107 protein-coding genes and 3 pseudogenes (2 of these 110 only partly in view) are annotated in these 111,857 nt (G+C 65.1%); 54 read left to right on the forward strand and 56 right to left on the reverse strand.

The annotated features are described in order from the left end of the window. The 9 genes from EN846_RS05730 to EN846_RS05770 form a co-directional block, all read right to left on the reverse strand. A protein-coding gene (locus tag EN846_RS05730; protein WP_126056046.1) for an FMN-binding glutamate synthase family protein crosses the window boundary here: on the reverse strand, positions 1–1,291 show its 5' portion. 38 nt of this gene lie to the left of the window's left edge; the window shows 1,291 of its 1,329 coding nt (coding positions 1–1,291); the start codon lies at positions 1,289–1,291; its stop codon lies off the left edge, out of view. Between the two features lie 6 nt (positions 1,292–1,297). Next, positions 1,298–2,029 carry a GXGXG domain-containing protein gene (locus EN846_RS05735; RefSeq protein ID WP_126056045.1) on the reverse strand — a complete coding sequence of 244 codons (732 nt, stop codon included), beginning with the start codon at positions 2,027–2,029 and terminating at the stop codon, positions 1,298–1,300. Between the two features lie 4 nt (positions 2,030–2,033). Then, entirely contained in the window at positions 2,034–2,930 is an 897-nt protein-coding gene (locus EN846_RS05740; protein WP_127393063.1) for a glutamine amidotransferase family protein, read from the reverse strand. 84 nt (positions 2,931–3,014) lie between these two features. Beyond that, positions 3,015–3,344 carry a hypothetical protein gene (locus tag EN846_RS05745; RefSeq protein ID WP_127393062.1) on the reverse strand — a complete coding sequence of 110 codons (330 nt, stop codon included), beginning with the start codon at positions 3,342–3,344 and terminating at the stop codon, positions 3,015–3,017. Further along, positions 3,341–4,030 carry a hypothetical protein gene (locus EN846_RS05750; RefSeq protein ID WP_127393061.1) on the reverse strand — a complete coding sequence of 230 codons (690 nt, stop codon included), beginning with the start codon at positions 4,028–4,030 and terminating at the stop codon, positions 3,341–3,343. The genes EN846_RS05745 and EN846_RS05750 overlap by 4 nt, the downstream gene beginning before the upstream one ends. A 46-nt stretch (positions 4,031–4,076) precedes the next feature. Continuing rightward, positions 4,077–5,477, reverse strand: a complete 1,401-nt coding sequence (locus tag EN846_RS05755) for an amino acid permease (protein WP_127282579.1) — start codon at positions 5,475–5,477, stop codon at positions 4,077–4,079. A gap of 14 nt (positions 5,478–5,491) precedes the next feature. After that, positions 5,492–5,653: a hypothetical protein gene (locus EN846_RS05760; protein ID WP_127282580.1), complete on the reverse strand. Its 162-nt coding sequence runs from the start codon at positions 5,651–5,653 to the stop codon at positions 5,492–5,494. A 15-nt stretch (positions 5,654–5,668) separates the two neighbouring features. Beyond that, the gene (locus EN846_RS05765) at positions 5,669–6,046 is read right to left on the reverse strand and encodes a hypothetical protein (RefSeq protein ID WP_127282581.1); all 378 of its coding nucleotides are present in this window, start codon (positions 6,044–6,046) and stop codon (positions 5,669–5,671) included. Positions 6,047–6,051: 5 nt separating this feature from the next. After that, complete coding sequence (locus tag EN846_RS05770) at positions 6,052–6,339, reverse strand: hypothetical protein (protein WP_127282582.1); 288 nt, start codon at positions 6,337–6,339, stop codon at positions 6,052–6,054. 286 nt (positions 6,340–6,625) lie between these two features. Between EN846_RS05770 and EN846_RS05775 the strand changes: the two genes are divergently transcribed. The 4 genes from EN846_RS05775 (at position 6,626) to EN846_RS05790 (ending at position 10,509) form a co-directional block, all read left to right on the forward strand. Continuing rightward, positions 6,626–7,759, forward strand: coding sequence for an aminomethyltransferase family protein (locus tag EN846_RS05775; protein WP_127392722.1), 1,134 nt, complete (start codon positions 6,626–6,628; stop codon positions 7,757–7,759). A 141-nt stretch (positions 7,760–7,900) separates the two neighbouring features. Next, positions 7,901–8,497: a dimethylamine monooxygenase subunit DmmA family protein gene (locus tag EN846_RS05780; RefSeq protein WP_127392723.1), complete on the forward strand. Its 597-nt coding sequence runs from the start codon at positions 7,901–7,903 to the stop codon at positions 8,495–8,497. Beyond that, positions 8,494–9,459, forward strand: coding sequence for a PDR/VanB family oxidoreductase (locus tag EN846_RS05785; protein WP_127282585.1), 966 nt, complete (start codon positions 8,494–8,496; stop codon positions 9,457–9,459). Before EN846_RS05780 ends, EN846_RS05785 begins: the two co-directional genes overlap by 4 nt. A gap of 9 nt (positions 9,460–9,468) precedes the next feature. Next, positions 9,469–10,509: a DUF3445 domain-containing protein gene (locus tag EN846_RS05790; RefSeq protein ID WP_127311185.1), complete on the forward strand. Its 1,041-nt coding sequence runs from the start codon at positions 9,469–9,471 to the stop codon at positions 10,507–10,509. A 38-nt stretch (positions 10,510–10,547) separates the two neighbouring features. Here EN846_RS05790 and EN846_RS05795 read toward each other — a convergent pair whose 3' ends face one another. After that, positions 10,548–11,270 (reverse strand): XRE family transcriptional regulator, encoded by a 723-nt coding sequence (locus EN846_RS05795; RefSeq protein WP_127282587.1) that lies wholly within the window; start codon positions 11,268–11,270, stop codon positions 10,548–10,550. Positions 11,271–11,529: 259 nt separating this feature from the next. Between EN846_RS05795 and EN846_RS05800 the strand changes: the two genes are divergently transcribed. Next, positions 11,530–12,888 carry an NAD(P)/FAD-dependent oxidoreductase gene (locus EN846_RS05800; RefSeq protein WP_127392725.1) on the forward strand — a complete coding sequence of 453 codons (1,359 nt, stop codon included), beginning with the start codon at positions 11,530–11,532 and terminating at the stop codon, positions 12,886–12,888. A 27-nt stretch (positions 12,889–12,915) separates the two neighbouring features. Here EN846_RS05800 and EN846_RS05805 read toward each other — a convergent pair whose 3' ends face one another. The 9 genes from EN846_RS05805 to EN846_RS05845 form a co-directional block, all read right to left on the reverse strand. Continuing rightward, entirely contained in the window at positions 12,916–13,293 is a 378-nt protein-coding gene (locus tag EN846_RS05805) for a GFA family protein (protein WP_127392726.1), read from the reverse strand. Positions 13,294–13,331: 38 nt separating this feature from the next. Continuing rightward, on the reverse strand, positions 13,332–15,311 hold the full coding sequence (locus EN846_RS05810; protein ID WP_128346174.1) for an ABC transporter permease subunit: 1,980 nt from the start codon (positions 15,309–15,311) through the stop codon (positions 13,332–13,334). Beyond that, a complete protein-coding gene (locus EN846_RS05815) occupies positions 15,308–16,387 on the reverse strand; it encodes a glycine betaine/L-proline ABC transporter ATP-binding protein (protein ID WP_127393903.1) in 1,080 nt (359 codons plus the stop codon). The genes EN846_RS05810 and EN846_RS05815 overlap by 4 nt, the downstream gene beginning before the upstream one ends. Positions 16,388–16,462: 75 nt before the next feature. Next, entirely contained in the window at positions 16,463–17,437 is a 975-nt protein-coding gene (locus tag EN846_RS05820) for an ABC transporter substrate-binding protein (protein WP_127393902.1), read from the reverse strand. A gap of 384 nt (positions 17,438–17,821) precedes the next feature. Continuing rightward, positions 17,822–18,607 (reverse strand): SDR family oxidoreductase, encoded by a 786-nt coding sequence (locus EN846_RS05825; RefSeq protein ID WP_127310446.1) that lies wholly within the window; start codon positions 18,605–18,607, stop codon positions 17,822–17,824. 8 nt (positions 18,608–18,615) lie between these two features. Beyond that, positions 18,616–19,383, reverse strand: a complete 768-nt coding sequence (locus EN846_RS05830) for an SDR family oxidoreductase (protein ID WP_127310447.1) — start codon at positions 19,381–19,383, stop codon at positions 18,616–18,618. Positions 19,384–19,514: 131 nt separating this feature from the next. After that, positions 19,515–21,023, reverse strand: a complete 1,509-nt coding sequence (locus EN846_RS05835; protein WP_127393982.1) for a sugar ABC transporter ATP-binding protein — start codon at positions 21,021–21,023, stop codon at positions 19,515–19,517. A 21-nt stretch (positions 21,024–21,044) separates the two neighbouring features. Continuing rightward, entirely contained in the window at positions 21,045–21,983 is a 939-nt protein-coding gene (locus EN846_RS05840) for a sugar ABC transporter substrate-binding protein (protein WP_127282596.1), read from the reverse strand. A gap of 134 nt (positions 21,984–22,117) precedes the next feature. Further along, positions 22,118–23,128 (reverse strand): ABC transporter permease, encoded by a 1,011-nt coding sequence (locus tag EN846_RS05845; RefSeq protein ID WP_187331217.1) that lies wholly within the window; start codon positions 23,126–23,128, stop codon positions 22,118–22,120. 216 nt (positions 23,129–23,344) lie between these two features. Here EN846_RS05845 and EN846_RS05850 point away from each other — a divergent pair, with 216 nt between their 5' ends. Beyond that, positions 23,345–24,307 carry a sugar-binding transcriptional regulator gene (locus EN846_RS05850; protein WP_127282597.1) on the forward strand — a complete coding sequence of 321 codons (963 nt, stop codon included), beginning with the start codon at positions 23,345–23,347 and terminating at the stop codon, positions 24,305–24,307. Here EN846_RS05850 and EN846_RS05855 read toward each other — a convergent pair. The 5 genes from EN846_RS05855 to EN846_RS05875 all read right to left on the reverse strand — a co-directional run bounded on the left by EN846_RS05855 (position 24,297) and on the right by EN846_RS05875 (position 29,920). Beyond that, positions 24,297–24,899 (reverse strand): hypothetical protein, encoded by a 603-nt coding sequence (locus EN846_RS05855; RefSeq protein ID WP_127282598.1) that lies wholly within the window; start codon positions 24,897–24,899, stop codon positions 24,297–24,299. The genes EN846_RS05850 and EN846_RS05855 overlap by 11 nt on opposite strands. Positions 24,900–24,974: 75 nt before the next feature. Further along, complete coding sequence (locus EN846_RS05860; protein ID WP_127393929.1) at positions 24,975–26,459, reverse strand: FGGY family carbohydrate kinase; 1,485 nt, start codon at positions 26,457–26,459, stop codon at positions 24,975–24,977. Between the two features lie 19 nt (positions 26,460–26,478). Continuing rightward, a complete protein-coding gene (locus tag EN846_RS05865; protein WP_127287316.1) occupies positions 26,479–27,801 on the reverse strand; it encodes a homoserine dehydrogenase in 1,323 nt (440 codons plus the stop codon). A 292-nt stretch (positions 27,802–28,093) separates the two neighbouring features. Beyond that, positions 28,094–29,200 (reverse strand): mandelate racemase/muconate lactonizing enzyme family protein, encoded by a 1,107-nt coding sequence (locus EN846_RS05870; protein ID WP_127394050.1) that lies wholly within the window; start codon positions 29,198–29,200, stop codon positions 28,094–28,096. A 27-nt stretch (positions 29,201–29,227) separates the two neighbouring features. Further along, entirely contained in the window at positions 29,228–29,920 is a 693-nt protein-coding gene (locus EN846_RS05875; protein ID WP_127394051.1) for a GntR family transcriptional regulator, read from the reverse strand. A gap of 111 nt (positions 29,921–30,031) precedes the next feature. On the opposite strand from EN846_RS05875, the gene EN846_RS05880 reads away from it, so the two are divergent. Next, positions 30,032–30,223, forward strand: coding sequence for a hypothetical protein (locus EN846_RS05880; protein ID WP_245493438.1), 192 nt, complete (start codon positions 30,032–30,034; stop codon positions 30,221–30,223). A 9-nt stretch (positions 30,224–30,232) separates the two neighbouring features. On the opposite strand, the gene EN846_RS05885 is transcribed toward EN846_RS05880, so the two are convergent. Genes EN846_RS05885 through EN846_RS05895 form a run of 3 tightly spaced genes read right to left on the reverse strand, consistent with a single transcriptional unit; the run spans position 30,233 to position 34,841 of the window. Continuing rightward, on the reverse strand, positions 30,233–31,387 hold the full coding sequence (locus tag EN846_RS05885; RefSeq protein ID WP_127393688.1) for an efflux RND transporter periplasmic adaptor subunit: 1,155 nt from the start codon (positions 31,385–31,387) through the stop codon (positions 30,233–30,235). 14 nt (positions 31,388–31,401) lie between these two features. Then, a complete protein-coding gene (locus EN846_RS05890) occupies positions 31,402–34,590 on the reverse strand; it encodes a multidrug efflux RND transporter permease subunit (RefSeq protein ID WP_127393687.1) in 3,189 nt (1,062 codons plus the stop codon). Beyond that, positions 34,584–34,841 (reverse strand): hypothetical protein, encoded by a 258-nt coding sequence (locus EN846_RS05895; protein ID WP_127286708.1) that lies wholly within the window; start codon positions 34,839–34,841, stop codon positions 34,584–34,586. Before EN846_RS05895 ends, EN846_RS05890 begins: the two co-directional genes overlap by 7 nt. Positions 34,842–35,089: 248 nt before the next feature. Here EN846_RS05895 and EN846_RS05900 point away from each other — a divergent pair, with 248 nt between their 5' ends. Continuing rightward, positions 35,090–35,671, forward strand: a complete 582-nt coding sequence (locus tag EN846_RS05900) for a TetR/AcrR family transcriptional regulator (protein WP_127286709.1) — start codon at positions 35,090–35,092, stop codon at positions 35,669–35,671. Positions 35,672–36,265: 594 nt separating this feature from the next. Here EN846_RS05900 and EN846_RS05905 read toward each other — a convergent pair. Further along, a complete protein-coding gene (locus EN846_RS05905) occupies positions 36,266–37,423 on the reverse strand; it encodes a fumarylacetoacetate hydrolase family protein (RefSeq protein WP_127286710.1) in 1,158 nt (385 codons plus the stop codon). A gap of 196 nt (positions 37,424–37,619) precedes the next feature. On the opposite strand from EN846_RS05905, the gene EN846_RS05910 reads away from it, so the two are divergent. From EN846_RS05910 to EN846_RS05940, 6 genes are all read left to right on the forward strand, one after another. Continuing rightward, a complete protein-coding gene (locus EN846_RS05910) occupies positions 37,620–38,900 on the forward strand; it encodes an FAD-dependent oxidoreductase (RefSeq protein ID WP_135898696.1) in 1,281 nt (426 codons plus the stop codon). 98 nt (positions 38,901–38,998) lie between these two features. Further along, the gene (locus EN846_RS05915) at positions 38,999–39,886 is read left to right on the forward strand and encodes an ABC transporter permease (RefSeq protein WP_127394157.1); all 888 of its coding nucleotides are present in this window, start codon (positions 38,999–39,001) and stop codon (positions 39,884–39,886) included. Continuing rightward, complete coding sequence (locus EN846_RS05920) at positions 39,883–40,716, forward strand: ABC transporter permease (protein WP_128346852.1); 834 nt, start codon at positions 39,883–39,885, stop codon at positions 40,714–40,716. Before EN846_RS05915 ends, EN846_RS05920 begins: the two co-directional genes overlap by 4 nt. A gap of 30 nt (positions 40,717–40,746) precedes the next feature. After that, positions 40,747–41,817, forward strand: a complete 1,071-nt coding sequence (locus tag EN846_RS05925; RefSeq protein ID WP_127286372.1) for an ABC transporter substrate-binding protein — start codon at positions 40,747–40,749, stop codon at positions 41,815–41,817. A gap of 265 nt (positions 41,818–42,082) precedes the next feature. Then, positions 42,083–42,691, forward strand: a complete 609-nt coding sequence (locus EN846_RS05935; RefSeq protein ID WP_127311581.1) for a cupin domain-containing protein — start codon at positions 42,083–42,085, stop codon at positions 42,689–42,691. Further along, complete coding sequence (locus EN846_RS05940) at positions 42,681–43,823, forward strand: ABC transporter ATP-binding protein (RefSeq protein ID WP_245509077.1); 1,143 nt, start codon at positions 42,681–42,683, stop codon at positions 43,821–43,823. Before EN846_RS05935 ends, EN846_RS05940 begins: the two co-directional genes overlap by 11 nt. 9 nt (positions 43,824–43,832) lie before the next feature. Here the strand turns inward: EN846_RS05940 and EN846_RS05945 are convergent, their stop codons facing one another. Continuing rightward, complete coding sequence (locus EN846_RS05945) at positions 43,833–44,534, reverse strand: GntR family transcriptional regulator (protein ID WP_187331216.1); 702 nt, start codon at positions 44,532–44,534, stop codon at positions 43,833–43,835. A 230-nt stretch (positions 44,535–44,764) separates the two neighbouring features. On the opposite strand from EN846_RS05945, the gene EN846_RS05950 reads away from it, so the two are divergent. The 9 genes and pseudogenes from EN846_RS05950 to EN846_RS05990 all read left to right on the forward strand — a co-directional run bounded on the left by EN846_RS05950 (position 44,765) and on the right by EN846_RS05990 (position 54,018). Continuing rightward, positions 44,765–45,805 carry an ABC transporter substrate-binding protein gene (locus tag EN846_RS05950; RefSeq protein ID WP_127311577.1) on the forward strand — a complete coding sequence of 347 codons (1,041 nt, stop codon included), beginning with the start codon at positions 44,765–44,767 and terminating at the stop codon, positions 45,803–45,805. 133 nt (positions 45,806–45,938) lie between these two features. Next, positions 45,939–47,021, forward strand: a complete 1,083-nt coding sequence (locus EN846_RS05955; RefSeq protein ID WP_128346146.1) for an ABC transporter ATP-binding protein — start codon at positions 45,939–45,941, stop codon at positions 47,019–47,021. Then, on the forward strand, positions 47,021–47,938 hold the full coding sequence (locus EN846_RS05960; RefSeq protein ID WP_127393103.1) for an ABC transporter permease: 918 nt from the start codon (positions 47,021–47,023) through the stop codon (positions 47,936–47,938). Before EN846_RS05955 ends, EN846_RS05960 begins: the two co-directional genes overlap by 1 nt. Then, positions 47,935–48,735: an ABC transporter permease gene (locus tag EN846_RS05965; RefSeq protein WP_127393102.1), complete on the forward strand. Its 801-nt coding sequence runs from the start codon at positions 47,935–47,937 to the stop codon at positions 48,733–48,735. The genes EN846_RS05960 and EN846_RS05965 overlap by 4 nt, the downstream gene beginning before the upstream one ends. A gap of 21 nt (positions 48,736–48,756) precedes the next feature. Next, positions 48,757–50,343 carry a gamma-glutamyltransferase gene (gene ggt, locus EN846_RS05970; RefSeq protein ID WP_127393101.1) on the forward strand — a complete coding sequence of 529 codons (1,587 nt, stop codon included), beginning with the start codon at positions 48,757–48,759 and terminating at the stop codon, positions 50,341–50,343. 71 nt (positions 50,344–50,414) lie between these two features. Continuing rightward, a complete protein-coding gene (locus EN846_RS05975; RefSeq protein WP_127393100.1) occupies positions 50,415–51,944 on the forward strand; it encodes an acyl--CoA ligase in 1,530 nt (509 codons plus the stop codon). Continuing rightward, positions 51,944–52,929: pseudogene (locus EN846_RS05980) on the forward strand (2-dehydropantoate 2-reductase). The gene EN846_RS05975 and the pseudogene EN846_RS05980 overlap by 1 nt, the downstream one beginning before the upstream one ends. Positions 52,930–53,079: 150 nt before the next feature. Next, positions 53,080–53,433 (forward strand): nuclear transport factor 2 family protein, encoded by a 354-nt coding sequence (locus EN846_RS05985; protein ID WP_127393099.1) that lies wholly within the window; start codon positions 53,080–53,082, stop codon positions 53,431–53,433. Positions 53,434–53,664: 231 nt separating this feature from the next. After that, complete coding sequence (locus EN846_RS05990) at positions 53,665–54,018, forward strand: ArsC family reductase (RefSeq protein WP_127284891.1); 354 nt, start codon at positions 53,665–53,667, stop codon at positions 54,016–54,018. A 207-nt stretch (positions 54,019–54,225) separates the two neighbouring features. Here EN846_RS05990 and EN846_RS05995 read toward each other — a convergent pair whose 3' ends face one another. The 4 genes from EN846_RS05995 to EN846_RS36505 form a co-directional block, all read right to left on the reverse strand. Then, on the reverse strand, positions 54,226–54,582 hold the full coding sequence (locus EN846_RS05995; protein ID WP_128346141.1) for a DUF488 domain-containing protein: 357 nt from the start codon (positions 54,580–54,582) through the stop codon (positions 54,226–54,228). Positions 54,583–54,604: 22 nt separating this feature from the next. Continuing rightward, positions 54,605–55,861, reverse strand: a complete 1,257-nt coding sequence (locus EN846_RS06000) for an aminopeptidase (protein WP_127394230.1) — start codon at positions 55,859–55,861, stop codon at positions 54,605–54,607. 78 nt (positions 55,862–55,939) lie between these two features. After that, positions 55,940–56,854, reverse strand: coding sequence for a LysR substrate-binding domain-containing protein (locus EN846_RS06005; protein WP_187331215.1), 915 nt, complete (start codon positions 56,852–56,854; stop codon positions 55,940–55,942). Positions 56,855–56,963: 109 nt separating this feature from the next. Next, positions 56,964–57,317 (reverse strand): hypothetical protein, encoded by a 354-nt coding sequence (locus EN846_RS36505; RefSeq protein ID WP_187331264.1) that lies wholly within the window; start codon positions 57,315–57,317, stop codon positions 56,964–56,966. On the opposite strand from EN846_RS36505, the pseudogene EN846_RS06015 reads away from it, so the two are divergent. Together EN846_RS06015 and sbmA are read left to right on the forward strand one after the other, a co-directional pair. Continuing rightward, positions 57,262–58,409 (forward strand): annotated as a pseudogene (locus EN846_RS06015) (YbfB/YjiJ family MFS transporter). The gene EN846_RS36505 and the pseudogene EN846_RS06015 sit on opposite strands and share 56 nt — an antisense overlap. A gap of 122 nt (positions 58,410–58,531) precedes the next feature. Beyond that, positions 58,532–59,791: a peptide antibiotic transporter SbmA gene (gene sbmA, locus EN846_RS06020; protein WP_127284886.1), complete on the forward strand. Its 1,260-nt coding sequence runs from the start codon at positions 58,532–58,534 to the stop codon at positions 59,789–59,791. Between the two features lie 23 nt (positions 59,792–59,814). Here the strand turns inward: sbmA and EN846_RS06025 are convergent, their stop codons facing one another. Then, entirely contained in the window at positions 59,815–60,816 is a 1,002-nt protein-coding gene (locus EN846_RS06025; protein WP_127393776.1) for a polysaccharide deacetylase family protein, read from the reverse strand. A 203-nt stretch (positions 60,817–61,019) separates the two neighbouring features. Between EN846_RS06025 and EN846_RS06030 the strand changes: the two genes are divergently transcribed. Then, complete coding sequence (locus tag EN846_RS06030; protein WP_127284884.1) at positions 61,020–61,685, forward strand: tetratricopeptide repeat protein; 666 nt, start codon at positions 61,020–61,022, stop codon at positions 61,683–61,685. A gap of 6 nt (positions 61,686–61,691) precedes the next feature. Further along, entirely contained in the window at positions 61,692–63,119 is a 1,428-nt protein-coding gene (gene der / locus EN846_RS06035; RefSeq protein WP_128346143.1) for a ribosome biogenesis GTPase Der, read from the forward strand. 182 nt (positions 63,120–63,301) lie between these two features. On the opposite strand, the gene EN846_RS06040 is transcribed toward der, so the two are convergent. Then, entirely contained in the window at positions 63,302–64,279 is a 978-nt protein-coding gene (locus tag EN846_RS06040) for a LysR substrate-binding domain-containing protein (protein ID WP_127392826.1), read from the reverse strand. Between the two features lie 117 nt (positions 64,280–64,396). Here EN846_RS06040 and EN846_RS06045 point away from each other — a divergent pair, with 117 nt between their 5' ends. The 7 genes from EN846_RS06045 (at position 64,397) to EN846_RS06075 (ending at position 69,911) form a co-directional block, all read left to right on the forward strand. Then, a complete protein-coding gene (locus EN846_RS06045) occupies positions 64,397–65,668 on the forward strand; it encodes an MFS transporter (RefSeq protein WP_127392825.1) in 1,272 nt (423 codons plus the stop codon). A 122-nt stretch (positions 65,669–65,790) separates the two neighbouring features. After that, complete coding sequence (locus tag EN846_RS06050) at positions 65,791–66,975, forward strand: cell wall hydrolase (protein WP_127392824.1); 1,185 nt, start codon at positions 65,791–65,793, stop codon at positions 66,973–66,975. Between the two features lie 266 nt (positions 66,976–67,241). Beyond that, positions 67,242–67,634: an AtpZ/AtpI family protein gene (locus EN846_RS06055; protein WP_127392823.1), complete on the forward strand. Its 393-nt coding sequence runs from the start codon at positions 67,242–67,244 to the stop codon at positions 67,632–67,634. 64 nt (positions 67,635–67,698) lie between these two features. Beyond that, positions 67,699–68,457, forward strand: a complete 759-nt coding sequence (locus EN846_RS06060; protein WP_127284233.1) for a F0F1 ATP synthase subunit A — start codon at positions 67,699–67,701, stop codon at positions 68,455–68,457. A 67-nt stretch (positions 68,458–68,524) separates the two neighbouring features. Further along, positions 68,525–68,749, forward strand: coding sequence for a F0F1 ATP synthase subunit C (locus tag EN846_RS06065; RefSeq protein WP_006206606.1), 225 nt, complete (start codon positions 68,525–68,527; stop codon positions 68,747–68,749). A 63-nt stretch (positions 68,750–68,812) separates the two neighbouring features. After that, entirely contained in the window at positions 68,813–69,409 is a 597-nt protein-coding gene (locus EN846_RS06070; protein WP_127392822.1) for a F0F1 ATP synthase subunit B, read from the forward strand. A 10-nt stretch (positions 69,410–69,419) separates the two neighbouring features. Then, positions 69,420–69,911 (forward strand): F0F1 ATP synthase subunit B, encoded by a 492-nt coding sequence (locus tag EN846_RS06075; protein WP_127284235.1) that lies wholly within the window; start codon positions 69,420–69,422, stop codon positions 69,909–69,911. A 218-nt stretch (positions 69,912–70,129) separates the two neighbouring features. On the opposite strand, the gene EN846_RS06080 is transcribed toward EN846_RS06075, so the two are convergent. Both EN846_RS06080 and EN846_RS06085 read right to left on the reverse strand, forming a co-directional pair. Further along, positions 70,130–70,825, reverse strand: coding sequence for a ribonuclease HII (locus EN846_RS06080; protein WP_127392820.1), 696 nt, complete (start codon positions 70,823–70,825; stop codon positions 70,130–70,132). Positions 70,826–70,973: 148 nt separating this feature from the next. After that, entirely contained in the window at positions 70,974–72,128 is a 1,155-nt protein-coding gene (locus tag EN846_RS06085) for a PA0069 family radical SAM protein (RefSeq protein WP_135858543.1), read from the reverse strand. A 150-nt stretch (positions 72,129–72,278) separates the two neighbouring features. Here EN846_RS06085 and EN846_RS06090 point away from each other — a divergent pair, with 150 nt between their 5' ends. After that, on the forward strand, positions 72,279–72,782 hold the full coding sequence (locus EN846_RS06090) for a glycosyltransferase (RefSeq protein ID WP_127393874.1): 504 nt from the start codon (positions 72,279–72,281) through the stop codon (positions 72,780–72,782). Positions 72,783–72,812: 30 nt separating this feature from the next. Continuing rightward, positions 72,813–73,193, forward strand: a pseudogene (locus tag EN846_RS06095) (hypothetical protein); the annotation flags it as partial. Between the two features lie 21 nt (positions 73,194–73,214). On the opposite strand, the gene moaB reads toward EN846_RS06095, so the two are convergent. The 6 genes from moaB to EN846_RS06125 all read right to left on the reverse strand — a co-directional run bounded on the left by moaB (position 73,215) and on the right by EN846_RS06125 (position 76,935). Further along, complete coding sequence (gene moaB / locus EN846_RS06100; protein WP_127393872.1) at positions 73,215–73,766, reverse strand: molybdenum cofactor biosynthesis protein B; 552 nt, start codon at positions 73,764–73,766, stop codon at positions 73,215–73,217. Further along, positions 73,753–74,649 (reverse strand): 4-(cytidine 5'-diphospho)-2-C-methyl-D-erythritol kinase, encoded by an 897-nt coding sequence (locus EN846_RS06105; protein ID WP_127393873.1) that lies wholly within the window; start codon positions 74,647–74,649, stop codon positions 73,753–73,755. The genes moaB and EN846_RS06105 overlap by 14 nt, the downstream gene beginning before the upstream one ends. 26 nt (positions 74,650–74,675) lie before the next feature. After that, complete coding sequence (locus tag EN846_RS06110) at positions 74,676–74,861, reverse strand: hypothetical protein (protein WP_127284240.1); 186 nt, start codon at positions 74,859–74,861, stop codon at positions 74,676–74,678. A gap of 83 nt (positions 74,862–74,944) precedes the next feature. Next, on the reverse strand, positions 74,945–75,802 hold the full coding sequence (locus EN846_RS06115) for a S49 family peptidase (RefSeq protein WP_128347012.1): 858 nt from the start codon (positions 75,800–75,802) through the stop codon (positions 74,945–74,947). Between the two features lie 108 nt (positions 75,803–75,910). After that, complete coding sequence (locus EN846_RS06120) at positions 75,911–76,714, reverse strand: tRNA1(Val) (adenine(37)-N6)-methyltransferase (RefSeq protein ID WP_128347011.1); 804 nt, start codon at positions 76,712–76,714, stop codon at positions 75,911–75,913. Further along, entirely contained in the window at positions 76,711–76,935 is a 225-nt protein-coding gene (locus EN846_RS06125; RefSeq protein ID WP_127259063.1) for a DUF2007 domain-containing protein, read from the reverse strand. Before EN846_RS06125 ends, EN846_RS06120 begins: the two co-directional genes overlap by 4 nt. 163 nt (positions 76,936–77,098) lie before the next feature. Here EN846_RS06125 and EN846_RS06130 point away from each other — a divergent pair, with 163 nt between their 5' ends. From EN846_RS06130 to EN846_RS06145, 3 genes are all read left to right on the forward strand, one after another. Beyond that, positions 77,099–78,115: a polyprenyl synthetase family protein gene (locus EN846_RS06130; protein WP_127284243.1), complete on the forward strand. Its 1,017-nt coding sequence runs from the start codon at positions 77,099–77,101 to the stop codon at positions 78,113–78,115. Positions 78,116–78,430: 315 nt separating this feature from the next. Further along, on the forward strand, positions 78,431–80,203 hold the full coding sequence (locus EN846_RS06135) for a tetratricopeptide repeat protein (RefSeq protein ID WP_127393576.1): 1,773 nt from the start codon (positions 78,431–78,433) through the stop codon (positions 80,201–80,203). Between the two features lie 448 nt (positions 80,204–80,651). Beyond that, positions 80,652–81,596: a glycine--tRNA ligase subunit alpha gene (locus EN846_RS06145; protein WP_127393575.1), complete on the forward strand. Its 945-nt coding sequence runs from the start codon at positions 80,652–80,654 to the stop codon at positions 81,594–81,596. Between the two features lie 48 nt (positions 81,597–81,644). Here EN846_RS06145 and EN846_RS06150 read toward each other — a convergent pair whose 3' ends face one another. Then, positions 81,645–81,824: a hypothetical protein gene (locus EN846_RS06150; protein WP_128275566.1), complete on the reverse strand. Its 180-nt coding sequence runs from the start codon at positions 81,822–81,824 to the stop codon at positions 81,645–81,647. Between the two features lie 220 nt (positions 81,825–82,044). On the opposite strand from EN846_RS06150, the gene glyS reads away from it, so the two are divergent. Together glyS and EN846_RS06160 are read left to right on the forward strand one after the other, a co-directional pair. Then, on the forward strand, positions 82,045–84,198 hold the full coding sequence (gene glyS / locus EN846_RS06155; RefSeq protein WP_127393471.1) for a glycine--tRNA ligase subunit beta: 2,154 nt from the start codon (positions 82,045–82,047) through the stop codon (positions 84,196–84,198). A 224-nt stretch (positions 84,199–84,422) separates the two neighbouring features. Next, entirely contained in the window at positions 84,423–84,707 is a 285-nt protein-coding gene (locus EN846_RS06160; protein WP_127393470.1) for an ATPase, read from the forward strand. Positions 84,708–84,774: 67 nt separating this feature from the next. Here the strand turns inward: EN846_RS06160 and EN846_RS06165 are convergent, their stop codons facing one another. Beyond that, the gene (locus EN846_RS06165; RefSeq protein ID WP_127222589.1) at positions 84,775–85,164 is read right to left on the reverse strand and encodes a hypothetical protein; all 390 of its coding nucleotides are present in this window, start codon (positions 85,162–85,164) and stop codon (positions 84,775–84,777) included. Positions 85,165–85,299: 135 nt separating this feature from the next. After that, entirely contained in the window at positions 85,300–85,791 is a 492-nt protein-coding gene (locus tag EN846_RS06170; RefSeq protein ID WP_245509075.1) for a hypothetical protein, read from the reverse strand. A 164-nt stretch (positions 85,792–85,955) separates the two neighbouring features. Here EN846_RS06170 and EN846_RS06175 point away from each other — a divergent pair, with 164 nt between their 5' ends. From EN846_RS06175 to EN846_RS06185, 3 genes are all read left to right on the forward strand, one after another. Continuing rightward, positions 85,956–86,921, forward strand: coding sequence for an L-threonylcarbamoyladenylate synthase (locus EN846_RS06175; protein WP_187331214.1), 966 nt, complete (start codon positions 85,956–85,958; stop codon positions 86,919–86,921). Between the two features lie 20 nt (positions 86,922–86,941). Continuing rightward, positions 86,942–88,387, forward strand: a complete 1,446-nt coding sequence (locus tag EN846_RS06180; RefSeq protein WP_128346194.1) for an FAD-binding oxidoreductase — start codon at positions 86,942–86,944, stop codon at positions 88,385–88,387. Between the two features lie 185 nt (positions 88,388–88,572). Next, on the forward strand, positions 88,573–89,139 hold the full coding sequence (locus tag EN846_RS06185; RefSeq protein WP_127287094.1) for a DUF6101 family protein: 567 nt from the start codon (positions 88,573–88,575) through the stop codon (positions 89,137–89,139). Positions 89,140–89,379: 240 nt separating this feature from the next. Here EN846_RS06185 and ubiA read toward each other — a convergent pair whose 3' ends face one another. After that, positions 89,380–90,363, reverse strand: coding sequence for a 4-hydroxybenzoate octaprenyltransferase (gene ubiA / locus EN846_RS06195; protein ID WP_127392704.1), 984 nt, complete (start codon positions 90,361–90,363; stop codon positions 89,380–89,382). Between the two features lie 51 nt (positions 90,364–90,414). After that, positions 90,415–91,326 carry a LysR family transcriptional regulator gene (locus EN846_RS06200; protein WP_127392703.1) on the reverse strand — a complete coding sequence of 304 codons (912 nt, stop codon included), beginning with the start codon at positions 91,324–91,326 and terminating at the stop codon, positions 90,415–90,417. A 90-nt stretch (positions 91,327–91,416) separates the two neighbouring features. Here EN846_RS06200 and EN846_RS06205 point away from each other — a divergent pair, with 90 nt between their 5' ends. Together EN846_RS06205 and purD are read left to right on the forward strand one after the other, a co-directional pair. Then, positions 91,417–92,211 carry a phytanoyl-CoA dioxygenase family protein gene (locus tag EN846_RS06205; RefSeq protein ID WP_189379580.1) on the forward strand — a complete coding sequence of 265 codons (795 nt, stop codon included), beginning with the start codon at positions 91,417–91,419 and terminating at the stop codon, positions 92,209–92,211. A gap of 153 nt (positions 92,212–92,364) precedes the next feature. After that, positions 92,365–93,645 (forward strand): phosphoribosylamine--glycine ligase, encoded by a 1,281-nt coding sequence (purD, locus tag EN846_RS06210; RefSeq protein ID WP_127392701.1) that lies wholly within the window; start codon positions 92,365–92,367, stop codon positions 93,643–93,645. 24 nt (positions 93,646–93,669) lie between these two features. Here the strand turns inward: purD and EN846_RS06215 are convergent, their stop codons facing one another. From EN846_RS06215 to EN846_RS06240, 6 genes are all read right to left on the reverse strand, one after another. Next, positions 93,670–95,040 carry an alpha-glucosidase/alpha-galactosidase gene (locus EN846_RS06215; protein WP_127392700.1) on the reverse strand — a complete coding sequence of 457 codons (1,371 nt, stop codon included), beginning with the start codon at positions 95,038–95,040 and terminating at the stop codon, positions 93,670–93,672. A 20-nt stretch (positions 95,041–95,060) separates the two neighbouring features. After that, positions 95,061–96,728, reverse strand: a complete 1,668-nt coding sequence (locus EN846_RS06220) for an ABC transporter ATP-binding protein (protein ID WP_127392699.1) — start codon at positions 96,726–96,728, stop codon at positions 95,061–95,063. Positions 96,729–96,738: 10 nt separating this feature from the next. Then, positions 96,739–97,875, reverse strand: a complete 1,137-nt coding sequence (locus EN846_RS06225; RefSeq protein WP_127392698.1) for an ABC transporter permease — start codon at positions 97,873–97,875, stop codon at positions 96,739–96,741. After that, a complete protein-coding gene (locus tag EN846_RS06230) occupies positions 97,876–98,883 on the reverse strand; it encodes an ABC transporter permease (protein WP_128346196.1) in 1,008 nt (335 codons plus the stop codon). Positions 98,884–99,002: 119 nt separating this feature from the next. Then, positions 99,003–101,087 (reverse strand): ABC transporter substrate-binding protein, encoded by a 2,085-nt coding sequence (locus EN846_RS06235; RefSeq protein ID WP_127393250.1) that lies wholly within the window; start codon positions 101,085–101,087, stop codon positions 99,003–99,005. A gap of 101 nt (positions 101,088–101,188) precedes the next feature. Next, positions 101,189–102,655, reverse strand: a complete 1,467-nt coding sequence (locus EN846_RS06240) for an alpha-glucosidase/alpha-galactosidase (protein WP_127283558.1) — start codon at positions 102,653–102,655, stop codon at positions 101,189–101,191. 246 nt (positions 102,656–102,901) lie between these two features. Here EN846_RS06240 and EN846_RS06245 point away from each other — a divergent pair, with 246 nt between their 5' ends. Beyond that, positions 102,902–103,744, forward strand: coding sequence for an AraC family transcriptional regulator (locus tag EN846_RS06245; protein WP_127283568.1), 843 nt, complete (start codon positions 102,902–102,904; stop codon positions 103,742–103,744). Between the two features lie 16 nt (positions 103,745–103,760). Here EN846_RS06245 and EN846_RS06250 read toward each other — a convergent pair whose 3' ends face one another. Beyond that, positions 103,761–104,870 (reverse strand): glycoside hydrolase family 25 protein, encoded by a 1,110-nt coding sequence (locus EN846_RS06250; protein WP_127310181.1) that lies wholly within the window; start codon positions 104,868–104,870, stop codon positions 103,761–103,763. Positions 104,871–105,197: 327 nt separating this feature from the next. On the opposite strand from EN846_RS06250, the gene EN846_RS06255 reads away from it, so the two are divergent. The 6 genes from EN846_RS06255 to EN846_RS06280 all read left to right on the forward strand — a co-directional run bounded on the left by EN846_RS06255 (position 105,198) and on the right by EN846_RS06280 (position 111,032). After that, positions 105,198–106,967, forward strand: a complete 1,770-nt coding sequence (locus tag EN846_RS06255; protein WP_127310176.1) for an acyl-CoA dehydrogenase — start codon at positions 105,198–105,200, stop codon at positions 106,965–106,967. A gap of 28 nt (positions 106,968–106,995) precedes the next feature. Next, positions 106,996–107,751, forward strand: a complete 756-nt coding sequence (locus EN846_RS06260) for a crotonase/enoyl-CoA hydratase family protein (RefSeq protein ID WP_127391322.1) — start codon at positions 106,996–106,998, stop codon at positions 107,749–107,751. Between the two features lie 209 nt (positions 107,752–107,960). Beyond that, entirely contained in the window at positions 107,961–109,286 is a 1,326-nt protein-coding gene (locus EN846_RS06265) for a hypothetical protein (protein WP_127391321.1), read from the forward strand. Continuing rightward, the gene (locus EN846_RS06270; RefSeq protein ID WP_127391320.1) at positions 109,279–109,872 is read left to right on the forward strand and encodes a hypothetical protein; all 594 of its coding nucleotides are present in this window, start codon (positions 109,279–109,281) and stop codon (positions 109,870–109,872) included. Before EN846_RS06265 ends, EN846_RS06270 begins: the two co-directional genes overlap by 8 nt. Further along, positions 109,869–110,447, forward strand: a complete 579-nt coding sequence (locus tag EN846_RS06275) for a hypothetical protein (protein ID WP_127391319.1) — start codon at positions 109,869–109,871, stop codon at positions 110,445–110,447. The genes EN846_RS06270 and EN846_RS06275 overlap by 4 nt, the downstream gene beginning before the upstream one ends. A 15-nt stretch (positions 110,448–110,462) precedes the next feature. Further along, the gene (locus EN846_RS06280) at positions 110,463–111,032 is read left to right on the forward strand and encodes a hypothetical protein (RefSeq protein WP_127391318.1); all 570 of its coding nucleotides are present in this window, start codon (positions 110,463–110,465) and stop codon (positions 111,030–111,032) included. Positions 111,033–111,048: 16 nt separating this feature from the next. Here the strand turns inward: EN846_RS06280 and pdxH are convergent, their stop codons facing one another. Continuing rightward, on the reverse strand, positions 111,049–111,666 hold the full coding sequence (pdxH, locus tag EN846_RS06285) for a pyridoxamine 5'-phosphate oxidase (RefSeq protein WP_127283565.1): 618 nt from the start codon (positions 111,664–111,666) through the stop codon (positions 111,049–111,051). Between the two features lie 40 nt (positions 111,667–111,706). Here pdxH and EN846_RS06290 point away from each other — a divergent pair, with 40 nt between their 5' ends. Further along, positions 111,707–111,857: the 5' portion of an RT0821/Lpp0805 family surface protein gene (locus EN846_RS06290; protein WP_127283566.1), read on the forward strand. 314 nt of this gene lie beyond the right edge of the window; the window shows 151 of its 465 coding nt (coding positions 1–151); it begins with the start codon at positions 111,707–111,709; the stop codon falls past the right edge of the window.

The following is a 111,857-nucleotide window of genomic DNA, read 5'->3' on the forward strand; positions in this document are numbered from 1 at the left end:
CAAGCGGCACGCCCGCCATGGCAGCCGCCTCGATGGTGAGCGCGACGAGATCCTCGGGCTCGAGGTTGTGCAGGCTGTTCTTGCCGCAGGCGCGAGCGATCGTCTGCGCCTCCAGCGTCATCACTTTCAGGTAATTCGCCAGCCGCCGTCCTGCCGCGATCGGGTCGACCCGCTTCATCAACTCGGGGTCCTGGGTGGTGATGCCGGCCGGGTCGCGGCCTTCGTGCCAGTCGTCATAGGCGCCAGCGGTGGAGCCGAGCGCATTGTACTCCGCCTCCCAGCGGGGATCGTTGTCGCCCAGCGCAACCAGCGCCGCCGTGCCGATCGACACAGCGTCGACGCCGAGCGCCAGCGCCTTGGCGACGTCGGCGCCGTTGCGGATGCCGCCGGAAACGATCAGCTGCACCTTGCGGTGCATGCCGAGGTCCTGCAGCGCCTGCACCGCCGGCCTGATGCAGGCAAGCGTCGGCTGGCCGACATTTTCGATGAACACTTCCTGCGTCGCGGCGGTGCCGCCCTGCATGCCGTCGACCACGACGACGTCGGCGCCGGCCTTCACCGCGAGCGCGGTGTCGTAGTAGGGGCGGGCGCCGCCGACCTTGACGTAGATCGGCTTTTCCCAGTCGGTGATCTCGCGCAGCTCGAGGATCTTGATCTCGAGGTCGTCGGGCCCGGTCCAGTCGGGATGGCGCGACGCCGAGCGCTGGTCGATGCCCTTTGGCAGCGTGCGCATCTCGGCGACGCGGTCGGAGATCTTCTGGCCGAGCAGCATGCCGCCGCCGCCGGGCTTGGCGCCCTGGCCGACGACCACTTCGATCGCGTCGGCGCGGCGCAGGTCGCGCGGGTTCATGCCGTAGCGTGACGGCAGGTACTGGTAGACCAACTGCTTGGAATGGCCGCGCTCTTCCTCGGTCATGCCGCCGTCGCCGGTGGTGGTCGAGGTGCCGGACAGCGTCGCGCCGCGTCCCAGCGCCTCCTTGGCGGGGCCGGACAGCGAGCCGAAGCTCATGCCGGCGATGGTGATCGGGATCTTCAGCTCGATCGGCTTCTTGGCGTGGCGCGTGCCGAGCACCACGCTGGTGTCACAGCGCTCGCGATAGCCTTCCAGCGGATAGCGCGAGATCGAGGCGCCGAGGAACAAGAGGTCGTCGAAATGCGGCAGCTTGCGCTTGGCGCCGGCGCCGCGGATGTCATAGATGCCGGTCGCCGCGGCGCGGCGGATTTCGGAGAGCGTGTAATCGTCGAAGGTCGCGGATTTGCGCGGCGTCGTCGGCGGGTTGCGATAGGTCATCTTGCCTCAATACGCGTCGGCGTTGTCGATATTGAAATTGTAGAGCTTGCGCGCCGAGCCGTAGCGCTTGAACTCCGAAGCTTTGACGCCGGTCACGCCGGCGCGGTCGAGCAGGCCTTGCAGGAATTCCAGATGCTCGGGCCGCATCTCCTTGGCGATGCAGTCGGCGCCCAGGCTCTCGACCTTGCCGCGCACGAACAGCCGCGCCTCGTAGATGGAATCGCCCAGCGCATCGCCGGCATCGCCCAGCACCACGAGGTTGCCGGACTGTGCCATGAAGGCCGACATGTGGCCGATATTGCCGTGCACGACGATGTCGATGCCCTTCATCGAGATGCCGCAGCGCGACGACGCGTTGCCTTCGATGACCAGCAGGCCGCCGCGGCCGGTGGCGCCGGCATACTGGCTGGCGTCGCCTTTGATCACGATCGAGCCCGACATCATGTTCTCGCCGACGCCGGGGCCGGCCGAGCCATGCACGGTGATGGCGCCGCCGGCATTCATGCCGCCGCAATAGTAGCCGACGCTGCCGCGCACATCGATGGCGACCGGCTGGTCGACGCCGACGGCGACCGAATGGCTGCCCTTGGGGTTGAGCACCTCCCAGGCCGTCTCGTTGGAGCCCGGGGTCAGCTGATGCAGCGCCTGGTTCAGCTCGCGCAGCGACAGTGCGGCAAGGTCGAACACCCTGGCGTGGCTCTGGTCGCGCTGAGCGGTGGATACGTTGGTTGCCGGCATGAACTCAGTGCTCCCAGAAATAGACGGTTGCGGGCTCCGGTTCCCAGACCCTCGCATTGTCTATGCCGGGCAGTTTGGTGAGCGCGCGATATTCCGAACCGAACGCGACATACTGGTCGGTCTCGGCCATGACGGCGGGCTTGCAGGCGATCGGGTCGCGCACCACGCCAAAGCCGTTCTTGGTGCCGACGACGAAGGTGAAGAAGCCGTCGAGATCGGAGAGTGTGCCCTCCAGCGCCTCGCCGAGGTTCTTCCCATGCGCGATCTTGGAGGAGAGATAGGCGGCTGCCACCTCGGTGTCGTTTTCGGTCTCGAATTTCATGCCCTCGCGGACCAGCTCGCGCCGCACATTGTTGTGGTTGGACAGCGAGCCATTGTGCACCAGGCATTGGTCGGCTCCGGTCGAGAAGGGGTGCGCGCCCATCGTGGTGACCGCCGATTCCGTCGCCATGCGGGTGTGGCCGATGCCGTGCGTGCCGGTCATCGAGCGCACGTCGAAACGCTCGACGACGGCTTCCGGCAGGCCGACCTCCTTGTAGATCTCGACCGCTTCGCCGGCGCCCATGATGCGGATATCGGGCCGAAGCGATTGCAGTGCCTCACGCGCGGTGTCGACCTTGTCCGGAGCCGTCCTGATCACCGCATGCGTCGATTTGACCGCGACGCTCACCGGCGCGCCGATCGCCTTGGCGAGCTCCGCGTCGAGGCCGCGGAAGTCGTGTTCCGGTTTCGCCGACTGGATGGTGATCTTGGCCTCGTTGCCGGCCGGTGCGCCATAGATGGCGATGCCGGCACTGTCCGGACCCCGGTCGGTGAGGCAGATCAGCATCTCCGACAGCATCGCGCCCAGCTTGGGCTCCAGCGACCTGTCCTTGAGGAAAAGTCCGACGATTCCGCACATGTCAGCCTCCGACGTTTATGGCTCTCAAATGATGTACCGAATGAGGAATTAGAATTCAACCATATGAAAAAAATTTTCCTCTAGTTACGTGTGCGGCTCTACGCCGCCGGCCGCGCCGTCATCGCTTCGGCGGTCACTATGAGCCCATTGCGTGTAGCGGATGCGTGCCATCTTGTAGGCATCGAGAATCGACAGTGCATAAATCAGGAAGCCGCCGGCATGACGGCCGACGAAGCTGGCGTCCGGTGCCGCCACCTTGGTGGTCACCCAGCCAAGGATCACCATGAAGAACAGGAATTGCAGCCCGCGCGTCGGCACGCCGAGCATGACATGTCCGCTCCCCGGCAGCACGATCGCCGCACCGAGCACGAGATACGGATTCGCCGAGGCGGGGGAACTGGCTTTGTCGGTCATGCGGCCTGCCGTTTGCGCTCGTTGATGGCATCGCGAAGCGTCGAGGCCGATTGCAGCAGCCTTTCGATCAGCGCCGGATCCAGTTTCGTGTCGCCAAACGCAGCCTGCCGGAACACGCCGTAGCGCGCCCGCTCTGCCTCGGCCAGCAGCCAGACGATGCGCACGCCCTTCGGTGTGACCAGCAGCTCCTTGGCCCGGCCCTCGGCAAAGATGTCGAGATGGCCGGCGATCACGTCCTGCGGGAAGGCGACTCCCTTGCGGTCCGTGCGCAGTACCGCCTCGACGGGAAAGCCGGCGGTCTTCGGCAGCGTGTGGCCAAGGTGATCGAAATTGGAAAACGTGGTCGCCGAGCCCGGCCGCATCATCATGTCGAAAGTTCCCGGAACGTCGACAGGCTCGGTGACCGTGACGGTGAGCCAGCGCGCCGGCAGTTTTCGGGTCGCCAGCGTGTCGACGATGGTGCGGACCTGCACACGAAGCCCGTTCCAGGTGCCCGCCCAGATGGCGACACCAGCCGTGCCGTCGGAGATATCGACGGCGTCGGCAACAACGGTGCGAATGCCGGCGGTGTCGGCGGCAAGCGCCGCCTCGGCCCGGTTGCGGCTTTTGCGCGCGAGCCAGGCAAGGTGGACGACGACGGCAAGCGCAATCGCCCCGGCAAACAAGACTGACGTCAACTCAGACATCTCGACACGCCAGAGCCCGCCGTCAGCCGGCGGGCTTTCTTTCCACTCAATAGCCCTGCGGCTTCGGCCACGGCATGGTGAACTGGTCGCCGCGGCGCACGAATTTGTAACGGTAGAAGTGGAACCACAGCGAGATCAGGAAATAGAAGATGGTCATCGCGATCAGCTGCGAGCCGAAGCCGAGAAAGATGGCGAAGAAGGTGACCACGCACAGGCAGAACAGCACGATTGCCGGCAGCGGATGGAAGGGGTGCGTGTAGCCGCGGCGGATGGAACCCAGTGGCCACTTCTTGCGGAACATCATGATGTTGATGCTCATAAAGGTGTATTGCAGCACGCCCGACAGGATCGAGAAAGTGATCGCCTGGTTGAGGTCGGCGATGAAGGCGAAGGCGAGCGCGATCGGCAGCAGGAACAAGATCGAGCGGTAGGGCGTGCGGTATCTCGGATGCACCGCCGAGAACCAGCTCGGCAGGTAGCGGTCACGGCCGAGCGAGAACCATGCACGGGCGGCATCGTTGATGCAGCCATTGGCCGAGGCAAGTGCTGCCAGCAGCGTCGCGATGAACAGCAGGTTCTCGAGCAGCGGGCTGCCCGTCAGCTTGCCGGCGTCCCAAAGCGGATAATAGGTGATGCCGAGATACTCCCACGGCATCATCGAGGCGCAGACATACCAGGTCATGGCAGCGGCGATCAGAAGCGTGATCATGCCGGCCATGGTGCCGTAGGGCAGCGAGCGCGCCGGTGAGCGCACTTCTTCGGCCGCCTGCGTGGTGCCCTCGATGCCGAGATAGTACCAGATGCCGAACTGGAAGGCGGCGATGACGCCGATCCAGCCATAGGGCAGCGCATTGCTGGGCGTCACCAGTTCGTTGAGCTTCAGCACCGCGCCTTGCGTCCACGGGCTCACCGAGAAGAACAGGATGACGATCGAGATGTAGGCAATCGCGGTGATGACGAAGTTGACGTTGAGCGTCATCAGCACGCCGCGATAGTTCAGCCAGGCCAGCACCACGATGGTGGCGGCGATGAAGGAATTGTGCGTTAGGCCCTCGACGCCGGCCTTGGCGACGATCGTGTCGCCGAGCAGGATGGCGTCCGACACTTCCAGCATCGTGTAGGCGAAGACCAGGAACAGCGCGACGTTGAAGGCCATCAGCGGCCCGACGATGTGCTTGGCCTGCGCATACTGGCCGCCGGCGGCGGCGACGGTCGATGTCACCTCGGAATCGATCATGGCGACCGAGGTGTAGAGCAGCCCGACGAGCCAGCAGACGATCAGCGCCGCCAGCGCGCCGCCCTTGTCGGCGGCGAAATTCCAGCCGGTGAATTCGCCGACCAGCACGATGCCGACGCCGAGCGCCCAGACATGTGCGGGGCCGAGCACCCGGAGCAGCGAGACCCTGTCGCCGTGGATGGTGGTGGTGTTGTCAAGCGCGACCGTCATCGATCAGTCCCCACTCAGATCCGGTGCTTTTCGGAAACGGCTTCAAGCTCGCCTTCGCGCGAGGAGGTCAGCACCTCCTCGGAATAGGTCGTATCGACCTTGAACCAGTCGTAGAGCATCCACAGCGCGAGCACGATCGAGATGCCCCAGCAGGCGTAAGACAGCGGTATCCACATGATCGTGTCCCCGGGTTACTTGTCGTCGAACTTTTCGTTGATGACTTCGCGATATTCCCGGTCCGATGCGCGGAACAGGAACACGAAATAGCCGATCAGAACCGCCGCCATGATGATCAGCGTCGGCCAGTCGATCACATAGTGGAAGCGGTTCTGGATGATGTCGTGCGCGGTCTCGGGCGTGTAGCCGAGCTTCTCCCAGATCGACGCCATGGTCGCATTCTGGCCAAGCGCGTCCCAAGTCTTGGCGTCGAGCGGATCGATGGACTTCGCGGCTCCGGCGAGGCCGAGCTTCAACGGCAGCCAAAGCGCCACGAAAATGGCGACCACGACCACAGCGATATCGAGGATCTGGCCGGCCTTGCTCTGTTCCGGCGGCTTGTAGCGGGACATGCTGTCTACCCCTTGCGGTTGCGGAACGCGTCGGCGTTCTTGATGTCGAGCCCGTAGATGAAGTCCTTGTCTTCCTTGTAGTGGTTGACCATCGCCAGGATGGCGGCCGTGTTGAAGATCAGCACGGCGCCGGCGGCGACCGCGACGACCAGCTTGATGCCGGCGTGCGGAATGTATGGCCATGTCATGATGAGGACGAAGAGGATCGTCGCCCACAGGCAAATGATCAGGAGCGCGGATCCGCGCACGTCGGAACGGTACAGCGCTTCGATGCGCTGCTGCAGGTCGGACATCGGTTTTCCCCTTCTCTCGACGTCCGGTCCCGAATCGGCCGGGCGTCTCACTCTTTCAACAGAGTGAAATTTTTTTCATAAATTCCGACCGAATTCCGGAATTGTCAAGCCGCATTTCGGCGTTGTGAACCGTTCGTTCCATGTCAAGAAATTTGCCTGACAATGAAATTATTTGCTTCAAGGGGATTGCAGCGCTTCGTCGTTTGCGGTCAATATTCGATCAAAGCTCCGGCCATCGAGCCAAGGAGCAGGGAACAGCAATGACTTTCTGACGGAGGACGATCGGATGACGGCATCCTGGAGATTTTCGACCTTGGCGGACCGCCATCGCGCGCTCGGCTCGAAGCTCGAGGACTGGAGCGGCATGGGCACCGCCTGGACCTACGACAAGGATGCCGACGAGGAATATGTCGCCATCCGCACCAAGGCCGGCCTGATGGACGTCTCCGGCCTGAAGAAGGTTCACATCACCGGGCCGCACGCCGCGCACCTCATCGACCTCGCCACCACCCGCGACGTCGAGAAGATCTATCCCGGCAAGTCGGCCTATGCCTGCATGCTGAACGAGGCCGGCAAGTTCACCGACGACTGCATCATCTACCGCATCAGCCCCAACAGCTGGATGGTCGTGCACGGCTCCGGCACCGGCCATGAGGAGTTGCAGCGCGCAGCGGCGGGCCGCGACGTCTCGCTACGCTTCGACGACAATCTGCACGACCTCTCGCTGCAGGGCCCGACCGCCGTCGACTACCTGGCCAAGCACGTGCCGGGCATCCGCGACCTCAACTACTTCCATCACATGCAGACGCAGCTCTTCGGCTTTCCCGTCATGATCTCGCGCACCGGTTACACTGGCGAGCGCGGCTACGAGATCTTCTGCCGAGGCCAGGATGCCGGCACGATCTGGGACAGGATCCTCGACGAGGGGAAGGGCGTCGGCATCATCCCGTGCCGCTTCACCACGCTCGATATGCTGCGCGTCGAGAGCTACCTGCTGTTCTATCCCTATGACAATTCCCAAAAGTATCCGTTCGAGAGCGAAGGCCCCGGCGACACGCTGTGGGAACTCGGCCTCGACTTCACCGTCAGCCCCGGCAAGACCGGCTTCCGCGGCGCCGAGGAGCACTATCGCCTGAAGGGCAAGGAGCGCTTCAAGATCTACGGCGTCCTGCTCGACGGCAGGGAGCCGGCCGACGAGGGCGCGCCGGTCTATCGCGACGGCAAGAAGGTCGGCGTCGTCACCTGCGCCATGTATTCGCCGCTGGTCGAGAAGTCGATGGGCATCGCCCGCCTCGACGTCGACTGCGCCGTCAGGGACACCAGGCTCGAGATTCGCAACAGGAGCGGCTCGATCAGGGCGACGGCGCAGCCATTGCCGTTCGATGATCCCAAAAAGACCAAGCGCACCGCCAAGGGCTGAGGCATTATCAACGGGGAGGGGTTGAGAGCAATTCCAGGAAAAGTGTGAACGGTTTTCCGTCCGGAATTGCGTCAAAACAAGGAGATTGAGCGGTTCGCCGTTTCCGTGAAACGGTGAAACGCTCCAGGGCACGAAGGAAGAATGGCAGCCAAGACGATCATCAGCCGGCCCGTTTACGGAACCCTGTCTCCGCAGCCCGGCAAGCACCACCTTTTCGTGGCGGATGCCGAAGGCGCGCTCGCGATCATCGACATGGCCGGCAAGGCGCCGGCCGGTTTCTTCGACGGCGCCGAGATCGTCTTCATTGCGGCTCCAGACGGCAAGCACATCGCCGCTCTCGAAGCGCTGAAGCCGGCACAGCTCCATCTGCCGCCGTCCTTCGCCAGCCTGCTGCCGCGATTGAGGCAGACGCTGACCAACGCCCATATGGGCCTGCGCCTCTATCTTAGCGGCACCGAAGGGCTGATCGGCCAGGCCATGCAGGTGGCGCTCGAGGCCGGCATCGACCACACCTCCATGCAGACCGAGCATCGCGGCTCGCTGGCGCGCCGCATGCAGTGCGTGCACTGCAAGGGCATCACCGAGAACGTGACGACGCAGCCGGCAACCTGCGCGCATTGCGGCCTGCTGCTTCTGGTGCGCGACCACTATTCGCGGCGCCTCGCCGCCTTCCAGGGCGTCTGCATCAATGCCGAGGATCGCTCAGAGATTCCTCCGATGGAGGAGGTCTTCCGATGAGCACCGGCACCACCAAGCTCGACGTCGTCGTCAGCGATGTCGTCCCCGTCAACGACCTGGTCACCCGCTTCCATTTCCGCCGCCGCGACGGTGAACTCCTGCCGACCTTTTCAGGCGGCGCTCATGTCGTGGTCGAGATGCGCGACGGCGACCGCACCAGGCTCAACCCTTATTCGCTGATGGGCTCGCCGCTCAATACCAGCGAATACACGATCTCGGTGCGCCGCGACGATGTCGGCCGCGGCGGCTCGCTGTTCATGCACAGGTCGGTCAAGCCCGGCCTGGAGATGGTGATCAGCTATCCGGTCAACCTGTTCTCGCTCGACCTGAGAGCCAGGAAGCACCTGATGCTGGCCGGCGGCATCGGCATCACGCCGTTCATGGCGCAGACCGCGCAACTGGCGGGGTCCGGGGGCAATTTCGAACTGCACTACACCTGCCGCACCGCTTCGCTCGGCACCTATGCCGATATACTGCAGCAGCGCTACGACCGCCGGGTGAAACTCTACCATGACGATCGCGACGAGCGCATCGATCTCGACCGTCTGCTTTCGACGCAGCCGCTCGGCACGCATCTCTATGTCTGCGGCCCGGCGGGCATGATCAACTGGGTGCGCGACCGCGCCGCCGCTCTCGGCTGGCCGTCGGAAACGGTGCATTTCGAGCATTTCGCGGCGCCGCAGCCCGGCGCGCCTTTCGATGTGGCGCTGGCCGTCAGCGGCAAGACGATCCGCGTCGGCTCGCAGCAGAGCCTGCTCGAGGCGATCGAGGCCGCCGGCGTCGATCCGCCCTATCTCTGCCGCGGCGGCGTCTGCGGCCAGTGCGAGACCAATGTCATCTCTTCCGACGGCAAGTTCATCCACAACGACCACTGGCTGAGCGAGGAAGACCATCGCTCCGGCTGCAAGATCATGCCTTGCGTCTCGCGCTTCGAGGGCAAGTCGCTGGTCCTGGAAAGATAGGAGGCGAGCTTGGGCATCACCTTTCGCAAGGAAACCTTTCGGGACGACTACACGTTCAGGAACAGCCCGGAGCACATCAGGCGCTTTCCGTTCCCGTTCAACGAAGACAGCTACATGTATGCCGTCAACATCGAGCCGCACGTCGTCGGCCCGAAGGGCAGCGTTCTGGAAAACCTGATCGACGTCGATGAGCACTATGTCGCCGAGATGCAGGATCGCGCTTTGGTTCTGGCCGAGGATCCGCTGCGCTGCCAGTCGCTGCCGCATATGACGCTGGCCGGCTGGGACCTGCTCGAGCTGCTGATGGAGCAGCAGGCGCTCGGCTATCCCGAGCATTTCACGCTGACCCGCGACGGTGACCGCTGGCGCTGGATCAACCGGCCGCTCGGCATCGACGACACCTTCACCTTCGGCGACACCTCGACGCTGCCCTATGGCCCGATGGAATACATCACCCGCCAGAGCCAGGGCGATTTCTGCATCCTCGACCAGCGCGACGGCAATCTGTGGATGGATGCCGGCATGGTCACCACCCAGGCCGACTGGTCGCTCGATTTCGACATCGGCATGAACTTCTTCGAATGGCACGCGCCGGTGCCGCTGGCGCACGAGAAGGGCATCTTCATCCGTGCGCTGAAATTCCTCACCAACATCCAGCAGGGCAAGCCGGCGCGACGGCTCAACTGGACGATGACCATCAATCCGCGCCTCGACACCAGCCCGGAGAACTACCACAAATGGGGTCCCGACCGGGCGACGGTGACGCCTGAGAATGTCGGCGATAAGGTGCATCTGCGCGTCGAGTTGCAGAGCTTCTGGCGGCTGCCGCGCTCGAACGGCATCGTCTTCCCGATCCGCTGCTACCTGATCAAGATGGACGAGCTGGTGACGCAGCCCAAATGGGCGCGTCGCCTGCATCGCGTCATCCGCGACCTGCCCGAGGAGCTTGCCACCTACAAGGGCCTGACCCGCTACCGCCCGACGCTGGTCGAGTGGCTGTCGAAGCTGGACGATGGCAGCCCGACGAGCCCGGGATTTGGACCGGACTGAAGCTGTCGATCTCCCCCACGAGGGGGGAGATTGGCCATTCACCCAGCGCTGCTCTGCGGATAGCAGATGATCGACAGGTACCGCATCGGCAGCCGGGTTAGCTGTTCGGGCCCATGCGGCGCGTCGGCGTCGAAGAACAGGCTGTCGCCGGGCTTCATCGGATAGAGGTTGTTGCCGTGCCGGTACACCACCTCGCCCTCCAGCATATAGAGGAATTCCATGCCCGCATGCTGGAAGGTCGGGAACACGTCCGAGTCCTCGGTCAGCGTGATCAGGTAGGGCTCGACGACGACGCCGCTGGTGTTGGAGCCGATATGGCCGAGCAGATTGTACTGGTGGCCGGCGCGCGTGCCGCGCCGTTCGACATCGAGGCCTTCGCCGGCCTTGACGAAGACCGCGGCATGCTCTTCCTCGAAGCGGCGGAAGAAGGCGGTGACCGGCACGCCGAGGGCCCTCGACAGCGCCTGCAGCGTGGTCAGCGACGGCGAGGTGATGCCGTTCTCGATCTTCGACAGCATGCCAAGCGAAATGTCGGTGGCGACGGCGAGATCGGCGACCGTGATGCCGAGCTTCTTGCGGAATGCCCGCACCTCGCGCCCGATCGCCACTTCAAGCACCTTCTCGCGCGTGTCGCGAATGGCGTGCGGGTTCTGGGTCAGCGGCGTGCGGATCGTGCGCCCGTCGGCCGACACGGCCTTCGGCGAAGGCTTGCTCTTGGCGGCGCCGGCGCCGTGCTTGAGATCGGAAGCCTTCTTGGCCATGTCGCCCCCTGCATTCTACGGAATTATTTCACTCAAGGTGAACATATTCGTTGCCGGTACACGAGCGCAATCGTCGCAACAAGCCATCCACGGCCGATTTCTGCCTTTCCCGCTCACAGCCCGCCGGCGGTTTTTCACCGGAAGTTGCCGACGCGGAACGCGCTTTCGCCAGAAGGACCGTTGACAGCACGAGAGGTGCGATTACTGTTACTGACAGTGAAATTTGTTTCGCTGGGGAAATGAGAACGGGAGACCCGCCATGAACAGTCGCGTTGCCGTCATCGGAGCCGGGCCGTCCGGTCTGGCACAGCTTCGAGCCTTCAAGTCAGCCGCCGACAAGGGCGCCGGGATTCCGGAAGTCGTCTGCTTCGAGAAGCAGTCCGACTGGGGCGGGCTGTGGAACTACACCTGGCGCACCGGCCTCGACGAGCATGGCGACCCGGTGCACGGCTCGATGTACCGCTATCTCTGGTCGAACGGGCCGAAGGAGTGCCTCGAATTCGCCGACTACACATTCGAGGAACATTTCGGCCGGCCGATCGCCTCCTATCCGCCGCGCGCCGTTTTGTGGGACTACATCAAGGGCCGCGTCGAAAAATCAGGCGTGCGCAAATGGGTACGTTTCAACACGCCGGTGCGCATGGTCACCTATTCCGACGCAACGAAGAAATTCACCGTCACCGCGCATGACCGCAGCAACGACGTCACCTACTCGGAAGAGTTCGACAATGTCGTCGTCGCCTCCGGCCATTTCTCCGTGCCCAACGTGCCGTTCTTCGAGGGCTTCGCCACCTTCAACGGCCGCATCCTGCACAGCCACGACTTCCGCGACGCCATGGAATTCAAGGGCAAGGACATATTGATCATCGGCCGTTCCTATTCGGCCGAGGACATCGGCTCGCAGTGCTACAAATACGGCGCCAAATCGATCACCTCCAGCTACCGCTCGAAGCCGATGGGCTTCAAATGGCCGGAGAACTGGAAGGAGGTGCCGCTGCTGCAGAAGGTCGTCGGCAAGACGGCGCATTTCAAGGACGGCACCACCAAGGATGTCGATGCCATCATCCTGTGCACCGGCTATTTGCATTCCTTCCCCTTCCTCACCGACGACCTCAAGCTCAAGACCGCCAACCGCATGTGGCCGCTCGACCTCTACGAGGGCGTGGTGTGGGAAAAGAACCCGAAGCTGTTCTATGTCGGCATGCAGGACCAGTTCTATACTTTCAACATGTTCGACGCGCAGGCCTGGTATGCGCGCGACGTCATCATGGGCCGCATCAAGCTGCCTTCGGCCGAGGCAATGGCCGAGCACGGCGCCAAGTGGCGCGCACGCGAGGAGACACTGGAAGACGCCGAGCAGATGATCTGGTTCCAGGGCGACTACACCAAGGAACTGATGGACCAGACCGACTATCCGGGCTTCGACGTCGAGGCGGTCAACCACACCTTCATGGAGTGGGAGCATCACAAGGTGGAGGACATCATGGGCTTCCGCGACCACGCCTATCGCTCGCTGATGACCGGCACCATGGCGCCGCTGCACCATACGCCCTGGCTGCAGGCGCTGGACGACTCGATGGAGAGCTATCTCGAGGTGAAGGGCGTCGCGGCGGAGTAACGCTTTCGCGACCAGGCGCGCTTGCCGTCAGGCCGGCACGGCGACCCAGCCGTGCCGGCGCTTGTCGAAAACCGATCGAGTCGGCGCCGGAAAGGATGGGTCGGCGAAACAGCCGACGGCAACGGCGACCGCGGCCGGCCGTCGCGACGGATACCAGAACACCGTCGAACCGCAGCTTCCGCAGAAGTGAAAGGCGATCGAAAATCCGCTATCGGAATTGCGCTCGAATGTCCGCGACAATCCGGTGACATCGGTCGCGGCGGCATCGAAGAAGGCCGCGATCCCGAACGGGCTGCCGGTCCGCCGCTGACAGTCCAGGCAATGGCAAAGCGAAACGATGTCGGGTTCCTGCGGGCAGCGGATCTGCAATTGGCCGCAGGCGCAGCTGGCCGTCCGGCTGGTCATGGTCCTGTCTCCTTTGGGTGGTTTCGGCGCTTGGGGCTTTACCCGAGCCTCGCCCTGGCTTTCGCTGTCCAGGCATTGAACAGCCGGTCGGCGACGATGCCGATGAAGGCGATGGCCAGCCCCGCGACGATGCCGCGGCCGGAATCGGCCTTGGACAGCGCGATGAACACTTCCTGGCCGAGATCGCGGGTACCGACCATGGCGCAGATGATGATCATCGCCAAGGCCATCAGGATCGTCTGGTTGACGCCGAGCATGATCTCGGGCAGCGCCAGCGGCAGCTGCACGCGGAAGAAGGTCTGGCGCGGCGTGCAGCCCGAAACCTTCGCCGCCTCGATCAGCGCCGGCGGCACCTGGCGGATGCCGTGATTGGTGTAGCGGATCGCCGGCACCACCGCGAAGGCGATCGTCGCGATCATCGCGGTGACGTCGCCGACGCGGAACAGCATCACCACCGGGATGATGAAGCAGAAGGACGGCAGCACCTGCAGCGTGTCGATGATCGGCGTGACGATCTTCTCGAAGCGGTCGCTGCGCGAGGCGGCAAAGCCGATCGGAATGCCGATCAGGCATGAGATGAAGGCCGAGATGCCGCAGAGATAGACCGTCGCCATGGTCTTTTCCCACAAGCCCGTCACCGCGCAGAAGGCGGTCAGTGCCGCGACCAGCGCGGCAAGCCGCGCGCCGCCGAGCTGGTAGCCGGCAAGGCCGAGCAGGAACACGGCGCCGAGCCACGGGAAGCCCTCGCAGAAGGCGCGCACCGGATTGAGCACGTTGAGGATCAGCGCCACGCGGAAGGCCTCGATGATGTCGAAGAAATTGATCGTCACCCAGTTCACAGCCGCCTTCCACAAAGGCGCCGTGGTCAGCGTCATCGCTTTCGGCACCGCCGCGAAGCCGGGCACGAACAGGCTGAGCAGCGTGGTGACGACAAGGACGGCGACAGCCAGTGTCAGGTTGGGATAGCGCCGCCAGAAATGGAGGCCCGCCGCCCGATGCGTCTGGCCCATCGCGTGGTTGTGGGCGATCGCCTGGCTCAGCCGGTCGAGCGCGATGGCCAAGGCGACGATGGCGAGGCCGGCCTCCATCGCTTCGCCGACCTTCAGCGCCCTGAGCGCCAGGAGCACGTCATAGCCGAGGCCGCCGGCGCCGATCATCGAGGCGATGATCACCATGTTCAGCGCCAGCATGATGACCTGGTTGACGCCGACCATCAGCGTCGGCCGCGCCGAGGGCAAAAGCACACGCCACAGTTTCTGCCTGGCCGTGCAGCCGGCCATCTCGCTGAACTCGTCGATCTCGGACGGCACCCGCTGCAGGCCGAGCATCGTCGCCCTGACCATCGGCGGCGTGGCGAAGATGGCGGTGGCGATCATCGCCGACACCGGGCTGTTGCCGAACAGGAGCAGCATCGGGATCAGATAGGCGAAGGTCGGGATGGTCTGCATCAGATCGAGCGCAGGGGAGACGATGAGCCTTTCGGCCCATGGCTTGCGCCAGCCCCAGATGCCGACGAACAGGCCGGTGACGATGCAGAACGGCACCGCGATCGAGATCAGCGCCAGCGTCAGCATGGCGCTGGTCCATTGCCCGAACAGCGCGACATAGGCAAAGCAGCCGCCGACCAGCACACCCAACTTCCAGCCGCCGGCGGCGCGGCCGGCGAGGAACGCCGCAACGCAGACGCCGAGCCAGGACAGGCGCGGCAGCGTGAAGGCATCCGCGCCATGGCCGACCTTGAAGTTCTTGGCCAGAAGATCGAGCGCGAAGTCGAGCGGCACGCCAAGCACCGCCGTGATCGAGCGGGTCAGCCAGGAGAAGTTCGTCTTTATCCACTTCATCAGCCCGCCTATCCAGTCGGCGACCGGAATGACGGCGTCGGCCGGATAATTGACCGCCCAGGGCACTTTGTCCTCGAGCAGGAACACGACCAGCACTGCGGCAAGCGCCAGCGCCCAGATCGCCAGCCAGCGCTGGACCGGCGGTCTGGCTTCGCTGGCGCTCGCCGTTACCGTCATGCGCCGGCTCCGCTGCGCTCGATGCCGGCGAGCAGGTCGATCACCGCTTGCGGCGTCACTTCGCCGATCGGCTTGCCGCTGCCGTTGACGACGGCGAACGGCTTGCCGGCGGCGACGATACCGGCCGAGAAGCTGGCGATCTTCGCCTCCGGCGAGACCGTGCCGCCATGCTCGGCGCCGCCGCAAGCGCGCATCAGGCTCCTCGCCGAGATCACCTTGGCGCGGTCGACGTCGCGGGTGAACTCGGCGACATAGTCGGTCGCCGGATTGACCACCAGTTCTTCCGGTGTGCCGGTCTGGATGACCTCGCCATCCTTCATGATGGCGATGCGGTCGGCGAGCCGGATCGCCTCGTCGAAATCATGGGTGATGAAGACGATGGTCTTGTGCAGCATTGTCTGCAGCCGCATCAATTCGTCCTGCATCTCGCGGCGGATCAGCGGATCGAGCGCCGAGAACGGCTCGTCGAGGAACCAGATCTCCGGCTTGGTGGCGAGGCTGCGCGCGATGCCGACGCGCTGCTGCTGGCCGCCGGAAAGTTCGCGCGGATAGAAATGCTCGCGCCCGCGCAGGCCGACGAGATCGATCACCTCGCGGGCGCGGGCCTCTCGCGTCGCCCGGTCCTGTCCCTGGATGCTCAAGGGAAAGGCGATATTGTCGAGCACGTTGAGATGCGGCAGCAGCGCGAAATTCTGGAACACCATGCCCATGCGGTGGCGTCTGAGCTCGATCAGCGCCGCATCGGAAATCTTGAGCAGGTCCTTGCCTTCGAATTCGACCTTGCCATGGCTCGGCTCGACCAGCCGCGACATGCAGCGCACCAGCGTCGACTTGCCTGAGCCGGACAGCCCCATGATGATGAAGATCTCGCCCTGGCGGATCTCGAGGTCGACGGCGCGTACCGCGCCGACCAGTCCCGCCGCCGCGATGTCGGCGGGGCTCGCCTTGCCGGCGCGCTCGCGGATGAAGCTCGCGGCATTGGCGCCGAACAGCTTCCAGACATTGCGGCAGGCAAGCTTTATCGGGCGCGCATCCCTGGGCGCGCCGGCGGCCTGCGGTTCAGTCGCGTCGCTCATGCATTCGTCCTTCTGGAACGGGCAGTAGAGACCCGGCCATGCCCGGCCGGGTCTCGCAATTTCCAGTCGGAATGGTCACTGCGCCCAGGCCTTCCAGTCGGCCTCGTGGGCGGCGATCCAGGCGGCGGCGACCTCTTCCGGCGTCTTGCCGTTGAGGTCGATGTCGCCGCTCATCTTGTTGAGCTCGTCGGTGTCGATCGTATAGGCCTTGGCCACCTTGTAGGCGACCGGCCATTTCTCCTTCATGCCGCCCCACGCATATTTCCAGATTTCGCCATGCGGCTTGCCGCAGTCATATTTGGCGTCGGGGTTGGTGCCCCATTTGGGGTCGGTGTAGCACTCCGGCGTGTATTCGGGGAATTCGACCCACTCGCCCTTGTACTTGGCCGGCGCCCAGTGCGGCGAATAGATCCACAGCATGATCGGCGCCTTGCGCTGATAGGCGGAGTCGAGCTCGGCGAACATCGCCGCGTCGGTGCCGGCATGGATGACGGTGAAGGGCAGTTTCAGTGCCTCGACGCGCTCGTCGTCAAAGCCTTCCCAGGTCACCGGGCCGCCGAGGTAGCGGCCCTTCGGCGTTGTCTCGGCCGTCGAGAAGGCCTCGGCGCATTTCGGGTCCTTCAGCGCTTCCCAGTTGGGCAGGCCGGGGCATTTCTCCTTCATGTATTCGGGGAACCACCATTCTTCCTTGGCCTTCGGGCCGAGCTTGCCCAGCCGCTCCGTCTGTCCGGTAGCGTCGGAGGCCTTCATGGCTTCGCCGGCCGTCGTGTCCCAGAATTCGAGGCCGACATCGAGGTCGCCATTGGTGAGGCCGGTCGTCAGGCTGGAGAGGTAGTCTGCGGTCGGGTATTCGACCGTGTAGCCGAGCTTTTCGAGGATGCCGCCAAGAATCTTGGCGTTGAGGTTGACGCTGGTCCAGTCGAACAGGGCGATCTTGATTGGATCGCTGGATTCAGGCCCGGCGGCTTGCGCTGCCGGCGTCAGTGCGCTTGCCAGGGCAAGCGTTAGGGCTCCCATTGATGCTGTCGAAATCATGCTCCGAAGTGACATGCTTGTTCTCCTGTCAAGCTCTAGAGGATTATCGGTCGTTCCCTTCTTCTGGTCTTTTTATGATTGTGTTGGAAAAGCCGGTCGCTGCGCAAGCGCCCATCCGGCACTGAAGCCGGCGCGAAAGGGTGAAATGATGCCAGGATGAAGGTGCCGTGCGGAGCGAGGCCGCGTCATGGCCGCCCGTCGATGGCTGCCGGGGCAGTCATCCGCGCTTCGATCGCCGCCAGCGCGGCGCTCTTGAGCATGCGAGCCATCAGGGTCCCATGATCGAGGCCCGGCGCGCCATGCGGCGAGCCGAGGCCGTTTCACAGGATGAAATTATATATACCAAGGTTCATGTCGCGCAACGCACAAACGCACTGAGCGATGCGCAATCCGACAGCCTCAGGACATGATCAGGCCGCCATCGACATTGATGGTCTGGCCGGTGATGTAGGCCGCATCGTTGCTGGCGAGGAAGCTGACCAACCCGGAGACGTCCTCGCCGCTGCCGGCACGGCCCATCGGGATGTTCTTCACCCACTCCGCCATCAGCTCGCCCGGCTTGTAGTCGCCGAGCAGCTTGCCCCAGGCGGTGTCGTTATAGGCCCACATGTCGGTGTCGATGATGCCGGGGCAGATGGCGTTGACGGTGATCTTCTCCTTGGCCACTTCCTTGGCAAGGCTCTGGGTGATGCCGACGACGCCGAATTTCGAGGCCGCATAGTGCGGCGTGTAGATGAAACCCTGCCGCGCCTGGCCCGAAGCGGTGTTGATCAGCCGGCCGCCCTCGCCATGCTTGCGCATGCGCCCGATCGCTTCCTGGCAGCACAGGAACACGCCCTTGGTGTTCACCGCCAGCACCTTGTCCCACTCGGCCTCGGTCATCGCTTCGATCCTGGCGATGGTGATGACGCCGGCGTTCTGCACCGAGATGTCGACGCGGCCGAATTCCTTTTCGGCGAGGTCGTAGAGCGCCGCGACCTCGTCCCTCCTGGTGACGTCCATGCGCATCGAGGCAACCTTCGCGCCCGCCGCCTTGAGGCCTGCCGCGACCTCGTCCACGCGCGGATCGATGGCGCTGACCACGACCGCGGCGCCCTCCGCCGCGAAGCGTTTCGCCATCGCCGCGCCGATGCCGCCGCTGGCGCCCGTGACGACCGCCGTCTTTCCTTCAAAGCGCTTCTGCATCTTCTCTCCTACCAGCAGACGAAGCCGCCATCGACGATGAGGTCGATGCCGGTGACGAAACTCGAGGCGCGGGCCGCCAGGAACACGGTCGGTCCGACCATCTCTTCCGGCGTCGCCATTCGGCCCATCGGCGTGTCGCGCTTGAAGATTTTTATCTGCTCGGCCACCTCCGGCCGCTTGTTCATCGGCGTCAGCGTGTAGCCGGGGCTGACGACGTTGACGCGCAGGCCGCGGTCGGCCCACTCCATGGCGAGGCTTTTCGACATGTGGATCACGGCCGCCTTAGAGGAATTGTAGTGCGCCTGCGTCAGCCCGCGATTGACGATCGAGCCCGACATCGAGGCGACGTTGATGATCGAGCCCCTGCGGCGCGGCAGCATGACGCGCGCCTCGGCCTGGCAAGATAGGAACACGCCGCTGACATTGACGTCGTAGATCTTCTGCCATTTCTCCAGCGGCAGCGTCTCGGCGGGCTCGGCGCCGGCGATGCCGGCATTGTTGACGGCGATGGTCAGCGCGCCGAGTTCTTTCTCCAGGCGCTCGATCGCCGCCGACAGGTCGCTTTCGGAGGTCACCGAGCCAGTCAGCACCAGCGCCTTGCGACCGAGCGCGGATATCTTCTGCGCGGTCTCTTCCAGCCCGCCCTTCGAGCTGTGGCCGAAGCAGGCGATATCGGCGCCGGCTTCCGCGAGGCCGATGGCGATCGCCTGGCCGATGCCGCTGCCGGCGCCCGTCACCAGCGCAACGTCGCCGCTGAGATCGAATAGTTTGGTCATTGGTTCCCTCCTGCCGGCTTTCGCGAAATCAAAGGGCGCCAACACTTTGTTGGCGCCCCGCGCGGTCCGGTGCCTGGGAGGCTATCACCTGCTGCGCCAAGTTTCGATTCCCCGGGTTCCTCACGTCGATCTCAGCTTGTCGCTAGCTCCATCACCGCGACATTGCTGGCTTCGCCGCGCTCGAGGATGCCGCGCTGGCGGCCGCGGCTCAGCACCAGCACGCGGTGAGAGAGCCCCAGCACCTCCTCGAGATCCGAGCTCACCACCACCACCGCCATGCCGGAGCGGGCGAGGTCGGCGATGACGTCGTAGATCGCGGCACGGGCTCCGACGTCGATGCCGCGCGTCGGCTCGTCGAGGATGAACACCTTGGGTGGCCGTGACACCCATTTGGCGATGATCACCTTCTGCTGGTTGCCACCGGAAAGTTTCGAGACCGCCTGGTTGGGCTTGCCCTTGACGCCGAGCCGGGAGATGCCGGCCTCGGCGAATTTCTGCACTGCCTTGGGAAACACCCAGCCCTTCGGCGCGACATGGTCGAAATTGCCGAATGCCAGGTTCTCGCCGATCGTCTGCTCCAGCACCACGCCTTGCGCCTTGCGGTCTTCCGGCACCAGCACGACGCCGGCCCTGATCGCGGCGGCCGGGCCGTTGAGATGCACCGGCTTGCCGGCGACGTGCACCGCACCGGAAGAGATCGGGTCGGCGCCGGCGATCGCCCGCACCAGCTCCGTGCGCCCGGCGCCGATCAGCCCGGCGATGCCGAGGATCTCGCCTGATTTCACCGAGAAGCTGACGGCGTTGAAGCTCTTGTCCGGCGACGACAGGTTCTCGACCTCGAGCAGCGTTTCGTCGCGCGGCGGCGACAGCTTGGGGAACATGCGCTCGACGCTGCGCCCGACCATCTGCTCGACCACGGTGCGCACCGGGATGTCGGCACGCTCGTGCCGGGCGACGATGCGGCCGTCGCGCATCACCACCACGCGGTCGGCGATCTGCGCGATCTCGTCGAGGCGATGGCTGATATAGATGAAGGACATGCCCTCGGCCTTGAGCTTGCGGATCTGCTGGAAGAGCAGCTCCGTCTCCTCGCCGCCGAGCGCCGCGGTCGGCTCGTCGAGGATCAGGAGCTCGGCGTTCAGCGTCAGCGCCTTGGCGATCTCGACCTGCTGCTGGGCGGCAATGCGCAACGTGCGCACCTTGCGCTCCGGCGAGACGTCGAGGCCGAGGCGCTTCAACTGCGCCGAGGCCTTGGCATTCATGGTCGCGCGATCGATGCGGCCGCCGCGCATCGGCAGGCGCCCGACATAGACGTTCTCTGCCACCGACAGGTCCGGCAGCAGCTTCAATTCCTGATGGATCATGCCGACGCCGGCCTCGATGGCCGCGGCCGGATTGGCGGGAGAATAGGGCTTCCCCCGCCAGATGATGGTGCCGGCATCCGGCTTGGTCGAGCCGGCGATGATGTTGGAGACGGTCGACTTGCCGGCGCCGTTCTCGCCGAGCAGCGCCACGACCTCGCCCGGCCGCACCTCGAAGCTCGCATCGGCTAGGACCTGCACCGGTCCGTAGCTCTTGCAGAGCCCGTTGACGAAGAGCCCGTGATGCGGGCTTTCGCTGTGGCGAGGGTCGGAGGACATCGCGGCGCTGTCTCGGGTGCCTTACGGATGCTTTTCGATGAACTGCGCGACATTGTCCTTGGTGGTCAGCGTCGCTTCCTGCAGCTGCTCGGCAGGGATCTTCTCGCTGGCCACCAGCTTGATCGCCGCGTCGACGGCGAGCCGGCCCATGCCCTGGGTCTGCTGCGTGGCGGTGACGTCGAACACGCCGTCCTTCAAGGCCTTCAGCGCTGCGACGTCGCCGTCGAAGCCGGCAACCCAGACCTTGTGGCCGGGATTGGCGACCTTGACCGCCTGTGCCGCGCCCAGCGCCAGCGCGTCGGCCTGGCCGAAGATGATCGACACGTCGGGATGCGACTGCAGCAGGTCCTGCGTCAGCTTGAAGCCTTCGTCTTGGTGCCAGCCTTCGCTCCACAGCTCGCCGACCACCTTGATGTCGGGATAGGCCTTGAGCGCCTCGCCGCAGCCCTTCGAGCGGTCGACTTCCGGTGTCGTCCCCTTCTGGCCATGGATGATGATCATCTCGCCCTTGCCGCCGGCCTGCTTGGCGATGTAGTCGCACACGCCCTGAGCCGAGGCGACGCTGTTGGTGGCAATGAAGGTGTCGCCCGGCGCGCCGTCGGCGTTGCGGTCGACATTGACCACTGGGATGCCGGCGGCCTTCGCCGTCTTGGTCGGAACGGTGGCGGCGGTGGCGCCGGCCGGGATGTAGATCAGCGCGTCGATGTTCTGCGTGATCAGGTCCTGCACCTGGCTGACCTGGGTCGCCGAATCGCCCTTGGCGTCGACGGTGACCACATCGATGCCCTTCTCCTTGGCGTAGGCTTCGACCGACTGCTTGATCTGGTTGAAGAAGTCGGCCTGCAGGTTGGCGACGGCCAGCCCGAGCTTCTTGGCGTCCTTGGCCGAGGCCGCGTCGGACAGGCCAAGCAGCGGGACGATGGCCGCGGCGGCGAGCAAGAGTGAACGTTTGGTCAGCATGTTTTTCCTCCGTTGATATTCAGTATGTTCCGCCCGCGCACCACGGCGCCCCTTGGCCGAACGTTCCCAGTCTCGGATCGACCGATCCGTCCATCGCCCGGAGATCCGGGCGAATTCTCATTGCGCCCGGCTCCTCACTGCGATCTGCGGCGCCAGGTGTCGGTGGCGACGGCAAGCGCGATCACCACGCCGATCACCACCTGCTGGATGAAGGGAGAGACGCCGAGCAGGTTGAGGCCGTTGCGCAGCACGCCGATGATCAGCACGCCGACCGCGGTGCCGCCGATCGAACCGACGCCGCCCGAAAGGCTGGCGCCGCCGATGACCACCGCCGCGATCGTGTCGAGCTCGTAGCCCAGGCCGGAACTCGGCTGCACGGAATCGAGACGGGCGGCGAGCACGATGCCGGCGAGACCGGCAAGCACGCCGCAGATCGCGTAGACCCAGTTGGTCAGCGATTTGACCGGAATGCCGGACAGCCGCGCGACCTCGGCGCTGCCGCCGATCGCATAGAGGCTGCGGCCGGTGGCGCGGTAGTTGAGGAAGATGGCGAAGACGATCGCCAGCACGATCATCAGCCCGACGGTGACCGACAGGAAGCCGAAATGGCGGACGATCGACAGGTTGGTGAACCAGTCGGGGAAGCCGACGATCTGCGAGCCGTCGGTGATCATGTTGGCGAGGCCGCGCGCCACCGACATCATGGCGAGCGTCGCGATGAAGGGCGGCAGCTTGGTCATCGTCACCAGCAGCCCCGAGACGAGCCCGCAGAGGCCGGCGACGACGAGCGCCGCCACGACGCCCGCCGGCACGCCGAGATTGAGATAGTCGGGGTGGGCGATATAGCCCATCACCATGGCGGCCAGCGCCAGCACCGAGCCGACCGAAAGGTCGATGCCGCCGATCAGGATGACCAGCGTCATGCCGATCGCCATGATGCCGAGCACGGTGATCTGGTCGAGCACGTTGAGGATGTTGCGCACCGTCAGGAAGGTGTCGGTTGTCAGCGTCAGCGCCAGGCACAGAAGCGCGAGCCCGATCAGCGGCCCCATGGTTCCGGCGAACAGCGCCGAAAACTTCGTGCCCGTCGCGCCCTGCGCGCCGGCCGCGGCCTTCAGCTCGCTTGCATCATTGCTCACAGCCACCTTGTCTCCTCCGTCCGCGAACCGGCGATGCGCTGCCGTCCGCTCTTGTTCACCAGGCATCCTCCCTTGTGAACAATTTATCTTTGATATGCAATTTTGTTCAGCTAATCTGTTCATCAGAAAATTGTCAAGTGCCGCGGACGCATTCGGCGGCGGTTTGCGCCACCCGGCGGATTGGCCTAGGGAAGGCCAAGGGAGATGCGGAGGGGCACGAGGATGGCGGTGATCGAGAACGAGAAGGCCTCGCGCTTCCCGGATGCCGAGCTCAAGGCCCGCGCCGCCTGGCACTATTATGTCGAGGGCCTGACCCAGGAGCGCATCTCCGAGATCCTCGGCATCGGCCGCATCAAGGTGCATCGCATCCTCTCTGCCGCCCGTGAGGAAGGCGTGGTCCAGTTCCGTATCCGCGACAGCGTCGTCGAATGCGTGCAGCTCGAGGAAAGCCTGAAGCAGCGTTTTGGCTTGAGCCAGGCGGTGGTCGTGCCTTCAGCCGCCGACAGGACCAACGCGCCGCTGATGATCGGCCATGCCGCGGCAACCTATCTGGCCGACAACGTCAATCCCGGCGATGTCATCGCGCTGGGCTGGGGCCGAACGCTGAAGTTCGCCATCAACGAACTGCCCCGACGGCCAATCGCCAGGACCACGGTGGTTTCGATGCTCGGCGGTCTTACCCATGCGCAGCCGCTCAACCCGACCGAGAGCGCCTGGGAGTTCGCCGAGAAGATCGGCGCCGAATGCTATCTGCTGCCGGTGCCGGTCTATGCCGACAGGCCGGAGCAGCGCGATGCCTTCATGAGCCAGCGCAGCGTCCAGGACGTTGTCTTCCGCGCCCGGCGCGCCAACATCGCCGTGCTCAGCGTCGGCGCCTTCTCGGGCAATAGCCCGATCGCCAATTACGGCTTCATCAAGCCGAGCGAGCTCGAGGAATTGCAGGCGGCCGGCGCCGTCGGCGACATCCTCTGCTACTTCATCGACGCCGAGGGACGCCCCGTCGACCATGAGGTCAACCGCCGCGTCTGCGCCTATCCGCTGCAGGATCTCTCCGATATTCCGTCGATCATCCTGGTTTCGGGAGGACAGGACAAGGTGGCCGTCATGCGCGCCGCGCTTGCCAACACCAGGGTCTCGGTGCTGATCACCGACGAGGACGCGGCCAAGGGCCTGCTCAGTCGCTAGTCCAGCCGGCTAGAAAGTCACAGACCTTGGGGCGCCTCTCGTAAGACCAGTCTTTCAGCAGCACGGGCTTGAAATTTCCCTTGATCGGCCTGCTTTCTTCCAGGTCCTTGGAGACGGTGCCCTTGCCGGTGAGGTAGTTGATGTCGCAGTCGCCCTGGATCGTATCGACGGTGTCATCGGACGTCCGGTTCCCCCAGTCCCAGCTGCGGCTGTAGCCGCCGACCATGAATTGGCCGTGGCGATAGACGACGGTCAGCGTCTCTTCGGTCGATTTGCTGGCGCCGCAGCCGAAGCAGGAGGTGATCGCCAGCGATCCCTTGCCCTTGGCTTCGAGATCGATGATGCGGTCCTCGGTCAGCGCTTTCCTGACGAAGTCGGGTTTTCGCGAAGGACCGGGCTTTTCCGCTCCTGTCCCCAGATAGACGTAGAGCTCGGCTGGACCATCGTCCTGCATCACCACGGCCCGGTCCATCGTGCCGTCCTGGTCGATGTCGAGCGAAAGCTCGAACGCGGGTTTGTCGCCGGCAAGCGCCGGCACGGGCATTGCCGCCAGCGCAACAAGCCAGGCCGCATGATGAAGGGCTGTCGTCATGAGCAATCGTCCGCCGCGCGCCGGGAGCGTATCACCAGCAGGGCAAGACGCAATATGCGTCGGTTCACACAGATTTCATGCCGCGCCCAGCCGCGCGTGGATGTCGCGCGTCGCATGATAGAGGTCGCGGTAGATTGCCTTGCGCGCGCGATAGACCGGCACCAGCGCCTCGACCGGATCGACCTGTCTTGCCGGTGGCGCGGCCATCGCCTTGGCGGCGTCCTCCGGCGAACCGAACCATCCGATCGCCGAGGCCGCCAGCATGGCGGCACCGAGTGCGGCCGCCTCGTTGACCGGCGAAATGGAGAGCGGCCGTTCCAGCACGCTCGCCATGATCCGCATCAGCAACGTCGAATTGGTGCCGCCGCCGGCAGCGATCATCGCCTCTGCCTTGCCGGTCTGCGCCTCCATCGCATCGGTGGCGATCGCCTGCTCGAAGGCGATGCCTTCCAGCACCGCGCGGAAGAGATGTCTTGGCTCATGGTCGAGCGACAGGCCGACAATGGCGCCGCGCGCAGCACCATCCCAGTACGGGCTCATGACCCCGGCCCAGTACGGCATGACCAGCAGGCCGTCGCTGCCTGCGGGCACCTCCATCGCGGCCTTCTCCAGGATGGCGGCGGAGGGTGCACCGGTGGTGCGCACGATCCAGTCGACCAGCTGCATGCCCGAGCGCAGCACCGTCTCCAGCATGAAGCCGGAGCCGGTCGGTGAGACCAGCGTGCGGAACGCGTCCGATGTCGTGACCGTGCCGGAATAACTGCCGCTGACGACGCCCGAGCCCAGCGAGAGATAGCTCTTGCCGGGACCATGGACGCCCATGCCGAGGCCCATCGCCTGGCCGTCGCCGGCGCCGGCGATGATGGGCGTGCCGGCCTTCAGCCCCGTTGCCGATGCGATGATTTCGGAAAGCCCGCCGCAGGTTTCTCCCGGCCCGACCAGCTCCGGCAGATGCTCCGGCCGCAACCCGGCGGCCTCGACCAGGCGGGGCTGCCAGGTACCGGTCTTGATGTCGAGAAGGCCGAGGGGATCGGCGCTCGCGGTGCTGGTGACCAGCCGCCCGGTCAGCCGATGGACGAAGAAGCCATGCACGTCGACGAGTGCCGCTGCCTGGCCAAGCGCCTGCGGCCGATGTTCTGCAAGCCAGGCGAGCGCATAGAGCGCCGGCGTCGGATCCGGCGGCTTGCCGCTCCAGTCTCGGATCGCCTCGCGGCCGAGCTCGGCCGAAAGCCGCGCCACTTGCGGACGGGCGCGCTCGTCCAGCCACAGGATCGCCGGGATGAGCGGCTTGCCGGCAGCGTCGATCAGGGTGAATGTCTCGCGCTGGTGGGCGATGGAAATCGCCGCCACGCGCGAACCGCCGACCTTGCCTGCGACCTGCTTCAGCGCGGCAAGCAGCGCCGTCCACCAATGCTCGGCGTCCTGTTCGAAATGGCCGGGCGCAGGGTTGGACAGCGGGTAGGTTTCGCGCGCCTGGAACAGTTCCGCCCCGTTCCGCGCGAAAGCGATCGCCTTCACGGCCGTCGTCGAGGCGTCGATCCCGATTACGACATCGTCCATCAGGCGGAGATCCGGGATGTCAGGCGGCGTTGGTGACGAACCGTCCGTCCGACTGGTCGAGACGACGGCGGATCTGGGTTATCACCATCGAATCGTCGGGTACACAGTTTTCATAGGTGAGGAAGTCGCCGGCCTTCACTGGCTTCACCACCTTGGCGCGTTCGGCAAGCCCGAGCGGCAGTGCGCCCCTGGCACGCGCGTCCTCCCAGGTCATGGCGAAGCCGCGATAGTCGTTCTCGCCGATCATGCCGAGCGACTGGCCGGCGCCGAGGTTGCTCTTGGCGACCGCCACGGCTTCCGCCACCGGATGGTCGAGCGGCTCCATGTCGGCGCGCTTGTAGACCACGGCGCGCGCCGCCGACAGCGGCACTTCCAGGCTGGTCAGGTGATAGGGGCGGAAGATCGTGAAATAGGGGCCCTTGCCGACCTTGAGGTCGATCATGCGCTCCAGCACGCGCGGATGCCTGGTCTCGATGATGCAGAACACGCCGGGCGCCACGCCCTTGCCGATCGAATAGTCGACCACGCCCTTGCGATGCAGCACGCCGCCATCCTCGCGCGGACAGAGCACGTTGGCGAGTTCGTCAAGCGTCGCGGTCGGGCCGTGCATGCCCGGCACGTCAGGCACCAGGCCGGTGGCGTTGGCGATCGCCACCATCTCGATCGCCGTCTTCGAGCCGTCGACGAACTCGACCAGCATGCGCGCGTTCATGTTGCGCTCGCTGGCCTCCTTCTCGTAGTCGGCCGGCACGGCGTCGAACTTCAGCGGATTGTTCTTGCCCTTGCCGGCGGCGACTATTGTGAAACCAAGGCTCTTGGCAAAGCCGATGATCTCCAGCGTGCAGGCAGGCTCGTCGCCGGCGGCGCCCGTGTAGACGACCCCGGCCTTGCGCGCTTCTTCCTTCAGGAAACGGCCGATGGTGATGTCGGCCTCGACATTGAGCATGACGATATGCTTGCCGTTCTTCATCACTTCGAGCGCGAACAGCGTGCCGATGTTGGGGTTCCCGGTGGCGTCGATGATGACGTCGATGCGGCCGGCGGCAGCAAGCGCATGCAGATCCTCGGTGACGGCGATCTTGCCGGCCTCGATGGCACGGTCGATGGCAGAGGCGTTGGGCGCCTGGACGATGTCGGAGAGGTCATGGCCGGCAAGCAGGGCCGCGTCGATCGCCGCTTGCGGACGCACCTCGGAAATGGCGCCGATGCGCATGCCCGGCATAAGTGCTACCTGAACGACGATGTCAGTGCCCATCTGCCCGGCGCCGGCGAGACCGATGATGATCGGCCCCTGCTTTTCAGCGCGCTGCAGGAGTTCCGCTGCGAATTGCGGATGGGACATGTAGCTTCCTCCGGTCCTTGGCGCGCCGCTGCGCCGGGATGATTATCATGAACATTCCTATTTCCAATTGAAAAATATTTCAACCGGCATTTGGGCAGATGCTGCGGGAATCCGATTTGCAGGCGCCGGTGCAGCGGCAATGCCGGACCTTCGATGTCGGCAGGGCGCTTTCGTGAGGGATTTTGTCGGGCGTTTTGGCCAAAATCGACGCCTTCAGCACGAATAGTGCTGAGTGTCTGAACAAGCGCTCAACCTGGAACCGGCGTCGCCGATATGCGGCGGATCTTCATCTTCAGCCGCCGATCTCGAAGAACGGTTTGCCGAGCAGGTCCGGCACCACGTCGATCCCGAGGCCAGGCCCGTCGGGGATGCCCATGCGGCTGCCGGTCACCGGCGGTTTGTTCGAGGCGGTGCGCACCGTCACCCATTCGTGGAAGGCGATGGCGTGCAGCCGCCGCTCCTCCGGCGTCGACAGCGACAGATGCGCCATGGCGGCCGTGTCGATCTCTGCGCCGCCGGTGTCCTCGACCGTGATCATGAAGCCGAGGTCGACTGCGACGTCGCGGATCTGCCGCGTCCTGGTGACGCCGCCCAGCCGCGAGATCTTCAGCGTCAGCCCGTCGGCCGCGCCCCGGCGGTGAATTTCCAGCATCTCCTCCAGCGAGGTGACGGATTCGTCGAGCACCATCGGCTTGTCGAGCATGCGGCGCACCGACATGTTCTCGTCGAGCGTCGTGCAGGGCTGCTCGAACGTGTAGTCGATGGCGCGCGTCGCATCGGCGAACTGGCGCGCCTGGTAGGGTGTCCAGCCGGCATTGGCGTCGCAGAAGATCACCGTGCCCTTTGGTACGGCGGCGGCGACCGTCGTCACGCGCTCGATGTCGTCGCGGACATTGCCGCCGACCTTGACCTGCAGCCGTTGGTAGCCCTCGGCGACGATGCGCCTGGCGAGCGCGGCCATCTGGTCGAGCGTGCCGTGCGTGACGACCCTGTAGAGCTCCGCCGTCTCGCTCTCGCGGCCACCGAGCATCGTCACCAGCGGCACGTCCGCGGCGCGTGCCGCGAGGTCCCAGCAGGCCATGTCGAACGCCGACTTGATGTAGGGATGACCCTTGAACACCGTGTCCATCAGCCGGCCGATGCCGGCAAGGCCGCGCGGATCCTGGCCGATCAGATGCGGCGCGATTTCCGGCACGCCCGCGCGCGTTCCCGCCGGAAACGCGGCCGAGTAGAAATTGCCGAGCGGCGCCATCTCGCCCCAGCCCGTCACGCCGCTGTCGGAGGTGATGGCGACGATCACCGCGTCGAAGCAGTCGGCGACGCGCCCCTTCGACATCCGGTAGGGCCCGTCCACGAAGGGCTGCACGACATGGTAGGCCTTGATGCTCTTGATCTTCACGTTGTCGTCCACTGTCTGCGGGATTGGTCAGGCGCCTTTCGAGGCGCGCTTTTCGAGGCTGCGCGCATAGGCGAGAAGCTCTTCGAAATCGAGGTCGATATGCTCGCGCGCGTGGCGTTGGGCGGCGCGCATGTCGTTGCCCTTGAGCAGCGCCACATAGGTCTCGTGTACATCCTCCGCGGGCACCGGCTCGGCGCGCGCCTGCTGGTGCAGCGCGAAATACATCTGCAGCCGGCTGGTCAGGCGCTGCCAGGTTTCCAAAAGCACGGAATTGTCGGCCCATTCGTAGATCAGGCCATGCAATTGCAGCGCCGTCTCGATCTGGCGCGTGGTGTCGAGCGCACGCGTCGCCTGCTTGACCGTCGCGTGGCGGCGGTCGAGCTCGTCGAAGAAGCGCTGGTCGCGCAGCGGCCAGGTGCACTCGATGGCGAATTCATCGAGCACCTTGTTGAGCGAATAGGCGTCGATGATGTCCTTGGCGGTGACATCGATGACGAAGGTGCCGGCGTAGGGAATGCTGGTCAGGATGCCGTCCTGGACCAGCTCACGCATCGCTTCGCGCAGCGGCGCGCGGCTTACCCGCATCTGTTCGGATATCCTGAGCTCGTTGAGCTTCTGCCCCGGCTCCAGCTGGCCGGTCAGGATGGCGCGCCGCAACAGCGCAACGATCTCCGCCCTGCGCGTCGTATCCGCGATCGGACTGAAATCCAGCTTCGCCATGCGCCCACTCCGGATGAACCATCGGAAGACAAACAGATTGTCGACAATCTAACAAGAGGGCAATTTGCGAATTCCGAAATTTCTGTCGATGGCTCAGGCCGCGCGGCAATCATGGCCGGGGCCGATCTCGAAGCGGGCCGCCTGATCGCGCTGTCGTCGGTCTCGGTGCGCCTCGGCCAGCCCTATTGCGCCTTCATGCTGCCGGCAAAGGCCGAGCGTGCCGACATCGCCGGGCTGGTCGCCTTGCTCAACAAAACGGCGCCCTCGACGTGGGAGTCGAGGGCGCCGCGGGACCGGGACTGATGGGGGTTATCAGCTGGCCGGTTTTTGTTGCGGCAGCGGCGAGACGGGCATGCCGGGGCCGATCTTCTGCAGGTTGCCGGTAATCACCTGGTCGCCCTCGGCGACGCCGCTCAGGATGGCCACCTGGTCGCCATTGACCGGGCCGAGCGACACCATGCGCTGGTCGACAGTATTGCCCTTGCCGACGACGTAGAGGTACTTGCCGAGCTGGCTGGAGCCGAGCGCCACCTGCGGGACCATCAGCGTGTCGGGCTGCTCCTTCACATGCAGCCGGACGCGAACATACTGGCCGGGCAGCAACGAGAACTTCGCATTGCCGATCGTCGCCCGCGCCGTGATGGTGCCGGTCGAATGATCGATCGTGTTGTCGATGAAGGTGAGCTCGCCCTTCTGGCTGGGTTCCGTCTGACCCGGCAACAGAACATCGACGGCGATCGGGCCGGCCGCCTTGGCCGCCTCGATCTCAACCAGATCCGTCTCGCTCGGATTGAAGGTGACGTAGATCGGATCGAGCTGCACCAGCGTGTTGAGCACCGTGCCGGCGACGCTGACCAGCGTGCCGACCGAAGCCTGGTTGCGGCCGATGCGCCCCGGGAACGGCGCCTTGATCTCCGCATAGCCGAGGTTGAGCTCGGCGGTGCGGAGCGCCGCCCTGTCGACCGCAAGCGCCGCCTCGGCCGCGCGCAAGGTGCTGGTGCGCTGGTCGAAGCTGTCCTTGGCGAGGTAGCCGCTCTTGGCGAGCTCGGTGCCGCGACCGAGATTGGAGCGCGCGTAGTCGAGCGTCGCCGTGTCACGCTCGATCTCGGCCTGCGCCTGGTCGAGTGCGGCCTGATAGTCCTGCGGCGCGATCCGGTAGAGCAGGTCGCCCTGCTTGACGTCGCTGCCGTCGGCGGCAGCCTGCTCCTGCAGGTAGCCGGGCACGCGGGCCTGCAGCGTGATGCTGCGGATCGACTCGACGCGCGCGGCATAGTCGAGATAGATCGGGATGGTCTTCTTGACGACGTTCACCACCGGCACCGGCATCACGAAGGCCGCCGGCGCGGGCGCTGCGCCCGCCGTGCCGGCATTGAGGCTCAAGCTGCCCATGTCGAGCAGATGGACGCTGGCCATCGAAATTGCGCCGAGCGCCACGGCCGTTCCCAAAGCGATTTTCCATTTACGCATTTTGGTCTCCAATCCTATTCGGCCGCTTCAGCCAGGCGCAGGGGCGCCGGCTCGGCAGTCGGTTCAATATGCTCTTGTTCATGTTCCGCGGCGGGTTCGCTCCGCTCACGGCGCTCGCGCAACTGCTCGATCACCGCGTAGAAGACCGGCACGAACACCAGCGACAGCACCGTCGCCGCCACCATGCCGCCGAAGACGGTGGTGCCGATCGACTGGCGGCTGGCGGCACCCGCGCCGGTGGCGTACATCAGCGGCAGCACGCCGAGGATGAAGGCGAAGGCCGTCATCAGGATCGGCCTGAGCCTCAGCCGCGCGGCTTCCATCGCCGCCTCGACGATGCTGAGGCCTTCCTCGCGCCGTCGCCTTGCGAACTCGACGATCAGGATCGCGTTCTTCGCCGCCAGGCCGATCAGCATGACGAAGCCGATCTGCGAGTAGACGTCGATCTGCATGCCGCGCAGCAACAGCACCGCGAAAGCGCCGAACAAGGCGAGCGGCACGGCGAGCAGCACCATGAACGGCATTGCCCAGCTTTCATACTGCGCCGCCAGGATCAGGAAGACGAAGACGATTGCCAGGCCGAACACGATCGAGGCGATCGAGCCTGCCTTGAGCTCCTGATAGGTGATGCCGGTCCACTCATAGCCGAAATCCCTGGGCAGGACATTTGCCGCGGCGCGTTCCATCGCCGCCACCGCCTGTCCGGACGAGAAGCCGGGGGCGGCGCCGCCATTGATCAAGGCCGACGCATTGTTGTTGTAGTGGGGCACCGTCTCGGGCCCGACGATCGGCACCAGTTTGCCCAGCGTGCTCAGCGGCACCATGCCGCCCGACGAATTGCGCACATAGAGCCGTGAAATGTCGGTCGCATCGGCGCGCGCATCCTTGTCGGCCTGGATCGTCACCCGGAAGGTGCGGCCGAACAGGTTGAAGTCGTTGACGTAGAGCGAGCCGAGATAGATCTGCAGCGTGTTGAACACGTCGGGCAGGTTGAGGCCGAGGAGCTTCGCCTTGCTGCGGTCGAGGTCGTAGTTGAACTGCGGCGTCGAGGTCGAGAAGGACGAGAACAGCTGCTGCGGATTGAGCTCGGGCTGCTTGCGCGCCTCGGCGAGCAAAGCCTGGGTGACGTCGTTCAGCGCAGCACTTCCGCGCCCGGACAGGTCCTCGACCTGGAACTCGAAGCCGCCGGTGGTGCCGAGGCCCGGGATCGAAGGCGGGTCGAAGGAGAGTGCGAAGGCTTCCGGCATTTGCAGCAGCTTGCCGCGCACCTGCTCGACGAGCTTGGAGGCGCTCTGGTCGGGCCCGCGCTCGTCCCATGGCTTCAGGATGGCGAACTCCACCGCCGAGTTCGACTGCGCGGCGCTGGTCAGGAAGTTGAGGCCGCTGATCGATCCGACGATGTCGACGCCGGGCGTGTTCTGCAGGATGTCGCGCGCCTTCTCGGCCACCGCATCGGTGCGCTCCAGCGAGGCGCCGTCGGGCAGCTGGATGACGACGAAGAAATAGCCCTGATCCTCGACGGGGAGGAAGGTTGAGGGCAATTTCTGCCAGACGAAATAGGTCGCGACGAGACCGGCCGCGAACAGGCCGAGCATGATCCAGCGCAGCCTGATCAGGATGCGCACGCCGTGCGCATAGGCATGCGACAGCCAGTCGAAGCCGGCATTGAACCAGCGGAACAAGAAGAACTGCGTCTCGCCGCGATGGCGCAGGAATGCCGCACTCAGCGCCGGGCTCAGCGTCAGCGAGTTGAAAGCCGAGATGCCGACAGAGATCGCCACGGTGAGCGCAAACTGGTTGTAGAGCTTGCCCGAGACGCCGGGGATGAAGGCGACCGGAATGAACACCGCCATCAGCACCGCGGTGGTGGCGATGATCGGTCCCGTCACTTCCGCCATCGCCGCGCGCGTGGCTGCCAGCGGTTTGAGGCCGGCCTCGAGCTGTCGCTCGACATTTTCCACCACCACGATCGCGTCGTCGACGACGAGGCCGATCGCCAGCACCATGCCGAGCAGCGACAGCATGTTGAGCGAGAAGCCCAGCATGTACATCACCGCCAGCGTCGCGATCAGCGACACCGGGATGGCGATGGTCGGGATGATGGTGGTGCGCCAGCTTTGCAGGAAGATGAACACCACCGCCACGACCAGCACCAGCGCTTCGCCGAGCGTGATCAGCACGTCATGCATCGAGGCCGACACGAAGCGCGTCGTATCGTAGTGCATTCCGTATTTGACGCCTTTCGGGAAGCGCGCCGACAGCTCCTGCATCTTGTCCTTGACCCGCTGCTGCAGGTCGAGCGCGTTGGAGCCCGGCATCTGGTAGACGGCGAGCACCACCGTCGGGTCCTTGCCGAAGAAGGCGGAGGAGGAATATTGCAATGCGCCGAGCTCGATGCGCGCGACGTCGCGCAAGCGCACCAGCGAGCCGTTCGCCGGGTCGGCGCGCACGACGATTTCGCCGAATTCCTTCGGGTCGCTCAGGCGGCCGACGGCGTTGACCTGCATCTCGAAAGCGGTGCCGGCAGGCGCCGGCGACTGGCCGATCTTGCCGGCCGCCACCTGCACGTTCTGTTCGGCGATCGCGTTCTGCACGTCGACGGCGGTGATGCCGAGATTGGCCAGCTTGTCGGGATCGAGCCAGACGCGCATCGAATAGCGCCGCTCGCCGAAGATCTGCACGTCGCCGACGCCGGGCAGGCGCTTCAGCGGATCGACCACCTGCAGATAAGCGAGGTTGCTCAGCGCCACCGGATCGATCGAGCCGTCCGGCGAGGTGAGGTCGACGATGAGCACGAAATTGGGGTTCTGCTTCTTGATCGTCACGCCGCTTTGATTGACGATCGCCGGCAGCGAGGATGCGGCCTGCGAGACGCGGTTCTGGACGTCGACGGCGGCGGTGCTCAGCGGATAGCCGACATCGAAGGTGATGGTGATGGTCGAGGAGCCGTCGTTCGAGCTCGTCGACGACATGTAGGTCATGCCCTGCACGCCGTTGATCTGCTGCTCGAGCGGCGTGGTCACGGTGTCGGCCACGACCTGCGCGCTGGCGCCAGGATAGTGGGCGCTGACCACCACCTGCGGCGGCGTGATGTCGGGGAACTGCGAGACCGGCAGCAGGAAATACGCGATCGCACCGGCGAGCATCATGATGATGGCGATCGCCGATGCGAAGATCGGGCGCTGGACGAAGAAGTTCACCATGACACGCAGGCCTCGTTGAATGCTTTTGCTTCGCCAAACGCGTTGGCGATCCTGGACAGCTGCCGGCTGCGCGCCGCGCCTGAATCTTCCAGGAAACGCGGCGCCGCCTTGCGGTCCGGCGCCTGCGTGGCCGCCTTCGAACGCAGCATCGCCTCGAAGCTGCGCGGATCGACCCGGTCCGCCATCATCACCAGCCGGATCATCGGATCCCGGATGGCCTCGTCGATCGTCAGGTCTTTGCGCTTCTGCATAGGAGCGGCTCCTTGCTTGCGGTCCGCATCCAAATGATCGCGAACCGTTTTCTCGTCTTCACCGGCCGAAGCCGCATGACAGGCAGGTTTCTGGCCCTATCTCACTCTGGCAGGACCGATCGGCGGGTCTTGTCGTTGACGCGGAGAGACATAGGTGTTACCAGTAAGTAACATTCTGGAAGTTACAGACCGGTAACACCCTAGTCAAGAGGTGGCCGAGGGTTTTTTGGAAACGAAAGGAGATCATGATGGCAGACGGCGTCGTGGAGCGCTCTCGCCCCCGGGATCGGATCCTGGAGACGGCGCAGGACATGTTCCACAAGCACGGCATCAAGGGTGTTGGCGTCGACGCCATCACCGAGGCAGCCGGCACCAACAAGATGACGCTCTACCGTCACTTCGAATCCAAGGACGACCTGATCATCGAATGCCTGCGCGCCACGGCGGCCAAGGCCGCCGCGATATGGGACGCATTCGAGGCCGAGCACCCGGGCGACAAGCTGGCGCAGCTGCACGCCTGGGTCCGCAAGGTCTCCGAGATGCTCACTGCCGACAGCCGCGGCTGCGACATGGCCAATGCCGCCGTCGAGCTCAGCGAGACCGATCATCCGGCCAGGCGCGTCATCAAGGAGCTGAAGGAAGCCCAGCGCGAACGCCTGGTCAGCCTTTGCCGCGATGCCGGCGTCGGCCAGGCCGAGCTGCTTGCCGATACGCTGTCGCTGCTGCTCGAAGGCGCGCGCGTCTCGATGCAGAGCGTCGGCGCCGAGGGTCCGAGCGCGCAGTTCGTGCGCATGGCGGAAGGGCTGATCGCGTCCTTCAGAGCGCGCTGACGGCGGCGCCCGTCTCCAGACCGCAACGGCAGGAACAAAAAAAGCCCGCTGCCGGGAGGAGGAGGCAGCGGGCTCGATTTCGAATGCGGCACGGGAGGAGGTGTACCGCATTCACCGTCGGCATCACATCTGGGAGGAGGAGACGGCCGACACCCGGATATCTACTGATTGCTTAACGATTCGGCAACCATGAAACTTGCATAGCTGATGTGCAGAATTGCCGCACCGTTTGCCAATCATCCGACAAATCTGGATAAAGCAGCCTTGTTGCGGCGCGCTAACCTATTGAACCGGAACGTTTTCCTTGAAGATCAATCGCGGCCCAGTTTGGGCGAGGTAAGGTAGTCGAGCGAGGCTCAGCCGCGGCCCGTTCTGCCTGCGTTCCGCGCGCCGGCCGCGCTAGATCCTGCCCAGCCAGTCGACCAGTACGACGAAGCCGCCCAAGCGTTTGGCGACGTTGCGCAGGGAGATCAGCGGCGAATCGGACATGTCGGCGGCCCCCCGACCGCGCCGCGATCTTGGAACGGATCGCGCCGGCAGTCACCGGGCCCCAACATAAAATTGTGTTGATGATGGCCGGTTCTTGCAGGGTTGTCAGATCAGGCCGGCCCTGGCGAGGTCGCGCATCAGGTGGCTGGCGCCATAGGTCCAGTGCGGGCAATCCGGTGACAGGCGCACCCGGTTGACCAGCGCGCCGAGCTTCTCCGACGAGATGGTGACGATGTCGCCGACCTTGTGGGTGAAGCCCTTGCCCTTCTCGCCGCGATCCTTCGACGGTACGAACATGGTGCCGAGATAGAGCGCCAGCCCGTCCGGATACTGGTGATGCGGCCCCATCGCTGCCTTGACCAGCTCCTCCGGCGAGCGGCTGATCTCGGCCATCGAGCTTGCGCCCTCCAGCGCGAACCCGTCCTCGCCCTCGACGCTGAGCCGCACCGTGGCGCGCTTCACGTCGGCGATGGAAAACGTCTCGTCGAACAGCCGGATGAAGGGACCGAGCGCTGCGGACGCGTTGTTGTCCTTGGCCTTGCCCAGCAGCAGCGCCGAGCGCCCCTCGACGTCGCGCAGATTGACGTCGTTACCGAGCGTGGCGCCGACAATGCGGCCGGTGCTGTCGGCGATCATGGCGATCTCCGGCTCCGGATTGTTCCAGGTGGAGACCGGGTGCAGGCCGACATCGGCGCCGAAGCCGACAGATGCCATCGGCTGGCATTTGGTGAAGATTTCGGCGTCCGGACCAATGCCCACCTCCAGATATTGCGACCAGGCGCCGCGCGAAATCAGCTTGGCCTTGATCTCCATCGCTTCCGGCGAGCCGGGCTTCAGCTTCGACAGATCGTGGCCGATCAGGCCGGCGATGTCGGCGCGGATGGCGTCGGCCTTCTCCGCCGAGCCGCGCGCCTGTTCTTCGATGACGCGCTCGAGCAGGCTGACGACGAAGGTGACGCCGGAAGCCTTCACCGCCTGCAGGTCGGCGGGGGAGAGCAGGAACGGCTTCTTCGCGTCGCGCTCTGCCTCGAAACTGTTGGCGGCGATGTCTTCAAGCGCGCCGATCGGCTTGCCCTTGGCGGAGCGGACATAGCCGGCCGGGTCCGGCAACTCGCAGAGGTCGCGCACGGTTGGAGCGGCGCTCGACGTGATGTCGAAGACCGTGCCGTCGCGCACCGCGACCACCAGCGGATGGGCCGCCTCGCTGGTTCTCGCTCGCCCGATGAAAATTCCGTCGGCGGGCAGGCGGGTCGGGTCGGTCATGGCATCGGTCCTTTCGTTGGCGGCGGGCACTTTCCCCGGATTTTGTCCAGACGTCCATCCCGCCGATGGGATCATTTGGTGGGTCATGGGCGCGCTGTCCGCAGCCACGGGCCGGCTGGCACAATCGAAACGCACTTTCAAATCCATGAAATCGGCAATACGATTTTCACGAGCCCATTGCATTTCCAGGTGTTCCTTGCCCAAGCCGTTTTCCGATCCGATCTGGCAGAGGCCCAAAAAGGTGTCCGCGTTCCAGCCGCAACCGGCGGTCGGCGCAGTTGACGTCGTCATCGTCGGTGGCGGGATCATGGGTCTCTCCACCGCGCTCCATGCCGCGCGGCAGGGCCTTGCCGTCCAGGTGCTGGACGCCGGAGCGATCGGCGAGGGTGCCTCGGGTCTCAATGGCGGTCAGGTCATCCCCGGACTGAAATACGATCCGGAATGGCTGGTCGAGCATTTCGGCAAGGAGCGTGGCGAGGCGCTGGTCAATTTTGCCGCCTCGACCGCGGATGCGGTGTTCGACCTGATCCGCGACGAGAAGCTGGCGGTGCCGCTCACCCGCAACGGCTGGATCCAGGCCGTGCACACCGAGACCGCTTTGACTGCGGCAGCAAACCGGGATCGCCAGTGGCGGGCGCGCGGCGCCGACGTCGAACTGCTAAACCAGGCCGAGATCGCGGCCATGACCGGCGCCAAGGGCTATCTCGGCGGCTGGCTCGACCGCCGCGCCGGCGTCGTCGATCCGCTGGCCTATACGCTGGAGCTGGCGCGGGTCACCGCTGCCGCTGGCGCAGGGATCGCACAAGGGCAGAAGGTGGTGAAGCTGCGCAAGGACGCCGGTCTCTGGCAGGTCTTGACCGAAAGCGGCCTGGAGGTGCGGGCGAAGGCTGTCGTGCTTGCCACCAACGCCTACACCGATGGCCTTCTGCCTGGCCTCGCGCGGACCATCGTGCCGCTGCATTCCTTCCAGATTGCCACTGCGCCGCTGCCGGCTGACATTGGCGCCGGCATCCTGCCGGGCGGGCAGGCCGTGTCGGATTCGCGCCGCATCCTCGTCTACTACCGCAGAAGCGCGGACGGCCGGCTTGTGCTGGGCGGCCGCGGCCGCATGGCGCTGCCCTCCAGCGCCGCGGACTGGGCGCATCTGGAACGCGCTCTGATCCGTCTCTATCCGGCGCTTGCCGGCATCGCGATCGAGAAACGCTGGTTCGGCCGGGTGGCGATGACGCCGGATCATCTGCCGCATATCCACGAGCCCGAAAAGGGCCTGCTTGCCGTTGCCGGCTGCCAGGGCAGGGGCGTCGGCCTGATGAGCGCGCTCGGCAAGCGCATGGCAAGCTACCTGGCGAGCGGCGATGCGCGGCAACTGCCGTTTCCGTTGTCGCCGATCCGGCCGATCCCGTTCCATGCCTTCCGGCAGGTCGGCGTTGCCGCGACGATCGCCTGGTACCGGATGCTCGACGCGTTGGAGCGCTGATTTCGCCGAGCACATTCCGTCATTCTCGCGATTCAGCTTGACAGTTTCACAAATCTGAAAAAATCTAAGTCGATTTCATAATTCCGACGGGCAGATCGATGTCGGCCATTGCAGCAAGTCAGCCATTGCCGGAAACCCGCGCTTCGCCGGCGTTCCGCTTCGCCATGCTGCTGCCGGGTGGGCTGGTCACCTTCTTCCTGATCCTGTTCGCTCTCGGACTGGTGATCTTCCTTGCCTTCCGCGGCAATGACGGCTCGCTGCTCGGCGTCGGCCTGACCGCCGCGAACTTCGTCACCGTGGCCACCGATCCGCTTTACTGGACGGTGACGCTGCGCTCGCTGGTCATCGCCGGTCTGGTGACGCTGGCGACGGTGGTCACCGCCTATCCGGTCGCCTACTATCTCGCCTTCCATGCCGGCCGGCGCCGCGGCCTCCTGCTCTTCCTGGTCACGCTGCCATTCTGGACCAGCTATCTTTTGCGCGTCTTCGCCTGGAAGATCGTGCTTGCCTATAATGGCGTGCTCAACTCGGCCTTCATCGAAAGTGGCATCTGGTCGGAGCCGACGCTGGCCTTCCTCAACACGCCGGCGGCGGTCGTGGTCACGCTTGCCCACGCCTACGCGCCCTTTGCCATCCTTCCGATCTATGTCGCGCTGGACACGATCCCAAAATCGCTGCTCGAAGCCGCTTCCGATCTCGGCGCCCGTCCGTTCACGGCGTTCCGCCGCGTCGTGCTGCCGAATTCGATGCCGGGCGTGCTGGCGGCGGCCCTCGTCGTCTTCGTGCCGACGGTCGGCGACTACGTCACGCCGGCCATGGTCGGCGGCCCGGCCAGCACCATGATCGGCACGCTGATCCAGTCCCAGTTCGGCAAGGCCAATGACTGGCCGTTCGGCGCCGCACTTTCGGTTTGCGTCATGCTGGTCATCCTGTGCGTGGTGCTGGTCGCGCGCGGCGCCGACCGCAGATTTGGCAGCCGCACATGAGCGCGACGCGCACCGACATCAACACGGGCGGCCGCTGGCTCGGCCTCTATGTGCTTGGCTATCTGGTCTTCCTCTATCTGCCGGTGCTGCTGATCCCGCTGTTTTCCTTCAACAATTCCATCCAAGCTGCGTTTCCGCTGCAGGGCTTCACGCTTGAATGGTACGAGACGCTCTATGGCAATCCGGTGCTGTCGGGCGCGCTCGCCAACAGCCTCGTCATCGCCACGGTTGCAGCCACCGGCGCCACGCTCTGCGGCATCACCGTGTCCTATATGGATCTCTACGGCCGCTCGCCGCTCGCCGCCACGATCAGCGCCATCGCCCGTCTGCCGATCCTGATCCCCGGCGTCATCGTCGGCATATCGCTGCTGATCCTGGTCAATCTCATCGGCCTCGGCCCGTCGCGCGTTTCGATCGTGCTTGGGCACATCCTTGTCGCGCTGCCGACGACGGTGGTGGTGATGCGCAGCCGCTTCGCCGCTATTCCCAAAACCATCCGCGAGGCGGCGCTCGACCTCGGCGCCTCCGACTGGACGACGTTCCGGCGCGTCATGCTGCCGCTGAGTGCGCCGGCCGTGCTGTCGGCCTTCATGCTTGCCTTCCTTATCTCCTTCGACGAGTTCATCGTCGTCTTCTTCCTCGCCGGCACCGAGCCGACGCTGCCGCTCTACATCTGGAGCCAGCTGCGCTTCCCGCGCTCGCTGCCGACTGTCATGGCGCTGGGCACAGTGATCCTGGCTGTGTCCTTCATCATCGCCGGCTCAGCCGAAATCCTGCGCCACCGCGGCCTTGGCGCTGCGCGTCGGCCAGCCGCCGCCAAACCAGCCTGAACCACAACAAAGAAAGAGAGGAGAACGAAAATGACATTCCAGCTGAAATCGATCACCGGACACAAGACCCGCGCCGGCCTTGCGGCCCTGGCGCTCGCGCTGTCGTCGACCGTCGCCTTTGCCGCCGACAAGCTGCAGTATTTCACCTGGTCGGGCTACGAACTGCCCGACTTCAACAAGAGCTTCCTCGCGGCCCATCCGGACGGCGTCGAGGCCTCGATCTTCGGCGACGACGACGACGCCTTCACCAAGGTCAAGGCCGGCTTCCGGCCGGACATCGCGCACCCCTGCTACGACAAGGTGGCGCGCTGGAACAAGGAAGGCCTGCTGCAGCCGATCGACACCAAGCGCATCAAGAACTGGGATTCGATCTTCCCGGTGTTCAAGAACCTGCCCGACATCCAGGCCGGCGACGGCAAGGTCTGGATGGTGCCGTGGGACTGGGGCAACACCTCGATCCTCTACCGCACCGATCTGGTGAAGAACCCCGAGGCGAGCTGGAACCTTCTGTGGGACAAGCAGTATGCCGGTCGCATGGCGACCATCGACGCCGTGCATGACACGCCGATCGTCGCCGCACTGCTCGCCGGCGTGAACCCCTTCGACATGACTCCGGAGCAGATGGACAAGGTGGCGGAGAAGCTGCGCGAGCAGCGGCCGCTGCTGTCCAGCTACACCACCGACATGACCTCGGTCGAACAGGCGCTGGCAAGCGGCCAACTGGTCGCCGCCATGACCTGGAACGCGTCGGCCACATCGCTGAAGAAGCAGGGAGTGCCCGTCGAGTTCATGAAGCCGAAGGAGGGCATGCTGACCTGGTCCTGCGGCTTCGTCATGCTGAAGGACGCCAAGAACGTCGATCTCGCCTATGACTTCATCAACAGCCGGCTCGACGCCGACTCCGGTAAGTATCTGATCCAGTCCTATGGCTACGGCAGTTCGCTGAGCACCGCTTTCGCCGGCGTGGCGAAGGACGAGCTGGAAAAGCTGCAACTGCCGTCGGATCCGGACGTGATGCTGAAGACCACCATCTTTACTGGGCCGATGAAGCAGAACGACGACGTCGCCAAGATGTTCGAGAAGGTGAAGGCCGGGGGTTGAGCGCCATTGCCAAAGCCGGTGCTGCCCCTCACCTGCCTGCCGGCATCCTCTCCCCGTATAGTGACGGGGAGAGGGGCGCTGTCGTCGCCGCTTTCGCAAATCGCCGCTGTTGCTGCAGGGAGAGGGGCGACGCTGCGGTCAGCCCCTTCTCCCCGTCACTATACGGGGAGAAGTGCCCGGCAGGGCGATGAGGGGCGGCGCCAACGCCGGTAAGACCAGAACCGGCTTTGTTGGCTGGCCAAAGTACTGCAACGAGGACGAACGCATGGACGTTTTTGACGAAGCCGCCGAAAGGTCGAAGGACGATGCCGATGTGCGCGTCGGCCGGCGCGTGCGGGCGCTGAGGCTGGAGCGCAAGCTGTCGCTGGCCGAGCTTGCGGCAAAGGCCGGCATTTCGATCGGCGCGCTCAGCCAGATCGAGCGAGGCATGTCCTCGCTGCGTGTCAAGGTGATCTGGCCGCTGGCCGCCGCGCTCGACATCGAACCGTCTGCGCTGATCGCCGACGGCAATGACGCCGTCAACGACCTCTATTGCGTGCGCGCCGACAAGCGGCGGCAGATACCGGTCAAGTCGGAAGGCATCGCCAAGGCATTGCTCTCGCCGCCAGCGGCCACGCTCACCGGCATGCTGGTTACGGTCGAGGCCGGCGGCGGCACGGCGGAAGCCTACGCCCATGCCGGCCACGAATTCGGCTTCGTGATGACGGGCGAGGTCGAACTGGTGGTCGATTCGACCACCTACGGATTGAAGGCCGGCGACAGCTTTGCCTTCAAGAGCACGCTTCTGCATGCCTTCCGCAACCCCGGCGCCGAGTGCTGCCAGATCCTCTGGGTCAACACGACAAAACCCTCCGAGGTGCGCGATGGCGCCTGATGCGACAGAGCAATTCCAGGCAAAGCGCGACACGGCTTTCCGTCCGGAATTGCGAGATGCATTAGTTCGACTGCAGAAAGTCTCGAAGGTCTTTCCGGGTGGTGTGGTTGGTCTCGACGCCGTCGACCTGGATATCGCTCCGGGTGAGTTCCTCACTTTGTTAGGGCCGTCCGGTTGCGGCAAGACCACCAGCCTGCGCGTCATCGCCGGTTTCGAGAGCCCGACCAGCGGCAATGTTCTGCTCGAGGGCCGCGACATAACGGGCCTGAGGCCCTTCGATCGTCCGGTCAACACCGTGTTCCAGGACTATGCGCTGTTCCCGCACATGGATGTCGCCGAGAATGTCGGCTTCGGCCTGTCGCTGCGCAAACTGTCCGGCGCCGAGCAGGCGAAACGCGTCGGCGCGGCGCTCGACATGGTCGGCCTCGCCGACAAGCTCGGCGCCCGCGTCCTGGAGCTTTCGGGCGGCCAGCGCCAGCGTGTCGCGCTCGCCCGCGCCATCGTCTGCGAGCCGCGCGTGCTGCTGCTCGACGAGCCGCTGTCGGCGCTCGACGCACATCTGCGCGAGCAGATGCAGGTTGAGCTGAAGCGGCTGCAGTCGCGGCTCGGCACCACCTTCGTCATGGTCACCCACGACCAGACCGAAGCGCTGTCGATCTCCGATCGCATCGTCGTCATGAACAAGGGCCGCATCGAGCAGATCGCGCCGCCGGCGACCCTCTACGACCGCCCTGCGACGAAATTCGTCGCCTCTTTCATCGGCACCATGAACCTCCTGCCGTCGCGCTTCGTCGGCCGCGACGGCGAGCGCCTGCGCTTTGCCGCCGGCGAGCTGCCGCTGGAAGCTATATCCGAAACCGGCGAGATGCCGGCCGCCGGCGAGATGCGCACCATCGGCGTGCGTCCCGAGGACCTGTTGGCGACCACCGAAGCCGCCGACGGCACCGCGCCGGCACGGGTGAGCGGCGTCGTCTTTCACGGCCGCACGCTGCGCCTCCACGCCGAGCTGGGGCAGGGGATGCGGGTGGTGATCGATGCGCCGCGACGCGCCGACGGTTTTCAGTTCAGCGTCGGCGACGTGGCGCATATCAGCCTGCGCCGGGGCGCCAGCTGCCCTATGCTTTCCAGTTGACCGCTTGCCTCAGGACGCCTTGGCGAAAAAACCCTGATAGTCGGATTTGGCCTGCAGCAGGCGCAGAATGTTCTCGCGTGAGCCTCGCACATGCGCGCGGGCGCGCTCGCCGGCAAGCGCCACATCACCGGCGCAGATCGCGTCGACGATGCCGGTGTGCTCCTCGCGGGTGAGCTTCCACTCGTCCAGCCACAGAAGCTCCGTCCAGACATATTGCTGGCACTTGTCGAGTATGCCGCAGAGCATGCCGGAGAGCATCTCGTTGCCGCCGATTTCGGCGATCACGCGATGCAGGTCGATACCGACCTGCAGTTCCTCGAACTGCTCCCTGGTGCTGCGGTCGGGGATCGCGGCCAGACGCTCGCATTCGGCAAGAACTGCGCGCAGCCGCGTCTTGTCGGCGGCGGTGGCGTTGGCCGCCGCCAGCTCGGTCGCGCGTCCGTCGAGCAGCTCGCGGATGTCGAAGGCCTCGCGGAACATGGTGAGATTGAACTCGGCGACCAGATAGCCCTGGCGCGGACGGCCGATGACCAGGCCGTCGCGCTCCAGCCGGTTGAAGGCCTCGCGCACCGGTGTGCGGCTGACCTTCAGGCGCTCGGCCATGTCGGCTTCCGTGACACGCGAGCCAGGCGGAATCTGGCCGGTGATGATCAGCGCCTTCAGCTTCTCGAACACCGAATCGCGCAGCGTGTTCTTTCTCTCCTTGCTCAAGCGTCCCGCCTCCAACGGTCTGTCATGGATTCGCAGTCTAGAGCCTTTTGGCGCTTGCTTGAAACAGGACCGTTTCGAGCAGAGTAGCGCTCCGGCCTTGGCCTCCATCTTTCGTCACCAAAAACGCATGGCGCGTGTTGACATCGGCTTCCGACGAATTACACTCAAAATTGTATACAAATTCGCATACCAAATCAACGATAATGGGAACACCGGTTGGAGAAGCGAAAATGACGAAGCTGCTTTGCATCAAAAGTCTTGCGGTCGCGGGGCTGCTGGCCTCGGTCGCCGTCCCGGCATCGGCCGCCGACACCATCACCGCCGCCTCCTGGGGCGGCACCTATCAGGAGGCGGAGACCAAGGCCTTCTTCGATCCGACGGCCAAGGAACTCGGCATCACCATCAAGCAGGACACCACCAACGGCCTCGACGACGTGCGCCTGCAGGTCACCGGCAATGCCGTCAAATGGGACATCACCGAGCTCGGCGCCGACGAATGCGCGCGCGGCTCCAAGGAAGGCCTGTTCGAGAAGCTCGACTACAGCGTCATCGACAAGAGCGGCATCAATCCCAAGCTCGTCCATGACGACTGGGTCGGCATCTCCTACACCTCCGTGGTGCTGATCTACCGGACCGACGTTTTCGGCGACAAGGGGCCGAAGACCTGGGCCGATTTCTGGGATGTCGAGAAATTCCCCGGCCGCCGCGCGCTCTCCGGCAGCCAGGCGACGGAAACGCTGAGTGTCGCCGCGCTCGCCAAGGGCATTCCGATCGACAAGGTCTATCCGGTCGACATCGACGGCGCGCTGCAATCCGTCGACAAGGTCAAGGGCCATATCGACGCCTGGTGGACCTCGGGCGCCCAGGCCATGCAGCTCGTCAAGGACGGCGAGGTCGACATGGCGAGCATCTGGAACGGCCGCGCCGGCACCTTGCGCAAGGAAGGCGCGCCGGTCAGCTTCTCCTTCGACCAAGGCGTTCTCACCGCCGACTGCATGGTCATCCCCAAAGGCTCGAAGAACAAGGACCTCGCCATGAAGGCGCTGGCCAAGTTCGTCAGCCCCGACCTTCAGGCCAATTTGCCGCTCTATGTCGACAACGGCCCGGCCAACGAAAAGGCCTTCGAGACCGGCAAGATCCCGCCGGAGCGGATCAAGGACATCAATTCCGCGCCGGACAACGTCAAGAAGCAGGTGCTGCAGGATCCCGAATTCTGGCGCGACACCCTCGTCGAGGCGACCGAGAAGTTCAACAACCTGATCCAGCAATAGACAGAGCAATTCCAGGAAAAGTGTGCAGCGGTTTTCCGTCCGGAATTGCGTCACGACAAACTGCCGGGGCAGCGTCCAGGCGCTGCCCCAGCTCCGTCCCGCCATGAATGATCCGGAGTCCAGGGAGATGCTTTTGTCCATCGCGCCGACCGCGCTTCCCATCGGCATCAGCGGCATCGAAAAGAGATTCGGCGGCGTCTCGGTGCTGCGCGATCTTTCGCTCGATGTCGCGGCGGGTGAATTCCTGACGCTGCTTGGCCCGTCGGGCTCGGGAAAGACGACGCTGCTGATGATCCTGGCGGGCTTCGTCAGGGCGAATGCCGGCAGCATCAAGGTCGGCGGCGAGGAGATCATCGCCATGCCGCCGCACCGGCGCAACATCGGCATGGTGTTCCAGAACTATGCGCTGTTCCCGCATATGAATGTCTTCCACAACATCGCCTTTCCGTTGAAGCAGCGCCGCGTCTCGACGGCGGAGACGGCCGAGCGCGTCGAAAAGGCGCTGGACCTCGTGCAGTTGAAAGGGCTCGGCGAGCGCCGCGTCGACCAGCTTTCCGGCGGCCAGCGGCAGCGCGTGGCGCTGGCCCGCGCCATCGTCTTCGAGCCGCGCATCGTGCTGATGGACGAGCCGCTTTCGGCCCTGGACAAGAGCCTGCGCGAGCACATGCAGATCGAATTGCGCAATCTGCATCGCCGGCTGGGCATGACGACCGTCTACGTCACCCACGACCAGCGCGAGGCGATCACCATGTCGGATCGCATCGCCGTCATGAACGCCGGCTGCATCGAGCAGATCGACAGGCCGGAAGTGCTCTACGCCGCGCCCAAAACGCGCTTCGTCGCCGGCTTCATCGGCGATTCCAACTTCATCCCGGTCGAAAGCCGCAACGGCAGCGTCTGGTATGAGGACAGGAAGATCCGCATGACCTCTGCGGTGCCGGCCGCCGGCTGCCATCTGATGGTGGTGCGGCCGGAAAAGCTGCGCCTCGTCGCCGACGCTCAGCCGGCGGGCAGCGTCAATGTGATCCCGGCGACCGTCGGCGACGTCATCTACCAGGGCGACAGTTTCGCCTGCTATGCCACCCTGCGCGACGGCCGCCAGGTGACGCTGCGCGACTATTGCCGCAGTGACGTGCTGGCCAGGCTGCCAGGGCCCGGCGAGCCGGTCAATCTCGGTATCGATGCCGAGGACGTGGTGCTGGTGGCGGCGGACTGATGAGCATGCAATCCGCCATACTGCCCCATGCCGGTGCCCGGACGCTCAACGCCGATGCGTTGCATGCCGATGCGCGCCGCGAAACCTTCGGGCTGCTGGCGCTGCTGTCGCCCGGCCTGCTGCTCGTCTTCGCCGTCATCATCGTGCCGATCGGCTGGCTGTTCTGGCTGTCGCTGTTCGACGAGACCGGCTCGCTGAGCGCTTCGAACTACGCGCGCTTCTTCCAGCAGCCCTCCTACATCAAGACCTTCCTCACCACCTTCAAGGTTGCCTTCGCCGTCACCGGCGCCTGCGTCGTGCTCGGCTATCCGCTGGCCTACATGCTGTCGCAACTGCCGCGCCGCGCGGCCTCGATCTGCCTGATCCTGGTCATCCTGCCGTTCTGGACCTCGGTGCTGGTGCGCACCTATGCCTGGCTGGTCATCCTGCAGCGCAAGGGCCTGATCAACAGCTGGCTGATCGACCTCGGCGTCATTAGCCAGCCGCTGCCGCTCGCCAACAATTTCGCCGGCGTCATTATCGGCATGACCCACATCATGCTGCCGTTCCTGGTGCTGCCGCTCTACGCCTCGATGAAGACGATCGACATCGATTGCCTGCGCGCCGGCATGAATCTCGGCGCCAGCCCGGCCGCCACCTTCCGGCAGATATTCTTCCCGCTGTCGCTGCCCGGCCTCGCCTCCGGCGTGGTCATCGTCTTCGTGCTCTGCCTCGGATTTTTCGTCACGCCGGCATTGATGGGCGGCGGCAAGGTCATCATGTGGGCGATGCGCATCGAGCAGACCACCAGCCTCTATTCCAACTGGGGCGCGGGGGCCGCGCTCGGCGTCGTGCTGCTTGCCGTCACGCTCGCCCTGCTCGGCCTGTTCCAATGGCTGCTCGGCGCGCGCGCCACCGGCGTCTGGAGCTCGCGATGAGCATGGAAAATGCCCTGCCCATATCGCACCGGCAACGGCTCTGGCTCTATGCGCTCGGAGCGCTGGTCCTGCTGTTCCTGATCGCGCCGTCGGTCATCATCGTCATCATGTCCTTTTCCGGCTCGACGCTGCTGCAGTTCCCGCCCGAGCAATGGTCGCTGCGCTGGTACGAGAGCTATTTCGGTTCGGTCGAATGGCGCGATGCCACCATCGTCTCGGTGAAGGTCGCTGTAATGACGATGATCGTGGCGACGCCGCTCGGCACCGCTGCCGCCTATGCCATCAATGCCGGCACGCTTCGGCTGACCGGCGCCATCAACGCGCTGCTCACCGCCTCGCTGATCATCCCGGTCATCCTGATCGGCATCGGCACCTTCTTCCTCTACGCCCGCATCGGCCTCAACAACACGCTGACCGGCCTCGTCATCGCGCATACCGTGCAGGCCCTGCCGCTGGTGGTGCTGACCGTTGTTTCCGGCCTGCGGTCCTACGACATGAACCAGGAGAAGGTGGCGCGCAGCCTCGGCGCCAACCGCTTCTCCGCCTTCCTTCAGGTGACGATGCCGCAGATCCGCTTCTCGATCGTCTCGGGCGCGCTGTTTGCCTTCATCACCTCCTTCGACGAGGTGGTGGTTTCGCTGTTCATCTCCGGCGGGGAAACCACGACGCTGACGCGCCGCATGTTTAATGCGCTACGCGACCAGATCGATCCGACCATTGCCGCCATTTCGACTTGCCTGATCGTGCTATCGATCGTCTTGTTGTCCGCCGCTCAGCTTTTCGGCCGCGGACGTTGAATGCAGGGATACCGTAACAGCATGCGTGATTTTCAGTTTCCCGGCCGCTCGCCGGTCCGCGCCACCGAAGCCATGGCCGCGACCTCGCATCCGCTCTCGACCCTCGCCGCGATCGAGATGCTGCGCTCCGGCGGCAATGCGATGGACGCCGCCGTCTGCGCCGCCGCCGTGCAGGCCGTGGTCGAGCCGCAGTCGACCGGCATCGGTGGCGATTGTTTCGTGCTTTATTGCCCTAAGGGCGAGGGGAATGTGCTCGCCTTCAACGGCTCGGGCAGGGCGCCGGCGGCGGCGACCGTCGACTGGTATCTGGAGAAGGGCTTCAGCGAATTGCCAAAGCAGGGCCCGCATGCGGTCACCATTCCGGGGGCCGTCGACGCCTGGTGCAGGCTGCTGGAGGATCATGGCCGCAAGGGCATCGCCGACGCGCTGGCGCCGGCGATCCACTATGCCGAAAACGGCTATGTCGTGCACGACCGCGTCGCCTTCGACTGGAAAGATCCCGAGACCGATCTGTCGGCCGACGAGGTCGCGGCGCGCATCTTCCTGCCCGGCGGCAAACCACCCAGGGCCGGCGACGTCCATCGCCAGCCGGAGCTCGCCGAAACGCTGCGCATCATCGCCAGGAAAGGCCGTGCCGGCTTCTACGAGGGTGCGGTGGCCGAGGACATCGTCGGTCGCTTGCGCCAGCTCGGCGGGCTGCACACGCTCGACGATTTCGCTTCGACCAAGGGCGACTACAAGGCCCCGGTCGGCATCTCCTACAAGGGCTACGGCATCCATCAGATGCCGCCGAACAATCAGGGCCTGACCGCGCTTTTGATGTTGAACGTGCTCTCCGGTTTTGAGCTTGGCGGGCTCGACCCCAATGGCGCCGAGCGCCTGCATCTGGAGATCGAGGCCGGGCGGCTCGCCTACCGCGACCGCGATACATTTCTCGGCGACCAGGATCATGTCGCCGTCCCGGTGAAAGAGCTTTTGTCCGCCGTCTATGCCGACCGGCTGCGCGCCGCCATCGATCGCGAACGCGCCATGACCGATTTGCCGCGCCTCGATCTGCCGGGCAGCGACACGGTCTACATCTCCGTCGTCGACCGTGACTTGAACGCGGTCAGCTTCATCAACTCGACCTACTATTCCTTCGGCAGCGGCGTCGTCAGCCCAAAGACCGGCGTCGTGCTGCAGAACAGGGGCACCAGCTTCCGGCTCGATCCGAAACATCCGAACGCGATAGCCCCCGGCAAGCGGCCGATGCACACCATCATGCCGGGCATGATGACGAAGGACGGCCGCGCGGTGATGCCGTTCGGCGTCATGGGCGGCGGCTACCAGCCTTTCGGCCATGTCCATCTTTTGACCAATATGATCGACTTCGGCATGGACCCGCAGCAGGCGCTGGACGCGCCGCGCGTCTTCTACAATCACGACGTCGTCGAGGCGGAGCGAAACGTCCGCCCCGACACAGTTGAAGGCCTGCACCGGCGCGGCCATCAGGTGGTGGAGCCGGATCACCCGCTGGGCGGCGGGCAGGCCGTGCTGATCGACTGGGAGAAGGGAACGCTGACCGGCGCTTCCGATCCGCGCAAGGATGGAATGGCGCTCGGATACTGATGCCCGCGGTTTCACGATTGAATGCTGCCGCTCGGCTGGATTTTTGCAGGCTGGAAAGATAGTCGGTGACCATGACCAATACCGCTGACACCGTGTACCTTGCGCACCGCCTCGCCTCCGGCGCCGCTGACGCGCCGGCTGTTTCGGCCCCTGACAGGCCGACGCTCACCCATGGCGGGCTGCGCCGGCTGATCCGCGAGACGGTCGCGAAGCTGAATGCGCTCGGCCTCGGCCGTGGCGACCGCGTGGCCATCGTGCTGCCGAACGGACCGGAGATGGCGACCGCCTTCCTCGCCGTGGCGGCGGCCGCCTCGACTGCTCCGCTCAATCCGGCCTATCGGGCCGACGAGCTCGATTTCTATCTCTCGGACATCGGCGCCAGGGCGATTCTGGTTGCCAGGGATGAGCACGGGCCGGCGGTCGAAGTCGCCGAGCGTCTCGGCATCCGCGTGCTGCGGTTGCTGCCGCCGGATGACGCGCCCGCCGGCAGCTTCGCCATCGAAGGCGATCCGGTCGGCCCGCCCGTCGCGTCGGGATTGGCAGCGGACGGCGACATCGCGCTGCTTCTCCACACTTCCGGCACCACCTCGCGCCCGAAGCTGGTGCCATTAAGCCATGCCAATCTTGCCGCCTCGGCCGCGCATATCGGCGCGACGCTCGGCCTGACCTCGGCCGATCGCTGCCTCAACATCATGCCGCTCTTCCACATTCACGGGCTGATCGCGGCTGTGCTGTCCTCGCTCGCCGCCGGTGGCAGCGTCTTCTGCACGCCGGGCTTCAATGCGCTACGCTTCTTCCACTGGCTGGGCGAGGCAAAGCCGAGCTGGTACACGGCGGTGCCGACCATGCATCAGGCGATCCTGCCGCGCGCCGCGCGCAATGCGGAAGCGCTTGCGGCGGCACCGCTGCGCTTCATCCGCTCGTCCTCCGCGTCCTTGCCGGCGCAGGTGATGGCCGAGCTGGAGGCGACCTTCGGCTGCCCGGTGATCGAATCCTACGGCATGACCGAGGCCGCGCATCAGATGGCGTCCAACCGCCTGCCGCCAGGCCAGCGCAAGCCGGGCAGCGTCGGCGCCGCGGCCGGACCGGACGTAGCTGTCATGGCGCCGGACGGACGGCTGCTTGACGCCGGCGAGACCGGCGAGATCGTCATTAGCGGCCCCAACGTCACCGCAGGCTACGAGAAGAATCCCGACGCCAACGCCAGCGCCTTCGCCCACGGCTGGTTCCATACCGGCGACCAGGGCGTGCTCGACGAGGATGGCTATCTGCGCGTCACCGGCCGGCTGAAGGAGATCATCAATCGCGGCGGCGAAAAAATCTCGCCGCTCGAGGTCGACGGCGTACTGATGGACCATCCGGCGGTGGCGCAGGTCGTCACCTTCGCCATGCCGCACGACAAGCTCGGCGAAGAGGTCGCGGCCGCTGTCGTGCTGCGCGAAGGCCAGAGCGCCAGCGAGTCCGACATACGCGGCTTTGCGTCGACTCGGCTCGCCGATTTCAAGGTGCCGCGCAAGGTGCTGATCCTGGACGAGATCCCGAAGGGCGCGACGGGAAAATTGCAGCGCATCGGTCTCGCGGCAAAACTCGGGCTCGGCTGATGCGCGTCACCGTGTTCGGCGCCGGCGCCATCGGCGGCTATCTCGCCGCCAAGCTGGCAGCCGCAGGCACAGTCGATCTGTCGGTCGTGGCGCGCGGCGCGCATCTCGAGGCGATCAAGGCCGATGGCCTCAGGCTGATCGAGGGCGAGAGCGAGATTGCCGCGCCAGTGAGGGCGCCGCCCGCGCGGAAGAGCTCGGCGTGCAGGACTATGTCGTGCTGGCGCTGAAGGCCCATTCGCTGGCGCCGGCGCTCGACCAGATCGCACCGCTGCTTGGGCCGGAGACAGCGGTGGTTACCATGCAGAACGGCGTGCCCTGGTGGTACTTCTACAAGGCCGGCGGCGCGCTCGAAGGCACGCGCATCCAGGCGGTCGATCCCGGCGGCACGATCTGGCAGCGCATCGGCCCGCAGCGCGTCATCGGCTCCGTCGTCTATCCCGCCGCGGAGGTCGATGCCCCCGGCCTGATCCGCCATGTCGAGGGTACGCGGTTCTCGCTTGGCGAGCCGTCCGGCGAAAAGAGCGAGCGCGTAACCGCGCTGGCGCGCGAGATGGTCAAAGCCGGACTGCAGGCGCCGGTGCGCGAGGACATCCGCTCGGAGATCTGGATAAAACTCTGGGGCAATCTGTCCTTCAATCCGATCTCGGCGCTGACCGGCAGCACGCTCGCGGCCATCGTCGCCGACGAGGGAACGCGAACGCTTGCCCGCGCCATGATGCTGGAGGCGCAAGCGATCGGCGAAAGCCTCGGCGTCCGCTTTCCGATCCCCGTCGACAAGCGCATCAAGGGCGCCGGCGACGTCGGCGAGCACAAGACTTCGATGCTGCAGGATCTGGAGCGCGGCCGCCCCATGGAGATCGACGCGCTGGTGAGCGCGGTGCAGGAACTCGGCCGCCTGACCGGCAAGCCGACGCCGGCCATCGACAGCGTGCTGGCGCTGGTGCGGCGGCTGGCCATCAAGCGCGGTTGTTATGCCCCGTTGTAAGGACGACGCATTGGTCGCCATGCGAGCATTTCAAATCGCTGCAAGCTGGACCTGTCTCTCCTGACACGAATTGTCACCTGTGGGACAGGCCGGCGGTAGTAGCCGAGCAGTCGACCCCCTACCTGCGACTGGTCTGAACAGGAGGAAGTCATGACCACTGCTGAAATTGCCAAGGATTTCACGGAACTCCTCAAGCAGGGCGACAGCCACAGTGCTGCCGCGAGGTACAATGCCGACGACATCGTCAGCTATGAGGCCATGGAAGGGCCGATGGCTGTTTGCAGCGGCAAGGAAGCCGTCAAGCAGAAGGGCGAGTGGTGGGAAGCGAACCATGAGGTTCACGGCGGCTCGGTCGACGGCCCCTATGTCAATGGCGACCAGTTCGCGCTGCGCTTCAAGTTCGACATAACGCCCAAATCCACCGGCGAGCGCGTCACCATGGATGAGGTCGGCCTCTATACGGTCAAGAACGGCAAGATCAGCGAAGAGCGTTTTTACTATTGAAGCGTGAAATTCCAGCAGCCTCCAGGGCTCGCATCGCGCACGGTTAAAGTCAGGCATGGCGGCTGGGATGACATGCTGGCCGCCATGTGATGTCTCAAATCGTCCTCGCATGGTCCGCATCGGCAACCGTGCCCCAGCCGTCAAGGAAGCTCGGCCTAAGTCGCTGGCAAAGCGGGCAGGGCGGGCCTAGCTTGTCGTCAGATTCGCGAACCCATCTGCCCGAGGTCTGTTTTGACGATCACCATGTACGGCATCACCAACTGCGACACGATCAAGAAGGCGCGCGTCTGGTTGGAGAGCCGCGACGTCGCCTACCGCTTCCACGACTACCGGGCCGAGGGCATCGAGGCGGAGAGGCTGAACGGCTGGGTCGGAAAGGTCGGCTGGGAAAAGCTGCTCAACAAGGGGAGCACGACTTTTCGCGAACTGCCCGACGAGGAGAAGGGTGCGCTCGACGAGAAGAAGGCAAAGAAGCTGATGCTGGCCAAGCCGACGATGATCAAGCGACCGGTGCTGGAGGTGGGCGACCGCATCCTGGTTGGGTTCAAGCCGGAGGTCTATGAGGAGGCGGTTGGCGGGAAGTAGGCTCGACTGCTTACGCCGCGTTCCTTCGCCCCCTCTCTGTCCTGCCGGACATCTCCCCCTGAGGGGGAGATAGGCAGCTTTGGCGCGTCGCTCATTCCTGCGGCGTTGGCGATTTGGCGAAAGCCGGCGCGACAGCTGATCTCCCCCCTTGAGGGGGAGATGTCCGGCAGGACAGAGAGGGGGCGAAGGAACTCGACGTCTCAGCATTTATGCTTGGGCGCGCAAATACCTCGCCAGCGCCACCGCGTTGTTGTGCACCTCATCATGCGCACCATAGAGCAGCGTCACCTTGCCTTTGCCGAGCAATGCGCGCAGCTGGGCCACCGCCTCGCCATTCCCATCCAGTTCCGCCGAATACCGCTTCCGAAACTCCGCCCAGCGCTCCGGCTCGTGCCCGAACCATTTGCGCAGTTCGTCGCTCGGCGCGATCTCCTTCAGCCATAGCGTCAGCGCGGCATCCTTCTTGGCAATGCCGCGCGGCCAGATGCGGTCGACCAGCACCCGCTGGCCGTCCGCTTTCGCCGGCGCCTCATAGACGCGCTTTACGGCAATATCGAAGGCCATCGCACCTCCGAGTTCGGAAACCTCAGGCCCACTCGCCCTTGCGCATCACCGGCACGCGGCTGCCGTCCTTGCCGAGGCCGTCGATGTCGATCTTGTCCGAGCCGATCATCCAGTCGATGTGAATAAAACTCTTGTTGCCGCCGCGCGCAGCGATCTCGTCCTGGCTGAGCGAGGCGCCGTCCACGAAGCACTTCGAATAGCACTGGCCGAGCGCGATGTGGCAGGCGGCGTTCTCGTCGAACAGCGTGTTGAAGAACAGCAATCCGCTCTTCGAGATCGGCGAGGAATGCGGCACCAGCGCCACCTCGCCGAGGCGGCGCGCGCCTTCGTCGGTGTCGAGCACCTTCTTCAGCACGTCCTCGCCCTTGGAGGCCTTGGCCTCGACGATCCGGCCTTCCTCGAAGCGTACCGAGATCTCGTCGATCAGCGTGCCCTGGTAGGAGAGCGGCTTGGTCGAGGAGACGTGGCCGGAGACCCGCCTTGCATGCGGTGTGGTGAACACCTCCTCGGTCGGGATGTTCGGGTTGCAGGTGACGCCGTTTTTGGCCGTCGAGGCGCCGCCCATCCATTCATGGCCTTCGGCCAGCCCGACGGTCAGGTCGGTGCCCGGCCCGGTGAAATGCAGCGCATGGAAATTGTGCTCGTTCAACCATTTCGTGCGCTCGGCCAACGCGGCGTTGTGCGCCTTCCAATTGCCGATCGGATCCTCGACGTCGACGCGCGAGGCCGAGAAGATCGCATCGGCGAGCTTGGCCACCGCGACGTCGTCGGCATCGCCGGGGAACACCTGCTTGGCCCAGGCAAGGTCGGGATAGGCGACAATGTTCCAGTTGATGTCGAAGCCGGTGATCTTCTCCAGTGCCGGCTGGTAGGCCATCGAGTTCGCTTTGTTGGCGCGCGCCACCTTGGCCGGATCCTGCGCCGACAGGAGCGAGGGGTCCTCGCCGCGCACGGCAAGCCGCGCCGCATTGTTGGAGAAGGCCTTCGCCATGCCTTCATAGAGCCAGCCGGCGGCACGGTCGAAGCCGGCGTCCGCGCCGTAGCGGAAGCGCGCCAGGGTGATCTCGTCATCATTGAAGATCGGCGTCACCAGCCCCGCGCCGGCCTTGTAGGCGTGCTCGACGATGCGCCGCGTCAAGGGCAGGGCCGCGATCGACGACGTCACCACAAGGTCTTGTCCCGGCTGCAACTGCAGCCCGACCTTGATGGCGACTTCGGCCAGCCTGTCGAGCTTCACCGGGTCGATGGTTGCTGCAACGCCGCGCGAATGTGTGGTCATGATCCTGCCTGCCGTGATGTTGGGGTCTGGCCCATACATAGACCGGCAGGGCTAGCCTTTCCACAAGGATCGACTGGCTCAGGCGGCGCTGTCCAGCGACCGGAACTGCGCCATGGTCGCCGCGATTTCCTCGCGGATCCAGGCTTTGAAGTCGCGCACCTTGCGACTCTCGCTTTTTGTCGCCGAGGTCACCATCCAGTAGCCAAGCCCGCTCTCGGCGCGTACGCCGAACGGCGCGGCCAGCCGGCCGTCTGCCAGCGCGTCGGCGGTCAGCAACTGCCAGGCAAGCATGACGCCATGGCCGGCGATCGCCGATTCCAGGCACAGCATTGGATCGGTGAAGCGTGCCCCCTTGAGAAAGGTGACCGGCTCGACGCCGGCCGCCGCGAACCAGCTGTCCCAGCTGATCATCGACCGCTCGTCGGTGATGGCGCAGGTCTGCGCCAGGTCCTCGATCGAGCGCAGTCTGGCTGCGATCGACGGCGCGCAGACCGGGAACACTTCCTGCGCCAGAAGCAGTTCCGCTTGCACGCCTGGCCATTTGCCGTCGCCCATCCGGATGCCGATATCGATGTCGGAATGGTCGAGATCGGCGACCCGGCCCGAGGCGTCGATGCGCAACAGCACGTTCGGATACCGGGCGAAATGCCGCGACAGCCTCGGCAGCAGCCATTTCGACGCGAAGGCCGGGGCCACCGAAACCACCAGCGTGCATTGGCTGGCCTCGTCGGCCAGCGCCACCGCCTGCGCCAGTTCGCGGAAGCCCGCGCCAAGCCTTGCCGTGAACACCGCGCCGAACTCCGTCGGAACAAGGCCGCCCGGCGTGCGTTCGAACAGCGCCTGGCCGAGCTGCTTTTCCGTGCGCTTGATCTGCTGGCTGACGGCGCTGGCCGAGACGTTGAGCTCGCCGGCCGCCGCCGCGAGCGAGCCCAGCCGGGCGACGGTTTCGACGGCGCGCAGGCCGTTCAGATGGACGCGGTTCAGCACAGTCATGTAGATTTTCTAAAACGGCAATCGGGAAATCTCAATTGAAACCCGGCACGAAAAGGCTGATTTTTGGGGCTGAAGCCCGACCATTGGAGGCAATTCGATGAAGATTTTATCATTGCTCAAGGTCTTTTCCGCCGATGACGCACGGCGAAACCGCCATGATGGCGAGATTACCCGCTGGATCGTCGACCCGTTGTCGCATCCTGTATTCGACACCATGTCGGAGCGCGAACTGGGCGATGTCCCCTTCCGGCTGACGGCCCGGCGCACAGATCATGAGACGGCGCGCCCAGCCTGTCGGTAAGACAATCGAACTGTTTCCGGCTGGCGGGCACGCGCCCATCGGCATTCCGAACTGGCCCAACACAAGCGCATTGTCTTTCTGCTCGGCACACTTATTGTGCGCCGCAATGAAAACCGCCTCGCCATCGCCCTTGCGGCTTGCCTTGGCCGGCATGCTCGCCATGGCTGTCGCCATGGGCATCGGCCGTTTCGTCTACACGCCGATCCTGCCCGGCATGATGGAGGAACTGCATCTGTCGCCGGCCGATGCCGGCTGGATCGCCTCCGCCAACTATCTCGGCTATCTCGTCGGCGCCTTCGCTGGGGGCATGGGCGCGAGCGCATGCTGATGTTCGCGGGCCTTGCCGCCAGCGCCTTGCTCGCCGCCCTGATGGGCCTCGGCGACACGATCGCGGTCTTTCTCGCCATCCGCTTTCTTGCCGGTCTCGCCAGCGCCTTCGTCATGGTCTTCATGGCCTCGATCGTCTTCAGCCATCTTGCGGTGGCCGGCCGTAGTGATCTGCAGGCGCTGCATTTCGGCGGCGTCGGGCTCGGCATCGCGGCTTCCTCGGCATTGATGTCAATTCTCGTCACCGGCCATGCCGGCTGGCCGGCGGGCTGGCTGTGGGCGGCGGCGATCTCCGCTTTGGGTCTCGTCGCGGTCGCCCTGCTTGCCGGCACCACATCGACCATCAACGGCGCCGAAGGCCGCGAGCCCGCACTGCCGAAGCACCGCTCGCTGCTCAAGATGATCGTCGCCTACGGCCTGTTCGGCTTCGGCTATGTGGTGACGGCGACCTTCCTCGTCGCCATCGTGCGCCAGGGCGGCGGCGGGCGCGTCTTCGAGGCCATGGTCTGGATGGTCACCGGCCTTGCCGGCGTTCCGTCCGTCTGGATGTGGCAGAAGGTCGCCGAAAGGTTCGGTCTTTACCCAGCCTACGTGCTCGCTTGCCTGATCGAGGTGGTCGGTGTCGCCGCGAGCGTCGTTGTCGGCGGCTATGCCGGGCCGCTGCTGGCCGGCGTTCTGCTGGGCGGCACATTCATCGCCATCACCGCGCTCGGCCTGCAGGCGGCAAGGCAGCTTGCACCGCAAGCGCCGCGCCGCATCTTTGCGCTGATGACCGCCGCCTTCGGCCTTGGCCAGATCATCGGCCCGATCGCCGCCGGACTGCTCGCGCAAGCCTCCGGCAACTATGTCTCGGCCTCGATCATGGCCGCCATCGTCCTGCTCGTCTCCGGCATCATCGGCTGGTCGGCTGCGCCAAAATCGCCATGATTTGTGGTCTTGCTCGGTGCCGGGCATCGGGCACGGGCATTTTCTTTCCACCTAATGTGTGACCTTATGCCCGCCGAGCAGCAATACCGCCGATCAGCGATTCGACCGAGGAACCCGCCACAGTGTTCGTATCCTTCTTCCCGCAGCCGAAGCTCTTCTTCACCTCGGCCGCCGTCTGGAGCCTTGCCGCGATCCTGTTCTGGTTCTTCGGTGGTGAGCAACTGGGCGCCTTGATCGGCCTGCCGCCTGCAGCCGCCGGCGCGCCGCCGATCATCGGCATCGCCGTGCTGTGGTCGAAGCCGTTCCTGTGGTTCTATCTCTATTTCGTTTTCTGCGTGGCCGCCTTCTACGCATTCTGGGCCTGGTATTCGCCGCATCCCTGGCAGAACTGGTCGATCCTGATGACGGCCGTCATCCTGTTCTTCATCTATTTCAACGTGCAGGTCAGCGTCGCCGTCAACGCCTGGTACGGTCCGTTCTTCGACTATGTGCAGGGCCTGATGTCGGGCACGGGAAAGTCGACCGACAGCGAGTTCTACCTAGGATTGGCCGACTTCTCGTGGCTGGCGCTGGTCGGCATGAATGTGCAGGTCGTCAACGCCTTCATCGTCAGTCACTGGATCTTCCGCTGGCGCACGGCGATGAACGACTACTTCGTGGCGAACTGGGGCCGGCTGCGGCATATCGAAGGTGCCTCGCAGCGTATCCAGGAAGACACGATGCGCTTCTCGCAGATCATGGAGGATCTGGGTTCCAGCTTCGTCCAGTCGATCATGACGCTGATCGCCTTCCTGCCGGTCATGATCCAGCTGCAGGCCCATATCACCGAGTTGCCGATTGTCGGAGCAGTCCCTCAGCCGCTGGTTGTCGCAGCACTTGCCTGGTGTCTGTTCGGCACGATTTCGGTGATGGTCGCGGGCCTGAAGCTGCCGGGATTGCAGTTCCGCAACCAGCGCGTCGAGGCCGCCTATCGCAAGGAACTGGTCTACGGTGAGGATCATGCCGACAGGGCACAGCCGGCGACCACCGCCGAGCTCTTCGCCAATGTCCGTCAAAATTACTTCAGGCTCTATTTCCACTACATCTATTTCAATGTCGTCCGTTACACCTATCTGCAGGCCGACAACATCTTCTCGCTGCTGATCCTCGGCCCCTCGTTGGTGGCGCACAAGATCACCTTCGGGGCGCTGAACCAGATCTCGAACGCCTTCGGCAAGGTCACGGGATCGCTGCAGTTCCTGCTCACCTCATGGTCGACCATCGTCGAACTGCAGTCGGTGCATAAGCGCCTGCGCGCCTTCGAAGCGACGCTGCAGGGTGAGCCGCTGCCGGATATCGACCAGCGCTATCTGGCAAGGCAAAGCGCCGAGGATCCGGCCTGAGAGTCTGGCAAGGCGTGGGCGGCTCAGCCGCCGACCGTTGCCTGCCGCTCGCCGGCGCGCTGGCGCCCGACATAATCGCGAAAACTGATGCATTCGACCTGCCGCATGACGCAGACTTCGCCGGCAAAGCGCTCCAGCGCGTCCCAGTAGGCGCCGCCGTTCATCTGAGTGAAATGGAAGCCGAGCTCCAGCGGGATGCGCTTGCCCTGGTACTGCTTGTCGAAGGCGGCGCGGAAGGCGCGGTAGCTCCGCTCCGTGAAGTCCGCCGCCATGCCCGGCTTCTCGAAGCCACCGGAATGGCGGATATAGAGATTGTAGTCCATCGCTATTACCGACCTCGACTTCGGCCCTTCCGGAATCTGCGGCAGCGAAAAGCGCGTGATGCCGCCTCTCTCCGGCGGCAGGGCAGGGCCTTTCGAGACGCCGCTGGCGTCATACTCAAAGCCCGCCTGCGGCAGCGCCTCGTAAAGCGCCTTGTTCGCCGACAGGTACGGTGCGCGAAAACCTGTCACGGCATGTCGTGCTAAATCATGCCAGCCGGCCGGTTCGGGCGCGATGCCGTTGATCGAATAGGCATTCTCGAGGATGCGCTGGAACGAGGCGAATTCGGCGAGCCAGTCGGCCTTGCTCCAGTCCTTGCCGTCGAAATGGCCGCAGCCATGGCTGGCGATGTCATGGCCTTCCGAGGCGGCCAGGTTGATCTGCGCCAGCCGCTCCGCCACCTCCTGTTTCGAGGCGGCAAAGCCGATGTTCGATTTGCCGGCGCTCTTTCCCGGCCCCGTGTAGTCCTTGCGCGTTTCCGGCGACAGCAGGAAGACGCAGGAGACAAAATAGGTGAAATGCGCGCCGGTGCGTTCGGCCAAGGCGCGGCTGCGCCGCCATTGCGAGATTTCGCGGGCGCTGTCGAAGGAGATGATGACGATCTGCTTCGGCTTGGCCGGCGGCGCCGGCGGGTCGGCGAGCGCCGGGCCGGCGAGGGCGAGGGCGACAAGACTGGACGCAGCAACGGGGAATGGACGGGGCATCGGCAAGGGTCTGGGCATTGGGACGGTCGGCGACCGGCTAGCGGCGAAATGTGGCGTGGGTGCGGTCGGCGGGCGGGGCGCTCCTTGCGGGGTCCGATCCTCTATCCGCCGATTTTCCGGGCGGCCCCCTTCCATGCCGACAAAATTTCGCTAAAACGCGGGCTCAAGAAGCGCCCCGTGCGGGGCAGCAATGGTTTTGATTGATGTCCGACGACAGTTTTATCCGCGAAGTCAACGAAGAGATTCGTCGCGAACAGGCGCAGGCGCTGTGGGACCGTTTTGGTCCGGCGCTGCTTGGCCTTGCCATCCTGATCGTGCTCGGCACCGCCGCCGTCGTCGGCTACCGCTATTGGGACGAGAGCCGCGCCAACCGCTCGGGCGACGCTTTCTCGCAGGCGCTGAAGCTTGCCAATGACGGCAAGAGCGACGAGGCGCTCACCGCCCTCGATCAGCTCCAGAAGGACGGCTACGGCGCCTATCCGCTGCTCGCCCGCATGCGTGCCGCGACGGTCAAGGCCGACAAGGGCGACGTCGCCGCCGCCGTCAAGGATTTCGACGACGTCGCGGCCGACAACGCCATCCCGCAGGGCATCCGCGACATGGCGCGGCTGAGGGCAGCGCTGCTGCTCGTCGACAGCGGCTCCTTCGCAGACGTGTCCAGCCGTGTCGAGGCGCTCACCGCCGACACCAACACGCTGCGCCACACCGCGCGCGAGGCACTCGGCCTTGCCGCCTGGAAGGAAGGCAAGACGGCGGACGCGCTCAAACTGTTCGACCAGATCGCTTCGGATGACGGCGCCCCGCGCAATGCGCGCCAGCGGGCGACCTTGATGTCCGAACTGATCCGCGGGTCGGGCAACGCGTCGTGACCCCGGATGGGCTTCAAAGTCGCCATCATCGGCCGGCCTAACGTCGGCAAATCGACTCTTTTCAATCGGCTGGTCGGAAAGAAGCTGGCTCTCGTCGACGACACGCCGGGCGTCACCCGCGACCGCCGCGTCCACGCCGCCAAGCTCTACGATCTTTTCTTCGACGTCATCGACACCGCCGGCTTCGAGGACGCGGCTGCCTCGACGCTGCCCGGTCGCATGCGCCAGCAGACCGAGATCGCTATCCGCGAGGCCGACCTGATCTTCTTCACCATCGACGCCAAGTCCGGCCTGCTGCCCGACGACCGCACCTTTGCCGAGGTCGTGCGCAAGTCCGGCAAGCCGGTGGTGCTGGTCGCCAACAAGGCCGAGGCGCGCGGCGCGCAAGGCGGCATGCTGGAGGCCTGGGAGCTCGGCCTCGGCGAGCCGATCCCGGTCTCGGCCGAACACGGCCAGGGCATGCCCGACCTGCGCGACGCGGTGATCGCGGCGCTCGGCGAGGAACGTGCCTTCGGCGAGGACGAGGAGGACGATGCGGAGATCGCCGCCAGCGAGGTGCTGATCGGCGAGGACATCACTGATCCCGATGCCGAGCCCGCCTATGACGACACCAAGCCGATGCGCATCGCCGTCGTCGGCCGTCCGAACGCCGGCAAGTCGACGCTGATCAACGCGCTGATCGGCGAGGAGCGGCTGCTGACCGGACCGGAAGCCGGCATCACCCGCGATTCGATCTCGGTCGACTGGGACTGGCGCGGTCGCCGCATGAAGCTGTTCGACACCGCCGGCATGCGGCGCAAGGCCAAGGTCCAGGAGAAGCTCGAGAAGCTCTCGGTGCAGGACGGCCTGCGCGCCATCCGCTTTGCCGAGATCGTCATCATCGTGCTCGATGCCACCATCCCGTTCGAGAAGCAGGACCTGCAGATCGCCGACCTGATCATCCGCGAGGGTCGCGCGCCGGTCATTGCCTTCAACAAGTGGGACCTGATCGACAATCCGCAGGAACTGCTGGCGGAACTTCGCGAGAAGACCGAGCGGCTCTTGCCGCAGGTGCGCGGCATCCAGGCGGTGACGGTGTCGGCCGAGACCGGGCGCGGCCTCGACAAATTGATGGATAGCGTCATCAAGACGCACAAGGTCTGGAACAGCCGCGTCTCGACCGGCAAGCTCAACCGCTGGCTGGAAGGCATCCTCGCGCATCACCCGCCGCCCGCCGTCGCCGGCCGCCGGCTGAAGATCAAATATGTCACCCAGGCCAAGACGCGCCCGCCGGGCTTCGTCGTCTCCTGCTCGCGGCCGGACGCGATGCCGCAATCCTACGTCCGCTATCTCTCGAACAGCCTGCGCGAGGCCTTCGACATGCCCGGCGTGCCGATCCGCATGGCGCTGCGCACCTCGGACAACCCGTTTGCGGGCAGGGCGAAGAAGCGCTGAGGTTTTGGAGTCGGCGGCGCGTCCCAGCGCGTCCCTCCGGTCGTCATCCACGGGCGGAGCAAGGAGCGAAGTGACGCGCGCAGACCCGAGGCTCCATGCCGTAACTTCCAGGCGCTGCTCACGGTGCAGAATTCTACGCCGTTGCACACAATCGGTCGATGGAACGGCCTGGATCCCAGGGTCTACGCTTCGCGTGGCTGCGCCTTAGGATGACGAAGTCGATAGGCTTCGGCCAGAAAGTAAGCGACTTTCGGCAGGTTCTCTTTCGTCTCGGCGCTTTCGGGCAGCGCCTCCACTGCCGCCTGCAGCAATATCTCCGCCAGCCGCGCCGCGACCGGGTCGAGCTCAGCGTCCTTTTGGTGCAGCACCAGCGCCATCTTCGGCAGGGCAGGGAGCCCGAGCGTCCCGGACGCCATCGCCCTGACATTGGCGGGCAGGCCGATATCGGTGCGGATCGTCAGCCCGAGACCGGCGCCGACCGCCGCCCAGATGCCGCCGAGGCTGGGGCTGGAGAAGGCCATCCGCCAGGACAGGCCGGCGCGGTCGAGCGTTTCGGTCGCCACCGTGCGCAGCAGGCAGGGCGCCTCCAGCGCCACCAGCGGCAGGGGCTCGCCGCCGGGCGCGCCAAGCTCGATCGGCTTTGCCGGCCCGATCCAGCGCATCTGCACATCGGCGACCTGCCGGCTGTAGGGCAGGCTCGCGCCATTGTGCCAGGCAAGCGCGATGTCGAGGCTGCCCTGGGTGATCCGGTCGGCGAGTTCGTGGCTGCGCGCGATCCGCGCCTCGATCCTGACCTTGGGATGGGCGCGGGCGAAGCGGCCGAGCACCTCCGGCAGCACCGCCTCGCCGAAATCCTCCTGCAGTCCGAGCCGCACCCAGCCTTCCAGCTCGACGTCATGAATGGCGGCGGCCGCCTCGTCGTTGAGTTCGAGCAGCCGGCGTGCATAGCCGAGCATGGTCTCGCCGGCCTCGGTCAGCGCCAGCCCGCGCCCGGACTTGCGGAAGATCGGCGTCGCCGCCTGTTCTTCCAGCTTTTTCAGCTGTGCGCTGACGGCCGAGGTCGAGCGGCCGAGCCTCTCGGCCGCCTTGGCGAAGCTGCCCAGCTCCATGCCGGTGACGAAGGTCCTGAGAACGTCGAGGTCGAATGTGACGCGTCGCATGAGTATTGTCCCGAATTTCAGGATCGTTTGTCAAAAACTTCCTGATTTTATGGACGAAGCTACGGCGCTACATCACGCTCGTCAAGCCGGTCAGCCGGCCGCCACGGGAATGGAACCATGTCCGTCATCGTCACACGCACCGATTGTCCGCCGCCTGCCAAAGCCGTTTCCGGCACCGCCAGCCAAACCTTCGGACCCAACCATCGCTGGAAGGTGCTGGGCATCGGCGTCGCCGCCAATGCCGGGTTCTCGGCGACCTTCTCAGGCGTGCCGGCCACCGCGGTGGTGATGCGCCAGGGATATCAGCTCGACGATGCCTCGCTCGGCCTCGCGCTCGGGCTTCTTGGCCTCGGCGTGGCGCTCAGCGAACTGCCCTGGGGCGTGGTCACCGATCGCTGGGGCGATCGCCGCGTTCTGTTGACCGGGCTCGGCGCGACGGCGGCATGGCTGTTCGTCATGGCGATGCTCGTCGTACCGACAAAGGGTGCCATCCCCGGCGTCACTCTGCTATCGGCAAGTCTGCTCGTCGCCGGCCTGCTCGGCGGCAGCGTCAACGGCTCCAGCGGCCGCGCCATCATGGGATGGTTCCGCGAGGGCGAGCGCGGTTTCGCCATGAGCATCAGGCAGACGGCGGTGCCGCTCGGCGGCGGCATCGGCGCGCTCGTCCTGCCCTCGCTTGCCCTGGGCTTCGGCTTTGCCGCCGTCTTCGGCCTGCTGGCAGCCGTTTCCGCTCTCTCGGCCGTCTTTGCCTGGCGCTGGCTGCACGAACCGCCGGCGGAAGGGGGCGGTCATGTCGCCGCGACGGCCGGTCCGGCGCCGCTGCACAATCTCGAGGTCTGGCGCATCTCGAGCGCCATCGGCCTGCTTTGCTTCCCGCAGGTGGCGGTGCTCACCTTCGCCTCGGTGTTCCTGCACGATTTCGTAGGGCTGGGGACATTGGCGACCAGCGCGAGCCTCGCCGCCGTGCAGACCGGCGCCATGGTCATGCGCGTCTGGAGCGGTCGCTACACCGACCGTCACGGCAACCGCCGCCCGTTCCTCAGGCTGTGCAGCGCGCTGAGCGCGCTGGCCTTCGCCGTGCTCTGGCTGCTGGTCCTCACGGCCGCAGGCCGGCCGGCCCTGATGGCGGCGCTTCCAGTCGTGCTGGTCGTCGCAGGCATCGCGGTCTCCACCTGGCACGGCGTCGCCTACACCGAGCTTGCCACGCTTGCCGGCCCCGGCCATGTCGGAACCGCGCTCAGCCTCGCCAACAGCTTCGTCTTCGTCGGCTTCTGCCTGGTGCCGATCGCCATTCCCGGGCTCCTGCACCTCTGGGCATGGCCCGGCGTCTGGCTGGCGGCGGCCGGCTGCGCGCTGATCGCCTGGCCGATCTTCCTGCGGCCAGCTTGATTCCGGCGCCGTCCCGATTCAGGCCAACATCAAAAAAACACGATCGATGGCGTTAACGCCCCATCAAGGTTAATGCATCATTTTGGCTCTCCAGAGGGTCAGTTGCGTTTCTGGAGAGTTCCGTGCATCGACGTGTCTTGAAGCGGCTGGTCGCCGCCGCCGGTGAGAGAAAACGTTCCTTCCTGTCTCCATTCGTTATTGGCCTTGGCATCTGGGTCGGCTTTCCGTCGGTCGTCGCCTATCAGGACATGACCAGCCTCGTTTCCGGCCTTGAGACGTCGAACGCCCGCTGGAACGCCTATGTCGAAAAGTCCGTCGCGGGCTCGGTCCACAACGCCGAGATGCCGTTCGTCGATTCCACCTCCACCGGCTCGATCTCCGGCTCCGGCGTGCAACTGCCGGGCGTCGGCACGGTCGCCTTTCGCGGCAAGGGCAATGTGGCGGGAACGACGCCGGACGAGGACCGCATCGTGCGCGCCGACAAGAAGGGCCGCATCGTCCAGGTCTCGCCGGTGGCGCCACCAAAGGCCTTCAACGCCGGCTCAATCTTCGAACGCACATCCTCGCTGCTTCGCCCGAGCATGGACAGCGGCCTGAAGCTCGCCTTCGCCAAGCCCGGCATCAAAGGCAAGGAGATCCAGATCGCCCAGGCCTTCCACATCCGCGAGGACAAGAAGCCGGATCCCGGCGTGCCGGCCATGCTGGCGGCGCTCGTCAACAACGACAAGCCGGACGTGCTGGCCACCGCCTATGCCCAGGCCGAGCCCGACTATGCCAAGGCCTCGCCCTTCGAGGCGCTGCTGCAGGACGAGGAGCCGAACAGCGGCCGCTTCATCCCGCCGATGGCCAAGGGCGATCACTGGTGGATCCAGAACCCGCTACCGGCCAGCGTCTTCTCCAAGCCGGAGCAGGCCTGCCTTGCCAACGGCATCTATTTCGAGGCGCGCAGCGAATCCGTGCGCGGCCAGGCCGCCGTCGCCCAGGTGATCCTCAACCGCGTGCGCAACCCGGCCTATCCGAAGTCGATCTGCGGCGTCGTCTACCAGAACGACAACTGGCTGAACCGCTGCCAGTTCTCCTTCGCCTGCGACGGCCGCAAGAAGCGCGTCACCGATCCCGCCGCCTACAAGACCGCGCAGGACGTCGCCATGGCGGTGACAGCCGGCAAGATCTTCATTCCGGAAGTCGGCTCGTCGACCCACTACTATGCCAATTACGTGCATCCGGGCTGGGCGCGCACGATGAAGCGAATGACCAAGATCGGCCTGCATATCTTCTACCGCACCTATGGTGGCGGCTGGAGCTGAGGCTGTTTCGCCGGGACCTTCCGGGTGGTCCGGATGGCTCCGGACGCCGGCAGCCGGGGAGCCTTGGTTGCAAGGATTCGCCGGGCGCTTGCCCCGAACCGCGACGGGCACGATGTCGCACCTCTTTAAGCTGTTGATTTCAAAATAAAAAATACATGGGTTTGAAGTTCGGCCCGTGGCTTGACGGGCGCGGACCCTCTAACTATGTTGCCGGCGACTTTAGAAGCGGACGGACGCTAGCGGTCTGACCGGGCAGGGGGGTTGCGATGGCCGACACGAACGGGCCAGACGGAACCGGAGAAACCGGCCGCGGCAGGCAGCGCGAAGCCGACATCCGCGACGACGATCTTGAGCGCCGCCGGCGTGATCTTGAAGCATCGCTTGCGACAAGACGGCCGGACCGGCTCGAGGGGAAAGACGACGCGAAAGCAGTGACCGGATACGGTCAGGCACTCAAGCTGTCCAGCGAGTTCATCGCAGGCATAGTGGTCGGTGTCGCGATCGGCTGGATCATCGACCGGCTGGCGGGAATATCGCCATGGGGTCTGATCGTCGGCCTGCTGCTGGGATTTGGCGCCGGCGTCCTCAATGTCCTGCGTTCGGCGGGGCTGGTGGCGCAATTCGGACAGGGCGGCACGCCGCGCGATCCGGAGGAATGAAGTGGCGCCGTCCTGGCGCTGGGTAAGACACTGAGGCCGCTCGCGGCTTTGACGGGGATGTAAAGTGGCTGCTGACAAGGTCGATCCGATCCACCAGTTCCATATCGTCAAGCTGATTCCGATCAACATCGGCGGCTACGACCTGTCCTTCACCAATTCCGCCTTGTTCATGGTCGCGACCGTCGCCGTCGCATCGGCCTTCCTCTACCTCACCACTGCCAGCCGCAGCCTCGTTCCCGGCCGCCTGCAGTCGGTCTCGGAAATGGCCTACGAGTTCGTCTCCAACATGCTGCGGGACTCGGCGGGAACGCAGGGGCTGAAGTTCTTCCCCTTCGTCTTTTCGCTGTTCATGTTCGTGCTGGTCGCCAACCTGCTCGGCCTGTTCCCCTATTTCTTCACCGTCACCAGCCACATCATCGTCACCTTCGGCCTCGCCGCGCTGGTCATCGGAACCGTCGTCGTCTACGGCTTCGGCAAGCATGGCCTCGGCTTCCTCAAGCTGTTCGTGCCGCATGGCGTGCCGGTCTTCCTGCTGCCGCTGGTGGTGCTGATCGAGGTGATCTCCTTCGTGTCGCGCCCGGTCAGCCTCTCGGTTCGTCTGTTCGCCAACATGCTGGCCGGCCACATCACGCTGAAAGTGTTCTCCGGCTTCGTCGTCAGCCTGAGCGCGCTGGGCGCCGTCGGCATCGCCGGCTCGGTGCTGCCGCTTGCCATGGCCGTCGCGCTGACGGCGCTGGAACTGCTGGTCGCCTTCCTGCAGGCCTACGTGTTTGCCGTGCTCACCTGCATGTATCTGAACGACGCCCTGCATCCCGGGCACTGATTACGAGTTTCCGGCATTCGTCGCCGGATGGAATTGCAACGGAATTACAGATCCAAAGGAGTTTGAAATGGACGCAGAAGCAGCAAAGTACATCGGCGCCGGCATCGCTTGCCTGGGCATGGGTGGCGCGGGCATCGGCCTCGGCAACATCTTCGGCAGCTACCTGGCGGGCGCGCTGCGCAACCCGTCGGCTGCTGATGGCCAGTTCGGCCGCCTGATCTTCGGCTTCGCCGTGACCGAAGCTCTGGGCATCTTCTCCCTTCTCATCGCGCTTCTGGCCCTGTTCGGCTGAGCACTGGGAAGATTGGACAGGCAGGCCGCGATCAGCGGCTGGCCTGATATCAGGGGATAGTCCATGTTCGTGACATCTGCCTTTGCAGAAGAGTCAGCGCCGGCCGCCGAAGGCGCCGCCGGTGCGGGAGCCGAAACGCATGCCGGCACCGAGGTGCCCGGCGAGGCGCACGGCACCTTCCCGCCATTCGATCCGGCGACGTTCCCGTCGCAGTTGCTGTGGCTGGCGATCACCTTCGGGCTGTTCTACCTGTTCCTGAAGCGGGTGGTGATGCCGCGCCTTGGTGGCATCATCGACGTCCGCAACGACCGCATCACGCAGGACCTCGACCATGCCGCCCGGCTGAAGGGCGAGGCTGACGCCGCCGTTGCTGCTTACGAGCAGGAACTGGCCGAAGCCAAGTCGAGAGCCAATGCGATCGGCCAGCAGGCCGGCGATGCCGCCAAGGCCGAGGCCGAGGCCGTCCGCAAGAAGGTCGAGGCGGAGCTCGACAAGAAGCTCGGCGCGGCCGAGGCCAGCATCGCGTCGATCAAGGCTAACGCCATGAAGGAAGTCGGCACCATCGCCGAGGACACCGCTTCGGCCATCGTCGAGGCGCTTGTCGGCGGCAAGGCCAGCAAGGCCGAGATCGCGGCCGCGGTCAAATCCGTGGCCCGGTGAGGAGCGCATCATGGACGCCACATCTCTCGCAACGCTCTGGGCCACGGTCGCCCTGATCATCTTCCTCGGCGTTGCCGTCTACATCAAGGTGCCCGGCCTGATCGCCAAGGGCCTGGACGCCCGCGCCGCCAAGATCAGCAACGAGCTTGAAGAAGCCCGCCGGCTGCGCGAAGAGGCCCAGCAGCTGCTCGGCCAGTACCAGAAGAAGCGCAAGGAAGCCGAGCAGGAGGCCGCCGACATCGTCGCCGCCGCCAAGCGCGAGGCCGAACTGCTCGCCGCCGAGGCGCACAAGAAGACCGAGGACTATGTGACGCGCCGCACCGCGCTCGCCGAGCAGAAGATCGGCCAGGCCGAGCGCGAGGCAGTTGCGGAAGTGCGTGCCAGCGCCGTCGACGTCGCCGTCGAGGCCGCCCGCGCGCTGCTTGCCGCCAAGGTCGACGCCAAGGCCGGCGCGGACTTCTTCAAGTCGGCGCTGCAGGAAGTGAAGGCCAAGCTGAACTGAGCGCTTCGCCGTTAGAAATCAAAAAGCCGCCTGGGCAACCCGGCGGCTCTTTTGTTTGAGCGAGATATTCTCCCCCCTTGAGGGGGAGATGTCGCCAAAGGCGACAGAGGGGGTCGGTTCGACTGGGCGCGACTTTCTTGCGGACGACAGATGGCGTTGGAGCTTCACGCGAAGCGACCCCCTCTGCCTGCCGGCCATCTCCCCCTCAAGGGGGGAGATTATTCCAATCCCACCAAGCTCTCTTCTTCCACCACCTCGACGCCGCCCAGCCTGAACGGCGCAAACGACGCCCGGTGCAACCTTGCCACAGGGCCGTGCGCTTCGATCGCGGTGCGGTGGCGGGCCGTTGCATAGCCCATATGCACCTCGAAGCCGTAGCGCTCGTGGTGACCGCCGCAGCCGCACATCATGCGGTCGCGCATCACCTTGGCGACGATCGAGGCGGCGGCGATCGACTGCGAGCGCTGGTCGCCCTTGATCAGCGCGCGTCCTTCGCAAGCAAGACCGGGCGGCACGTCGCGGCCGTCGGCCAGCGCCAGCTTCGGCCGCAGCGACAGGCCGGCGACGGCACGGCGCATCGCTTCGAGGCTGGCTTTCAATATGTTGCTGCCATCGATGCCTTCGGCGCTGATCGAGGCCATCGACACGCCGAGCGCCGAGCCCAGAATCCTGGCGAACAGCGCTTCACGCTGCAGATGGGTGAGGCGCTTGGAATCGTCGAGCCCCTCGGGAATGTTGGCGGGGTTGAGCACCACCGCCGCCGCGACGACCGGACCGGCGAGCGGTCCGCGCCCGGCCTCGTCCATTCCCGCCACCGGCCACAATCCGTCGGCCATCGCCTTCGTCTCGATGGAGAAATCGGGTTTCTCGACGATTTCGAAGAGAAGCGGAGAATCGGAACGCGCGCGAGCCATGGTGCGGCGAGGTTCGCATCGGCTCCGATTCTCCGCAAGTCCCTCCGGGTCGGGTGGGGCGCGGACCGGGAGGGCACCGTCTCAAGGCCGGGGGACAGGCCGGACGGGATTCTTCTCGCGCCAGCCGGCGAGTGCCGGCGCGAGACCTTCAAAGCAGCATCAACTGCTCGGTGGCGTTGGCTGCGGCGACGAACTGGTCGGTCCTGAGCTGCCGCCGCTCGGCGTTGAGCCCGAGCCGCTTGGCGGTGATCTCGAAACGGCGGCCGATCTGCCAGGCATAGGGTCCGGCGCCCTTCATGCGCTTGCCCCATTCCGAATCGTAGTCCTTGCCGTCGCGCATCGAACGGATCAGCGACATCACGTGCCGGTAGCGGTCCGGATAATGGCGCAGCAGCCAGTCCTTGAAGATCGGCGCCACCTCCAGCGGTAGCCGCAGCACGACATAGCCTGCCTCGCGCGCGCCGGCGGCGCGTGCCGAATCGAGGATGCGCTCCATCTCCGGATCGGTCAGGCCGGGGATGATCGGCGCGACCATGACGGAGGCGGGAATGCCGGCGTCGGAGAGCTGCCGGATCGCCTCCAGCCGCTTGGTCGGCGTCGACGCGCGCGGCTCCATGGTTCTCGCCAGCATGCGGTCAAGCGTCGTCACCGACAACGCCACCTTGGCAAGTCCGCGTTCGGCCATGCGCGACAGGATGTCGATGTCGCGCGTCACCAGCGCCGACTTGGTGACGATGCCGACCGGATGGCCGCGCGCCTCCAGCACTTCGAGGATCTCGCGCATGATCCGGTACTGCTTCTCGATCGGCTGGTAGGGATCGGTGTTGGTGCCGATGGCGATGGTGCGCGGCTGGTAGCCGGGCTTCGACAGTTCCTTGTCGAGCATGCGCGCCGCATCAGGCTTGGCGAACAGCTTCGATTCGAAATCGAGTCCCGGCGACAGGCCCATGAAGGAATGCGTCGGCCTGGCGAAGCAGTAGACGCAGCCATGCTCGCAGCCGCGATAGGGGTTGATCGAGCGATCGAACGAGATGTCGGGCGACTCGTTGCGCGTGATGATGGTGCGCGGCCTCTCCACCTGCACCTCGGTCTTGAATGGCGGCAGTTCCTCCAGAGAATTCCAGCCATCGTCGAACACATGCCGGCTGACCGGCTCGAAGCGGCCGGACGGATTGATGCCGGCGGAGCGGCCGCGATTGCGGTCGGGCCGCACGCGCATGCCGCTCTGCTCGATCATCGCATTCGCCATCTCGGCTCTCCCGGCTCCGAAGGCTGCAATGTCGGCACGCACGATCTGTTCCATTTTCGCCCTCTCCCAAGGACTGTCAGCAGGCTGTCGAATCGCTCTGTTCATGAAACTATTCCTATTTTCTTGAGGAGAACAAAGCAAGAACTTTTTGTGCCGCGATGCAAAAACTGGCGCATGGCGCGGCTTTCCGCTATTCGGCTGGCAATGCTCAGCGTTCTCATCGAAACCCTGAATGACGAAGAGGGCCTTGCCCGCACGCTCGCCTCGCTGATCGGCGGCGCGGTCGAAGGCGTGGTGCGCGACGTCGTCGTCTGTGACACCGGCTCGACCGACCAGACGCACCGCGTTGCCGACCATGCCGGCTGCCACTATGTCGCAGGCGGCATCGCCGCCGGTATCCGGCAGGCAAAGGGCGACTGGCTGCTGTTGCTGGAGCCCGGCGCGCGGCTGTCGGACGGCTGGATCGACGAGGTCGTGGCCCATACGGCGAGGGCCACCATGCCGGCGCGTTTTTCGCGCGCGCGCGGAAGCCGTGCGCCGTTCCTGGCCAGGGTCTTTTCCGGCAACCGGGCGCTGGCCGAGGGGCTGGTCATCAGCAAGCGTCAGGCCACTGCGCTCGCGAAAAGCGCCCGCAGCGCCGAAGCCATCGCGCGCGGCCTGGCAACGAAAAGGCTCGATGCGGAAATCTGGGTCGCGCCGCCGAAGTGAGTCTTCCCTCGCTTTTGGGGGAGAAGGAGCGCCGACAAGAACCTTGCCTCGCTCGGCAAGTACCATTTCGATCTCGACGACTGGCGGATGCTGAAATTCTTCTTCTACCTGAAGCCCTGCGATGCCGGCACCGGCCCGCATGTCTATGTGCGCGGCAGCCACAAACGCCGCAGCCTAAAGCACCAGCTGACGCTGCTTGTCGGCCATCCGGCGGATGAGGTGCTGAAGGTCTATGGCGACGACAGCCCGGTCACGCTCACGGGTGAAGCAGGGCTCGGCTTCGTCGAGGATCCGTTCGGCTTCGACATGGGCACGGTGCCTTCGCGCACGCCGCGGCTGATGATGGAAGTCGGCTTCGGCGTCTCGCGCCCCTCGCGCCGGCGCTTCCACGGCGAGCCGGTCATCCGCTGAAGCGGCGACGCCGTCAGGCGATCACCCGGCCTTGCCGCGTTTCAGGTGTTCGTCCAGGCGCGGCATGATCTCGACGAAGTTGCAGGGCATGTGACGGTAGTCGAGCTGCGCCTTGATGATGCCGTCCCAGGCGTCCTTGCAGGCGCCGGGCGAGCCGGGCAGCACGAAGACGAAGGTGGCGTTGACGACGCCGCCGGTCGCCCGGCTCTGGATCGTTGAGGTGCCGATCTTGTCGTAGGAGATGCGGTGGAACACTTCGGAAAAGCCGTCCATGCGCTTTTCGAAGATCGGTTCCAGCGCTTCCGGCGTCACGTCGCGGCCGGTGAAGCCGGTGCCGCCCGTGGTGATGACGACATCGACGCCTTCGTCCTTCGACCAGCCGAGCACCTTGTCGCGGATATTCTCCCGGTCGTCGGTGACGATGTCGCGCACGGCGAGGATGTGGCCGGCCTCCGCGATGCGGTCGGCCAGCGTCTGCCCGGATTTGTCGTCGGCGAGGCTGCGCGTGTCCGAAACCGTCAGCACCGCGATGCGCACGGGGATGAAGGGGCGGCTCTCGTCAATCTTGGCCATGGGCGTCGGCCTCCATGCTTCGCGTCGCGGCGACGAACCAGTCGGGATGGCGGCGCCTTATATCGAGCGCCGCGCGCTTGGCGACATTGCCGGTCTCGAACAGGCCGAAGCAGGTGGCGCCGGAACCCGACATGCGGGCAAAGCCGGCGTCGGCCTTCCTCAGCGCCTTGAGCGCTTCGCCGATCGCCGGCTCGATGGCGCGGGCGGCGGGCTCGAGGTCGTTGCGCGTCGCCTCCAGCCAGTTGCGGATGGTATGAAAGTCGAACTTGCCGGGCAGCGGCGGCAGCGCCTCGTTATCGCGGCTGGCCAGCGCCCTGAAAACCTCCGGCGTGGAAACCGCGATGCCCGGATTGACCAGCACCAGGGCGAGCGCGGGAAAGCCTTCGACCGTGGAAATCTCGTCGCCGACGCCGCGCGCGATCAGCGGCCTTGCCGCCAGGCACATCGGCACATCTGCTCCAAGCGACAGGCCGATCCGCGCCAGCTCGGCATCGTCGATGTCGAGCCGCCATGTCTGGACCAGCCCGCGCAGCACGGCGGCGGCATCGCTGGAGCCGCCGCCGACGCCGGAGGCGACCGGCAGGTTCTTTTCCAGATTGATGGCAACAGGCGGCGTGGCAAGCAATCCCGCTTCGCGGCGCAATGCCTCGCGCGCCTTCACCACCAGATTGCTGTCGTCCGCTGGAACCGCAGGGGCGTATTTGCCTGAGATGGATAACCGGTCGGTCTCGGCCGGCTCGATCTCGACCCGGTCGCCGAAGCGGGTGAAGACGGCGAGGCTTTCGAGCAGATGATAGCCGTCGGCGCGCCTGTCGGTGACATGCAGCGCAAGGTTGATCTTGGCAGGGGCAAGCCACGTGCCGGCTTGCGTCCCGGCATCCAACGCTTCGGTTGCTGACGAGATGGCGTTCAGTCCTTGGCCAGCCGGTATTCGCCGGTCTTCGGGTCCTTGACCAGCGTCCCCATGGTGCCGTTTGCCGCCTGTTTCTCGGTACGCCGGATCTTGGCCGTCACGCGCTCGGCTTCGCGGATGAAGGCGCGATAGCCGAAATAGGCGGCGGCGCCGATAACGACGAAGAAAATGATCTGCGGCATCCCAAAACTCCTCCCTCGAATAGGCGGCGAATGCGGCCGGTCGGGTCGGTCAAGCGGATATGCTAGACGCTTTCACCGTTTTTTCAAAGCCCGAAGCGCGCCCACAGCGCGCGCTCTTCCGCCGCATCGACGACGCCGCTGGCTGCGGCGGCCGCGATGTCGGGCGCCGAAAAGCGCGAGCCGAACAGGCCGAAGCGGCCGAACAGGCCGCGCGGCGCGGTGATCAGCTTCAGCTGGGTCTTCGCCCCGAAGCGGGTCTTCAGAACGCCCCGCATGTCGCCCAGCGCGTCGACGAGGCCGAGCTCGAGACCCTTCTTGGCGGTCCAGAACAGGCCGGTGAACAGGTCAGGATCGTCCTTCAGCCTGGTGCCGCGCCGCTCCTTGACGAGGTCGATGAAGGTCTCGTGCACTTCAAGCTGCAGCGCCTTCAGCCGCTCGACATCTTCCTTCTTCTCCGGCTTGAACGGGTCGAGCACCGCCTTGTTCTGGCCGGCGGTGTGGACACGCCGCTCGATGCCGATCTTTTTCATCAGCTCGGGAAAACCGAACGAGGCGGAGACGACGCCGATAGAGCCGACGATCGAGGACGGATCGGCGAAGATCTCGTCGCCGGCGACCGCGATCATGTAGCCGCCGGAGGCCGCCACGTCCTCGACGAACACCAGCACCTTCTTGTTCTTCTCCAGCGCGAGGTCGCGGATACGCTTGAAGATCAGCCGCGACTGCACCGGCGAGCCGCCCGGCGAATTGATGGAGATGGCGACGACGGGCGCATCGAAGGAGAACGCCTTCTCGATGAGGCCGGCGGTGGACGCCAGCGACAGGCTCGGCCGGAACTGGCCGCCGCCGGCCATGATCGTGCCGTGCAGCCGGATGACCGGAACCACGACGACGGTGGAGCGCCAGGACTTCGGCAGCAGGCGGTTCAAGAGGCGTTTCACGAGGTCGGGGTCTCCGGTCACTGAAAAAGCAGCAAGATGAGGCCTCATCTTGCTGTGGGCATGTAGGAATTCGCCGGCCAACGGCAATGCCGCATGGCCGGCCGATGATCAATCGCCGAAAAGCGACGCCAGTCCGTTGTTGATCATCTCGGTCCGCTCGGCTGGCCCGTTGCCTGTCTCGGCGTGCAGCATCAGCGGCGGGCGGATCGATAGTTTTCCGCGCGCGCCGAGCGTCGCCCTGACGACGATCCGGATTGCCGCCGCCTCGGGACGGGGGTGGACGGCGAGCATCTCGGTATCGCCGAAGCGGCCGTCGATCGCATCGAGCAGGGCACCGAGCTGCTCGGGCCTGGCGATGACGGCGAGCCCGCCGCGTGGCTTCGCCACCGCGGCAGCGCTTCTGATCCAGCTTTCGAACAGCCCGTCCTCCATAACATGCGCCTGCTTGCGCAACTGATCCGGCGTGGCGCGGTCCTCAGCGGCGTTGAAGGGCGGGTTCATGATGACGAAGTCGAAACTGTTGTCGGCAAGGCCGGCCTCGCCGCGCGCCTTGCCCGTCAGCATGACATCGGCCGTCAGCACCGACGCGCGGTCGCCGAGATGCGCGTTGCCGGGATGGGCGAGCGTGGCATGCGCGAATCCGGCCATTTCCGGCGAGCGTTCGACCAGCACGACCCGCGCCGCCGGACAGCGCGACAGCACCGCGAGCCCCGCGGCGCCCGCGCCGGCGCCGAAATCGGCCAGCCGTCCGCCAAAGGGCGAGGGCACGGCGGCGGCCAGCATCATTGCGTCCATGCCGGCGCGGTGGCCGGCGGCCCGAGGCTGCACCAGCCAGAAACGCCCGCGATGGAAGGCATCGACCGTATGGGCCGGTGTGTCCGGGACAAGGGCTGCGGGCGACGCGGACGTCATTTCCGGCGGATCTCGTTGGCGATGCCGGCATCGGTCAATATGCGCCGCGCCGCGTCCGCCTTGTCGGCGTCGACCATGACGCGCCGCGGCAGGATGCCGATCGAGCCGTCGAGCACGCTCATGTTCTCATCGGCGACGAAACAGGCGATGCCGGCGTCGCGCATCAGCGATTCGACGAAGGAGATGATCACGGCGTCGTTGGTACGGATGAGCTCTATCATGAAATGAAAATCGCAGGTTGCGCCGTTCCTGTAAACGTGGGCGTTCCCGCCGCCGGCCGCAACCGCGCCAATTCGCCTCTTGCCGTGCCGGTGGATGCCGCCCTAGAGTCTGCTTCGGGAACTAGGTGCCGTCGTGCGCTTGGAATAGACGGGAGTGTCTGTGGTGGGTGTCGTTCTCAACATCGAAAACGGGAAGCGGGAACCCGCCTCCATCAAGGATCTGATCGATCTGACGGCCGCCGACATGGGGCGCGTCAACAAGCTGATCCTGTCCAAGGCCGGCTCAGACGTCGAGATGATCCCCGAGGTTGCCAACCATCTGATCTCGTCCGGCGGCAAGCGATTGCGGCCGATGCTGACGCTCGCCGCCGCCCAGATGTTCGGCTATTCCGGCGACGGTCATGTCAAGCTCGCCACCTCGGTCGAGTTCATGCACACGGCAACGCTGCTGCACGACGATGTCGTCGACGAGAGCGGCATGCGCCGCGGCAAGAAGACGGCGCGCATGATCTGGGGCAACCAGGCCAGCGTGCTGGTCGGCGACTTCCTGCTCGGCCAGGCCTTCCGCATGATGGTCGATGTCGGCTCGCTGGAAGCCCTCGACATCCTGTCCAGCGCTGCTTCCATCATCGCCGAGGGCGAGGTGATGCAGCTCGCCGCCGCCAAGAACCTGGAGACCACCGAGGACGAGCATTTCGCCGTCATCAAGGCCAAGACCGCCGCGCTGTTTTCGGCCGCCGCCGAGGTCGGCCCGGTCATCGCCCAGGCAACCCGCAACGACCGCGCCGCGCTGCGCTCCTACGGCATGAATCTCGGCCTTGCCTTCCAGCTCATCGACGACGCGCTCGACTATGGCGGCTCCAGCAAGGACCTCGGCAAGAATGTCGGCGACGATTTCCGCGAGGGCAAGGTGACGCTGCCGGTGATCCTCGCCTACAGGCGCGGCACCAAGGCCGAGCGCACCTTCTGGAAGCGCGCCATCGAGGACAACGTCACCGACGACGCCGGGCTCGAAAAGGCGATCGGCCTGATGACCCGCCACGGGGCGATTGCCGACACGATCGGCCGCGCCCGTCATTTCGGCGAGATCGCCAGGGATGCGCTGGCGCCGCTGGAGGCGACGCCGCAGAAATCGGCGCTGATCGACGTCATCGATTTCTGCATCGCCAGGGTGAACTGACAAGCGGCCGGCCGCAGAGCGCCGGAGCCCTCGGGCATCCCCCGAGAAACTGCCAGAGCCCGCGAATGGGCCGGGCTGTGCAGCGAGGTCCCCGCGAGTATCGTGGCGTCAGGGCATAGATCATGATGTCAGGGTGTAGTTGGCCGCGCGATCTGCTATTATCGTCTGCGGCCATTGTTCGTTAATCGGGTGACCCGATTGTGAATTCGGCCCGGATTGAAGCCTGACCCCAAAAAGGCCATGCTTTGTCGGGAAAAGACCGAGTCTGTGGCGGTCCCATCGACTTGGGGATTGCGTCTGGCTGAAAGGGATACGATGCGGCAAGGACGTGCGCGCTGGCTCGCGGGGCTGGCAATTGTGACGGGCATGGCGATCTCGGCTCTGCCGGCCTACGCCAAGCAAACCAGCGAGCCGGTCAAGATCACCTCCTTCTCCGGCGCCTATCTTGCCGCGCGCATTGCCGAAGGCGATAACGATCTCGACAGCGCCATCGCCTACTACAAGCAGGCGCTCGCCTTTGCGCCCGGCGACACGGCGCTGCAGCAGAGTCTGATGCTGTCGCTGATCGCGCAGGGCCGCTTCGAGGAGTCGCTCGTTTATGCCGACAAGCTCAGGGAAGTACCCGATGTCGAGCGCTTCTCACGCCTGGCGCTGGCCGTCGATTCCTTCCACAAGAAGGATTTCTCCAAGGCCGAGTACTGGCTGAAACTGTCGCTCGAATCCGATCTCGACCGGCTGCTGTCCGGCGTCATGAGCGGCTGGGCCAAGGAAGGCGCCGGCGAGCCCGCCGATGCCATGGCCGCCATCGACAAATTGCAGGGCCCCGACTGGTTCGGCCTGTTCAAGTCCTTCCACCGCGCGCTGATCGCCGATGCCGCCGGCATGTCCGAAAAGGCCGATCAGCTCTACGCGGCGACGCTGCAGGACACCGCCGCCGGCGGTGCCGCGCCGGAGACATGGATGCGCAACGCGCAGGCCTACGCCTCCTTCCTCGCCCGCAAGGGCGACAAGGCCAAGGCGCTTTCGGTGCTCGACCAGGCCGAGGCGTTCGCGCCCGGCAAGCTGGAAATCACCACACTGCGCGACAAGATCAACAAGGGCGACAAGATCGAGCCCTTCATCACCGGCCCGTCCGACGGCGCCTCCGAGATCCTGCTCGATCTCGCCACCGCGCTCAATCGCGGCGGCGGCGAGCCGTTCGTGCGCCTCTATCTGCAATATGCGCTGGCGCTGAAGCCCGACAGCGATGCCGCCCTGGTGCAGCTCGCCGCCGTCGCCGAGCAGCTGAAGGACGGCGAGGGGGCAATCGCGCTCTATCGGCGCATTCCCGATTCCTCGCCGCTGAAGGAGCTTTCCGACCTGCAGCTCGGCCTCAACCTCGCCGATCTCGACCGCCACGACGAGGCGATCGCCCATCTCAAGGCCTTCGTCGACAAGCATCCGGACGATATGCGCGCCTATCTGGCGCTGGGTGGCGTCTACTCCTCCAAGGAGGACTTCCGCTCGGCCGCCAATCTCTACGACAAGGCCGTCGAGGTGCTGAAGACGCCGACCAATGCCAACTGGAACATCTTCTACCAGCGGGGCATCGCCTATGAGCGGCTGAAGGAATGGCCGAAGGCCGAACCGAACTTCCGCAAGGCGCTGGAGCTGTTCCCCGACCAGCCGCAGGTTCTGAACTATCTCGGCTATTCCTGGGTCGACATGAACTTGAACCTCAAGGAAGGCCTGGCGATGATCCAGAAGGCCGTCGACCTCAGGCCAAGCGACGGCTACATCGTCGATTCGCTGGGCTGGGCCTATTTCCGCATGGGCCGTTTCGAGGATGCGGTCCGCGAAATGGAGCGCGCGGTGTCGCTGAAGCCGGAAGACCCGGTGCTGAACGACCATCTCGGCGACGCCTACTGGCGCGTCGGCCGCAAGCTGGAAGCCACCTATCAGTGGAACCAGGCCCGCGACCTGAAGCCGGATCCCGACGTGCTTGCGACCTTGCAGCAGAAGCTGATCAAGGGTCTTCCGCCGATCGAATCCAACACGGCGCAGGAAACCCCGAAGGTCAAGCCGACCACGCCCGCGCCGAAGGGCTGAGCGGCACCGAAGCATGCTTTGAGCGGGGCTCTTCGGAGCCCCGCTTCTTTTGAGCTTAGCTTCTCGTCTCACGCAAGCTATCCCAATCGCCGGGCGCTTGGGCGACATTGGAAACGTCGGCGCCGCCCCTCATCCGCCTGCCGGCGCCTTCTCCCCGTATAGTGACGGGGAGAAGGGGGTGGCCGCGACGTCGGCACTCATTCTGCAACGTTGGCGGTTGGCGAAACCCGGCCGCGGTGGCGTCTTTCTCCCCGTCACTATACGGGGAGAAATGCCCGGTAGGGCAATGAGGGGCGGCGCGGACGGACGAGATATGATCAAAGCGTCTCGCATGAGGCGCGGGGGAACAGCCTGCGATAGACGAACCACCCAAAGTTCGCTTGCCTTGACGCTTGCCGGCCGTGCCTCTAGAGCGTGGTCCCCATCCAGCCGCTCCATCGAGGCCGCCGTGACCGTCGACATTCCCGCCCACATGCATCCCAGCCGCTCCTTCCAGGGGCTGATCCTGACCTTGCACAATTACTGGGCGAACTATGGCTGCGTCATCCTGCAGCCCTACGACATGGAGGTCGGCGCCGGCACCTTCCATCCGGCGACCACCTTGCGCGCGCTGGGTCCGAAGCGCTGGAACGCCGCCTATGTGCAGCCGTCGCGCCGGCCGAAGGACGGGCGCTATGGCGAGAACCCCAACCGGCTGCAGCACTATTACCAGTACCAGGTGATCCTGAAGCCGAACCCGCCCAACCTGCAGGAGCTCTATCTCGGCTCGCTGGAAGCCATCGGCGTCGATCCGCTGCTGCACGACATCCGCTTCGTCGAGGACGACTGGGAGAGCCCGACGCTGGGCGCCTGGGGGCTCGGCTGGGAGTGCTGGTGCGATGGAATGGAAGTGTCGCAGTTCACCTATTTCCAGCAGGTCTGCGGCATCGAATGCGCGCCGGTGGCGGGCGAGCTCACCTACGGACTGGAACGGCTCGCCATGTATGTGCAGGGCGTCGACAATGTCTACGACTTGAACTTAAACGGCCGCGACGGCGCCGACAAGGTCACCTATGGCGACGTCTTCCTGCAGGCCGAGCAGGAATATTCGCGCCATAATTTCGAATTCGCCAACACCGCGATGCTTCTAAAGCATTTCGAGGACGCCGAGGCCGAGTGCAAGGCGCTGCTCGCGGCCGGCGCGCCCGGATCGAATGACGCGCCGGCGCGGCACCGCATGGTCCTGCCTGCCTATGACCAGTGCATCAAGGCCAGTCACGTCTTCAACCTGCTCGACGCGCGCGGCGTGATTTCGGTCACCGAGCGGCAGAGCTACATCCTCAAGGTGCGCAACCTTGCCAAGGCCTGCGGCGAGGCCTTCCTGCAGACCGAGGCGGGTGGGCTGGCGGCCTAAGGTGTCGATATTCAGGTGATGCCTGCCTGACCTGAATCTCAAGACACCTTAGTTCAAGGTGCTTTCACCGATTGTGAGCGAAGCGATCGGCAACGAACTCTGGCTGCTTGCGCCATCGATCGTCCGCAGCGCCTGCCGCACGCCCGGCATTGTGAACGTGCCATGCATCTGGGCGGCGAAGCAGGCGCTCAGTGCCAGGATCTGCAGGGTTCTCGATACCGTTTTCATGGTCGTTCAGCCAATAGGTCTCTGCCTGAGCGTTGGTCGCTTCAGCGCCGCGTTCGGTTCATTGGATTTCTGTTCTTAGGACGGGCGCGCCCGCCTGGTCCCGACAAAGACCTGATAATTTCCTGAAATCGGCCGCCCTGGCGGTCGGCGGGCAGGGGTGACAGCGGCGAGCCGAGTTGCTATGCCCGCCCGGACCGTTCGCCCGCATGAGTTGATCCCTATGCCCGACCTGCTTCTCGAACTTCGCTCCGAGGAAATCCCCGCGCGCATGCAGCGCAAGGCCGCGGGCGATCTCAGGAAGATGCTGACCGACGGCCTGGTCGAGGCCGGTCTGACCTATGAGGCGGCGCGCGAGTACTGGACGCCGCGGCGCCTGGCGCTCGACATTCGCGGCCTGACGGCGCGCTCCAAGGACATTCGCGAGGAAATCAAGGGCCCCGCCACCTCGGCGCCGGAACAGGCGGTGCAAGGCTTCCTGCGCAAGGCGGGCCTCGCCTCGATCGCCGAGGCGCATGTCCATTCCGACCCGAAGAAGGGCGACTTCTATGTCGCCCATATCTCCAAGCCGGGCAGGGCGGCGGAGGACATCATCGCCGAACTGGTGCCGGGCATCATCCGCAGCTTCCCCTGGCCGAAATCGATGCGCTGGGGGCCGGCCTCGGCCAGGCCGGGCTCGCTTCGCTGGGTGCGGCCGCTGCAATCGATCGTCTGCACCTTCGGCCCCGAGACCGAGGAGCCCGTGGTGGTCGATTTCGATATCGACGGCATCCGCTCCGGCAACGTCACCTATGGCCATCGCTTCCACGCCCCGGGCGAATTCACCGTGCGTCGCTTCGACGACTACGTGTCGAAGCTGGAGGCCGCCAAGGTCGTGCTCGATGCCGAGCGGCGCAAGGAGATCATCCTGGCCGACGCCCGCAACCTCGCCTTCGCCAACGGTCTCGACCTGGTCGAGGACGAAGGGCTGCTGGAGGAAGTTTCCGGCCTCGTCGAATGGCCTGTCGTGCTGATGGGCGAATTCGAGCAGGATTTCCTCGCCATTCCGCCCGAGGTCATCCGGCTGACCATCCGCGCCAACCAGAAGTGTTTCGTGACCCGGCCGCAAGGGGCGGGCGAGGACCTCTCCAACCGCTTCATCCTCGTCGCCAACATCGAGGCCAAGGATGGCGGCAAGGAGATCGCGCATGGTAACGGCAAGGTGGTGCGCGCCCGCCTCTCCGACGCGCTCTATTTCTGGAAGACCGACCAGGGCGATCTGCCAGATTTCGGCGAGCTCAAGGCGTCGGCGGAAAAGTTCGGGCTCGATCTGAAGAAGCCGCTCGACCAGCGCATGGCACGTCTCGACCATCTCAACGTGACCTTCCACGCCAAGCTCGGCACGCAGGGAGCTCGTGTCGAGCGGATCAAGCGGCTGGCCGAGGAACTGGCGCCGGTCGTCGGCGCCGATCCGGCGCTGGCGCGCCGCGCAGCCCTGCTCGCCAAGGCCGATTTGCAGACCGAAGTGGTCGGCGAGTTCCCTGAATTGCAGGGCGCCATGGGCCGCAAATATGCGCTGCTGGAGGGCGAGCATCCGTCCGTCGCAGCGGCTGCCGAGGAACACTACAAGCCGCAGGGCCCGTCCGACCGCGTGCCGACCGATCCGGTCTCGGTGGCGGTGGCGCTCGCCGACAAGCTCGACACGCTGACCGGCTTCTGGGCCATCGATGAGAAACCAACCGGCAGCAAGGATCCATTTGCGCTGCGGCGTGCTGCGCTCGGCGTGGTCAGGATCCTGATCGAGAACCGCGTTCGGTTGGCACTGACATCGATCTTCGCCAAGGCCTTTGCAAACTTTGCAGGCGGTGCGAACCAGCAGTCCGACCTCCTCGCCTTCTTCCACGACCGGCTGAAAGTCTATCTCCGCGATCAGGGCGCCAGGCATGATCTGATCGATGCCGTCATCACGCCGCAGTCGGACGACCTCTTGCAGATCGTGCGTCGCGTCGAGGCGCTCGGCTCCTTACTCGACGGCGACGACGGCAGGAATTTGCTCGCCGGCACCAAGCGCGCGGCCAACATCCTTGCCGCCGAGGAGAAGAAGAAAACGCTGGTCGCCGAGACTGTTGAGCCGGCGCTGTTTCGCGAGGATGCCGAGAAATCGCTGTTTGCCGCGGTGAATCAGGCCGAGAAGGAAGCCGGCCAAGCGATTCAAAACGAAGATTTTTCCGCCGCCATGCTGGCGCTTAGCGTTTTGCGTGAACCGGTTGATTCATTTTTTGAACGGGTTCTCGTCAATGATGAGGACCAGGCCGTGCGCGCCAATCGGCTGGCGCTGCTTGCCCGCATCCGCGCCGCCACCGACCAGGTCGCGGATTTCTCCAAGATCGCCGGCTGACGGCTGAGAAAAGGCGGTCCTGAAGTTGCCTGCGCCTATCAGGGCGCGGGCAGCGCGCCCCTGCCTTCAGGCGTCAAAATTAGTACGCTGGCGCCGGCTTACAGTCATATGACGATGACCTCCGCATGGGAGAACCAATGCGTGTCGCCCAGAAGTGTGCAGCGGTTCTGGGACAACGACATGCATCAAACAAAAGACGTTCCCCCCAACGATGGAGGCTTGCCATGCATTCCGATCACGACATCGAAGTGACTGAAGAAACCACGGCCGCCGAGGCGAGCGACTCCGCCTCCGACACCATCCTCGACCATGCCGCCGCCGCCGCGATCGAAGCCGCCGATCTGTCTGACGACGAGGATGGCGACGACGAAGACGCCGAAGATACCGACGAGGAAGCCACCCTCTCGGGTGACGATGAGGACGAGGACGGCGAAGAAGAAGACGGCGTGAAGGCCGAAGGCGAGGACGACGAAGACGAGTCCGACGAGGACAAGGAAGAAGCCGCCTGAGCATCCGCGACCGGCTGGCCCAACAGGTTAAGAAAAGGGCGGCGCCCGCGCGCCGCCCTTTTTGCCGTCAGTCCTCGAGGATGCTGACGTAAACGCTGTTCGAATAGACATCGACCTGGATCAGCGGCTCGCCATTGATGATGGCGCGCCGCGTCGCGCCGCTCATAGCGCCGCCACGCTTCAGCATCCGCTCAAGATCGGCGCGGTCCTCGTTGCTGCGGAACCAGGCGTCGCCCTCGTCGTCGCGGTCGCGCCGATGGAACTTGTGCCAGTTGGCGCGGTCCTGCCTCACCATCTGCGCGGCGCTGTCCAGCGGATAGCCGTCGCTGGCTTGGTGATCCCGCTCGGAAATGCGCGCGACATAGGAGCCGAGCATGTAGTCGGCCCGCGCCGTGCTCGTGCCCAGCACTGTCGCCAGCAGCAATGCGGCGACGGCAAATCGTCTCGTCTCGTTCATGATGAACCCCCTTTGAAACCCAAATCCTCGTCTAGCGAAGCCGCCCGAGCGGTTCGGGCAGCGGCGATGGAATCAGGGACGAATAATGCCATCCGCACATGTGTGCCGGATGACGGATCCGACTCCGCCGAAAGCTTACATGGCTTTTCCGATAGGGGATATCGGTGCCGGCTGCGCCGCTGCCGGTTGCGGCTGCTGCGCCTCCGGCTGCGATTTCGGCTCGCCGTTTGACGCGGTCGCCTCGCCGGCCGGCTTGCCGTCTTCGGCGGGCTTCGTCTCGGTCGCCGGCGCAGTGGCGGCGGTGGCCTTGGCCGGCGCGGCGGCGGGCGTTGCAAAGGCGCCGCCGACGACGCCGCCGCGGATGATCATCGGGCTCTGCATGGAGCCATGATGCGTGGGCTTCTCGGGGATCGCCGCCACTTTCTCGTCGGTGACGTCGGGTGCCGGCTCGCCAAGCGCCACCACCGACGGCGTCGAGCCGATCTTCATCGGGTCCGCCGCGCCGAGCCTGATGATGGACGGCGTCGCGGTCGACGCGCCGAGCACGACAATGGACGAGGCCTGCGCGCTGCCGGTGATCGCCGACAGGCCGACGCCAAGCGCTGCAAGGATACGCATCGACACCATGATAATTCCCCTGGCCCAACAGACGGGCACCATATTCCCGCGGGATTGATGCCTGCTTGCGCGGAAACATAGCATTTTAGGGATTGATAATTCGCCAACGCCCGCACTTGCCCCCCAGGCGTCGCCGTATTACGCAGCCCCGCATCTTATAGAGGTGACGACAAGTGGCTGAGATACTTGCCGCCGGCAAGGCGATGGAGCGGGCGCTGGCGCTGCTCGAAGGCGGCGACGTCGTCGCCATTCCGACCGAGACCGTCTATGGGCTGGCCGGCGACGCCACCAATGGCATCGGTGTTGCCCGGATCTTCGAGGCCAAGGGCCGGCCGCGCTTCAACCCGCTCATCGCCCATGTCGCTGATCTCGCCATGGCCGAGCGCATTGCGCATTTCGATCCGCTGTCGAGGAAGCTGGCCGGGGCCTTCTGGCCGGGGCCGTTGACACTGGTGCTGCCGCAGCGCCCCGGCAACGACATTCACCCGCTGGTCACGGCCGGGCTCGACACCATTGCGCTGCGCATGCCGAAGGGCTTCGGCGGCGAGTTGATCGCCAGGCTCGGTCATCCGCTGGCCGCGCCAAGCGCCAATTCGTCCGGCAGGATCAGCGCCACCACCGCCGAGGCCGTGGCGGCCGATCTCGGCGATAGGATCAGGCTGGTGGTCGATGGCGGCGCGACGCCGGTCGGCCTGGAATCGACCATCGTCAAGGTCGAGGGGGGGAGCGTGCGGCTGCTGCGGCCCGGCGGTATCGCCGCGGCCGAGATCGAGGCCGTCGCCGGCAAGCCGCTGCTGCGCGGCGCGGCCGCCGGCATCGAGGCGCCCGGCATGCTCGCCTCGCATTACGCGCCAGGTGCCGCGATGCGCCTCAATGCCCGACAGATCGCCAGCGGCGAGGCGCTGCTCGCCTTCGGCGGCAGTCGCGCCGAAGGCTGGCAGGATGCCGCCGCGCTGCGCAACCTCTCCGAGACCGGCGACCTGCGCGAGGCGGCGGCGAACCTCTTCGCATACATGCAGGACCTCGACCGCAGCGGCGCTACGACCATCGCCGTCGAGCCGATCCCCTTCGACGGACTGGGCGAGGCGATCAACGACCGGCTGTCGCGCGCCGCAGCGCCGCGTGACAAGACCGGCTGAGCGCCATAGGTTCTGGCCCCATGAACGATCAGACCGACGACCAGCCCTTCGAACTCGACGCCGCGATCATCGACCGTTTCGCGGCCATCGTCGGCGAGCAATACGCGCTGCGCGGCGAGGCGGAGATCGCGCCCTACATCACCGAAAGGCGCGGCCTGTGGCACGGCAGGACGTCGCTGGTGCTGAGGCCGGGCAGCGTCGAGGAGGTGAGCCGCATCATGCGGCTGGCGACCGAGACCAAAACGCCTGTCGTGCCGCAGAGCGGCAACACCGGACTGGTCGGCGCCCAGGTGCCGGACAAGTCCGGCCACGACATCGTGCTTTCACTGTCGCGGCTGAACCGCATCCGCGAGATCGACGTGCTCTCCGACACCATCACCGTCGAGGCCGGCGTCATCCTGCAGACCTTGCAGGAAGCGGCCGACGCCGCCGGCCGGCTGTTTCCGCTGTCGCTTGCCGCGCAGGGCTCCTGCCAGATCGGCGGCAACCTCTCCTCCAATGCCGGCGGCACCGGCGTGCTCGCCTATGGCAATGCGCGCGAGCTTTGCCTCGGCGTCGAAGTCGTGTTGCCGACCGGCGAGGTGTTCGACGATCTGCGCAAGCTGAAGAAGGACAACACCGGCTACGATCTGAAGAACCTGTTCGTCGGTGCCGAAGGCACGCTCGGCGTCATCACCGCCGCCGTGCTGAAATTGTTCCCGAAGCCGAAGGGCAGGGAGGTCGCTTTTGCCGGCCTTCCGTCGTCCCCGAAAGACGCGCTTTCGCTGTTCACACTGGCGATGGACCGGGCCGGCGCCTCGCTCACCGCTTTCGAACTGATCGGCAAAAGGCCCTACGACTTCACGCTGAAGCACGGACAGGGCATCTCGCGACCGCTGGCCGACGACTGGCCCTGGTATGTGCTGATGCAGGTCTCTTCCGGCCGTTCCGAGGAGGACGGCAAGGCGCTGATCGAGGAGATACTGTCGGCCGGGCTCGAGCAGGGCATCGTCGGTGACGCGGTGGTCGCCGCAAGCCTTGCCCAGGGCGATGCCTTCTGGAACTTCCGCGAGACTTTGCCCGAGTGCCAGAAGCCCGAGGGCGCCTCGATCAAGCACGACATTTCGGTGCCGATCGCCGCGATCCCCGAATTCATCGACAAGGCGGCCGGCGTGGTGGAGACCGTGTGTCCGGGCGCGCGCGTGGTCTGCTTCGGCCATATGGGCGACGGCAATCTCCACTACAACATCTCCCGCCCGGTGGACTGGCAGGACGCCGCCTTCCTCGACCTCTACCATCCCATGAACAAGGCCGTGCACGATGTCGTGCGCTCCTTCCACGGCTCGATCTCGGCCGAGCACGGCATCGGCCAGCTGAAGCGGGAGGAACTGATCGCCACCGCGCCGCCGATGGCGATCGATCTGATGCGCCGGGTGAAGGCGGCCATCGACCCCGCCGGCATCATGAATCCCGGTAAGGTTATCTGATCCTTCCAACATGTTGTGGATGGTTGCATTCCGATAACCATCGGCTCAGATCAGCAAAATTTAACCGACTTTCTTAAGCGCGGCGGTAAGAAGCCAGCGCTAATGTTTCGCCATAAGCGAGGCCGGAAAAAACTGGCCCGGAGAGAACCGGTAAACGGCCCTCAGGAGAGACAGGAAGGCACTCGATGAACACTGGACTGAAGCCAGTCTGGGCAGGGCGCAACATGCGCCTCGACCCATTCCGCCTGCCGCAGATGGTGAGCTATGCGACTCGCGACGACTATGGCGATGTTACCTTCACCATCGACCAGCGTGGCGCAGTCATTCGCCGCATGCTGGAGATGAGCGGCGTGCCTGCGATCATCGCACTGCCTGCCAAGGCGTTTCGCGGCGTCGCCGCCCGCGCCATGGAGGATCCCGAAGGCAACGTCACGGTGACGCTCGAACTCCTGCACAATGATCCGATGCTGTCGGTGCCGCTGCTGGTGGCGGACGACCTCGACGACGTCGCCGCCGACTGGCGCGCCTGGGCCGACGCCTATCGCCTGCCGATGCTCCTGATCGAGGCCGACGGCGTTGCCCGCACGCTGGAGGAATCGCTCGGCGCCGCCATCAAGGCGCTGCCGCCGCAGGAGCGCCGCAAGGGCCGTGTCTCGACCATGCGCCGTCCGCGCTTCCTTGCCCGCCGCCGGGCCGGCGATCTTGGCCTCAGACTCGTCGTCGACGGCGAGGAGATCATTTCGCACGAGTAGTCTGCTCATCCCGCTGGCGATTGGCGAAACCGCCGATGACAGCCTTCTTCTCCCCGTCACTATACGGGGAGAAGTGCCCGGCAGGGCGATGAGGGGCGGCGCCGACCTCAGGGTTTGGCCACATCAAAAGCCGATCAGAGGCCGTATAACCGCTGTACACTTCTCCTTGCCTGCAAGGCTGGCGCTGCCCCTCATCCGGCTGCCGCCACCTTCTCCCCGTTGAACGGGGAGAAGGGAGAACTACACCAGCGGCTTCAGCGCCACCCAGAGCGAGCCACCGATCAGGCCGAGGAATATCAGCCAGCCGACCTGGTTGTTCGACTTGAACAACTTGAGGCACTGATCCGGATTGTTGATGTCCAGCCTCGCGATCTGCCGCGCCATATGCGCGCCGGCGGCGATCAGCCCGGCCAGCGCCGGCATCGGCGCCTGCGCCGAGGCGAAGGCGATGGCGAAGCAGACAAGCGCGCCGCCATAGAGGCCGACCAGCCAGGTCTTGGTGTTGTCGCCGAACAAGCGCGCCGTCGAGCGCACGCCGACGATGGCGTCGTCTTCCTTGTCCTGATGCGCGTAGATCGTGTCATAGCCGATCACCCACAGGATCGAGCCGATATAGAGCATGATGGCCGGGCCATCGAGATCGCCGAACTCGACCGCCCATCCCATCAGCGCGCCCCAGGAGAAGGCAAGGCCGAGCACGAATTGCGGCCAGTCGGTGATGCGCTTCATGAACGGGTAGACGGCGACGATGACGAGCGAGGCGATGCCGAGCGGAATGGCGAAGCTGTTGAACTGCAACAGCACGACTAGCCCCACCAGCGACTGGATGACCAGGAACACCCAGGCCTGCCGGCGAGTCACCTTGCCAGCCGGCAGCGGCCGCGAGCGCGTGCGCTCCACCTGGTTGTCGATGTCCTCGTCGGCCAGGTCGTTGTAGGTGCAGCCGGCGCCGCGCATGGCAACCGCCCCAACCAGGAACAGCAAAAGGTACCAGGCTGACGGCAGCAGGGTCAGCAAGGGATCCGTCGGGCGCGGATAGGCGCTTGCCGCGAGCGCGGCCGACCACCAGCACGGCCAGAGCAGCAATTGCCAGCCGATCGGGCGATCCCAGCGCGCGAGCTGCGCATAGGGCCAGAGCCCGCGCGGCAGCGCGCGGTAGACCCAGTGACCGCTCGGCGCATCGGCGACGCGGCCCTGGGCCGCTTTCGACTGGATGGTTTCCATCGTGCTGGAGTGGCAGCAGCGGTGAGCGCCGTCAAGCGGCCGCGTTGTCGCTCAGCCTGTGAAAACATCGTGGCTGGCGAACCACGCTTTCGCCACCTCGATGAAGGCCAGCGCCGCCTTCGACAGGCGCTGGCGCGTGTCATGGGCGAGGATGATGCGCTGCATCGGCAGCGGATCGGCGAGCGGCTTGCAGACCAGCGGCAGGCCGTCATAGCTCAAATCGCCATGCGGCCTGGTGTAGCTGACGGCGACGCCGAAGCCATTGGCGACCATGCTGCGCTGCAGCTCGAACGAGCTCGTCGTCGATTGGGCAACAGGCGTCAGGCCACGGCTGAGGAAGAGGTCGAGCATGTGCTGCCAGCTGTGCGGCTGGTCGGTCATGATCAGCGGATGCGCCGCGAGCTCGGCCAGGCTGACGGTCCGCTGGTCCGCCAGCGCATGGCCGGCCGGCAGCAGCGCATGCGGCCGCAGTTCGTGCAGGAGGATGCGGGCGAAATGCGCCGGCAGGCCGAGATCGTAGGTGAGACCGAGATCGACGGCCGAATCGGCAAGCCGCCGCCCCAGCGTCTCGAAGGTTTCGTCTCGTATGACGACTGTGACGGCCGGGCAGCGCTCGGCGAAGGCGCGCATCAGCGCCGGCGCGAAATAGGCTGCCAGATCCTCGAAACAGCCGAGCACCAGCTCGCCGCCGACTTCGGCTTCGCGCGATCCGAGCGCGGCCAGCTCGTCCGCCTCGGCCAGCACTTGCCTGGCCTTGGCGACGGCCTTGCGACCGAACGAAGTCAGCGCGACGCCGCTTCCCCGCTGGCGCACGAACAGTTTTTGGCCGAACGCGTCCTCCACATGGTCGATCGCCACCGAAATCGAAGGCTGCGACACATTCAGCGCCTGGGCCGCCATGGTCACGCTGCCATAGCGGGCCACGGCAACGACATAGCGCAATTGGGCGAGCGTAAACTTCATAGGTCAAAACTATAAGCGAGATGACAAGTTATTATTTTACGTGATGTGACGCTCTTGCGATAGTCGATCATCGAACAGCAGGAGAGCACGATGGCCAGCCCGAAAATCGACGCCGCGACAATTGCCGACTACCAGCGCGATGGCGCGGTCTGCATCCGCGGCGCCTTCAAGGCTTGGGTCGATGTCATCGCGGATGGCATCGAGCGCAACATAGAGAACCGCAGCGCCGCCGCTTCCGACATCGCCAATGGCAAGGGCAGCTTCTTCGACGACTACTGCAACTGGGAGCGCATCCCTGAATTCGTCAGGATCGTCAGGGAATCGCCGGCGGCCGAGCTGGCGGCCGCCGTCATGGAGTCGCGCAGCGCGCAGTTCTTCCACGACCATGTTCTGGTCAAGGAGCCCGGCACGCAGAAGCCGACGCCCTGGCATCAGGACATTCCCTATTATTTCGTAGAAGGCAGCCAGACGGTGAGCTTCTGGATCCCGATCGATCCGGTGAAGGAAGCGACGCTCAGGTTGATCGCCGGCTCGCACAAATGGGAAAAGATGGTGCTGCCGGTGCGCTGGCTGAACGACAGCAATTTCTATGCGGACGACGGCGACTACCTGCCGGTGCCCGATCCAGACAACGACCCGTCGATGAAAGTGCTCGAATGGGAGATGGAGCCGGGCGACGCCATCCTGTTCGACTTCCGGACGGCGCATGGCGCGCGCGGCAACCTGACCTCGGCCCGGCGGCGTGCGCTGTCGCTGCGCTGGGTCGGCGACGACGCTCACTATGTCGAGCGGCCGGGCCGCACCTCGCCGCCCTATCCCGGCCACGGCATGCAGCCCGGCCAGAAATTGCGCGAGGACTGGTTCCCGGTGGTTTTCCAGAGCTGACCGCGCCGGGGTGAGCCGCCCATGGGCGTGAAGCGTCGCATCCTCCGCGCGACGTTCCCGTGCGCAACCGGCATCGAGCAAGCCAAAAGCCTTGACCCGCCGGCCCTGGGGCAATAGCGGGAGGTCCTGTCGTGGATGACTGGGGATATCGGCATGCGCGTTTTGGTGATTGGCTCCGGCGGCCGCGAACATGCCCTGGCCTGGAAGATCGCGGCCTCGCCGCTTCTGACCAGACTCTATGCCGCGCCCGGCAATCCGGGCATTGGCCGCGACGCCGAACTGGTCAAGCTCGACATCGCCGACCACGCCGCCGTTGCCGCCTTCTGCAAGGACAACGCGATCGACCTCGTCGTCGTCGGACCTGAAGGCCCGCTGGTCGCCGGCATCGCCGACGATCTGCGCGGCGAGGGCATCCGCGTCTTCGGCCCGTCGAAGCGGGCGGCGCGGCTCGAAGGCTCGAAAGGCTTCACCAAGGACCTCTGCGCCAAATACGATATTCCGACCGCCGCCTACGGCCGCTTCGCCGACCTCGCCTCGGCGAAGGCCTATGTCGAGAAGGTCGGCGCGCCGATCGTCATCAAGGCCGATGGGCTCGCCGCCGGCAAGGGTGTCACCATCGCCATGACCTTGGACGAGGCGATCGCCGCGCTCGATGCCTGTTTCGACGGCGCCTTTGGCGCCGCAGGCGCCGAGGTGGTGGTCGAGGAATTTCTGACCGGCGAGGAGGCAAGCTTCTTCTGCCTGTGCGATGGCACGACGGCACTGCCCTTCGGCACCGCGCAGGACCACAAGCGCGTCGGCGACGGCGACGTCGGCCCCAACACCGGCGGCATGGGCGCCTATTCGCCGGCGCCGGTGATGACGCCGGAAATGGTCGAGCGCACTATGCGCGAGATCATCGAGCCGACCATGCGCGGCATGGCCGAACTCGGCGCGCCGTTCGCCGGCATCCTCTTCGCCGGATTGATGATCACCGATAAGGGGCCGAAGCTGATCGAATACAACACCCGCTTCGGCGATCCCGAATGCCAGGTGCTGATGATGCGGTTGAAGGACGATCTCCTGGTGCTGCTCAACGCCGCCGTCGACGGCCAGCTCGCGCATACCTCGATCCGCTGGCGCGACGAGGCGGCGCTGACCGTGGTGATGGCGGCGAGGGGCTATCCCGGCACCCCGGAAAAGGGTTCGGTCATTCGCGGTCTCGAGGAGGCCGCCAGCGACGGCGCCGAGATCTTCCATGCCGGCACCGCCATCAACGGCGGCGCGCTGGTCGCCAATGGCGGCCGCGTGCTCAATGTCACGGCGACCGGCGCCACCGTCGGCGAGGCGCAGCAACGCGCTTATGCCGCGCTCGATCGCATCGACTGGCCGCAGGGCTTTTGCCGCCGCGATATCGGCTGGCAGGCCGTGGCGCGCGAAAAGGCCGGCGCCTGATCCTAATCCCTGCCGCCAGCGCGATCAGGCGGCCTGTGTCTTGCGATCCGCACGCGCCCAGGCCGGCAGCCAGTCGCCGTGAGCGGCAAGCAGATCGTCGACAAGCGACCAGATCTGGTCGAGGTCGAGTTCGGCCGCGGTGTGCGGATCCATCATCGCCGCGTGGTAGATGTGCTCGCGGTTTTCCGTCATCAGCGCCCGCACCGTCAGCTCCTGCACGTTGATGTTGGTGCGGATCAGTGCAGTCAGCTGCGGCGGCAGGTCGCCGATATAGGTCGGCTGGATGCCGGAGGCGTCGACCAGGCATGGCACTTCGGCGGCGCAATCGAAGGGCAGCGAGGTGATGCAGCCATTGTTGCGGACATTGCCGTAGATCACCGAGGGCTCGCCGGTCCAGACCGAGTTCATGATCGAGGAGGCGTACTCCTTCGACTGCTCGACCTCGATCCGGTCGGCCGAGCGGTAGGCTTCGGCCTGCCCCTTCCAGCGCTCGATCTGTTCGATGCAGCGCTTCGGATACTCGTCGAGCGGGATGCCGAACTTCTCGATCAGGTCGGGGCGGCCATCCTTGATGAAATAGGGCGTGTATTCGGCGAAATGCTCCGAGCTTTCGGTGACGAAGTAGCCTAGCCGCGTCAGCATCTCGTAGCGCACCTTGTTCGGGCAGCGCGGGTTCCAGCCGGGCTTCGGCGCGCGGCCTTCGCGATAGGCGCGCACGAGATCGGGATAGAGGTCGCGGTAGGAACCGTCCGGCTGGCGATGCTCGAACTTCAGATAGAAGGCCATGTGGTTGATGCCGGCCGAGCGATAGCGGATCTCCTCGTAGGGAAGGTCGAGGTCGTGCGCCAGCTCCATCGCCGTGCCCTGCACCGAGTGGCAGAGGCCGACCTGCCTGATGGCGGGATATTTCTCCGATATCGCCCAGGTGTTGATCGCCATCGGGTTGACGTATTGCAGCATGATCGCCTCGGGGCAGACCGCGAGCATGTCCTCGCAGATCTGCCACAGATGCGGCACGGTCCGCAGGCCCCGCATGATGCCGCCAACGCCCAGCGTGTCGGCGATGGTCTGGCGCAGGCCGTATTTCCTTGGCACCTCGAAGTCGGTGACGGTGCAGGGTTCGTAGCCGCCGATCTGGAAGGCGACGACGACGAAATCGGCCCCGGCAAGCGCCTTGCGCTGGTCGGAATAGGTCTCGGCCTTCGCCTTGACGCCGAGCGTCGCGATCAGCTTGTTGACGACGACGGCGCTTTCTTCCAGCCGCTGCGGGTTGATGTCCATCAGCGCGATCGTCGCGCCGGACAGCGCCGGGCGCTGCAGCACGTCGCCGACGATGTTCTTCATGAACACTGTCGAACCGGCACCTATGAACGTGATCTTGGGATGTCTTGCCACTGAAACCTCCGGCACTTTGTCTAGGCCACCTCGAAAGCGGCCCGGACGAGCCGTTCGGTGTAGGCGGTCTTGGGATTGGTGAGGACCTCGTCGACAGGTCCCTGCTCGACGACCTTGCCGTGCTGCATGACGATGACGCGGTGGCACAGCGCGCGCACCACCTTGAGGTCGTGCGAGATGAAGAGGTAGCTCAGGCCGCGCTCGTCCTGCAGCTTCCGCAACAGGTCGATGATCTGCGCCTGGACGGAGAGGTCGAGCGCCGATGTCGGTTCGTCGAGCAGGATGAATTCGGGCTCCAGCGCGATCGCCCGGGCGATCGCGATGCGCTGCCGCTGGCCGCCGGAGAATTCATGCGGGAACCGCGAAAGGATGTCGCCCGGCATGCCGGCGCTGACCAGCGCCTCGCGCACCCGTTCGACCCGCTCGGGCCGTGTCGCCCCGATGCTGTTGACGACCAGCCCTTCCTCGATGATCTGCCCGATCGTCATGCGAGGATTGAGCGAGGAAAAAGGATCCTGGAAGACGATCTGCATGCGTGAGCGCAGCGGCCGCATTTCGTTGCGCGACAGGCCATGGATCGGCCGGCCGTCGAAACGAATCTCGCCGCGTTTCGGATCGAGCAATCTGAGCAGAGCCTGGCCGAAGGTGGTCTTGCCGGAGCCGGATTCGCCAACCAGCCCCAGCGTCTCGTGGCGGCAAAGCTTGAGGTCGAGGTCGTCGACGGCGACCAGTTCGCGCCAGTCCGGTTTCAGGAAGCTGCCATGGCGCAGCATGAAGCAGACGCGTACGCCGTTCGCTTCGAGAATGGTGCCGCAGCCCTCCGGCAGCGGTTGCGGTCGCCCGCGCGGCTCGGAGGCGAGCAGGCGCTGCGTATACGGGTGCTGCGGATCGGCGAAGAGCCGTTCGGTGACGTTGTGCTCGCGCATCTCGCCATGCTGCATCACATAGACGTAGTCGGAGAACTTGCGCACCACCGTGAGGTCGTGGGTGATCAGGATCACCGCCATCCGCAGTTCTTTCTGCAGATTGCGGATCAGGTTGAGGATTTGCGCCTGGACCGTGACGTCGAGTGCCGTCGTCGGCTCGTCTGCGATCAGCACGTCGGGATCGTTGGCCAAAGCCATGGCGATCATCACACGCTGGCGCTGCCCGCCGGAGAGCTGGTGCGGGTACTGCTTCAGCCGCGCCTCCGGCTCAGGAATCTGGACATGCCGCAACAATTCGAGCGCTCGCGCCCAGGCCTCCCTGCGGCCCACCTTGCGATGCACCCTGATTGCCTCGACGATCTGGCTGCCGACCGTGTAGATCGGGTTGAGCGAGCTCATCGGCTCTTGGAAGATCATCGAGATGCGGTTGCCGCGCAGCTTGCGCCGGGCGTGCTCGGGGAGTTTCAGGATGTTCTGCCCATCGTAAGAAACGCTCGACCTCGGCGACACCGTGGCCCGCCGCGACAGCAGCCCCATGACGGTGCGCGCCGTCACCGACTTGCCGGAGCCGGATTCCCCGACGATGGCGATCGTTTCGCCGCGATAGAGCTGGAACGAGACGTCCTTGACGGCTTCGACGACGCCGTGTTCGACCTTGAAGGCCACCTCGATGTTGCGGGCGTCGATGATTGGCTGGTCCGCGCGTCCGTCATGGTCGTGGCGGAAGGCTGGCGCGAAGGGCTCGGCGAGTGCGAGGGTCATCCCGGCCACCTCAATAGGGGTCTACGGCATCGCGCAGGCCGTCGCCCAGCGCGTTGAAGGCAAAGACGGTGATCAGCACGAAGCCGACCGGCGACAGGATCCATGGATAGGTGCCGATGACCGAATAGGTCGCCGTGTCCTGCAGCATCAGGCCCCATGAGATCAGCGGCGGCTTCACTGCGAAGCCCAGGAAGCCGAGGAAGGATTCCAAGAGCACCACTGTCGGGATCGCCAGCGTCACGGCGACGATCACATGGCTCATCACGTTGGGGAGGATGTGCTGCATGATGATGCGCCGGTCTGTGGCGCCGACTGCCATGGCGGCGCGCACATAGTCGACCCGCGCCAGCGCCAGGGTCTTGCCGCGCACCTCGCGCGACATCTGCGCCCAGCCGAGCGCCGACATGACGATGATGACAAAGGCGAGGAAAACGTTGGTCGGCGCGGTGACCGGGATCAGCGTCGTCAGCGCCAGGTACAGCGGCAGTTGCGGGAAAGCGAGCACCAGTTCGACGAAACGTTGCACCCACACGTCGAACCTGCCGCCGAAATAGCCGGAGACCATGCCGACCGTGGTGCCGATCATGGTGATGATGAAGACGACCGTCAGCGCGATCATCAGCGAGACGCGCGAGCCGTGGATGGCCCGCGAGAGCACGTCGCGACCGAACTTGTCGGTGCCGAGGAAATGCACCGGCTGGCCATCCATCGAGCCGAAGAAATGCCGGTCTGCCGGAAGGAGCCCGAAGAGCCTATAGGGCGAGCCCTCGACGAGGAACCCAAGCAGCCTTGGGTGTTCGTAGTCGGGGCCGACGATAGGCTGGAAGGTGATCGGATCGAGATCGGCCGAATCGGCCAGCGCATACACCCTCGGCCGCGCGACGAAGTTGCCGTCCTTGTCGTGGAAGCTTGGCAGTTGGGGCGGCGCGAAGGCGATATCGGTTGCCTTCGGGTCCATCGGCGCCAGGAATTCCGCGAACACGGCCATCAGGAGCAGCAGCACGACGAGCCAGAGCCCGGCCATCCCGGTCCACGAACGCTTGAGCCGCCGCCAGACCAGCGCGATGTAGCTCTCATTGCCGCGCGCGGGCTTCTCGATGGTTCCCTCGGCGGGCGGCGGTGGCAGTGATGTGTCGCGCGCCAGCATCTAGTTCTCTCCGAACTGGCGGATGCGCGGGTCGAGCAGGACGAGCAGCATGTCGGCGATGATGTTGCCGACGATCAGCGTCGCCGACAGCACCATCATGAAGGTGGCGGTAACATAGACATCGCCTACCGCCATCGAGCCGACGATCGCCGGTCCGACGGTCGGCAGCGCGAAGATGATCGCCGTCTCGATCTCGCCGGTCAGCATGTAGGGCAGCACCACGCCCTGGTACATGACCAGCGGGTGCAGTGCGTTGGGCACGGCATGACGCAGGACCACGGCGCCGCCGGTCAGCCCCTTGGCCTTGGCCGTCTCGACATATTGGGCGTTCAGCGTGTCGAGCAGATTGCCGCGCATGACGCGCATGTTGTAGGCGAGCCCGCCGAAGGTCGCGATCGCCACCACCGGCCAGACATGCTTGACGAGGTCGACGAATTTTGCCCACGACCATGGCGCGCCGCCATATTGCGGCGAGAAGAAGCTGCCGATCTCCGACACGTTGAACTGGAAGACCAGCAGGTAGACGATGATCAGCGCCATCAGGAAGCGCGGCACCGTCATGCCGAGGAAGGAGATGGCCGAAAGTGTGGAGTCGATCCAGGAATACTGCCGGGTCGCCGCCCATATGCCGAACGTGATGCCGAGGACGGAAGCGAGCAGGTGGCAGACCAGTGCCAGAAGCAGCGTGCGCGGCAGGCGCTCGCCCACCACATCGGCAACCGGCTTGTTGTAGTAGAGGCTGTAGCCGAAATCGCCGCGCGTGACGATGCCGCCGATCCAGTTGAGATACTGGACGGGCAGCGGCTTATCCAGGCCGTGCTCGATCCGATAGGCCTTGGCCTGCGCGTCGGCCTGGGCGAAAGACGCGCCGCCCTGGTTGATCAGCTGCGAACGGATGTAGTCGGCATAGTCACCCGACGGCGCCTGGATGATGGCAAAGGTGACCAGGCTCAAGATGGCGAGGACCGGGATCGCCGACGCTATGCGCGTGAGCAGGAATCGCAACATCGAACGGCCCGTTTCCTTGTCTCGCCGGTTGCGCCCGCTCAGGGCCTGTCCGGAGGGTTTGCTTTGTCCGGCCGCGCCAGCGGCGCGGCCGGAGTTCTCTTCGTCAGGGAGGGTAAACCTTAGTTCATCGGCCCCTTGTCTCCGGGTTTGCCGGGAAGCTCGTCGGGGAACAATTCGTACTTGGCTTGTTTGTCGGCCGCGACAAACACCCGTTCGCGGACGATCGAATCCTCGGCCCAGTTGAACATGAAGATCGGCGTGCCTTGCGGAATGTTGGAGAAGCGCTTGTTGATGATCAGCGCGCCGGGATATTCCGTCAGGCCGACATTGTAGACGTGCTCCGTCGAGATCTTCTGGAAGTCTCTCATCAGGCCGGCGCGCTGGTCGTTGTCCTGCGTCGAGACGAACTTGTTGACGATGTCGACGAGATCCTTCTCGAACGGCATCAGATCGACTTCGCCGCTTTCCGGTGCACGGTGGTTCCAACTGGTCTTGGGGCCAACCGGCGCAAGCTGCTCGGTGTTCTGCACGACGGAGGTCAGTTCCTGGTCGTTGCGCCTGATCAGCCAGTCGAAGCGGCCGGAATATTGCGAGGCGTCGCGCTGGGTACCGTTGAGGCCGTTGAGCACGACCCTGAGCCCCAGCTTTTCCATCTGGGCGACGACGCCTTCGGCAAGGCTCTTGTCCGTGGTGTAGTCATTGTTGACCAGCATCACGATCTCGACGTCCTTGCCGCCGGCGGTGCCGGCTGGGAAGTTCACGATGCCATCGCCGTCGGTGTCCTTGAGGCCAGCCTTGGCGAGCTCGGCCTTGGCGCCCTCGAGGTCGAAGGGATAATAGACGGTCGACTTGCGGTCGTAGAAGCTGGTGCCGGATGAGAAACCGCCGGCGTAGATGGCGGTGAACGGCCCCTTGACCAGGGAGTCGCCGAGCGCCTTGCGGTCGAACGCCATGGTGACGGCCTTGCGGAAGTCCTCGTTGCGGTTCAGCTCGCGGATGGCCTGGCCGCGCTCGTCGGGATTGCCCCAGCCATTGGCGGAAAAGTTCATGCGCAGATTGTAGCCGATGAGCCGGGGTCCGAAGGCAAGCCTGGCGGGCGCGTCCTTTTCCGCCGCGCGTTTCAGCGAGGCGACGAAGTTTTCCGGCTGTTCCAGGTTCGAGAAGTCGCCCGAGCCCGCCACCGCCTGGACGTCGCGGTCGGCCCAGGTCGAGAGCTTGTATTGCAGTTCGTTGAGGTAAGGCAGCTGGTTGCCCTTCTCGTCGACCTTCCAATAGTAAGGGTTGCGGCGCATGACGATGATGTCGTCAGGCCGGTACTCGACCGGCACCCAGGCGCCCATCACCGGCATGTTCATGTATTCCGGCGGAAAGGCGTTCTTGAACTGGTCGTAGGTGTTCTTCGAATATTTCGGATGCTGCGGCTTCAGAATGTGCGACGGGCCGGGGCAGAACGTGCCGTAGGCCATGGCGTAGAGATACTGTCTCGGGAAGGCTTCCTTGAAGGTCCATTCGACGGTGTAATCGTCGATTTTCTTCAGCGTCGTGCCGACGCCGAAGGTTTCCGGCGTCGCGCCATTGAGCGGCGAAACGTTCGGATCGACGACTTCGTCGTCCCAGTAGAACATGACGTCGTCGGCGTTGAAGGGCGCGCCGTCCGACCATTTGGCGCCTTCGACCAGGTGCATGGTCAGCTTGTGGCCGTCCTTCGACCACTCCCAGCCCTTGGCGAGGTTGGGCAGCGGCTCGGTGTCCTTGGCCTCGACCTGGAACAGCGGCGCGGTACGCGTCAGGCATTCTGAAAGGCCGATATCGATGCCGCCCCAGCCTTGCGTCTGGCCGGCGCCGTAGTTCCAGCCCTCCGGCCTGCCGCCGATGACATGGCGCATGGTGTCGCCGTAGACGCCGATGCCATCAGGCATGTTGCCCGTCTTGAAGACCAGTGGCTCCTTCGGCAGCCTGTCTTTCAGCGGCGGCAGCTTGCCAGTCTTGACGAATTTCTCGGTGACCCAGTCAGGCTCGTGATATTCCGGCAGCGCCTTGAACTCCAGGATGGAGTCGCGCGCCACATACTTGATCTTGCCCTCGGCCGGGAACGTTGCCGGCTCCGGTGGGATCGTCGGTTCGGAAGCGAAAGCATTGAGCGCGGGGATTGAAACGCTCAGCGCCAGTCCCGCCGCTATGCCAAGTCTGTGTAAGTTCCTCATAGTCTCCTCCCAGGTGTTGGACGTCTGCTGCCCGCCTTCTATGCAGTGCGGCTGAATTGGCGGACCGCCGTGCGGCGGATCCGCGTTGGTGCCTGACTGTCTCAGCCGGCCTGTTTCAGTGCCGCCTTCTCGGCGCGCAATTCCTCGATCGAGCGCACACTGCGGCGCGCGGCACCGGCCCATTCGCGGGTCTTGACCTTGGATTTCGAAAGCCGCTCCTTTGCTGCCGGAACCGCATGGGCATATTGCGGCAGCCAGGCGGCCTGGGCGACGACCATCTCGTCCACCATCTGCCAGACCTCCTCCGGCGTCGAAACCGCGCCGACCAGCGGGTCATGCAGTACGGCGAGCTTCAAGAGGTCGATGTCGCCTGATATCGCGGCATGCACCGACATGCGCTGGACGTTGATCGAGGAGATGCAGGTGGCGGCGCAGGCCTCCGGCAACGTGATGCCGGCGGCCATGTTGATGCCGAACCGATCGACGAAGCCGGGCGACTCGATGATGGCGTCCTGCGGCAGATTGGTGATCACGCCGTTGTTCTTGACGTTGAAATGGCCGCGATAGACGCGGTTCGTCTCCAGCGCCTCGAGGATGTGGCTGGCGTGCTCGTTGGAGCGCTTGGCCGGGTCGATCGGCTTCGACGCCGCTTCAAGGAATTGCGGATATTCCGTTTCGAACCAGTTGCGGGTCTCGGTCGAGTAGCGCAGGTAGCCGCCAGTCTCGCCGTGGATCCAGTCGGACATGTCGATCCAGCGCGTGATCTCGTCGGGGCGCTTGCGGTACCAGGGCAGATACTCGGAAAGATGCCCGTTGCTTTCGGTCGAATAGACGCCGAAGCGCTTCAGCACGTCGATGCGCAGCTTTTCCTGCTTCGAATAGACCGGGTGCGCCTCGAAGGCGGCGACCAGTTCGTCCTTGCCGATCGGGCGGCCGTTGAGGCGCAATTCGATGAACCAGGTCTGGTGGTTGATGCCAGAACAGACATAGTCGAGTTCCCCGGGCGATTTCGCTCCCAGCACCTCGGCAATCTGCTCGGCGCCGTGCTGCACGCCGTGGCAGAGCCCGACCGTGTCGACCTTGCCATACTCGATCGCGGCCCAGGTGTTCATCGCCATCGGATTGGCATAGTTGAGGAATTTGGCGTTCGTGTCGGCCACCTCGCTTATGTCCTTACAGAAATCGAGGATCACCGGGATGTTGCGCTGGCCGTAGAGGATGCCGCCGGCGCAGATCGTGTCGCCGACGCACTGGTCGATGCCATATTTAAGCGGAATGCGGATGTCGTCGGCATAGGCCTCCAGGCCGCCGACGCGCACGCAGCTGATAATGTAGCGCGCGCCCTCGATCGCCTTGCGCCGGTCGGTCGTTGCCGTCACCTTGGTCGGCAACCTGTTCGCTTCCACGATCCTGTCGAGGATAGCCTTGATCATGCCGAGATTGTGCTCGCTGACGTCGGTCAGCGCGAATTCGATGTCGCTGAATTCGGGGACACACAGAATGTCGGTGAACAGCTTCTTGGTGAATCCGACGCTGCCGGCGCCAATAATAGCGATTTTGAAGCTCATCACCTTCACCTTGGTCCAATCGAATGCTAGGCAAGGAGCAGCAAGGGAGGGTATGGCCGCACGCCATGGCGTGCATGCCACTCAGGCCGGAAATCCGGCCTTTTCTCCTCCCGCCCGCTCCTCGACCGCGGGTCATTCCCGTTCTCTGGAGCTGGATTATGCGCTTATTCGTAGGCACGAACAGAGAAGGATTATGCTTTCGAGGGTAATTTTGTGCTGCAGGACCTGATCGCCAACGGGCCATCGATGCGGACGGTCTCGCTGCCGCGTGGCCGCCAGCGCCTCCATGCCATGCCGACCAGCACCGGCTATGAGGTGCGCGAGGACGAAACCTATGACTGGGACGGGCGAAAGCGCGGCCAGACCCCGTTCACCGTCCTCCAGCACACGATCGGCGGCACCGGGCAATTGCGCTACGAGAGCCGCAACTACCGCCTGCAGGCGAACGACACGCTGCTGGTGCTGGTGCCGCACAACCATCGCTACTGGCTGGCCAAGGGTGATCGCTGGGAATATTTCTGGATCTCGATGAACGGCGAGGAGGCGCTGCGCATCCACAAATCGATCCTAAGCGTCTCGGGCCCTGTGTTTCGGCTGCAGCCAACGACGATCGACCATCTTGCCGACTGCAGCCTGCGCCTCATCACGGGGGCCGGTTCGCCGGGTGCCGCTTCCGCCGTCGCCTACGAAGCTGCCATGGCCCTTTACGACGATGTTTTCGGGTCGCACGCCTTCGCGGAAAAACAAAGCGCCATGCAGCCGGTGATCGACCACATCAACGCCAATCTCGACAAGCCGCTGCCGGTGGCGGACCTCGTCCACATCAGTGGCCTCAGCCGCGCGCACTTCTCGCGCTGCTTCGCCGAGAGCGAAGGCATCCCGCCCGCCGAATTCGTCTTGCAGCAGCGGTTGCAGCGCGCGGCAAAACTGCTGACCAAAGCGGATTTCCTGCCGGTCAAGGAGGTCGCCGTCCTGTGCGGCTTCGAGGACGCGAATTACTTCTCCAAGGTTTTTCGCCGTTCCTACGGCACGACCCCGACGCAATTTCGCACCACTGGCATGTATGCCAGCCTGGGAAATCATCGCTGACCCGGTTGCCGGTTGCTCAGCGCCGCCTGCGGTCGATCGCGGTCGAAGCGGTGCTCACGGGATCGGCCGCCGCGAAGGCGGCCTCGAGCTGCAAGGGCGAGCGCTGCTCGGTGCGCTTCCAGGCAACATATTCGGCAATGCCGAAGCGCGGCCGCCGTGGCACCGTCTTCACCACCGGCATGCTGAAGCCGTCGCGGAATTTCTCCCAGCGCTGGCCGAGCACCGAGACCATTTCCTCGAAGGTCGGCGGCGTCGCGACATCGGCATAGGTGATGGTGAATTTGCCGGCGAGCCCGGCCTCGCGCGAGACCGGCACCGGGATCGAGGCGAGATAGTCGGACGGCACGTCGATCAGGCCGCCAAAGGCCCATTGCTGGCGCAACCGGTCGGCATTCATCGGTGCGACGGAGACGTCGATGTCGTTGGGCGTGCCCGGCACGCGGTAGGGGCATTTGAAGCGGCCGCAATTGGTGTGTGCCGAAAACTGCCAGAGTGCGTAGCCCTGCCAGTTGCCCATCGGAAAATGCACCTCGATGTCGGGCTTGTAGCGCGCATACCAGAGCGGCAGCCGCGACAGGAGCCGGTACTGATAGCGGTTGTCGGCGATAAATTGCGCAGTCCTGCCGTTGGTGTAGAGCACCGGGAAGCGGCCAAGGCGCCGATGCACCTGGCGCACGAACTCCTCGGCATCCTCCAGCGACATCCACTGCGTCGGATCGTTGCCTTCGATATCGAGGGCAACGAGGTCGTCCGGCGCCGGTTCGGCGAAATCGATGAAGTTATTGGCCTGCTCGACCGGGTTGCCGGGGCGGGCAAGGTGATAGGCGCCCCATTTCAGGCCGAGCGCCTTGGCCACCACCTTGCGCGTCTGAAACAGTTCGCGCGTCACCGCGAAGCGCTTCCACAACGCCTTGCAGAGCCGGACCTCGGTCTCGTCGCCCGAACAGAAATAGGCCGGCGGCAGCCCGTCGGAGGCCTTGTTGATGAAACCGACGATGCGCTTGTCGGTGGCAAGCTCGGCCCAGTCGATGGAATTGTATTCGTAGGCGTCGATGACCAGCGCGCGGTCAGCGTTCTTCCACGGCTCGGAGAAATCCGAGGCCTGTGCCGCCGTGCCGAGCACCATCGCAGCCGCGAGAAGTGCCAGGCGGCGAAGAGGGCGCGCCGGCTCTTTCAATCAGGGTTGTCCCCACTGACCAGGCATCGATCCTGAACCGCTATGGTTAAGGAAGTGCTTTCAAAACCAATGAGACTCTTTGCGGCAAAAGAGCGACGAAACATCGAACCCATCGGGCCGCTGGGCTGCTGCGGGGTGTCGTTGCGATTGCAAAATCCACGTGACAAAGTTTGACGTTTACGTAAAAAGAAGATTGGAGGCCGCCCAAAGGCGGATGGTTTTGCATCGGCCAGAGTCCTACGATCAAGCGGCTGAGGCAGCGGAGGAGCAAGCGGCATGTATAAGGCACCCGTCAAGGACATTTCGTTCACGCTGAAGCATGTCGCCGGTCTCAAGCCTGCGCTGGACGCCGGCACGTTCGGCGATCTCGGCGAGGATATTGTCGACGCCATCCTGGCCGAAGCCGGCCGCTTCGCCAGCGAGGAGGTGGCGCCGCTCTACAAGATCGGCGACGAGCATGGCGCGGTGCTGCGGGACGCGGCCGTCACCATGCCCCCCGGCTGGAAGGAACTCTACCGGCGCTGGATCGACGGCGGCTGGAACGCGCTGTCAGGGCCGGAGGAATTCGGCGGCCAGGGCCTGCCGACCATGCTGGCCGTCGCCGCGCTCGAAATGTGGAACTCCGCCGCCATGGCTTTCGGCATCGGCCCGACGCTGAGCATGGGCGCGGTCGAGGCGCTCGACAAGCACGCCTCCGAGGCACTGAAGGAAAAATATCTGGCCAAGCTCGTTTCCGGCGAGTGGATGGGCACGATGAACCTGACCGAGCCGCAGGCGGGTTCCGACCTCGCCGCGCTGCGCACGCGCGCCGAACCTGCCGGTGACGGCACCTACCGCATCTTCGGCCAGAAGATCTTCATCACCTATGGCGAGCACGACTTCACCGACAACATCGTCCATCTGGTGCTGGCGCGGCTGTCCGACGCGCCGGCCGGCACGCGCGGCATTTCGCTGTTCCTGGTGCCGAAATTCCTGGTCGGCGACGATGGCGCTCTCGGCGCCCGCAACGACGTTTTCTGCTCCGGCCTCGAGCACAAGCTCGGCATCCACGCCTCGCCGACCTGCACCATGATCTATGGCGACGGTTTTCAGGGCACGACTCCCGGTGCCATCGGCTGGCTGATCGGCGAGGAGAACAAGGGCCTGGCCTGCATGTTCACCATGATGAACAATGCGAGGCTTGCCGTCGGCATGCAAGGCGTTGCGGTGGCCGAGACAGCGACGCAGAAAGCGATCGCCTACGCCAACGAGCGTCGCCAGGGCAAGGCGTCGGACTATTCAGGCTCCGGCATGGCGCCGATCGTCCATCACCCCGACGTGCAGCGCAATCTGCTCACCATGAAGGCGCTGACCCAGATCGCGCGCGCCATCAGCTATTCTTGCGCCCATGCCCTCGACCGCGCTCGCGTCGGCGAAGGTGAGCCCGCCGCCAATTGGCGCGATCGCGCCAATCTTTTGACGCCGCTGGCAAAAGCCTTTTCGACCGATGTCGGCGTCGAGGTCGCCTCCTTGGGCGTCCAGGTGCATGGCGGCATGGGCTTCATCGAGGAGACAGGCGCGGCCGCGCTCTACCGTGACGCTCGCATCGCGCCGATCTACGAAGGTACCAATGGCATCCAGGCGATCGACCTGGTGGCGCGCAAGCTGCCGCTCGGCGGCGGCGAACATGTGCATCAGTACATTGGCGAGTTGAAAGCGATGGCGGACGCGGTGCGTACGTCCAACATCGAAGGCTTCGGCCGCACCGCGGACAATCTCGATAGGGCGCTTACCGATCTCGACGAGGCGACACGCTTCCTGCAGACGCTGATGGCCGATGGCAAGGCTGATGCCGCCATGGCCGGGGCCACGCCTTATCTGCGTCTGATCTCGCTTGCCGCCGGCGGCGCCTATCTGGCGCAGGGTGGGCTTGCCGATCGCGGCCGCATCGCGCTCTGCCGCTTCTTTGCCGAAAACCTGCTCGGCGAGACGCGCGCCTTGAAGGAACGCGTCATCGACGGGTCCGAAAGCCTCGCCGCCGCAGGCAAGGCACTGATTTCCGCCTAGAGCATCCTGACATGCGAAGGAACTGACCGTGACAGACCACATCCTCGTCGAGCGCCAGAGCGCCGTGCAGATCATCCGCATGAACCGGCCTGACAAGAAGAACGCGCTGACCCGCGCCATGTATGCGAAGATGTCGGCAGCCCTGGCCGAGGGCGACGCCGATCCGGCGGTGCGCGTGCATGTCTTCCTCGGCGTCCCCGGCGCCTTTTCTTCCGGCAACGACCTTGCCGACTTCCTGGTCATCGCCACCGGCGGCGAAGGCGGCACCGAGGTCTGGGATTTCCTGATGGCGCTGGCCAAGGTTGAAAAGCCGATGGTGTCGGGCGTCGACGGCATCGCGGTCGGCATCGGCACGACGCTCAATCTTCATTGCGACCTGACCTTCGCCACACCGCGCACCATCTTCCGCACGCCTTTCGTCGACCTCGGCCTGGTGCCTGAGGCGGGCTCCAGCCTGCTCGCGCCGCGGATCCTCGGCCAGCAGGGCGCCTTCGCCCTGCTCGGTCTCGGCGAAGCTTTCTCAGCCGAGCGTGCGAAAGCCGCCGGCCTGATCTACGACGTCGTCGAGGAAGGCGCGCTGGAAGCCGCGGTTCTGGCCGCTGCCAACGAGATCGCCGCCAAGCCGCCGCAGGCGCTGAAGATCGCGCGCGACCTGATGCGCGGCTCGCGCGACGATCTCGTCGCCCGCATCAAGGTCGAAAGCGAGCATTTCCGCGAGCGCCTGAAATCCGAGGAAGCGCGCGCCGCGCTCACCGCCTTCATGACGCGCAAGAAAGCGAGCTGATCCACGACACTGTCAGGTTGTGGCGGCTTCACGCGAAACTCGCGTCAAACGCGATTTTTGATCTGTACACCGCGGTTCTCGCGTCCTATCCCACGAACCGACGGGGCGGGGGCCTGGTCGGTGGAGAGGACATGGCCCGCAACATCGCTGCCAAGACGCAACCTTCCGAAACGATCTGGGGCATGCATTTGACGGATTGAGCGTCCGACATGTTTGCCGATGCCGCAAAGCCGCTGGCGCTGACCCTAAAACTCTGGTGGCGCTTCTGGCCGCAACTGGTCGCCATGGTGCTGCTGGGCATCGTGTTCGGTGACCTGTTCATGCAGATCGCCGCCCGCGCCGCCTTCCTCAACCACATGGCGGGGCTTGCGCTGCTGACGTTGGTCGCCCTGACGCAGCTCACCGTCACCGTCGCCATGTTCCAGACGCTGCTGCCTGCCCTGCCGGCGACACGTGCCGCGCAGCAGGCGGCACGCAGCGAAGCTTCCGGCGAGGTGCCCAGCGGAGGCGCGCGGCTGGCGCGCATGGTCACCGTCGCGCTGCTGCCGTTCTTCGCCTACTACGCGGCCTGGGGGTTCCTGGGCGACACGGTGCGGCAATATTCGCGCGTCACGCTCGACATGGCGCCGTTCGGCGAAAGCGCGGGGAACGTGCTCGATGTGCTGGATTCGCGATGGCTTGTCCTGTCCGTCGCGATCTCATGGTTGATCCGGCGCTTCGCCAACGCAATGCAGAAGCGCGGCGAGGCGCGCTCCTTCTGGCAGATCGTCGTGGTGATCTGCGAGACAAACTGGATTTTCATCGGACTCTACGTCATCTCGCGCTGGAAGGACGACGTCGTCGGCTGGTTGATGAGCCGCAACATCTTTTCCGTCCTGCAGGCCGCGGCGGACGGCATGGCCGCTCCCATCGCAAGCGCCTTCGCCGATCCCATGGTTCCCGTCGAGGTCACGTCCGTCGACACGACGGCCAGGCTGGTGAACCTGTTCTTCTATATGCTGCTGCCGGTGATCTGGCTGGTGCTGGCCGCGCTCATCTACGGCTACGACGTGCGTGACGACAAGGAACTGATGCGCGCGCATCAGCGCGTCGAACGCCTGGGCGCGCGCTACAGCACCATTCCGAAATTCCTTCGCGATTTCGTCGAACACTTCATCAGCGGCTATCGCTCGCGCTATCTGCCGATCGCCAACGGTGTGCGCATCACGCTGAGCTCGGGCGTTGTGCTGGTCGTCACGCTGATCGTCGGCTACCGGCTGGTCGACTGGCTTGCCGCCTGGGCGTGGCTGGGCACGACGCGCCTCATCGGCCCGCATGAGCTCGACACCTGGCAGGTTCTCTCGCATGGCGTTTCCTTGCTGTTCGGCAGTCCGTTCCAGGACTCATCGACCGGCATCCTCGTCGAGCCGCTGCGCATCTGCTTCCTCGCCGCGATCCTCGAAACCGCATTCGCGTTGCCGAAGCGCCAGACCAGTGGAGGCGCGCAGCCCACCGGTCCGAAAGGCGCGGCGGAAGTCGAGGCGCAAAATGCTTGAGGCCGCCCGCTCGCGTCTGAAAGCCGGGATCGTTGCCGGTATCGGCACCGCGGCGGCGATTGCCGTTGCCGGTGTCCTGGGCGCCTTCGGCGCAAGGCACGAGCCGATGCCCGTTCTGGCGCAAACCAGTCGGATCGAAACCGGCCAGTGGCTGCTGCAACCATTGAAGGCCTACGTCACCGACGGGAAGCATGCTTATGGCGCGCCGCTCAAGCCTGGCGGGAAAGCGCTCGTCCTCGAAGTCGAAATGACCAACCGCACGGCAAAGTCCTCGAAGGATTATTTCGAGATCCTGCGAGCGAGCCAAACAGCGGTCGATGCCGCGACAAAGCCTTTCATCGTGCTGATGCGCGACTCGACGCTGTCGCCGGAACTGCATCCCGGCATGCCGGAGCGCATGGCCTACATCTGGGAAATGCAGCCTGGCGTGGTGTCGCCGACGAGCTTCGACCTGATGGTCATCGGCAAGACCTATAAGCAGCGTGACAACCTCTACGGGTTGCCCGGCTGGTTCAATCCGACGCCGATCGGCACGCTGACGCTTGCGGTCGGTGCCGGGCCGGACAAGGCGCAGGTCCAGCCATGATGCGGAAGATGGCCAACGTCATCCTGCTGCTCCTCGCGACCGCCCTCTGTTACGGCCTGCAAGTGTCGAAGCCGCACTATGCCGAACTGATCGGACCGATCCCGGCCTACGGCAAGCTGGGCGATGCGGTTGTCGGGCGCGGCTTCGAGGCGCGCGCCGCAAAGGTGGCCTTCTCGCGCAACCTGAAGGTCGACAGATATGGCCAGACCAAAGTGTTCACGACTGGCGGCATCTGGGCGGTGGTGACGGTCGAGTTTGCGGCAAGTGCGCAATCGACGACGGTAGCGGTCGCTTCCTGGCGCGGTCCTACGGGCCTCGCCTATGACCAGACCGAACGGCTGTCCTTTGCCGATGGCCTGCTTCCCGTGGCCATCGATCCCGGCCTGCCGAAAAAGGCGAGGCTGATCTTCGAAGTACGGCCGGACGAGGTGAGCAATGCCACATTGCTGATCTCCGAGAAACTGATGTCGGCGCTCGACTCGCAGGCCGAGATCTCGCTCGGGCCGGTTGCTGCCGGAGCTGACGGCTTGCCCGCCGAGACTGTCGACACGCTCGATCTGACGCAGCCGATCTGAAGGGGATGGCGCCAAATGACGGCAAGGAGTCTGGATTGGGAGAGCGGGCAGGGCGAACGGAAATGGCGTCGCCGCAGCCTTTGGGCTCTCCTCCTGCTCGTTCCGCTGGCACTGGCCGGGCAGGCCTATGACAGCGTCAAGACGCTGCTGGGCGGCGAGGATCTGTTTCCGCGCCAGGTCGCCTGGGGACAGAGCGCGCATTTCGGTGGCAGCGACTGGAAACTGACCGATCTGCGCGGCGCCTTCGGCATGTCGAGCCTGCCGCCGGATTCGGTGCCGGTGCTGGCCGACTTCTCCGTAAAGGTTGGCGATCCCGATCTCCAGAAACTCTGGCTTGGGTGCAAGGTGATGCTGATCGATGCCGAAGGCCGGCGCTGGTCGCCGACATCGGCGGTGTCGCTGAAAGCGCCGGGCGATGTCCACACCTGCGTGTCGGCGATCTTCTCCGGCGCCAGACGCGGCGATACGTTGAATTTGCGTGAGACGTTCCTGGTGCCGAGGCAGGCGACCAAGACGATACGCCCGGCGGTCGGCCTCGCCAGCGAGAGGCCGCATTTCCTGTTCTTCCAACTAGAGAAGGATTGATCTCCGGCGCATCCAGCTAGGGATAGAGCCGCGCCTTGTCCCAGCCGCCTTCCGCGTTGCGCGAGAAGACCAGCCGGTCATGCAGGCGGAACGGCCGGTCGTGCCAGAACTCGATCGACTGCGGCACGATGCGGAAGCCCGACCAGTGTTTTGGCCGAGGGATCTCGCCGATCGGGTAACGCGCGGTGTATTCGGCCACCGCCTTCTCCAGCGCGAAGCGGCTTTCCAGCGGCCGTGACTGTTTCGAGGCCCAGGCGCCGATGCGGCTGCCGCGCGGCCGCGTCGCGTAATAGGCGTCGGCCTCGGCGTCGCTGACGATCTCCACCGGGCCGCGCACGCGCACCTGCCGGCGCAGCGACTTCCAGTGGAAGCACATCGCCGCCTTCATGCTGCCAAGAATCTCGCGGCCCTTGGCGCTTTCGAAATTCGTGTAGAAGACGAAACCGCCTTCATCGAACCCTTTCAGCAGCACCATCCGCACGTCAGGCATGCCATCGGCATCGACGGTCGCCAGCGCCACGCCGTTGGGGTCGTTGGGCTCGCTCCTGGTCGCGTCCTCCAACCAGGCGGCAAACAGCCGGAACGGCTCGGCTGCTTCGGTAAAGTCACTCGTTGTTAACTCAGTTTCGCTCATAGTTTTCCAAATTCTTACCGTAGCCGGAGGACATTGCCTGTTGTCGCGCATCATGCAAGCTTTTGACAGCAGGCAAAGGGGCGTTATCGCTTCGGCCAGCGTCAGGCTGATGGTCGCGGCCATGGCCCTGCCGCTAGCCGCTTGCGGCGCCGGCGGCTTCAGTCTGGAGAAGGCGGAAATCGACCGCTCGA

It is taken from the genome of Mesorhizobium sp. M4B.F.Ca.ET.203.01.1.1, from assembly GCF_004791025.1.
In the GTDB taxonomy this organism is placed as follows: Bacteria; Pseudomonadota; Alphaproteobacteria; order Rhizobiales; family Rhizobiaceae; genus Mesorhizobium; species Mesorhizobium abyssinicae.

What these genes read in the sequence shown, in the direction of transcription:
- EN846_RS05735 (WP_126056045.1), bottom strand. Translation starts at nt 2,029, where the DNA reads ATGCCGGCAACCAACGTATCCACCGCTCAGCGCGACCAGAGCCACGCC.
- EN846_RS05740 (WP_127393063.1), bottom strand. Translation starts at nt 2,930, where the DNA reads ATGTGCGGAATCGTCGGACTTTTCCTCAAGGACAGGTCGCTGGAGCCC.
- EN846_RS05745 (WP_127393062.1), bottom strand. Translation starts at nt 3,344, where the DNA reads ATGACCGACAAAGCCAGTTCCCCCGCCTCGGCGAATCCGTATCTCGTG.
- EN846_RS05750 (WP_127393061.1), bottom strand. Translation starts at nt 4,030, where the DNA reads ATGTCTGAGTTGACGTCAGTCTTGTTTGCCGGGGCGATTGCGCTTGCC.
- EN846_RS05755 (WP_127282579.1), bottom strand. Translation starts at nt 5,477, where the DNA reads ATGACGGTCGCGCTTGACAACACCACCACCATCCACGGCGACAGGGTC.
- EN846_RS05760 (WP_127282580.1), bottom strand. Translation starts at nt 5,653, where the DNA reads ATGTGGATACCGCTGTCTTACGCCTGCTGGGGCATCTCGATCGTGCTC.
- EN846_RS05765 (WP_127282581.1), bottom strand. Translation starts at nt 6,046, where the DNA reads ATGTCCCGCTACAAGCCGCCGGAACAGAGCAAGGCCGGCCAGATCCTC.
- EN846_RS05770 (WP_127282582.1), bottom strand. Translation starts at nt 6,339, where the DNA reads ATGTCCGACCTGCAGCAGCGCATCGAAGCGCTGTACCGTTCCGACGTG.
- EN846_RS05775 (WP_127392722.1), top strand. Translation starts at nt 6,626, where the DNA reads ATGACGGCATCCTGGAGATTTTCGACCTTGGCGGACCGCCATCGCGCG.
- EN846_RS05780 (WP_127392723.1), top strand. Translation starts at nt 7,901, where the DNA reads ATGGCAGCCAAGACGATCATCAGCCGGCCCGTTTACGGAACCCTGTCT.
- EN846_RS05785 (WP_127282585.1), top strand. Translation starts at nt 8,494, where the DNA reads ATGAGCACCGGCACCACCAAGCTCGACGTCGTCGTCAGCGATGTCGTC.
- EN846_RS05795 (WP_127282587.1), bottom strand. Translation starts at nt 11,270, where the DNA reads ATGGCCAAGAAGGCTTCCGATCTCAAGCACGGCGCCGGCGCCGCCAAG.
- EN846_RS05800 (WP_127392725.1), top strand. Translation starts at nt 11,530, where the DNA reads ATGAACAGTCGCGTTGCCGTCATCGGAGCCGGGCCGTCCGGTCTGGCA.
- EN846_RS05805 (WP_127392726.1), bottom strand. Translation starts at nt 13,293, where the DNA reads ATGACCAGCCGGACGGCCAGCTGCGCCTGCGGCCAATTGCAGATCCGC.
- EN846_RS05810 (WP_128346174.1), bottom strand. Translation starts at nt 15,311, where the DNA reads ATGACGGTAACGGCGAGCGCCAGCGAAGCCAGACCGCCGGTCCAGCGC.
- EN846_RS05815 (WP_127393903.1), bottom strand. Translation starts at nt 16,387, where the DNA reads ATGAGCGACGCGACTGAACCGCAGGCCGCCGGCGCGCCCAGGGATGCG.
- EN846_RS05820 (WP_127393902.1), bottom strand. Translation starts at nt 17,437, where the DNA reads ATGTCACTTCGGAGCATGATTTCGACAGCATCAATGGGAGCCCTAACG.
- EN846_RS05825 (WP_127310446.1), bottom strand. Translation starts at nt 18,607, where the DNA reads ATGCAGAAGCGCTTTGAAGGAAAGACGGCGGTCGTCACGGGCGCCAGC.
- EN846_RS05830 (WP_127310447.1), bottom strand. Translation starts at nt 19,383, where the DNA reads ATGACCAAACTATTCGATCTCAGCGGCGACGTTGCGCTGGTGACGGGC.
- EN846_RS05835 (WP_127393982.1), bottom strand. Translation starts at nt 21,023, where the DNA reads ATGTCCTCCGACCCTCGCCACAGCGAAAGCCCGCATCACGGGCTCTTC.
- EN846_RS05840 (WP_127282596.1), bottom strand. Translation starts at nt 21,983, where the DNA reads ATGCTGACCAAACGTTCACTCTTGCTCGCCGCCGCGGCCATCGTCCCG.
- EN846_RS05850 (WP_127282597.1), top strand. Translation starts at nt 23,345, where the DNA reads ATGGCGGTGATCGAGAACGAGAAGGCCTCGCGCTTCCCGGATGCCGAG.
- EN846_RS05855 (WP_127282598.1), bottom strand. Translation starts at nt 24,899, where the DNA reads ATGACGACAGCCCTTCATCATGCGGCCTGGCTTGTTGCGCTGGCGGCA.
- EN846_RS05860 (WP_127393929.1), bottom strand. Translation starts at nt 26,459, where the DNA reads ATGGACGATGTCGTAATCGGGATCGACGCCTCGACGACGGCCGTGAAG.
- EN846_RS05865 (WP_127287316.1), bottom strand. Translation starts at nt 27,801, where the DNA reads ATGTCCCATCCGCAATTCGCAGCGGAACTCCTGCAGCGCGCTGAAAAG.
- EN846_RS05875 (WP_127394051.1), bottom strand. Translation starts at nt 29,920, where the DNA reads ATGGCGAAGCTGGATTTCAGTCCGATCGCGGATACGACGCGCAGGGCG.
- EN846_RS05880 (WP_245493438.1), top strand. Translation starts at nt 30,032, where the DNA reads ATGGCCGGGGCCGATCTCGAAGCGGGCCGCCTGATCGCGCTGTCGTCG.
- EN846_RS05885 (WP_127393688.1), bottom strand. Translation starts at nt 31,387, where the DNA reads ATGCGTAAATGGAAAATCGCTTTGGGAACGGCCGTGGCGCTCGGCGCA.
- EN846_RS05890 (WP_127393687.1), bottom strand. Translation starts at nt 34,590, where the DNA reads ATGGTGAACTTCTTCGTCCAGCGCCCGATCTTCGCATCGGCGATCGCC.
- EN846_RS05895 (WP_127286708.1), bottom strand. Translation starts at nt 34,841, where the DNA reads ATGCAGAAGCGCAAAGACCTGACGATCGACGAGGCCATCCGGGATCCG.
- EN846_RS05900 (WP_127286709.1), top strand. Translation starts at nt 35,090, where the DNA reads ATGGCAGACGGCGTCGTGGAGCGCTCTCGCCCCCGGGATCGGATCCTG.
- EN846_RS05905 (WP_127286710.1), bottom strand. Translation starts at nt 37,423, where the DNA reads ATGACCGACCCGACCCGCCTGCCCGCCGACGGAATTTTCATCGGGCGA.
- EN846_RS05915 (WP_127394157.1), top strand. Translation starts at nt 38,999, where the DNA reads ATGTCGGCCATTGCAGCAAGTCAGCCATTGCCGGAAACCCGCGCTTCG.
- EN846_RS05920 (WP_128346852.1), top strand. Translation starts at nt 39,883, where the DNA reads ATGAGCGCGACGCGCACCGACATCAACACGGGCGGCCGCTGGCTCGGC.
- EN846_RS05925 (WP_127286372.1), top strand. Translation starts at nt 40,747, where the DNA reads ATGACATTCCAGCTGAAATCGATCACCGGACACAAGACCCGCGCCGGC.
- EN846_RS05935 (WP_127311581.1), top strand. Translation starts at nt 42,083, where the DNA reads ATGGACGTTTTTGACGAAGCCGCCGAAAGGTCGAAGGACGATGCCGAT.
- EN846_RS05940 (WP_245509077.1), top strand. Translation starts at nt 42,681, where the DNA reads ATGGCGCCTGATGCGACAGAGCAATTCCAGGCAAAGCGCGACACGGCT.
- EN846_RS05950 (WP_127311577.1), top strand. Translation starts at nt 44,765, where the DNA reads ATGACGAAGCTGCTTTGCATCAAAAGTCTTGCGGTCGCGGGGCTGCTG.
- EN846_RS05960 (WP_127393103.1), top strand. Translation starts at nt 47,021, where the DNA reads ATGAGCATGCAATCCGCCATACTGCCCCATGCCGGTGCCCGGACGCTC.
- EN846_RS05965 (WP_127393102.1), top strand. Translation starts at nt 47,935, where the DNA reads ATGAGCATGGAAAATGCCCTGCCCATATCGCACCGGCAACGGCTCTGG.
- ggt (WP_127393101.1), top strand. Translation starts at nt 48,757, where the DNA reads ATGCGTGATTTTCAGTTTCCCGGCCGCTCGCCGGTCCGCGCCACCGAA.
- EN846_RS05975 (WP_127393100.1), top strand. Translation starts at nt 50,415, where the DNA reads ATGACCAATACCGCTGACACCGTGTACCTTGCGCACCGCCTCGCCTCC.
- EN846_RS05985 (WP_127393099.1), top strand. Translation starts at nt 53,080, where the DNA reads ATGACCACTGCTGAAATTGCCAAGGATTTCACGGAACTCCTCAAGCAG.
- EN846_RS05995 (WP_128346141.1), bottom strand. Translation starts at nt 54,582, where the DNA reads ATGGCCTTCGATATTGCCGTAAAGCGCGTCTATGAGGCGCCGGCGAAA.
- EN846_RS06000 (WP_127394230.1), bottom strand. Translation starts at nt 55,861, where the DNA reads ATGACCACACATTCGCGCGGCGTTGCAGCAACCATCGACCCGGTGAAG.
- EN846_RS06005 (WP_187331215.1), bottom strand. Translation starts at nt 56,854, where the DNA reads ATGACTGTGCTGAACCGCGTCCATCTGAACGGCCTGCGCGCCGTCGAA.
- EN846_RS36505 (WP_187331264.1), bottom strand. Translation starts at nt 57,317, where the DNA reads ATGGCGAGCATGCCGGCCAAGGCAAGCCGCAAGGGCGATGGCGAGGCG.
- EN846_RS06025 (WP_127393776.1), bottom strand. Translation starts at nt 60,816, where the DNA reads ATGCCCCGTCCATTCCCCGTTGCTGCGTCCAGTCTTGTCGCCCTCGCC.
- EN846_RS06030 (WP_127284884.1), top strand. Translation starts at nt 61,020, where the DNA reads ATGTCCGACGACAGTTTTATCCGCGAAGTCAACGAAGAGATTCGTCGC.
- der (WP_128346143.1), top strand. Translation starts at nt 61,692, where the DNA reads ATGGGCTTCAAAGTCGCCATCATCGGCCGGCCTAACGTCGGCAAATCG.
- EN846_RS06040 (WP_127392826.1), bottom strand. Translation starts at nt 64,279, where the DNA reads ATGCGACGCGTCACATTCGACCTCGACGTTCTCAGGACCTTCGTCACC.
- EN846_RS06045 (WP_127392825.1), top strand. Translation starts at nt 64,397, where the DNA reads ATGTCCGTCATCGTCACACGCACCGATTGTCCGCCGCCTGCCAAAGCC.
- EN846_RS06055 (WP_127392823.1), top strand. Translation starts at nt 67,242, where the DNA reads ATGGCCGACACGAACGGGCCAGACGGAACCGGAGAAACCGGCCGCGGC.
- EN846_RS06065 (WP_006206606.1), top strand. Translation starts at nt 68,525, where the DNA reads ATGGACGCAGAAGCAGCAAAGTACATCGGCGCCGGCATCGCTTGCCTG.
- EN846_RS06070 (WP_127392822.1), top strand. Translation starts at nt 68,813, where the DNA reads ATGTTCGTGACATCTGCCTTTGCAGAAGAGTCAGCGCCGGCCGCCGAA.
- EN846_RS06075 (WP_127284235.1), top strand. Translation starts at nt 69,420, where the DNA reads ATGGACGCCACATCTCTCGCAACGCTCTGGGCCACGGTCGCCCTGATC.
- EN846_RS06080 (WP_127392820.1), bottom strand. Translation starts at nt 70,825, where the DNA reads ATGGCTCGCGCGCGTTCCGATTCTCCGCTTCTCTTCGAAATCGTCGAG.
- EN846_RS06085 (WP_135858543.1), bottom strand. Translation starts at nt 72,128, where the DNA reads ATGGAACAGATCGTGCGTGCCGACATTGCAGCCTTCGGAGCCGGGAGA.
- EN846_RS06090 (WP_127393874.1), top strand. Translation starts at nt 72,279, where the DNA reads ATGCTCAGCGTTCTCATCGAAACCCTGAATGACGAAGAGGGCCTTGCC.
- moaB (WP_127393872.1), bottom strand. Translation starts at nt 73,766, where the DNA reads ATGGCCAAGATTGACGAGAGCCGCCCCTTCATCCCCGTGCGCATCGCG.
- EN846_RS06110 (WP_127284240.1), bottom strand. Translation starts at nt 74,861, where the DNA reads ATGCCGCAGATCATTTTCTTCGTCGTTATCGGCGCCGCCGCCTATTTC.
- EN846_RS06120 (WP_128347011.1), bottom strand. Translation starts at nt 76,714, where the DNA reads ATGACGTCCGCGTCGCCCGCAGCCCTTGTCCCGGACACACCGGCCCAT.
- EN846_RS06125 (WP_127259063.1), bottom strand. Translation starts at nt 76,935, where the DNA reads ATGATAGAGCTCATCCGTACCAACGACGCCGTGATCATCTCCTTCGTC.
- EN846_RS06135 (WP_127393576.1), top strand. Translation starts at nt 78,431, where the DNA reads ATGCGGCAAGGACGTGCGCGCTGGCTCGCGGGGCTGGCAATTGTGACG.
- EN846_RS06150 (WP_128275566.1), bottom strand. Translation starts at nt 81,824, where the DNA reads ATGAAAACGGTATCGAGAACCCTGCAGATCCTGGCACTGAGCGCCTGC.
- glyS (WP_127393471.1), top strand. Translation starts at nt 82,045, where the DNA reads ATGCCCGACCTGCTTCTCGAACTTCGCTCCGAGGAAATCCCCGCGCGC.
- EN846_RS06160 (WP_127393470.1), top strand. Translation starts at nt 84,423, where the DNA reads ATGCATTCCGATCACGACATCGAAGTGACTGAAGAAACCACGGCCGCC.
- EN846_RS06165 (WP_127222589.1), bottom strand. Translation starts at nt 85,164, where the DNA reads ATGAACGAGACGAGACGATTTGCCGTCGCCGCATTGCTGCTGGCGACA.
- EN846_RS06170 (WP_245509075.1), bottom strand. Translation starts at nt 85,791, where the DNA reads ATGGTGTCGATGCGTATCCTTGCAGCGCTTGGCGTCGGCCTGTCGGCG.
- EN846_RS06180 (WP_128346194.1), top strand. Translation starts at nt 86,942, where the DNA reads ATGAACGATCAGACCGACGACCAGCCCTTCGAACTCGACGCCGCGATC.
- EN846_RS06185 (WP_127287094.1), top strand. Translation starts at nt 88,573, where the DNA reads ATGAACACTGGACTGAAGCCAGTCTGGGCAGGGCGCAACATGCGCCTC.
- ubiA (WP_127392704.1), bottom strand. Translation starts at nt 90,363, where the DNA reads ATGGAAACCATCCAGTCGAAAGCGGCCCAGGGCCGCGTCGCCGATGCG.
- EN846_RS06200 (WP_127392703.1), bottom strand. Translation starts at nt 91,326, where the DNA reads ATGAAGTTTACGCTCGCCCAATTGCGCTATGTCGTTGCCGTGGCCCGC.
- EN846_RS06205 (WP_189379580.1), top strand. Translation starts at nt 91,417, where the DNA reads ATGGCCAGCCCGAAAATCGACGCCGCGACAATTGCCGACTACCAGCGC.
- purD (WP_127392701.1), top strand. Translation starts at nt 92,365, where the DNA reads ATGCGCGTTTTGGTGATTGGCTCCGGCGGCCGCGAACATGCCCTGGCC.
- EN846_RS06220 (WP_127392699.1), bottom strand. Translation starts at nt 96,728, where the DNA reads ATGACCCTCGCACTCGCCGAGCCCTTCGCGCCAGCCTTCCGCCACGAC.
- EN846_RS06225 (WP_127392698.1), bottom strand. Translation starts at nt 97,875, where the DNA reads ATGCTGGCGCGCGACACATCACTGCCACCGCCGCCCGCCGAGGGAACC.
- EN846_RS06230 (WP_128346196.1), bottom strand. Translation starts at nt 98,883, where the DNA reads ATGTTGCGATTCCTGCTCACGCGCATAGCGTCGGCGATCCCGGTCCTC.
- EN846_RS06235 (WP_127393250.1), bottom strand. Translation starts at nt 101,087, where the DNA reads ATGAGGAACTTACACAGACTTGGCATAGCGGCGGGACTGGCGCTGAGC.
- EN846_RS06240 (WP_127283558.1), bottom strand. Translation starts at nt 102,655, where the DNA reads ATGAGCTTCAAAATCGCTATTATTGGCGCCGGCAGCGTCGGATTCACC.
- EN846_RS06245 (WP_127283568.1), top strand. Translation starts at nt 102,902, where the DNA reads ATGCGGACGGTCTCGCTGCCGCGTGGCCGCCAGCGCCTCCATGCCATG.
- EN846_RS06250 (WP_127310181.1), bottom strand. Translation starts at nt 104,870, where the DNA reads ATGGTGCTCGGCACGGCGGCACAGGCCTCGGATTTCTCCGAGCCGTGG.
- EN846_RS06255 (WP_127310176.1), top strand. Translation starts at nt 105,198, where the DNA reads ATGTATAAGGCACCCGTCAAGGACATTTCGTTCACGCTGAAGCATGTC.
- EN846_RS06265 (WP_127391321.1), top strand. Translation starts at nt 107,961, where the DNA reads ATGTTTGCCGATGCCGCAAAGCCGCTGGCGCTGACCCTAAAACTCTGG.
- EN846_RS06270 (WP_127391320.1), top strand. Translation starts at nt 109,279, where the DNA reads ATGCTTGAGGCCGCCCGCTCGCGTCTGAAAGCCGGGATCGTTGCCGGT.
- EN846_RS06275 (WP_127391319.1), top strand. Translation starts at nt 109,869, where the DNA reads ATGATGCGGAAGATGGCCAACGTCATCCTGCTGCTCCTCGCGACCGCC.
- EN846_RS06280 (WP_127391318.1), top strand. Translation starts at nt 110,463, where the DNA reads ATGACGGCAAGGAGTCTGGATTGGGAGAGCGGGCAGGGCGAACGGAAA.
- pdxH (WP_127283565.1), bottom strand. Translation starts at nt 111,666, where the DNA reads ATGAGCGAAACTGAGTTAACAACGAGTGACTTTACCGAAGCAGCCGAG.